Source organism: Streptomyces lanatus (genome assembly GCF_014655715.1).
In the GTDB taxonomy this organism is placed as follows: domain Bacteria; phylum Actinomycetota; class Actinomycetes; order Streptomycetales; family Streptomycetaceae; genus Streptomyces; species Streptomyces lanatus.
Genome location: NZ_BNBM01000005.1, coordinates 286,602 through 400,045, shown reverse-complemented (window position 1 = coordinate 400,045; position 113,444 = coordinate 286,602). Strand labels below are relative to the sequence as shown.

Annotated in this window: 106 protein-coding genes and 1 tRNA gene (2 of these 107 cut by a window edge); 38 read left to right on the top strand and 69 right to left on the bottom strand. The window is 69.9% G+C overall.

What is annotated here, in order from left to right; translation table 11 throughout:
- The 4 genes from IE325_RS16685 to IE325_RS16670 form a co-directional block, all read right to left on the bottom strand.
- Positions 1–83 carry the 5' portion of an MBL fold metallo-hydrolase gene (locus tag IE325_RS16685; RefSeq protein WP_373315176.1) on the bottom strand. It extends 694 nt beyond the left edge of the window, so the window shows 83 of its 777 coding nt (coding positions 1–83); it begins with the start codon at positions 81–83; the stop codon falls past the left edge of the window.
- A 44-nt stretch (positions 84–127) separates the two neighbouring features.
- Complete coding sequence (locus IE325_RS16680) at positions 128–718, bottom strand: TIGR03086 family metal-binding protein (protein WP_190070686.1); 591 nt, start codon at positions 716–718, stop codon at positions 128–130.
- A gap of 59 nt (positions 719–777) precedes the next feature.
- The gene (locus IE325_RS16675; protein ID WP_190070685.1) at positions 778–1,212 is read right to left on the bottom strand and encodes a DUF6010 family protein; all 435 of its coding nucleotides are present in this window, start codon (positions 1,210–1,212) and stop codon (positions 778–780) included.
- 120 nt (positions 1,213–1,332) lie between these two features.
- Positions 1,333–1,947 carry a TOPRIM nucleotidyl transferase/hydrolase domain-containing protein gene (locus tag IE325_RS16670; RefSeq protein ID WP_190070684.1) on the bottom strand — a complete coding sequence of 205 codons (615 nt, stop codon included), beginning with the start codon at positions 1,945–1,947 and terminating at the stop codon, positions 1,333–1,335.
- A gap of 246 nt (positions 1,948–2,193) precedes the next feature.
- On the opposite strand from IE325_RS16670, the gene IE325_RS16665 reads away from it, so the two are divergent.
- Positions 2,194–3,435, top strand: a complete 1,242-nt coding sequence (locus IE325_RS16665) for an MFS transporter (protein WP_190070683.1) — start codon at positions 2,194–2,196, stop codon at positions 3,433–3,435.
- On the opposite strand, the gene IE325_RS16660 is transcribed toward IE325_RS16665, so the two are convergent.
- Both IE325_RS16660 and IE325_RS16655 read right to left on the bottom strand, forming a co-directional pair.
- On the bottom strand, positions 3,372–4,535 hold the full coding sequence (locus IE325_RS16660) for a hypothetical protein (RefSeq protein WP_190070682.1): 1,164 nt from the start codon (positions 4,533–4,535) through the stop codon (positions 3,372–3,374). The two genes, IE325_RS16665 and IE325_RS16660, sit on opposite strands and share 64 nt — an antisense overlap.
- A complete protein-coding gene (locus tag IE325_RS16655) occupies positions 4,532–5,512 on the bottom strand; it encodes a 5-dehydro-4-deoxyglucarate dehydratase (protein WP_190070681.1) in 981 nt (326 codons plus the stop codon). Before IE325_RS16655 ends, IE325_RS16660 begins: the two co-directional genes overlap by 4 nt.
- 170 nt (positions 5,513–5,682) lie before the next feature.
- Here IE325_RS16655 and IE325_RS16650 point away from each other — a divergent pair, with 170 nt between their 5' ends.
- From IE325_RS16650 to IE325_RS16615, 8 genes are all read left to right on the top strand, one after another.
- Positions 5,683–6,492, top strand: a complete 810-nt coding sequence (locus IE325_RS16650; RefSeq protein ID WP_190070680.1) for an NAD-dependent epimerase/dehydratase family protein — start codon at positions 5,683–5,685, stop codon at positions 6,490–6,492.
- Positions 6,493–6,752: 260 nt separating this feature from the next.
- Entirely contained in the window at positions 6,753–7,523 is a 771-nt protein-coding gene (locus tag IE325_RS16645; RefSeq protein ID WP_190070679.1) for a DeoR/GlpR family DNA-binding transcription regulator, read from the top strand.
- A 127-nt stretch (positions 7,524–7,650) separates the two neighbouring features.
- Positions 7,651–9,021, top strand: a complete 1,371-nt coding sequence (locus IE325_RS16640) for an ABC transporter substrate-binding protein (protein WP_190070678.1) — start codon at positions 7,651–7,653, stop codon at positions 9,019–9,021.
- Complete coding sequence (locus IE325_RS16635; RefSeq protein ID WP_190070677.1) at positions 9,018–9,956, top strand: carbohydrate ABC transporter permease; 939 nt, start codon at positions 9,018–9,020, stop codon at positions 9,954–9,956. Before IE325_RS16640 ends, IE325_RS16635 begins: the two co-directional genes overlap by 4 nt.
- Positions 9,953–10,801, top strand: a complete 849-nt coding sequence (locus IE325_RS16630; RefSeq protein WP_190070676.1) for a carbohydrate ABC transporter permease — start codon at positions 9,953–9,955, stop codon at positions 10,799–10,801. The genes IE325_RS16635 and IE325_RS16630 overlap by 4 nt, the downstream gene beginning before the upstream one ends.
- Complete coding sequence (locus IE325_RS16625) at positions 10,798–11,787, top strand: zinc-dependent alcohol dehydrogenase family protein (RefSeq protein WP_190070675.1); 990 nt, start codon at positions 10,798–10,800, stop codon at positions 11,785–11,787. Before IE325_RS16630 ends, IE325_RS16625 begins: the two co-directional genes overlap by 4 nt.
- Positions 11,788–11,929: 142 nt before the next feature.
- The gene (locus IE325_RS16620; RefSeq protein ID WP_190070833.1) at positions 11,930–13,138 is read left to right on the top strand and encodes a TerD family protein; all 1,209 of its coding nucleotides are present in this window, start codon (positions 11,930–11,932) and stop codon (positions 13,136–13,138) included.
- A gap of 270 nt (positions 13,139–13,408) precedes the next feature.
- On the top strand, positions 13,409–13,936 hold the full coding sequence (locus tag IE325_RS16615) for a GNAT family N-acetyltransferase (protein ID WP_373315175.1): 528 nt from the start codon (positions 13,409–13,411) through the stop codon (positions 13,934–13,936).
- Between the two features lie 4 nt (positions 13,937–13,940).
- On the opposite strand, the gene IE325_RS16610 is transcribed toward IE325_RS16615, so the two are convergent.
- The 10 genes from IE325_RS16610 to IE325_RS16565 all read right to left on the bottom strand — a co-directional run bounded on the left by IE325_RS16610 (position 13,941) and on the right by IE325_RS16565 (position 25,485).
- Positions 13,941–14,828, bottom strand: a complete 888-nt coding sequence (locus IE325_RS16610) for a carbohydrate ABC transporter permease (protein ID WP_190070674.1) — start codon at positions 14,826–14,828, stop codon at positions 13,941–13,943.
- Positions 14,818–15,837, bottom strand: a complete 1,020-nt coding sequence (locus IE325_RS16605) for a carbohydrate ABC transporter permease (protein ID WP_190070673.1) — start codon at positions 15,835–15,837, stop codon at positions 14,818–14,820. Before IE325_RS16605 ends, IE325_RS16610 begins: the two co-directional genes overlap by 11 nt.
- A gap of 2 nt (positions 15,838–15,839) precedes the next feature.
- The gene (locus IE325_RS16600; protein WP_190070672.1) at positions 15,840–17,132 is read right to left on the bottom strand and encodes an ABC transporter substrate-binding protein; all 1,293 of its coding nucleotides are present in this window, start codon (positions 17,130–17,132) and stop codon (positions 15,840–15,842) included.
- Positions 17,133–17,397: 265 nt separating this feature from the next.
- Entirely contained in the window at positions 17,398–18,435 is a 1,038-nt protein-coding gene (locus IE325_RS16595) for a LacI family DNA-binding transcriptional regulator (RefSeq protein ID WP_190070671.1), read from the bottom strand.
- Between the two features lie 90 nt (positions 18,436–18,525).
- A complete protein-coding gene (locus tag IE325_RS16590; protein WP_190070670.1) occupies positions 18,526–19,542 on the bottom strand; it encodes a 1-aminocyclopropane-1-carboxylate deaminase in 1,017 nt (338 codons plus the stop codon).
- Positions 19,543–19,556: 14 nt separating this feature from the next.
- Positions 19,557–20,204, bottom strand: a complete 648-nt coding sequence (locus tag IE325_RS16585) for a GntR family transcriptional regulator (protein ID WP_190070669.1) — start codon at positions 20,202–20,204, stop codon at positions 19,557–19,559.
- Positions 20,205–20,337: 133 nt separating this feature from the next.
- Complete coding sequence (locus IE325_RS16580) at positions 20,338–21,921, bottom strand: TROVE domain-containing protein (RefSeq protein ID WP_190070668.1); 1,584 nt, start codon at positions 21,919–21,921, stop codon at positions 20,338–20,340.
- A 387-nt stretch (positions 21,922–22,308) separates the two neighbouring features.
- Positions 22,309–22,378 (bottom strand) — tRNA-Met (locus IE325_RS16575).
- Between the two features lie 45 nt (positions 22,379–22,423).
- Positions 22,424–23,872 (bottom strand): alkaline phosphatase PhoX, encoded by a 1,449-nt coding sequence (locus IE325_RS16570; protein WP_190070667.1) that lies wholly within the window; start codon positions 23,870–23,872, stop codon positions 22,424–22,426.
- A 179-nt stretch (positions 23,873–24,051) separates the two neighbouring features.
- Complete coding sequence (locus IE325_RS16565; RefSeq protein WP_190070666.1) at positions 24,052–25,485, bottom strand: hypothetical protein; 1,434 nt, start codon at positions 25,483–25,485, stop codon at positions 24,052–24,054.
- A gap of 300 nt (positions 25,486–25,785) precedes the next feature.
- Between IE325_RS16565 and IE325_RS16560 the strand changes: the two genes are divergently transcribed.
- The gene (locus IE325_RS16560) at positions 25,786–27,612 is read left to right on the top strand and encodes a DUF8508 domain-containing protein (protein ID WP_190070665.1); all 1,827 of its coding nucleotides are present in this window, start codon (positions 25,786–25,788) and stop codon (positions 27,610–27,612) included.
- 13 nt (positions 27,613–27,625) lie between these two features.
- Here the strand turns inward: IE325_RS16560 and IE325_RS16555 are convergent, their stop codons facing one another.
- The 6 genes from IE325_RS16555 to IE325_RS46650 all read right to left on the bottom strand — a co-directional run bounded on the left by IE325_RS16555 (position 27,626) and on the right by IE325_RS46650 (position 31,239).
- Positions 27,626–28,360: an SRPBCC family protein gene (locus IE325_RS16555; protein ID WP_190070664.1), complete on the bottom strand. Its 735-nt coding sequence runs from the start codon at positions 28,358–28,360 to the stop codon at positions 27,626–27,628.
- Between the two features lie 15 nt (positions 28,361–28,375).
- Positions 28,376–28,987, bottom strand: a complete 612-nt coding sequence (locus IE325_RS16550) for an ArsR/SmtB family transcription factor (RefSeq protein ID WP_190070663.1) — start codon at positions 28,985–28,987, stop codon at positions 28,376–28,378.
- Between the two features lie 62 nt (positions 28,988–29,049).
- Entirely contained in the window at positions 29,050–29,775 is a 726-nt protein-coding gene (locus tag IE325_RS16545; RefSeq protein WP_190070662.1) for an antibiotic biosynthesis monooxygenase, read from the bottom strand.
- A gap of 145 nt (positions 29,776–29,920) precedes the next feature.
- Positions 29,921–30,358, bottom strand: a complete 438-nt coding sequence (locus IE325_RS16540; protein WP_190070661.1) for a DUF3618 domain-containing protein — start codon at positions 30,356–30,358, stop codon at positions 29,921–29,923.
- 75 nt (positions 30,359–30,433) lie between these two features.
- Entirely contained in the window at positions 30,434–31,108 is a 675-nt protein-coding gene (locus IE325_RS16535; protein WP_190070660.1) for a hypothetical protein, read from the bottom strand.
- Positions 31,105–31,239 (bottom strand): hypothetical protein, encoded by a 135-nt coding sequence (locus IE325_RS46650; RefSeq protein WP_268256356.1) that lies wholly within the window; start codon positions 31,237–31,239, stop codon positions 31,105–31,107. Before IE325_RS46650 ends, IE325_RS16535 begins: the two co-directional genes overlap by 4 nt.
- A gap of 174 nt (positions 31,240–31,413) precedes the next feature.
- On the opposite strand from IE325_RS46650, the gene dapA reads away from it, so the two are divergent.
- Entirely contained in the window at positions 31,414–32,325 is a 912-nt protein-coding gene (gene dapA, locus IE325_RS16530) for a 4-hydroxy-tetrahydrodipicolinate synthase (protein ID WP_190070659.1), read from the top strand.
- Between the two features lie 20 nt (positions 32,326–32,345).
- On the opposite strand, the gene IE325_RS16525 is transcribed toward dapA, so the two are convergent.
- From IE325_RS16525 to IE325_RS16500, 6 genes are all read right to left on the bottom strand, one after another.
- The gene (locus IE325_RS16525; protein WP_190070658.1) at positions 32,346–33,566 is read right to left on the bottom strand and encodes a WD40 repeat domain-containing protein; all 1,221 of its coding nucleotides are present in this window, start codon (positions 33,564–33,566) and stop codon (positions 32,346–32,348) included.
- Positions 33,563–34,120 (bottom strand): SigE family RNA polymerase sigma factor, encoded by a 558-nt coding sequence (locus IE325_RS16520; RefSeq protein WP_190070657.1) that lies wholly within the window; start codon positions 34,118–34,120, stop codon positions 33,563–33,565. The genes IE325_RS16525 and IE325_RS16520 overlap by 4 nt, the downstream gene beginning before the upstream one ends.
- Positions 34,121–34,300: 180 nt before the next feature.
- Positions 34,301–34,522 carry a hypothetical protein gene (locus tag IE325_RS16515; RefSeq protein ID WP_229911850.1) on the bottom strand — a complete coding sequence of 74 codons (222 nt, stop codon included), beginning with the start codon at positions 34,520–34,522 and terminating at the stop codon, positions 34,301–34,303.
- A gap of 153 nt (positions 34,523–34,675) precedes the next feature.
- Entirely contained in the window at positions 34,676–35,665 is a 990-nt protein-coding gene (dapD, locus tag IE325_RS16510; RefSeq protein WP_190070655.1) for a 2,3,4,5-tetrahydropyridine-2,6-dicarboxylate N-succinyltransferase, read from the bottom strand.
- Between the two features lie 236 nt (positions 35,666–35,901).
- Positions 35,902–36,438, bottom strand: a complete 537-nt coding sequence (locus IE325_RS16505; protein ID WP_190070654.1) for a TetR/AcrR family transcriptional regulator — start codon at positions 36,436–36,438, stop codon at positions 35,902–35,904.
- The gene (locus tag IE325_RS16500) at positions 36,438–36,758 is read right to left on the bottom strand and encodes a DMT family transporter (protein ID WP_190070653.1); all 321 of its coding nucleotides are present in this window, start codon (positions 36,756–36,758) and stop codon (positions 36,438–36,440) included. Before IE325_RS16500 ends, IE325_RS16505 begins: the two co-directional genes overlap by 1 nt.
- 175 nt (positions 36,759–36,933) lie before the next feature.
- Here IE325_RS16500 and IE325_RS16495 point away from each other — a divergent pair, with 175 nt between their 5' ends.
- Positions 36,934–37,341, top strand: a complete 408-nt coding sequence (locus tag IE325_RS16495) for a RidA family protein (protein ID WP_190070652.1) — start codon at positions 36,934–36,936, stop codon at positions 37,339–37,341.
- Between the two features lie 25 nt (positions 37,342–37,366).
- Here the strand turns inward: IE325_RS16495 and IE325_RS16490 are convergent, their stop codons facing one another.
- The gene (locus IE325_RS16490) at positions 37,367–38,224 is read right to left on the bottom strand and encodes an endo alpha-1,4 polygalactosaminidase (RefSeq protein ID WP_190070651.1); all 858 of its coding nucleotides are present in this window, start codon (positions 38,222–38,224) and stop codon (positions 37,367–37,369) included.
- A 294-nt stretch (positions 38,225–38,518) separates the two neighbouring features.
- Between IE325_RS16490 and IE325_RS16485 the strand changes: the two genes are divergently transcribed.
- Complete coding sequence (locus IE325_RS16485; protein ID WP_190070650.1) at positions 38,519–39,340, top strand: AbfB domain-containing protein; 822 nt, start codon at positions 38,519–38,521, stop codon at positions 39,338–39,340.
- A gap of 69 nt (positions 39,341–39,409) precedes the next feature.
- Here IE325_RS16485 and IE325_RS16480 read toward each other — a convergent pair whose 3' ends face one another.
- From IE325_RS16480 to IE325_RS16445, 8 genes are all read right to left on the bottom strand, one after another.
- The gene (locus IE325_RS16480; protein ID WP_053670670.1) at positions 39,410–39,742 is read right to left on the bottom strand and encodes a metal-sulfur cluster assembly factor; all 333 of its coding nucleotides are present in this window, start codon (positions 39,740–39,742) and stop codon (positions 39,410–39,412) included.
- Positions 39,739–40,206 (bottom strand): Fe-S cluster assembly sulfur transfer protein SufU, encoded by a 468-nt coding sequence (gene sufU / locus IE325_RS16475; RefSeq protein WP_190070649.1) that lies wholly within the window; start codon positions 40,204–40,206, stop codon positions 39,739–39,741. Before sufU ends, IE325_RS16480 begins: the two co-directional genes overlap by 4 nt.
- 20 nt (positions 40,207–40,226) lie before the next feature.
- Positions 40,227–41,483, bottom strand: coding sequence for a cysteine desulfurase (locus tag IE325_RS16470; protein ID WP_190070648.1), 1,257 nt, complete (start codon positions 41,481–41,483; stop codon positions 40,227–40,229).
- Positions 41,480–42,244 (bottom strand): Fe-S cluster assembly ATPase SufC, encoded by a 765-nt coding sequence (sufC, locus tag IE325_RS16465; RefSeq protein ID WP_190070647.1) that lies wholly within the window; start codon positions 42,242–42,244, stop codon positions 41,480–41,482. The genes IE325_RS16470 and sufC overlap by 4 nt, the downstream gene beginning before the upstream one ends.
- Before the next feature lie 7 nt (positions 42,245–42,251).
- Positions 42,252–42,581, bottom strand: coding sequence for a non-heme iron oxygenase ferredoxin subunit (locus IE325_RS16460; RefSeq protein ID WP_190070646.1), 330 nt, complete (start codon positions 42,579–42,581; stop codon positions 42,252–42,254).
- Positions 42,578–43,762, bottom strand: coding sequence for a Fe-S cluster assembly protein SufD (sufD, locus tag IE325_RS16455; protein WP_190070645.1), 1,185 nt, complete (start codon positions 43,760–43,762; stop codon positions 42,578–42,580). Before sufD ends, IE325_RS16460 begins: the two co-directional genes overlap by 4 nt.
- 88 nt (positions 43,763–43,850) lie before the next feature.
- Entirely contained in the window at positions 43,851–45,275 is a 1,425-nt protein-coding gene (gene sufB / locus IE325_RS16450; protein WP_190070644.1) for a Fe-S cluster assembly protein SufB, read from the bottom strand.
- On the bottom strand, positions 45,272–46,024 hold the full coding sequence (locus tag IE325_RS16445) for a helix-turn-helix transcriptional regulator (RefSeq protein WP_190070643.1): 753 nt from the start codon (positions 46,022–46,024) through the stop codon (positions 45,272–45,274). The genes sufB and IE325_RS16445 overlap by 4 nt, the downstream gene beginning before the upstream one ends.
- A gap of 161 nt (positions 46,025–46,185) precedes the next feature.
- Between IE325_RS16445 and IE325_RS16440 the strand changes: the two genes are divergently transcribed.
- From IE325_RS16440 to IE325_RS16425, 4 genes are all read left to right on the top strand, one after another.
- On the top strand, positions 46,186–46,983 hold the full coding sequence (locus IE325_RS16440) for an AAC(3) family N-acetyltransferase (protein ID WP_190070642.1): 798 nt from the start codon (positions 46,186–46,188) through the stop codon (positions 46,981–46,983).
- 69 nt (positions 46,984–47,052) lie between these two features.
- A complete protein-coding gene (locus tag IE325_RS16435) occupies positions 47,053–47,976 on the top strand; it encodes an ABC transporter ATP-binding protein (protein ID WP_190070641.1) in 924 nt (307 codons plus the stop codon).
- Between the two features lie 50 nt (positions 47,977–48,026).
- Positions 48,027–48,743, top strand: coding sequence for an ABC transporter permease (locus tag IE325_RS16430; RefSeq protein ID WP_229911849.1), 717 nt, complete (start codon positions 48,027–48,029; stop codon positions 48,741–48,743).
- A 65-nt stretch (positions 48,744–48,808) separates the two neighbouring features.
- Positions 48,809–49,819 (top strand): COX15/CtaA family protein, encoded by a 1,011-nt coding sequence (locus IE325_RS16425; RefSeq protein ID WP_190070639.1) that lies wholly within the window; start codon positions 48,809–48,811, stop codon positions 49,817–49,819.
- On the opposite strand, the gene IE325_RS16420 is transcribed toward IE325_RS16425, so the two are convergent.
- The 4 genes from IE325_RS16420 to IE325_RS16405 all read right to left on the bottom strand — a co-directional run bounded on the left by IE325_RS16420 (position 49,774) and on the right by IE325_RS16405 (position 53,012).
- Positions 49,774–50,514, bottom strand: a complete 741-nt coding sequence (locus IE325_RS16420) for a nucleotidyltransferase domain-containing protein (RefSeq protein ID WP_190070638.1) — start codon at positions 50,512–50,514, stop codon at positions 49,774–49,776. The two genes, IE325_RS16425 and IE325_RS16420, sit on opposite strands and share 46 nt — an antisense overlap.
- Before the next feature lie 18 nt (positions 50,515–50,532).
- Positions 50,533–51,639, bottom strand: coding sequence for an amidohydrolase family protein (locus tag IE325_RS16415; protein WP_190070637.1), 1,107 nt, complete (start codon positions 51,637–51,639; stop codon positions 50,533–50,535).
- Between the two features lie 80 nt (positions 51,640–51,719).
- Positions 51,720–52,010, bottom strand: coding sequence for a hypothetical protein (locus IE325_RS16410; protein ID WP_190070636.1), 291 nt, complete (start codon positions 52,008–52,010; stop codon positions 51,720–51,722).
- Between the two features lie 48 nt (positions 52,011–52,058).
- Positions 52,059–53,012, bottom strand: coding sequence for a heme o synthase (locus tag IE325_RS16405; protein WP_190070831.1), 954 nt, complete (start codon positions 53,010–53,012; stop codon positions 52,059–52,061).
- A 391-nt stretch (positions 53,013–53,403) separates the two neighbouring features.
- Between IE325_RS16405 and tkt the strand changes: the two genes are divergently transcribed.
- The 5 genes from tkt to pgl are packed head-to-tail and all read left to right on the top strand — an operon-like array spanning position 53,404 to position 60,198.
- Entirely contained in the window at positions 53,404–55,491 is a 2,088-nt protein-coding gene (gene tkt, locus IE325_RS16400; protein ID WP_190070635.1) for a transketolase, read from the top strand.
- Between the two features lie 34 nt (positions 55,492–55,525).
- The gene (gene tal, locus IE325_RS16395) at positions 55,526–56,644 is read left to right on the top strand and encodes a transaldolase (RefSeq protein WP_190070634.1); all 1,119 of its coding nucleotides are present in this window, start codon (positions 55,526–55,528) and stop codon (positions 56,642–56,644) included.
- Positions 56,645–56,648: 4 nt separating this feature from the next.
- The gene (zwf, locus tag IE325_RS16390; protein ID WP_190070633.1) at positions 56,649–58,187 is read left to right on the top strand and encodes a glucose-6-phosphate dehydrogenase; all 1,539 of its coding nucleotides are present in this window, start codon (positions 56,649–56,651) and stop codon (positions 58,185–58,187) included.
- A complete protein-coding gene (opcA, locus tag IE325_RS16385; protein ID WP_190070632.1) occupies positions 58,184–59,419 on the top strand; it encodes a glucose-6-phosphate dehydrogenase assembly protein OpcA in 1,236 nt (411 codons plus the stop codon). The genes zwf and opcA overlap by 4 nt, the downstream gene beginning before the upstream one ends.
- Positions 59,416–60,198 (top strand): 6-phosphogluconolactonase, encoded by a 783-nt coding sequence (gene pgl / locus IE325_RS16380; protein WP_190070631.1) that lies wholly within the window; start codon positions 59,416–59,418, stop codon positions 60,196–60,198. The genes opcA and pgl overlap by 4 nt, the downstream gene beginning before the upstream one ends.
- Before the next feature lie 54 nt (positions 60,199–60,252).
- On the opposite strand, the gene IE325_RS16375 is transcribed toward pgl, so the two are convergent.
- The 6 genes from IE325_RS16375 to IE325_RS16350 form a co-directional block, all read right to left on the bottom strand.
- Positions 60,253–60,948: a DsbA family protein gene (locus IE325_RS16375; protein WP_373315182.1), complete on the bottom strand. Its 696-nt coding sequence runs from the start codon at positions 60,946–60,948 to the stop codon at positions 60,253–60,255.
- A 109-nt stretch (positions 60,949–61,057) separates the two neighbouring features.
- Positions 61,058–61,897 (bottom strand): carbohydrate ABC transporter permease, encoded by an 840-nt coding sequence (locus IE325_RS16370; RefSeq protein ID WP_190070629.1) that lies wholly within the window; start codon positions 61,895–61,897, stop codon positions 61,058–61,060.
- A complete protein-coding gene (locus IE325_RS16365) occupies positions 61,894–63,258 on the bottom strand; it encodes an ABC transporter permease (RefSeq protein ID WP_190070628.1) in 1,365 nt (454 codons plus the stop codon). The genes IE325_RS16370 and IE325_RS16365 overlap by 4 nt, the downstream gene beginning before the upstream one ends.
- Before the next feature lie 6 nt (positions 63,259–63,264).
- Positions 63,265–64,590, bottom strand: coding sequence for an ABC transporter substrate-binding protein (locus tag IE325_RS16360; protein ID WP_190070627.1), 1,326 nt, complete (start codon positions 64,588–64,590; stop codon positions 63,265–63,267).
- Positions 64,591–64,635: 45 nt separating this feature from the next.
- On the bottom strand, positions 64,636–66,261 hold the full coding sequence (locus IE325_RS16355; protein WP_190070626.1) for a glycoside hydrolase family 13 protein: 1,626 nt from the start codon (positions 66,259–66,261) through the stop codon (positions 64,636–64,638).
- Positions 66,262–66,417: 156 nt separating this feature from the next.
- Positions 66,418–67,686: an ABC transporter substrate-binding protein gene (locus IE325_RS16350; RefSeq protein WP_190070625.1), complete on the bottom strand. Its 1,269-nt coding sequence runs from the start codon at positions 67,684–67,686 to the stop codon at positions 66,418–66,420.
- Positions 67,687–67,812: 126 nt separating this feature from the next.
- Between IE325_RS16350 and IE325_RS16345 the strand changes: the two genes are divergently transcribed.
- The 3 genes from IE325_RS16345 to IE325_RS16335 are packed head-to-tail and all read left to right on the top strand — an operon-like array spanning position 67,813 to position 71,434.
- Complete coding sequence (locus IE325_RS16345) at positions 67,813–68,328, top strand: PadR family transcriptional regulator (protein WP_190070624.1); 516 nt, start codon at positions 67,813–67,815, stop codon at positions 68,326–68,328.
- A gap of 44 nt (positions 68,329–68,372) precedes the next feature.
- Positions 68,373–69,146, top strand: coding sequence for an ABC transporter ATP-binding protein (locus IE325_RS16340; protein WP_190070830.1), 774 nt, complete (start codon positions 68,373–68,375; stop codon positions 69,144–69,146).
- A 5-nt stretch (positions 69,147–69,151) separates the two neighbouring features.
- On the top strand, positions 69,152–71,434 hold the full coding sequence (locus tag IE325_RS16335; RefSeq protein ID WP_190070623.1) for an FtsX-like permease family protein: 2,283 nt from the start codon (positions 69,152–69,154) through the stop codon (positions 71,432–71,434).
- Positions 71,435–71,559: 125 nt separating this feature from the next.
- Here the strand turns inward: IE325_RS16335 and pgi are convergent, their stop codons facing one another.
- The 13 genes from pgi to IE325_RS46645 all read right to left on the bottom strand — a co-directional run bounded on the left by pgi (position 71,560) and on the right by IE325_RS46645 (position 87,405).
- Positions 71,560–73,215, bottom strand: a complete 1,656-nt coding sequence (gene pgi, locus IE325_RS16330; RefSeq protein WP_190070622.1) for a glucose-6-phosphate isomerase — start codon at positions 73,213–73,215, stop codon at positions 71,560–71,562.
- 52 nt (positions 73,216–73,267) lie between these two features.
- Entirely contained in the window at positions 73,268–74,536 is a 1,269-nt protein-coding gene (locus IE325_RS16325) for an MFS transporter (RefSeq protein ID WP_190070621.1), read from the bottom strand.
- Between the two features lie 160 nt (positions 74,537–74,696).
- Entirely contained in the window at positions 74,697–75,032 is a 336-nt protein-coding gene (locus IE325_RS16320) for an RNA polymerase-binding protein RbpA (protein WP_003957010.1), read from the bottom strand.
- Positions 75,033–75,232: 200 nt separating this feature from the next.
- Positions 75,233–75,463 (bottom strand): preprotein translocase subunit SecG, encoded by a 231-nt coding sequence (secG, locus tag IE325_RS16315; protein WP_190070829.1) that lies wholly within the window; start codon positions 75,461–75,463, stop codon positions 75,233–75,235.
- Between the two features lie 102 nt (positions 75,464–75,565).
- Positions 75,566–76,321: a triose-phosphate isomerase gene (gene tpiA / locus IE325_RS16310; protein WP_229911848.1), complete on the bottom strand. Its 756-nt coding sequence runs from the start codon at positions 76,319–76,321 to the stop codon at positions 75,566–75,568.
- 42 nt (positions 76,322–76,363) lie between these two features.
- On the bottom strand, positions 76,364–77,575 hold the full coding sequence (locus IE325_RS16305) for a phosphoglycerate kinase (protein ID WP_190070619.1): 1,212 nt from the start codon (positions 77,573–77,575) through the stop codon (positions 76,364–76,366).
- Positions 77,576–77,717: 142 nt separating this feature from the next.
- A complete protein-coding gene (gene gap / locus IE325_RS16300; RefSeq protein WP_190070618.1) occupies positions 77,718–78,725 on the bottom strand; it encodes a type I glyceraldehyde-3-phosphate dehydrogenase in 1,008 nt (335 codons plus the stop codon).
- A 229-nt stretch (positions 78,726–78,954) separates the two neighbouring features.
- Positions 78,955–81,909, bottom strand: coding sequence for a M14 family metallopeptidase (locus IE325_RS16295; protein WP_190070617.1), 2,955 nt, complete (start codon positions 81,907–81,909; stop codon positions 78,955–78,957).
- 151 nt (positions 81,910–82,060) lie between these two features.
- Positions 82,061–83,050: a DNA-binding protein WhiA gene (whiA, locus tag IE325_RS16290; protein ID WP_190070616.1), complete on the bottom strand. Its 990-nt coding sequence runs from the start codon at positions 83,048–83,050 to the stop codon at positions 82,061–82,063.
- Entirely contained in the window at positions 83,041–84,108 is a 1,068-nt protein-coding gene (locus IE325_RS16285; protein WP_190070615.1) for a gluconeogenesis factor YvcK family protein, read from the bottom strand. Before IE325_RS16285 ends, whiA begins: the two co-directional genes overlap by 10 nt.
- Positions 84,105–85,121, bottom strand: a complete 1,017-nt coding sequence (gene rapZ / locus IE325_RS16280) for an RNase adapter RapZ (RefSeq protein WP_190070614.1) — start codon at positions 85,119–85,121, stop codon at positions 84,105–84,107. The genes IE325_RS16285 and rapZ overlap by 4 nt, the downstream gene beginning before the upstream one ends.
- A complete protein-coding gene (gene uvrC / locus IE325_RS16275) occupies positions 85,118–87,214 on the bottom strand; it encodes an excinuclease ABC subunit UvrC (RefSeq protein ID WP_190070613.1) in 2,097 nt (698 codons plus the stop codon). Before uvrC ends, rapZ begins: the two co-directional genes overlap by 4 nt.
- Positions 87,215–87,276: 62 nt before the next feature.
- Positions 87,277–87,405 (bottom strand): hypothetical protein, encoded by a 129-nt coding sequence (locus tag IE325_RS46645; RefSeq protein ID WP_268256355.1) that lies wholly within the window; start codon positions 87,403–87,405, stop codon positions 87,277–87,279.
- Positions 87,406–87,871: 466 nt separating this feature from the next.
- Between IE325_RS46645 and IE325_RS16270 the strand changes: the two genes are divergently transcribed.
- The 3 genes from IE325_RS16270 (at position 87,872) to IE325_RS16260 (ending at position 91,087) form a co-directional block, all read left to right on the top strand.
- A complete protein-coding gene (locus tag IE325_RS16270; protein ID WP_190070612.1) occupies positions 87,872–88,828 on the top strand; it encodes a hypothetical protein in 957 nt (318 codons plus the stop codon).
- Positions 88,829–89,030: 202 nt separating this feature from the next.
- Entirely contained in the window at positions 89,031–90,179 is a 1,149-nt protein-coding gene (locus IE325_RS16265; RefSeq protein ID WP_190070611.1) for a LacI family DNA-binding transcriptional regulator, read from the top strand.
- Entirely contained in the window at positions 90,176–91,087 is a 912-nt protein-coding gene (locus IE325_RS16260; protein ID WP_190070610.1) for a carbohydrate kinase family protein, read from the top strand. The genes IE325_RS16265 and IE325_RS16260 overlap by 4 nt, the downstream gene beginning before the upstream one ends.
- Before the next feature lie 178 nt (positions 91,088–91,265).
- Here the strand turns inward: IE325_RS16260 and uvrA are convergent, their stop codons facing one another.
- On the bottom strand, positions 91,266–94,340 hold the full coding sequence (gene uvrA / locus IE325_RS16255) for an excinuclease ABC subunit UvrA (RefSeq protein WP_190070609.1): 3,075 nt from the start codon (positions 94,338–94,340) through the stop codon (positions 91,266–91,268).
- A gap of 250 nt (positions 94,341–94,590) precedes the next feature.
- Here uvrA and IE325_RS16250 point away from each other — a divergent pair, with 250 nt between their 5' ends.
- The 5 genes from IE325_RS16250 to IE325_RS16230 all read left to right on the top strand — a co-directional run bounded on the left by IE325_RS16250 (position 94,591) and on the right by IE325_RS16230 (position 98,840).
- Positions 94,591–95,277 carry a maleylpyruvate isomerase family mycothiol-dependent enzyme gene (locus tag IE325_RS16250; RefSeq protein ID WP_190070608.1) on the top strand — a complete coding sequence of 229 codons (687 nt, stop codon included), beginning with the start codon at positions 94,591–94,593 and terminating at the stop codon, positions 95,275–95,277.
- Positions 95,278–95,320: 43 nt separating this feature from the next.
- Positions 95,321–95,977 (top strand): MBL fold metallo-hydrolase, encoded by a 657-nt coding sequence (locus tag IE325_RS16245; RefSeq protein ID WP_190070607.1) that lies wholly within the window; start codon positions 95,321–95,323, stop codon positions 95,975–95,977.
- Positions 95,978–96,277: 300 nt separating this feature from the next.
- A complete protein-coding gene (locus tag IE325_RS16240; protein WP_190070606.1) occupies positions 96,278–97,162 on the top strand; it encodes an ABC transporter substrate-binding protein in 885 nt (294 codons plus the stop codon).
- Positions 97,159–98,076 carry an amino acid ABC transporter permease gene (locus IE325_RS16235; RefSeq protein WP_190070605.1) on the top strand — a complete coding sequence of 306 codons (918 nt, stop codon included), beginning with the start codon at positions 97,159–97,161 and terminating at the stop codon, positions 98,074–98,076. The genes IE325_RS16240 and IE325_RS16235 overlap by 4 nt, the downstream gene beginning before the upstream one ends.
- Before the next feature lie 35 nt (positions 98,077–98,111).
- Positions 98,112–98,840, top strand: a complete 729-nt coding sequence (locus IE325_RS16230) for an amino acid ABC transporter ATP-binding protein (RefSeq protein WP_308437662.1) — start codon at positions 98,112–98,114, stop codon at positions 98,838–98,840.
- Between the two features lie 49 nt (positions 98,841–98,889).
- On the opposite strand, the gene aroQ is transcribed toward IE325_RS16230, so the two are convergent.
- The gene (gene aroQ / locus IE325_RS16225; protein ID WP_190070604.1) at positions 98,890–99,363 is read right to left on the bottom strand and encodes a type II 3-dehydroquinate dehydratase; all 474 of its coding nucleotides are present in this window, start codon (positions 99,361–99,363) and stop codon (positions 98,890–98,892) included.
- A gap of 103 nt (positions 99,364–99,466) precedes the next feature.
- Between aroQ and IE325_RS16220 the strand changes: the two genes are divergently transcribed.
- Together IE325_RS16220 and IE325_RS16215 are read left to right on the top strand one after the other, a co-directional pair.
- Complete coding sequence (locus tag IE325_RS16220) at positions 99,467–100,513, top strand: S66 family peptidase (RefSeq protein WP_190070603.1); 1,047 nt, start codon at positions 99,467–99,469, stop codon at positions 100,511–100,513.
- A 98-nt stretch (positions 100,514–100,611) separates the two neighbouring features.
- Positions 100,612–101,883, top strand: a complete 1,272-nt coding sequence (locus IE325_RS16215; RefSeq protein WP_190070827.1) for an MFS transporter — start codon at positions 100,612–100,614, stop codon at positions 101,881–101,883.
- A 21-nt stretch (positions 101,884–101,904) separates the two neighbouring features.
- Here IE325_RS16215 and IE325_RS16210 read toward each other — a convergent pair whose 3' ends face one another.
- The 7 genes from IE325_RS16210 to IE325_RS16180 form a co-directional block, all read right to left on the bottom strand.
- Positions 101,905–103,005 (bottom strand): calcium:cation antiporter, encoded by a 1,101-nt coding sequence (locus tag IE325_RS16210; protein ID WP_190070602.1) that lies wholly within the window; start codon positions 103,003–103,005, stop codon positions 101,905–101,907.
- Between the two features lie 127 nt (positions 103,006–103,132).
- Positions 103,133–103,435 carry a hypothetical protein gene (locus tag IE325_RS16205; protein WP_190070601.1) on the bottom strand — a complete coding sequence of 101 codons (303 nt, stop codon included), beginning with the start codon at positions 103,433–103,435 and terminating at the stop codon, positions 103,133–103,135.
- Between the two features lie 141 nt (positions 103,436–103,576).
- Positions 103,577–104,578: a TerC/Alx family metal homeostasis membrane protein gene (locus tag IE325_RS16200; protein WP_190070600.1), complete on the bottom strand. Its 1,002-nt coding sequence runs from the start codon at positions 104,576–104,578 to the stop codon at positions 103,577–103,579.
- A gap of 223 nt (positions 104,579–104,801) precedes the next feature.
- Positions 104,802–106,862: a TerD family protein gene (locus tag IE325_RS16195; protein WP_190070599.1), complete on the bottom strand. Its 2,061-nt coding sequence runs from the start codon at positions 106,860–106,862 to the stop codon at positions 104,802–104,804.
- Positions 106,863–106,927: 65 nt separating this feature from the next.
- Entirely contained in the window at positions 106,928–107,506 is a 579-nt protein-coding gene (locus IE325_RS16190) for a TerD family protein (protein ID WP_190070598.1), read from the bottom strand.
- A gap of 134 nt (positions 107,507–107,640) precedes the next feature.
- Entirely contained in the window at positions 107,641–109,788 is a 2,148-nt protein-coding gene (gene uvrB, locus IE325_RS16185; RefSeq protein ID WP_190070597.1) for an excinuclease ABC subunit UvrB, read from the bottom strand.
- Between the two features lie 39 nt (positions 109,789–109,827).
- Positions 109,828–110,694: an MHYT domain-containing protein gene (locus IE325_RS16180; protein ID WP_190070596.1), complete on the bottom strand. Its 867-nt coding sequence runs from the start codon at positions 110,692–110,694 to the stop codon at positions 109,828–109,830.
- A gap of 278 nt (positions 110,695–110,972) precedes the next feature.
- Between IE325_RS16180 and IE325_RS16175 the strand changes: the two genes are divergently transcribed.
- The 3 genes from IE325_RS16175 to IE325_RS16165 form a co-directional block, all read left to right on the top strand.
- The gene (locus IE325_RS16175) at positions 110,973–111,842 is read left to right on the top strand and encodes a glycerophosphodiester phosphodiesterase (protein WP_190070595.1); all 870 of its coding nucleotides are present in this window, start codon (positions 110,973–110,975) and stop codon (positions 111,840–111,842) included.
- Between the two features lie 60 nt (positions 111,843–111,902).
- Positions 111,903–112,457 (top strand): methylated-DNA--[protein]-cysteine S-methyltransferase, encoded by a 555-nt coding sequence (locus tag IE325_RS16170; protein ID WP_190070594.1) that lies wholly within the window; start codon positions 111,903–111,905, stop codon positions 112,455–112,457.
- A 164-nt stretch (positions 112,458–112,621) separates the two neighbouring features.
- Positions 112,622–113,444: the 5' portion of an MFS transporter gene (locus IE325_RS16165; protein WP_190070593.1), read on the top strand. 464 nt of this gene lie beyond the right edge of the window; the window shows 823 of its 1,287 coding nt (coding positions 1–823); the start codon lies at positions 112,622–112,624; its stop codon lies beyond the right edge, outside the window.

Genomic DNA, 113,444 nt, shown 5'->3' with positions numbered 1-113,444 from the left:
GGGCGATCGGGCCGCGGGTGCGGGGAGGCGGTGCCGAGGACGGTGAGGGTGAGGGGCAGGGAGGGCATGGGTGTGGCGGGCATGGACGGCAGCGTATGCAGGCCGTGCGCCGGCTCGCACCCGCGTTCTACGGCTGCCGCCACCCCGGATCCCGGCCGCTCAGGCCCACCGCGCGGTCGAGCAGGGGTGCCTCGTCCGGTACCGGGACGACCGGGCCGAAGATGCCGCCGCCCCGGTCGCCGGCGTCGGCGGCGGCGCGCAGGAAGTCGTACGACGCCTGGAGGGCGGCCGGGTCCGGGCTGTACCGCTGTCCCGTGGCCACGGCCAGGTCCCAGGCGTGGATCACCAGCTCGTCCGCGGCCACGGCGGCCGCCACCGCACCGGGCAGGTCGACACCGCCCGCGCGGGTCATTCCGGTCCAGGCGTCCGGGGCACGCCAGGCCTCGGCCAGTTCGTCGAGCACCTTGGGCAGCTCCTCGCGCCAGCCGGGGGCGATGTCCGGTACGGCGGCCTCCGGGCTGGTGTCGGTCGTGGCACCCAGATCCTTGCGACCGGCGTCACGGAAGGCGACGGACAGGCCGAGCAGATGGCCCAGCAGATTGCGCACCGCCAGGTCGGGGCAGGGCGTCGGCGCCGAGAGCTGCTCGTCGGCGACGGCTGCGGCGAGGCGGGCGACGACCTGGGTCTGCGGCCCGAGGTCGAGGGTCGTGTCGGTCATGGGCGGGAGCCTCCTCAGGGATCTCTTCCTGGAGGGTGGACCGGGTGTGGGGGTGAAACTCATCGGTGGTGCGGGGCGGATCTCGGATGGATCTCGCTCTCCCTCGGTATTCCCCACTCCACCAGTTCCCTCGGCGTCTTCCCGCCCGCGAAGCACCACAGCGCGATCACCGGGTCGCAGATCGCGCAGCCCAGGGAGGACGTGTGGAGGAAGGGGATGATCGGGTTGCCCTTGATGTGGTGGACGATGTCCCACGCGGTGTGCAGTAGCCAGGCGATGCCGATGAAGGTCCATGACTCCAGGCCGCGGTAGGCGACATAGGTGGCCACCACGGTGAACGCGAACTCCCAGCCGCCCAGACCACCGCCGCTGAGATAGGCGGCACCCGCCCCGGCGACCATGATCGCGTTGAAGCGCCGCCGGTGCGGCTCTCGGATCAGGGACATCAGGAAGGCGTAGAGGAGACCGACGCCGATCGGCGCGACGTATTGCATGGGAAGTGCCTTTTCCGATGGGCTGCTTGGTCGGCTCACCACGCTATGGCCGGGCCCTCGCGCACCCCAGTGGCTGAATCGACAGCTTCCAACGGATTCCCGCCGAGCCTCACCGCCCCCTCAGAGGCAGGCGAACAGCTCGTCGAGCGGGGCGGGTACGCGGTCCGGGTCGAGGGCCTCGACGAGAATGCGGCCGTAGTGGATCTTGCGCCCTGCCCTTGTGCCGAGGAAGCGGCGCAATTGCTGTTGCGAAGTGCGGCCCTGTTGCGCGGGCTGGCGCTGAAAGGTCTGGAGGCCGCGCAGTTCGCCCTCGGCCCGGACCAGTTCCGCCACTCGTGTCACACCCAGCGCGCGGATCAGCTCGTCCTCCAGATCGGCCGCGCAGACGAAGAACTCCTGCTCCGCACCGGCCCGCTCCAGGCCACGGGCGTAAAAGGGACGCTCCCTCTCGTCGCACAGCCCCGTCAGCCGCAGGCCCAGGCCGGACGGCCCCAGCATGCCGGCGAACCGCCCGACGCTCATGGCGCCGCCCATCGGCAGCACACAGACCCCCTCGGCCGCGAGATTCCGGCCCCGGCGCGCGGCCAGCGCATCGACCGCCGCGACATCGCTCGGCCCTTCGAGCAGAACGACCGTCCGCACAGGCAGCCGCTCGGCCAACTCCCGTGCCAGGTCATCCGAGCCCCCGGCCGCCCACTCGACGACCGCTTCCCGAAACGCCCCCATGTCCGCCACAGATCGAGTCTCCGCCCGCTTCCGGCCACCACGCCAGGCAATTTCTTCCGGTGTCCGATGTCCGATGCAGGTGCAGCCCATATAGGTCCACGCCACATGGGTCTACGCCACATAGGTCCAGGCCACACGGGCGCAGCTCACACACCCGCACCCCACATAGCCGCACCCCACACAGGCCACCTTCTAAGGCATCTAAGGCACATACCCGATCCCCGACCCCCCTCCTTAGCCGCACAGTGACCAGGCATGACGACGACCACCACCACCTGGGCACTCCCCCGCGTCCTCCGCAATCGCAACGCCGGCCTCTACCTCGCCGGAGTCGTGGTCTCCGGCTTCGGTACCTCCGCGTTGTGGCTGGCCTCCGGCGTATGGGTGAAGGACCTCACCGGCTCCGACGGCCTGGCCGCGCTGTGCATGCTCGCCATGTGGGCGCCCACCCTGGCCGGCCCGCTCCTCGGCACGCTGGCCGACCGCGTCCGCCGCAAGCCCCTGCTGATCGGCATGAATCTGCTTCTGGCCGCGCTGCTGCCAACCCTGTTCGTCGTCGACTCCGCGGACCGGGTGTGGCTGCTGTTCGCGGTCCTGTTCGTGTACGGCGCCGCGGGGGTCGTGCATGACGCCGCCGAGTCGGCGCTCGTCGCGGGCGCCGTCCCCGCTTCCTTGCTCGGCGACTTCAACGGGCTGCGCATGACCGCCAACGAGGGCATGAAGCTCCTCGCCCCGCTGGCCGGCGCGGGCATCTACGCGGCGTACGGCGGCGGGCATGTCGCCCTGCTCGACGCCGTCACGTTCGTGCTGGCGACCGGCCTGTACGCGGCCCTGCGGGTGCGCGAGAGCCGGCCCGAGCCGCCGGCCGGCGGCTGGCGGGAGCAGACCGCCGAGGGCGCCCGCTATCTGTGGCGACACCCCCGGCTGCGACCGCTCGTCCTGGCCGGCGGCACCACCATGCTGTGCGCCGGGCTCAGCGGTGCGCTGAGCTACGCCGTCATCGACCGCCTCGGGCGCGCCCCGGCGTACGCCGGTGTGCTGTACGCCGTGCAGGGCGCCGGTTCGGTGGCGATCGGGCTGCTCTCCGGCCCGGCGCTGCGCCGCCTCGGTGAGCGCCGTTTCGCCGCGTACGGCATCGCCGTGACGGCCGTCGCCGCGGGGCTGCGCGCGATTCCGTCCGACCCGGTGGCCCTGGTGTGCAGCGCGGCGATCGGCGCGGGGCTGCCCTGCGTCCTGATCGCCGCGCTCACGGCCGTACAGCGTGAGACCCCGGACGCGCTGCTGGGCCGTACCGCCGCCACGGCCAACACGCTCGTGTTCACGCCCAACGTCGTCGGCCTCGCGGCGGGTGCGGCGCTGGTCGAACTGGTCGACGTACGGCTTCTGCTGGCCGTGCTGGGCCTGGTGTGGCTGCTGACCGCCGTACCGCTGCTTCAGAGCGCGGCGAGTCCCTCCCGTACCGCCACCAGGTCGCCGTCCGACGCCAACCCCGCGTGATAGAGCCGGATCTCGGTGGCGCCGAGCTCACGCGCGCGTGCCGCGTCCGACGCCAGGGTGCCGGGACTGCCGCCCATCCCGGAGACCGCGCCGAGGTTGGCGGCGATGACCGCCCCCGAACGCTCCTGTTCGGCGAAGGGTGTGAGCAGGCCGGGGCCGCCCGCGCAGGGCACGACCACGCCGTCCGCGACGGACAGGATGTGCGCGGGGTCGACTCCGGGGTTCGCGCCGACGTGGTGGGTCACCGGGTCGGCGTGCAGCAGGACCTGGAAGCCGTCGGGTGCGGCTGCCCGGACCGAGGTGATGGCCGCCTCCTGGAGGGTGCGGGCGGTTTCGTCGCGCCACGCGCGCGTGGCGGCCGCCGTCCGCTCACCGAGCAGCTTCTCGACCCCGGCCCAGCCCTCGTCGTCCTGCGTCTGCCGCCACAGCGGCTCCAGGGCGGCGCGTACGGCGGCGGCCAGTTCGTCGGGGTCCAGGCCCTGGGCGCCGTAGCCCTCCTTGCAGGTCGGGCAGAAGCAGAGCGCCATCAGGTAGTGCCCGGCGTCCCCGAGCGGCACCCCGGCGGTCTTGTCGTGGGCGTGCAGATGCTGGAGTCCGTACCAGCCGAGGGACTCCAGCTCGGTACCGTGCGCTCCGGGCCGTACGGCTGCCTCGGCGGCGAGTTCGACGAGGTACGCGCGCGTGGCGGGCTGGGCGATGCAGGGGGCCCAGGGGTAGCGGTCGCCGTAGGCGTTGACGACCGAGGTGTCGGGGTGCTCGGCGCCGAGGCGGGAGTTGTGCGCGAGGACCACCCAGGTGTGCACCTCCAGACCGGCGTCGGTCAGCGCGGCGGCGGCCTCGCCGTAGGCGTCGCCGGGTGCCCAGTCGCCGGCGGGGTAGGGGCGCAGCTCGCGGCCCTTCCAGCGGTCGTCCGGCGGGTACAGCACGGCCGCGTGCTCGGCGGTGACGATGCGGTGGCGCGGGTGGCGGGGGGTGAGGGCGCGGGTGGAGTGGTAGGCGGCGGCGAGCGTCACCTGTCGCACTCCGAGGGCGGCGATCCTGCCGGGTGCCTCCGGGTCCCCGTTGACGTCCCAGGGATAGACGAAAGTCGACGCCTTCACTTGGTGTCCTCCCGGCTCCCCTTGGCGGCCTCCGGCTCCGGCTCCTTCTCCAGCAGCTCATAGCCGCGTTCGATCACCTGCGCGAGCTGCTTGACATGATCCTCGCTCGGCTCGTGCAGCGGCGGCCGGACCTCCCCGACGTCCAGTCCGCGCAGCCGTACGCCCGCCTTGACGAGGGCCACGGCGTACCCGCGGCCCTGGGCGCGCAGTTCGACGAAGGGGCGGTAGAAGCCGTCCAGGAGGCGGCCCGCGGTCGTGTCGTCGCCGCTCTCCAGCGCCCGGTAGAAGGCGAGGGCGATGTCCGGGACGAAGCAGAACACGGCGGAGGAGTAGAGCGTGACGCCGATGGCGCGGTAGGCGAGCTGGGTCTGCTCGGCGGTGGGCAGGCCGTTGAAGTAGAGGAAGTCGCCCGGTACCTCGGTGCGTACGGCGCTGATGATCCGCTGCATCAGGTCCAGATCGCCGAGACCGTCCTTGAGGCCGATGATCCCGTCCGTGCGGGCCAGCTCGACGACGGTGTCCGGGGTGAAGACGGCGTTGTCGCGCTGGTAGACGATCACGGGCAGCCCGGTGGCGGCGGCGACCTCCCGGTAGTGCCGCAGCAGCCCCTCCTGGCCGGCGACGACGAGATACGGCGGCATGGCGAGCAGCCCGTCCGCGCCGGCGCCCTCGGCGAGCCTCGCGTACCGCACGGCGAGGGCGGTGCCGTATCCGGCGCCCGCGACGACCGGCACGCGCCCGTCGGTGGCCTCTACGGCGGCCCGTACGCACGCCTCGTACTCCTCGGGCGTGAGGGCGTGGAACTCGCCCGTGCCGCAGCACGCGAACACGGCCGCGGCCCCGGCCTCGACGCCGCGGCGCACATGGGTGCGGTAGGTGTCGAGGTCGACCGAGCCGTCGGGGCCGTAGGCGGTGACGGGGAAGAACAGCGGCCCGCCGGGGATGCTGAGGCGTGCGGCGAGAGGGGCTGGCGTCACGGGCTCTCCCTAGAACGAGGACGACCACATACAGGATCCTGATCAGAGTTTATATTTATGAACATGGGCTGCACCACCCTTGACGAGCAAGGTCGTTGATCCTTAGCTTGTCCATGAATGTGAATACCGTGCGTGCATGCATACGGTCCTGGACTCAAGGAGAACCGAGGATGCCAGCCCCCCGCACCGTTCTGCTCACCGGCGCCGCCGGCGGGCTCGGCACCCTGATGCGGGACCTGCTCCCGGCGTACGGCTATGAGCTGCGGCTGCTCGATCTGCGCCCGATCGAGGGCGAGCCGGACACGATCGTCGCCGACCTCGCCGACCGGGAGGCGCTGCGCGAGGCCGTGCGGGGTGTCTACGCGATCATCCACCTGGCGGGCATCTCCCTGGAAGCCCCCTTCGAGAAGATCCTCAAGGCCAACATCGAGGGCACCTACAACCTGTACGAGGCCGCCCGCGAGGAGGGCGTGGGGCGTGTCGTCTTCGCCTCCTCCAACCACGCGGTGGGCTTCACACCCCGGCCGCAGGGGGACGACCCGCTCATCCCCATCGACACACCGCGCCGCCCGGACACCTTCTACGGCCTGTCCAAGTCCTTCGGTGAGGACCTCGCGCAGTTCTACTGGGACAAGTACGGCCTGGAGACGGTGTCCGTGCGCATCGGCTCCTGCTTCCCCGAGCCGACGAGCGTGCGCATGCTCTCGGTGTGGATGAGCCCCGCCGACGGCGCCCGCCTCTTCCACGCGTGCCTGACCGCCGAGAACGTCGGGCACACGGTCGTCCACGGCTCCTCCGCGAACACCCGCCTGTGGTGGGACCTCGATTCCGCCCGCGCCCTCGGCTACGACCCGCGGGACGACTCCGAGCCGTACGCCGAGAAGCTGATCGCCGAGCAGGGAGAGCTCGATCCGGACAACATCGCGCACGCCTATCTGGGCGGCCACTTCGTGAGCGACCCACCGATCTGGCCGTACTGACCGAATCGAGCGGTCGCGAAAGGGCGGGCGGGCACCGAACGGGCCCGCCCGCCGCGTATTCGGGCACCGATCGCGCCCGATCTCACCTTCCCCGGCACAATCGCGCAGGTCCGAGACGGGCACGGTGCGTGGCGAACGGGCACAGGCGGGCAGCATCGAACCGGCAACAGAGCTGGTCACTGCCGGACCCCCGCTGTAGAACTTCCCCCAAGGGCTCCACCGGGCCCGAACGGGCAGTGAAGCGGAAGGGCGAGGTCGGTATGAGCACGAGGACGGCGGAGGAACGCCAACGCGAGATCGTGCTGGCCGCACGCCGTGACGGCTCCGTCGACGTCACCGCGCTCGCCACCGAGCTGGGCGTCGCCAAGGAGACCGTACGCCGGGATCTGCGGGTCCTGGAGGACCACGGGCTGCTCCGCCGTACCCACGGCGGCGCCTACCCCGTGGAGAGCGCCGGCTTCGAGACGACGCTCGCCTTCCGCGCCACCAGCCATGTCCCCGAGAAGCGCAGGATCGCGTCCGCCGCGGCGGAGCTCCTCGGCGACGCCGAGACGGTCTTCGTCGACGAGGGCTTCACCCCGCAGCTCATCGCCGAGGCCCTGCCCATGGACCGGCCGCTGACCGTGGTCACCGCGTCCCTGCCGGTCGCGGGCGCGCTCGCCGAGACGGAGCACATCTCCGTGCTGCTGCTCGGCGGCCGGGTACGGTCGGGCACGCTGGCCACCGTCGACCACTGGACGACGAAGATGCTGGCCGGCTTCGTCATCGACCTGGCGTTCATCGGCGCCAACGGCATCTCCCGCGAACACGGCCTGACCACCCCCGACCCCGCCGTCAGCGAGGTCAAGGCGCAGGCCATCCGGGCCGCGCGCCGCACGGTTTTCGCGGGCGTGCACACCAAGTTCGGGGCGGTCAGCTTCTGCCGGTTCGCCGACATCGGCGCACTGGAGACGATCGTCACGAGCACCCTGCTCCCGGCCGCCGAGGCACACCGGTACTCGCTGCTGGGCCCCCAAGTCATCCGCGTCTGAAAGTCCAAAGTCATCCGCGTCTGAAAGTCCAAAAATCAAATCCACTCCCCCGAGGGGCACACCCATACCCTCGCATACCCCTTATCTCCCCATACGTCTCATCTCCCCTCACGTCCAGGAGCGATCCATGCGAACCCAGAGCCGACGGCGGCCACCGCGAGCCACGCTCGCCATGGCCGCCGCAGGGACGCTGCTCGCCCCGCTGCTCTCCGGCTGCTGGGTCGGCGCCGGCGGGACCGGGTCGGGCGGCGACTCGGTCAACGTCCTCATGGTCAACAACCCCCAGATGACCGAGCTGCAGAAGCTCGCCCCCCGCTTCACCGAAGAGACCGGCATCAAGGTCAACTTCACCGTCCTGCCCGAGAACGACGTCCGCGACAAGATCAGCCAGGACTTCGCCAACCAGGCGGGCCAGTACGACGTGGCGACGCTCTCCAACTACGAGATCCCGATCTACGCCCGCAACGGCTGGCTGAAGGAGATGAACTCCTACGTCGCCAAGGACCCGTCCTACGACGAGCAGGACGTCCTCAAGCCGATGCGCCAGTCCCTGACCGGCGACGACGGCAAGCTCTACGGCCAGCCCTTCTACGGCGAGTCGTCCTTCCTGATGTACCGCAAGGACGTGTTCGCCGAGAAGGGCCTGACGATGCCCGCGCACCCCACCTGGCAGCAGGTGGCGGACCTCGCCGAGAAGGCGGACGGCGCCGAGCCGGGCATGAAGGGCATATGTCTGCGCGGTCTGCCCGGCTGGGGCGAGGTGATGGCCCCGCTCACCACCGTCGTCAACACCTTCGGCGGCACCTGGTTCGACAAGGACTGGACGGCCCGCCTGAACTCGCCCGAGTGGCAGCAGGCGACGAAGTTCTATGTCGACCTGGTGCGCGAGCACGGTGAGTCGGGAGCTGCCCAGTCCGGCTTCGCCGAGTGCCTGAACAACATGACCCAGGGCAAGGTCGCCATGTGGTACGACGCCACTTCCGCGGCCGGTTCCCTGGAGGCGGCGAACAGCCCGGTCAAGGGCAAGGTGGGCTACGCGCCCGCCCCCGTCGAGAAGACGGAGTCCTCGGGCTGGCTCTACACCTGGGCCTGGGGCATCCAGAACGCCTCCCGGAACCCGGACAACGCCTGGAAGTTCGTGTCCTGGGCGTCGAGCAAGCAGTACGAGCAGCTGGTCGGCGACGAGATCGGCTGGTCCAACGTCCCGGCGGGCAAGCGGGCCTCCACCTACGCCAACCCGGCGTACCGCCAGGAGGCCGCCGCCTTCCAGGAGATGACGAAGGAAGCCATCGAGGGCGCCCGCCCCGACGACCCCGGCGTACAGCCGCGCCCCGCGCCCGGCATCCAGTTCGTCGGCATCCCCGAGTTCACCGACCTCGGCACCAAGGTCTCCCAGGAGATCAGCGCGGCCATCGCCGGACGCCAGTCCGTCGAGTCGGCCCTGAAGAAGTCCCAGCAACTCGCCGACGAGATCTCCGAGGAGTACGAGGGGCGATGACAGCGACTACAACGGCCCCCGTGGCCGCTACTCCCGTGCGAACGACACGTCCGCCCTCCGCCCGGCTGCGCGCCTGGGCGACCCGGGCACCCCTGCTGCCCGCACTGATCTTCATGATCGTGGTGACCCAGCTGCCGTTCGTGGCCACGCTGGTGATCTCGTTCTTCGACTGGAACGCGCTCTACCCGGACGCCCGAAAGTTCGCCGGCCTGGGCAACTACCAGGAGGTCCTCACCGACGCCGATCTGCGCCACTCGGTGTGGACGACCGTGCTCCTGACGGTCGCGGTGGTGCTGGCCAGCCTGATCCTGGGCCTGGTGCTGGCGCTGCTCCTGGACCGTAAGTTCAAGGGCCGCGGAGTGGTCCGCACCTTGCTGATCGCCCCGTTCCTGGTCGTTCCCGTGGCGGCGGCCCTGCTCTGGAAGCATGTGCTCTACAACCCTGAATACGGCCTGTTCAATGGGTTGTTGCACTATGTGGGCGGCCCACAGCCCGACTGGATCTCCAACACCCCGCTCCTCGCGGTGGAGGCCTCCCTGGTCTGGCAATGGACGCCGTTCATGATGCTGATCCTGCTGGCAGGACTGCAGAGCCGTGACCACGAGCAGATCGAGGCGGCCCGCGTCGACGGCGCGAGCGACTGGCAGATCTTCCGCCACCTCACCCTCCCCCACCTGCGCCGCTACCTCGAACTCGGCGCCCTGCTCGGCTCGATCTACATCGTCCAGAACTTCGACGCGGTCTTCACGATCACGTCCGGGGGCCTCGGCACCGCCAACCTCCCCTACACCGTCTACCAGAGCTTCTACCAGGCCCATGAGAACGGCCTCGCCTCGGCCGCGGGCGTCCTGGTGGTCATCGGCTCGATCATCATCGCGACCTTCGCGCTGCGCGTGGTGTCGTCCCTGTTCCGCGAGGAGGTGTCGCGCGCATGAGCAGCATGGCCGTACGACTTCGCAGCCGCCGCAAGGGAGCGGGCCTGGGCCTGGTGGCCTGGCTGCTGGGAATCGCGTTCTTCCTCCCCATCGCCTGGATGGCGCTGACGTCCTTCCACTCCGAGGCGGACGCGGCGACCAACCCACCGTCCTTCGCCGCGTCGTTGACGCTGGACGGCTACCGCGAGTTCTTCGGCGCGGGCGGTGGCGCGAGCCCCTGGCCCGCGCTGATCAACTCGGCGGTGGCGTCGATAGCATCGACCCTGTTCGTCCTGGTCCTGGCCCTGCCGGCCGCCTACGCCCTGTCGATCCGCCCGGTGAAGAAGTGGACCGACGTCCTGTTCTTCTTCCTCTCCACGAAGATGCTGCCGGCCGTGGCGGGCCTGTTGCCGCTGTACCTGTTCGCGAAGAACACGGACATGCTCGACAACATCTGGCTGCTGGTCATCCTCTACACCTCCATGAACCTGCCGATCGCGGTGTGGATGATGCACTCCTTCCTCGCCGAGATCCCGGTGGCGATCATCGAGGCGGCGAGGGTGGACGGCGCGAAGCTGCCGACGATCCTGACCAGGGTCGTGGCCCCCATCGCCCTCCCCGGCATCGCCGCCACTTCCCTCATCTGCTTCATCTTCAGCTGGAACGAGCTGCTGTTCGCCCGTGTGCTGACCGGCGTGGTGGCGGAGACCGCGCCCGTCTTCCTGACCGGCTTCATCACCAGCCAGGGCCTGTTCCTGGCGAAGGTGTGCGCCGCGTCGCTCGTCATCTCCCTGCCGGTGCTCGCCGCGGGGTTCGCCGCCCAGGACAAGCTGGTCCAGGGCCTGTCGTTGGGAGCCGTGAAATGAAGGCCGCCGTCATCGAGTCCGTGGGCCGCGCCGTCGTCGCAGAGGTCCCGGACCCGACACCGGGACCGCGCGAGGTCGTCGTGGAAGTGGCGGCCTGCGGCCTCTGCGGCACCGATCTGCACATCCTCCAGGGCGAGTTCGCGCCGAAGCTGCCGATCGTGCCCGGGCACGAGTTCGCGGGCGAGGTGGTCGGGGTCGGCACCCAGGTCACGGAGGTCGCGGTCGGCGACCGAGTGGCGGTGGACCCGTCCCTGTACTGCTACGAGTGCCGTTACTGCCGTACCGGCCACAACAACCTCTGCGAACGCTGGGCGGCGATCGGTGTGACGACGGCGGGCGGAGCGGCGCAGTACGCCGTCGCCCCCGTGGCCAACTGCGTGAAGCTCCCCGAGCACGTCCGCACCCAGGACGCGGCCCTGGTGGAGCCCCTGTCCTGCGCGGTGCGCGGCTACGACGTCCTCCAGTCCCGGCTCGGCGCCCATGTCCTGATCTACGGCTCCGGCACGATGGGCCTGATGATGCTGGAGCTCGCCAAGCGGACGGGAGCGGCCAGCGTGGACATGGTGGACGTGAATCCGTCCCGTCTGGAGACCGCCCGGAGGCTCGGCGTCTCGGCCTCCGCCGCCAACCCCGACGAGCTGGACCGGCCTCAGGGCTGGGACCTCGTCGTCGACGCCACGGGCAACGCGGCGGCGATCCAGGACGGCCTGGACCGGGTGGCGAAGGCCGGCACGTTTCTGCAGTTCGGGGTGGCGGACTACGCGACCCGCGTGACGATCGACCCGTACCGCATCTACAACCAGGAGATCACCATCACGGGCTCGATGGCGGTGCTCCACAGCTTCGAGCGCGCGGCGGAACTGTTCGCGAACGGTGTCCTCGACCCCGAGATCTTCATCAGCGACCGCATCGCGCTGGAGCGGTATCCGGAGGCGCTGGAGCAGTTCGCGTCGGGGGTGGGGCGGAAGATCGTCGTGGTGCCGTAGGCACGCTCCCCGAAGGCCGGAGGGGCTGAGTTCATCAGCTCCTCCGGCGTTCGAGGACGCGAGAAAAAACCCGGCCCCCACCGATTGGCCCCGGGTAAGGGAACGGTAAAACGGCCTCGCTCGTTCACGGGGCATGACAGCTATGACCCCCGGCTCGAACATCCCTCTCTCCGCCGCGCGCGTGACGGTGGACGTCGCCGCCCCGGTGCGGCTCGACGTATCGGGCCTGCTGCTCACCGCCGACGGCAAGGTGCGCTCCGACGACGACTTCATCTTCTACAACCAGCCCAACGGCCCGGGCGTGACGTACCGCTCGGGCGGCGGCACCAGCCCCGACGCGATCATCGTCGACACCTCGGCCGTCCCCGCCGGCATCGAGAAGATCGTCGTCACCGCCAGCCCGGACGCCGCCGGCCAGACCTTCCAGGGCATCGAACCGACGGCCACCATCCGCGACGCCAACGACAACAGCGTCCTGGCCACCTTCACTCCCCCACAGCTCGGCACCGAGACCGCGCTGGTGATCGTGGAGGTCTATCTGCGCAACGGCGCCTGGAAGGCCCGAGCGGTGGGCCAGGGCTACGCCAACGGCCTGGCCGGCATCGCCACCGACTTCGGCGTCACGGTCGAGGAACCCGCCCCGGCCGCCACCCCCGTGGCCCCGCCGCAGCCCACCGCGGCGCCCCCGGTCACCCCGCAGGCCCCGCCCATGACCACCCCTGCCGCTCCCCCGGCACCTCCGGCGCCCCCCGCCCCGCCCGCGCCCGGCACCGGGAAGATCAACCTCGACAAGGGCCGCGTCAGCCTCCAGAAGAACCAGACCGTGTCCCTGATGAAGGGCGGCCAGCCCCTCCTCTCCCAGGTCAAGATGGGCCTCGGCTGGGAGCCGGCGTACCGCGGCAAGGACATCGACCTGGACGCCTCGGTCATCGCCTACGGCCCGCAGCGCAACCACATCGACAGCTGCTACTTCGGCAAGCTCCAGATCGTGCAGGGCGCCATCCGCCACTCCGGCGACAACCTCACCGGTGAGGGCGGCGGGGACGACGAGGTCATCACCGTGGACCTCGGGCGTCTGCCCCAGGACGTCACCGGCCTGGTCTTCACCGTCAACTCGTTCTCCGGCCAGAAGTTCACCGAGGTCGCCAAGGCCTACTGCCGGCTGATCGACGGCCTCACCGGCGAGGAACTCGTCCGCTTCGACCTCACCAGCGCCGAGCCCCAGACGGGCGTGCTGATGGCGAAGTTGATCAGGCAGTTCACCGGTGAGTGGGAGATGACGGCCATGGGCGACTTCGTGAAGTCGCGCACGGTGCGGGGGATGGTGAAGCCGGCGGCGCAGGCGCTCTAGGCGTACAGCCGGCCTGTGGCCGCGGAGCCGCTCCGTGACCACAGGCCGGCTGTTAGGATTTTCGGTGTTCGTGCCGATCCGCAACGAGGACTACGAAGAGGTGAGTCGATGACCGCGCTCAAGGCCACTGCCCCGCGCAGCGCCCGGATCATCCTCACGTCGCGGGCGACGGCCTGACCTCGTCCGGCCCCTCCTCGTCGAGAGCGTGAGCTCACGAGGCGACAGCGTCATCCACACGAACACCACCATGGAACGGACCTGAATCCCGCCATGACCACACCCATGTCCACGCCCAGCGGCTGGATCACCCGCCCCGAGACCGACGCCGACCGGTCCACTGTCCGCGAGATCGAACTGGCGGCCTTCGAGACCCCGCTGGAGGCCGATCTCGTCGACGCCCTGCGCACCGACGCCGCCTGGATCGACGGCCTGTCCATCGTCACCGCCGACCAGGACGGCCGGCTCGTCGGACACGCCCTGCTGACCCGCTGCCACATCGACGACACCCCGGCCCTGTGCCTGGGCCCCGTCGCCGTGCTTCCCGAGTACCAGCGGACCGGCGCCGGCTCCGCGGCGATCCGTGCCGCGCTGCGGGCGGCCAAGGTCCAGGGCGAACGCTTCGTCACCGTGCTCGGGCACCCCGCGTACTACCCACGGTTCGGCTTCGCTCGCGCCTCCACCTGGGGCATCGGCGTCACGCTCGACGTCCCGGACGAGGCCCTGATGGCCCTCACCCTCGACCCCGCCCACCGGCCGCCCGGCGGCACCATCCGCTACGCGGCCCCGTTCGGCGTCTGAACCGTCACATCTTCGTCGCCCCCGCCGCCAGGTCCCGCAGGAAGTGCCGCGCCCCGAGCAGGAACACGATGATCAGCGGTACGACGCTCATCAGGGCGCCGGCCATCACGAGCGCGTAGTCCGAGTTGTACAGGACGTTGAGGTTCGCGAGGGCGACCTGGAGGGTGACCTTGTCCGGGTTGATCATGACGACCAGGGGCCAGATGTAGTCGTTCCAGAGGCCGATGAAGGTGAAGATGCCGAGGAACGCGAGAGCGGGGCGGAACAGGGGCAGGGCGACCGTCCAGTACAGGCGGAAGAACCCGGCGCCGTCGATGCGGCCGGCGTCAAGGAGTTCGTCCGGGAGTGAGTTCTGGGCGTACTGACGCATCCAGAAGATGCCGAACGCGTTGGCGGCGCTGGGAATGATCAGCGCCTTCAGCGAACCGGCCCAGCCGAACTCGGCCATGGTGACGAACTGCGGCACCAGGGAGAGCTGCGCGGGGATCATGTAGGTGACCAGGAGCATGCCGAACAGGAACTTCTTGCCCGGGAACTCGTACTTGGCGAAGGCGAACGCGGCCAGCGAGTCGAAGAACAGCACCAGCACGGTCCCCGCCACGGCGACGACGATCGTGTTCCACAGCGAGCCGAAGAAGTCGACGGTGTCGAGCACCCGGCCCATGTTGTCCAGCAGATGCGGGCCCGGCACGAGCTTGGGCGGGTAGCTGTAGATGTCCTCGGTGGTGCCGGAGGCCATCACCACCAGCCAGTAGAAGGGGAACAAGGACACCAGCACGCCGAGCAGCAGCACCGCCCGGACACCGATCCGGGTGAGCCGGCTGCCGGAGCCGATGGCGAGCCCCGCGCTGCCGGTCGCCCTGCCGGTCGTCCTGTCGTGGTCAGCGGCCATTGCGGGCCCCCTTGCGCCGCAGCATCCCGGCGAGACCGGGCCGACCGTGACGGTCGTCGTCCCGATCGGATCCGGACACCAACCGCCAGTTGATGATCGTAAAGATGGCGATGATCGCGAACAGCAGCCAGCCCATCGCGGCCCCGTACCCGAACTGGTGCTCCTTGAAGGCCTTCTGCCACAGATAGAGCACGATGGTCATCCCCTCCTGACCGGGACCACCCGTGGTACCGACATCCGTCGACTGGAAGAGCACCTGCGACTCGGTGAAGATCTGCAGGCCGTTGATGGTGGAGGTGACGGCGGCGAAGAGGACGACCGGGCGCAACTGCGGGAGCACGACCCGGAAGAGGGTCTGCCAGCTGTTCGCGCCGTCGACGCGGGCGGCCTCGAAGTGCTCGGTGGGGATGGCCTGGAGGCCCGCGAGGAAGATCAGCGCGTTGTACCCGACCCACCGCCAGATGATCATCAGCGAGACGGACGACTTGATGCCCCACTCGGAGGAAAGCCAGCCGATCCCGTCCAGCCCGACCGCCCGCAGCACCGCGTTGGCGAGCCCCGCCTGGGCGAACACCGAGCCGAACACGACCGTCATGGCGACCATCGACGTGACATTGGGGATGAAGTACGCCACCCGCAACGCGCCGGTGAACCTGACCTGCGAGTGCAGCAGGAACGCGAGCACCAGCGCGAGGAACAGCATCGGCACCGTGGACAGGAACCAGATCTCGAACGTGTTGAGCACCGAGTGCCAGAACACCGGGTCCCGCAGCAGCCAGCCGTACTGCTGAAGGCCGACGAAACGCATCGAGCCGATGCCGTCCCAGTCCTGGAAGGACAGATAGAGGGAGTAGACCACCGGGAAGGTGCCGAAGACAGCGAACAGCACATAGAACGGGGAGATGGCGAGCAGGGGCGGGATGTGTCGTCTGCGTCCGCCGGGGGTGGTGGATCGCTTACGGCGGACAGGGATCCGTTCCTCCGTCGGCGGGTCCAGGACTGTCGCCATGGTCAGCTCACCCCCACCCGGGACAGCGTGGTCTCGGCGGTGTTCACCGCGTCCCGCCACGCCCTGTCGGGGTCCTTGCCGAGCATCTCCACGTTGGTCAGCTCCTGGAAGAACGGCGTGTTGGCGGTCTCCTCGTACGGGCTGAAGTAGTTGACCGGGGCCTTCTGGGCGGCCGGGCCGAAGACATCGATGGGCTGCTGACCGCCGAAGAAGGGGTCGGGCCGGTGCATCGCGGGATCGGCGTAGGCGGCCGGAGTGGTGGGGAACAGGGCCATCTCCTGGTAGCTCTCGAGCTGGTTCGCCGGGCTGAGCAGCCAGGTCAGGAAGGCGAACGCCGCCTCCGGGTCCCGGCAGTAACGCGTCAGGGTCACGTACGAGCCGCCGTAGTTGGCCGGGCCGTCCGGCATGGTGGTCAGCCGCCAGCGCCCCGAGGTCCTGGGCGCGGAGTCCTTCAGGCCGTTGATGGCCCACACCGCCGTGGTCATGGTGGCGACCCGGCCCCTGCTCATGGCCGCGTTGAAGTCCGGTGTCCCGTCCGTGATCCCGGCGCTGAGCCGCTGACGGAGCAGTTCCACGGAGAGGTCCCAGGCGCGCCGCACATGTCGCTGGTCGCCGATGAAGCGGTTGTCCTCGTCCACGAACTGCCTGGGGCTCTGCAGCAGGACCTGCTGGAAGACATTGCCGATGTTGCTGACCAGATACGGCTTCCCCGGCCCCTTCGCCCGCAGTGTCCTCCCCGCGGCGATGAACCTCTCCCAGCTCGGTATCTCCTCGGCGACGTCCCGCGGTTCGTGGGCGAGCCCGGCCTCCTGGAAGAGGTCCCTGCGGTAGTAGAGGGCGGTGGGTCCGGCGTCGAGCGGGAAGCCGATCATCCGGCCCGACGGGGTGAAGCAGCTCTTCCACTTCCAGTCCAGATAGCGCTCGCGGACCGACTCCGCGCCGAGCGACCGCAGGTCCAGGAACTCGTCCTCGTCCGGGAAGAACGTGGCGAGGTTGTCGGAGTTCGCGACCGTGATGTCCGGTACGTAGGCACGGGCGGCGAGGCTGGTGCGCACCTTCGAGTCGATGTCGCCGTCGGGGATCTGCGAGCCCCGCACCTTCAGCCCCGCCACCCCGGGGACGCCCCGCTCGGCGGTGGCGAGCAGCTTGTCGCTGAGCGCGCCCTTCCAGTACCAGAGACTGAGGTGATCGGAGCCCGCCGAGGCCGAACCACTCGGTGCACCACATCCCGCCAGACCCAGCAGGGTGACACCCGCGCCGCCCAGCGAGGCCCCCAGGAAACGTCTGCGGGACATCGTTCGGTGTTCCATGGGCGGCGCACTCGCTTTCCGGACGTGCGGATGACAACGATGTCGGCCAGCTCGTTCCTGATGGACTCGGCATCGTGACGTGGGGAGATCGGGGGTCCGTGAACGTTCACGTGAGCGTTTCCGTCGAGTATCGAGGCGGCCGAAAACCAGTGTCAAGGGACATGCACGGCCTATGTGTTGGCGGCCTATGTGTGGACGATCCATGTGCGGACGATCCATGTGCCGCCAGCACATGTGTCGGCGATCCACCTCAGGCGGACGACCGCACCACCAACTCGGGCACCACCCACGCATCGGCCCCGCTCATCGGCTCCTCCCCCGCCCGCAGCCGCGCCACCTGCTCCACGGCCAGCCGCCCCAGCTGCCGCTTGTCGATGTGCAGGGTGGTGAGGCCGGGCTCCACCAGCTCGCCCAGCGACAGCCCGTCGAAGCCCAGTACGGCCAGGTCACCCGGCACCGTCCGCCCCCGGCGCCGGGCCGCGCGCATCGCGCCGACCGCGATCAGGTCGTTGAAGCCGAACACCGCGGTGATCTCGGGCCGTGTGTCCAGCAGCCGCTCCATGCCCTCCTCGCCGCCCGCCACACTGTGCTCGGGGCACATGGCGATCCACCCCTCGTCCACGGGCAGCCCATGGCGCCGGACCTCCGCCAGGAAGGCTTGTCTCCTGGGGGCGGGGCCGTGCACACCGTCCAGCATGCCGATACGGCGGTGCCCCGCATGGACCAGATGGGCCAGGCCCGCCGCCAGACCGGCCGCGGCGTCGATGCCCACGGCCGCGAACCGGGTCTGCTGCGGGCCGCGTTCCAGCAGCACCAGCGGTACGCCACCGAGGTGCCGGGCCAGCACGTCGTCCGGGTTCTTGAAGTAGCCCACGACCGCGTCCGCCTGGTGCGACAGCACGTCGAGTGCCTCGCGCTCCCGCGCCTCGTCGGTGCGCGAGTCCCACACGACCACCTGCCAGCCGCGCCGCTCGGCGGCCTCCAGCACCCCGGCGGCGACCTCCGGGAAGAAGGGGTTCATCAGGTCCGGGATCACGAGTCCCGCCGTCACGGTCCCCTTGCGCACCAGGCCGCGGGCGAACCGGCTGGGCCGGTAGTCCAGCAGCCGCGCCGCCTCGAGGACGCGCTCCTTGGTCCCCGGGTCGATCTCGCCCTTGTCGTTCACCGCACGGGACACCGTCTGACGCGACACTCCGGCCAGTTTGGCGACGTCGTGGATCGTGGCCCGGCGCCGGGGGGCTCCGCCGGCCGGGTCGTTGCTCGGTTGCTGCTGATCGTCCGCCAACACGGGTGCACTGTATCCGGCGACTACGGAGTACCACACTGTGCGGTTTGTCGGCTGCGGCGCCCTGGTGGCGGCCCTACCGAACCGGCGCCCCTAGAAAAGCGCGCTGTACGCGTTCAGCGCCGGCTGCCCGCCCAGATGCGCGTACAGCACCGTCGAGTCGCCCCCGATCTCTCCCCGCCCGACGAGGTCGATCATCCCCGCCATCGACTTGCCCTCGTACACCGGGTCCGTGACCATCCCCTCCGTGCGTGCCGCGAGCCGCATCGCCTCCAGGGTCGTCTCGTCCGGGATGCCGTAGACGCCCGCGTGGTAACGCTCGTCGAGCTCAACGTCGGACTCGTTCAACTCGCGCTTGACCCCGATGAGTTGACCGGTGTTCTGGGCGATCCGGGCGATCTGCGCACGGGTGGTGGCGGGCTCGGCGGAGGCGTCGATACCGAGCACCCGGCGCGGACGTCCACCCGCCTCCTCCAGGGCGGCGAAGCCCGCGATCATGCCCGCCTGGGTGGAGCCGGTCACCGAGCAGACGACCACCGTGTCGAAGAAGACGCCCAGCTCCCGCTCCTGCTCGGCGACTTCGTACGCCCACCCGGCGAAGCCGAGTCCGCCCAGCGGATGGTCGGAGGCGCCGGCCGGGATGGCGTACGGCTTGCCGCCCGACTCCTCGACCTCCCGCAGGGCCTGCTCCCAGCTCTCCTTGAAGCCGATGCCGAATCCGGCCCGCACCAGGCGGACGTCGGCTCCGGCGAGGCGGCTGAGGAGGATGTTGCCGACCTTGTCGTAGACGGAGTCGGGCCAGTCGACCCAGCTCTCCTGGATCAGCACGCACTTGAGACCGGCGCGGGCGGCGACGGCCGCGACCTGGCGGGTGTGGTTGGACTGCACGCCGCCGATCGAGACGAGCGTGTCGCAGCCCTGCGCGAGCGCGTCGGCGACGAGGTACTCCAGCTTGCGGGCCTTGTTGCCGCCGTAGGCGACGCCGGAGTTGCAGTCCTCGCGCTTGGCCCAGAGGGAGGCGCCGCCGAGGTGGGCGGTGAGGCGCTCCAGCGGGTGGACCGGTGACGGGCCGAAGAGCAGGGGGTAACGGTCGTACGAGGAAAGGGACATGGGTCCTCCGGGGATCAGTCGTCGTCGGCCAGGTCGGCGAGGCTGTGCCAGATCTCCGCGGTGACACGGACCGCGGCCTCCGTGTTCCCGGACGCGCAGGCCTCGATGAGCCGCTCGTGCAGTCCGGCCGAACGGCAGTTGCCGCCCTCCCCGAAGCGGCGTCGCTCCAGGCGGCGGATGAGCGGGGTGTAGCGGGCGACGGTGGCGGCGGCGGCGCGGTTGCCGCTCACCCGGACCAGTACGTCGTGCAGCTCGTCGTCGGCCCGCAGCGCGAGGTCCACCTCGCCGGCCGCGACGGCGGTGGCGAAGCGCTCGTTGGCGGTGCGCATGATCTCCAGGTCGGCGGCCATGAGCCGGGGCACGGCGACGCGTGTGGCCAGCTCGTGCATGGCGCCGACCACGGCGGCCGCGTCCCGTACGTCGGCGGTCACGACCGGTGTGACGCGGGTGTAGCTCTGCGGCTTGCTCTCCAGGAGCCCCTCGTCCACGAGCCGTGAGAACGCCTCGCGCACCGGTGCCCGGGACAGCCCCAGCCGTTCGGCGAGGTCGGCGTCCCGCACCACCGCGCCGGGCTCGATCTCCCCGGCCACGATGGCGTCCCGGATCGCTTCGTACGCCCGGTCCCTGAGCAGGGTCCGGCCGACGGGTCGTATCGCCTCCATGAACTGAAATGTTAGATGTCAGTTCGCCGCAGAAACAAGAGTCGGACAAGAGCCACGTACAAGAGCCGCGTACGAACCAGGTCCGGACATGAGAGTGGCCCGCGCTCCCCACGTGGTGCGGGCCACTCCCGGCTCATGCGGTCCAGGGCCAGTCGGCGTCCCGGGCGGCCTCCAGCAGCGGCACCATCCGGAAGGCCGCGTCGGACAGGCCGCCGAAGGTGTGCCGGTTCCCCGTGCCCGACGGGCCGTGGCCCGCCCGGTACCCGGCGAGGTTCCAGGTGTAGACCGGCACGTTCGCCGGGACCTGCTCGGTCGGGTCGCCGTGGTGGCTGGGGGCGTACTGCTCGTCGGTGACGATCAGCACCCGGTCGTGCTTGCGGTAGTGCTTGCGCACGGCCTCGGTGGTGTTCGTGCCGCCGAGGTCGCCGAAGCGGTCCAGGACCTTCAGCACCGACTCGCCGCCGCGGAACCTCACCTCCGCGCTGGTGGAGCCGAACTGCACCAGGTCCGCCTTCTTCGCCCGCAGCGCGAGCGCCGTGCCGAAGATCGCCGCCGCGTCGGCCCGGTTGAGCTCCGAGCGGTCGGACAGCCGGGACCAGAACATCGAGCCCGAGCGGTCGACGAGCACCAGCGTGCGGCCCGGCAGCCTCGGCACGTGGGCCAGCGAGTGGCCGAGCGCCTGCTCCAGCGGGTACGCCCAGCGCAGCGAGGGCGCGTGCTGGTACGCGGCGAGGTACCGGAAGGGGAACTGCCGCGAGCGCGCGACCTCCGCCGGGTCGCTGATCCGTGCCGCGACCTGGGCCGCGACCTCGTCGGAGACACCGGCCTCGTCGAAGTTCCGCAGGTTCCGTACGAGCGCCATGGCACCCATCGACGGAATCACGGCCTCCCAGGCGTCCTTGTCCATCGGCCCCTGGAGCCAGCCCGCCAGCGCCTCCCACGTCATACCGGCCGCCGCCAGCCGCTCGGCACCACCCTCCGACGTGACGACGGCTCGCCGCTGCTCGACGGGCAGCGCCATCAGCTCGCGGTGGGCGACGAGGACGCGGCTCGACTCGGGCGGGACCGCGGTGTCCGGGTTGTGCCGGCGGTCGAGGGCGTACCGGAACAGCTCGCCCTGCCACGGCTTGTCCGGGTCCGGGCTCGCGTGCACCAGGTTGAGGATGTCGCCGAAGCGGTAGCCCTTGGACGCGGTGTCGTACTTCAGCAGGGACTTGCCGTGGTACAGCCGCCGTACGGCGTCGGCGATACCGCGCTTGACGGGCTTGGGGACGTTACGGCCGTACAGCGCCGTCCAGTACGCGAGCAGCTCGCCGGGCTCGTCCGGGCGCTGCAGCACGGAGGCGATGACCTGCCGGTTCGACGGGCCGTCGGTGGCGCCGGCGTCCAGGCGTGCCTTGACGTACTCGGCGGCGCCCACGATCGAGGCCGTACGGAGGTTGCCCTCGCCGCGCAGCCAGCCGAGCAGGCCGGCCGTCCACTCGGCGTCGGTGACGGCGAGCTCGCGCACGAGCCGCGCGAAACGGTCGTCGCGGTCGGCGCCGGTCTCGTAGAAGGTCTGCTGGGAGACGAAGTTGGAGATGGCCAGCAGGAAGAGCTCGGAGCGCGCGTCACGCTCACGGCCGCGGCCGCCCTCGTAGGTGCGCAGTACGCGTCCCGTCGATGTCACCCGCGAAGTGGGCTGCGGCTTGGCGGCCCGGGTGTTGAATCGTGCCATGGTGAATTCCCCCCGAATTCATTCGTGTTTCGGAGGGAGGCGCAGCAAAAGGAGGGTGCCCGAGGTCGAAGTCGGTTGCGGTGCTTATAAACTGGCGCGTCTGCCGTTCCGCCACATCGACCCTGAGTCGATGACGGGATTTGAACCCGCACGAGGGTAGTCCCCCACCAGTTCCCGAAGTATCCGCCGCCTGCGCACCGGGCACCCACCATGAGCTGCTGCCTCCCGAGATCAAGTGGGCCGCGGCGGGGATTCTTTGGAAGAGAAGTAGCCGCTGCCCTCGCACCGGAAGGTGCAGGAAGTTCATGAAGTTATGGTGTCCAGAGATCGAAGTCGGCGGAACCGACGTAGGTGCTCTAACCCCTGAGCTACACCGGCGCGTTGTACCGATGGCGGGACTCGAACCCGCGGCCGCCCCATTATGAGTGGAAGTAGGTCCTGCCTTCGCACCTGGACGTTCATTACTTTAGGAGCGTGCCGCGGGGACGGTCGAACGAATTAATCAGCGGCGCTGGCGCTTCCACGGTCCGGTGATCGCCAGCATGATGCCGGGCGTCTGGATGTTGGCGTAGAGGGTGCGCCCGTCGCAGGAGAAGGTCACGCCGGCGAATTCGCTGTACTCCGGCTCCTCCGGGGTGCCGATGTTCAGTTCGTTGCGGGCGATGGGGTAGGTGCGGCCGCTGTCGGTGGCGCCGAACAGGTGCTGGATGCCCTCGCCGTCCTCGGCGATGACGAGGCCGCCGTAGGGCGAGACGGTGATGTTGTCGGGGCCGTCGAAGGCGCCGTCCTTGGACGGGTCGGGGTTGACGCCGATCAGGACCTTCAGGGTGAGGGTGCGGCGCTTGGGGTCGTAGAACCAGACCGACCCGTCGTGCGGCTGGCCGGGGCTCTCCGCGCGGGCGTAGGAGGAGACGATGTACACGCCGCCGTCGCCCCACCACATGCCTTCGAGCTTGCGGGCGCGGGTGACCTGCCCTGCGGTGAACTGCTTGCGCACGGACGTGGTCCTGGCGTCACGGTCGGGCACGTCGATCCAGTCGACGCCGTACACCGTGCCGATCTTCGTGGCGCGGGAGAGGTCGTCGACGAACTTGCCGCCGGAGTCGAAGCACTTGAACGCCTGGAGCGTGCCCGCGTCGTCGGCGAGCGTGCGCAGCTTGCCGCGGCCGTGGTGGAAGTGCTCGGGCGGGGTCCAGCGGAAGAGCAGGCCGTTGGGGTTGGAGGCGTCCTCGGTGAGGAAGGCGTGGCCGCGCTTGGGGTCGATGACGACGGCCTCATGGGCGTAGCGGCCGAACGCCTTGATGGGCTTGGGGTTCTTGTTGGCGCGGTGGTCGGCGGGGTCGACCTCGAAGACGTAGCCGTGGTCCTTGGTCATGCCGTTGGCGCCGGCCTTGTCCTCGGTCTCCTCGCAGGTGAGCCAGGTGTCCCAGGGGGTGCTGCCGCCCGCGCAGTTGGTGGCGGTGCCGGCGATGCCGACCCACTCGGCGACGCGGCCGTCGGGGCGCACCTCGACGACGGTGCAGCCGCCGGACGCGGCCGGGTCGTAGACGAGGCCCTCGGTCAGCGGAACCGGGTACGGCCACCGGGCGCGGGGGCCGCCGAGCTCATGGTTGTTGACCAGGAGGGTGGTGCCGCGCGGCCCGTCGAAGGCGGCCGTGCCATCGTGGTTGGAGGGGGTGAACTCGCCCGACTCCAGCTTGGTCCGGCCGCTGTAGGTGATGACGCGGTACTTGAACCCGGCGGGCAGCGCGAGCAGTCCCTCGGGGTCCGCGATGAGCGGCCCGTACCCGACACCGCCGCCATGGCGGGCGTCCGCGGACTCCTCGCTCGCGATCTCGGACTCGGTGGAGGCGAGCGCGTTGGGCGCGGTGGCGAGCACGCCGGCGCTACCGGCCAGCGCGACCCCGGTCACGGCGCTGGTTCTGGCGAAGTCCCTGCGGGTGAGCGACATGGTGTCTCCTGTCACAGAGGATTGCCGTGGAGGGTGGCGGGCTGCGAGACGGCGCCACAATTCCGCTCACGCCTTAACGCCGGTTGAACAACGCCCAAAGGGGCGCGGGACTGTGTCCATATGCGGCTCCGCCGCGTGGGCGCGACCAGCCGAACTCACCCGGCACCCGCGCGACCGGCTCAACCCCCCTGTTGCGACCGCGCCTTGAACGCAGCCTTACGCGCCTCCTTCGCCACCTTCTTGTCCGGATGCAACCGCCCCATCGCCTCCAGCACATCCGCCGTGGCCGGATGATCCACCCGCCAGGCCGCCGCGAAGAACCCGCTGTGCTGAGCGGCAAGCCCCTGCACCAGCGCCCTCAGCTCGTCGGAGTTCCCTTCGGCAGCCAGCTGCGCGGCAACGGTGTCGACGGTCAGCCAGAACACCAGGTCCTGGGACGGCGCGGGCACGTCCGGGAACCCGGCCTCGCTCAGCCACACCCGAGCCAGACCACCCAGTTCCGGATCATCGAGAACCTCCCGAAGCGCCGGTTCCGCCTCGGCGCCCACCAGCGACAGCGCCTGCTGACAGCGCAGCCGCCGAAGGGGCGCCCCCGCGTCCGCGCCCCGCGCCGCCGCGAGCAACTCCCGTGCCGCGGCGAGGGGTTCCCGCCGGGTCAGCCACTGCTCGGTCTCGGTCTGCGCCGCGGCCTGCGGAAACGTGGCCGTGCCGGCGAGCAGCGCGTCGGCGCCCTTGTCGGCGAGCTCCCCGACCGCGGGTGCCTCGAACCCGGCCTCCAGCAGCCGCGCCCGCATCCCGTACAGCCCGAGCGGGGTCAGCCGCACCATGCCGTAGCGCGAGACGTCGGTGTCGTCGATGACGGCCGCCGGGTCCTCGGCGCTCTCGGCGTCCGCCATCAGCGCCTCGTCGACCGGCTGGTACTCCACCAGGCCGACCGGGTCAAGGAGCCGGAACTGGTCGTCCAGGCGCATCATCGCGTCGGAGACCTGTTCCAGTACGTCATTCGTGGGCTCGCCCATGTCGCTGGGCACGATCATCGACGCCGCGAGGGCCGGCAGCGGTACGGGCCCGTCGCCTGGTCCGTCGTCGCTGACCGTCAGCAGATAGAGGTTGCCGAGGACGCCGTCGAGGAACTCCGCCTCGGCCTCCGGGTTCCAGTCCAGCTGGGAGAAGTCGACCTCGCCGCCCTCGTCCATGGCGTCGACCAGGTCCTCCAGGTCGGGCACGCTGGCGTCCGCGAGCACCGTCTCCAGGGCGCCCAGCCACACCGCGAGCACGTCGTGCGGTGAGCCCTCGGTCAGCAGCGGCAGGTCCTCGCCCGGCGCGACGGTGCCCGCCTCCTCGTCGACGATCTCGACCAGTCCGGTGTCGACGGCCACCCGCCAGGCCTCACCGGCGTGGGCGGCGGCGTCGTCCCCGGTCAGCGCGAGGACCTCGGCGGCGGCTGGAAGCTGCTCGTCGACGAGTTCGCCTCCGGCGTCGACCCGGGTGTCGGGTCCGGCCCAGCGGGCCAGCCGCGCGGCACGGGAGAGCAACGGCGTGGACAGCGCGTCCCGCGCCAGCTCCGCTTCGGGGTGCAGCCGTACCGGTGGCAGGGAGGAGCTGTCTGACATCGGATGGTTCTCCTAGGGCGCTTCGCACGGCCGTATGCATCCGTATGCAGCACGGCTCAGCCGCTCAGCCTAGACGGATTTCCACCCATGCCGCCCGGTTCATCTCCCCGACAGGGGGTGTACATGGCTGGAACCTTGACAACTGGCGTGATCAGGCACGAGATTACGCGCGTAGAAAGTTGGCGGACATCTGTTCACTGTATTTTCTACGCGCGTTGCCGCCGCCCCACCGGTCGCGACTGACCCGTTCCACGCTCCACCCTCGTCCCGGCACCCACGCATGTCCCCGGAGGGATCCCGTTGCCGAGCAAGAAGTCCGCGCGTCTCGCCGCGCTCACCGTCGCCGCGGTCTGTTCCGCGGCGTCCACCGTCGTCCTGACCGCGCCGGCGCACGCCGACTCCATGCGCATCCATGACGTCCAGGGCAGTACCCGAATATCCCCGTACGCCGGCAAGCAGGTCACGGACGTGGCCGGAATCGTCACCGGCGTACGCGGCTACGGGTCCTCCAGAGGCTTCTGGATCCAGGATCCGACGCCGGACGACAATCCGGCCACCAGCGAGGGCGTCTTCGTCTTCACCAGCTCCAACCCGAAGGTCGCCGTCGGCGACTCGGTCCTGGTCTCGGGCACGGTCTCCGAGTACGTTCCTGGCGGCGCCTCCTCCGGCAACCAGTCGCTGACCGAGATCACCAAGCCGGTGATCACCGTCGTCTCCAGCGGCAACGCCGTCCCGGCCGCCAAGGTGATCGACGCGAAGTCGGTGCCTGCCACCTACAGCCCCGAGGGCGACACCGCCGCGGGCGGCTCCGTCAACGGCCTGGCGCTCCAGCCGAAGAAGTACGCCCTGGACTACTACGAGTCCCTGGAGGGCGAGAACGTCCAGGTCGCCGACACTCGCGTGGTCGGCGCCACCGACCCGTACACCGAGCTGTGGGTCACGGTGAAGCCCTGGGAGAACCGCAACCGCCGCGGCGGCACGGTCTATGGCACCTACGACTCCCAGAACACCGGCCGGCTCCAGATCCAGTCCCTGGGCAAGCCCGCCGACTTCCCGGTGGCGAACGTCGGTGACGTGCTCCAGGGCGCCACGGCCGGCCCTCTCGACTACAACCAGTTCGGCGGCTACACCCTGGTCGCGGGTCAGCTCGGCACGCTGAAGAGCGCCGGTCTGCAGAAGGAGGCCACGCGGAAGCAGTCGCGCGGCGAGCTGGCGGTCGCCACGTACAACGTGGAGAACCTGGACCCGTCCGACGGCACGTTCGCCGAGCACGCGTCCGCGATCGTGAACCACCTCCAGTCGCCCGACATCGTGTCCCTGGAGGAGATCCAGGACAACAACGGCGCGACGAACGACGGCACGGTCGCCGCCGACCAGACGATGCAGAAGCTGATCGACGCGATCGTCACCGCGGGTGGCCCGAAGTACGACTGGCGCTCGATCGACCCGGTGAACAACGCCGACGGCGGTGAGCCGGGAGGCAACATCCGTCAGGTGTTCCTGTTCAACCCGGAGCGGGTGTCCTTCACCGACCGTGCGGGCGGCGACGCCACGACCGCCGCCGGTGTGACGAAGGTGCGCGGCAAGGCCGCCCTCACGGTCTCCCCCGGCCGGATCGACCCGGCGAACGCGGCCTTCGGCAACAGCCGCAAGCCGCTGGTCGGCGAGTTCGTCTTCCGCGGCAAGACCGTGTTCGTGATCGCCAACCACCTCAACTCCAAGGGTGGCGACCAGGGTCTGACCGCGCAGTACCAGCCGCCGAGCCGCAGCTCCGAGGTCCAGCGCCACGCGCAGGCCACGGCGATCCACGGCTTCGTCAAGGACGTCCTCGACACCCAGAAGAACGCGGACGTCATCGCCCTCGGCGACATCAACGACTTCGAGTTCTCCGACACCGTGAAGATCCTCGAAGGTGACGGCGCGCTGTGGTCGGCGATCAAGTCGCTGCCCAAGAGCGAGCGTTACTCCTACGTCTACCAGGGCAACGCCCAGACGCTGGACCAGATCCTGATCAGCCCGTCGATCCGGCGCGGCTGCGACTTCGAGTACGACAGCGTGCACATCAACTCGGAGTTCAACGACCAGATCAGCGACCACGACCCGCAGGTGCTGCGGTTCCGCCCGTAGTTCCCGGCGGACCTCAGGGCTGGCTGAACACCCCGTTCAGCCAGCCCTGCCATGCCGTCTCGCACTCCTTGATGTCGGCACCGGGCGTGAAGTCGTGCAGGGAGATGCCGACCGGGTGGCCCCAGTGGTTGCGCCCGAAGATCCGGGTGAGGCCCCGGTCCGTGCGCAGGCCGATGAAGTACGGGTTGCGGAAGTCCACCACGGCGTCGAACTCGTCGGGCCCGTGGACCGTCACCCGCGTCCCCTCGGCCACGTCCTCCCCGACGCCGAGGGCCCGCCCCACGACGGCGAGGGCGTCGGCCGCCTTCGAGGCGTCGGGTCCGTCGAACGTGGCGAAGGCCGCCGGCCGGGGCGCGAAGTGGACCAGGTACTCGCGCAGGGTGTGCAGATAGAAGTCGGTGTGCTTGGCGGCGCCGTCGTACTGGTTGTCCCAGTCGTCGACGAAGATTCCGCTGTGCACGTACCGCACCCAGGCGCGCCGGCCCTCGTCGCGCGGCTCGATGGTGTAGTCGAGCTGGTTCATCGTCTGCTCGGCGATGCCGTCGACGTCCTCGACGCGGTTGGTGTAGCGGTGCGGCGGGTCCCAGGCGGTGACCGTCGACCCGAAGGGCCCCCGGCCGCCGGTCCGGGGCTCCGGCGGTTCCATCGGCCAGAGATAGCCTCCGGTCCCGGTGGTGATCGCCTCCCAGACCTCCTGAGGCGTGGCGTCGACCTCGAACTCGCGGGCGATCTCGAATTCCTTGGACATGGTGGGCTCCTGGTACTACTGGTTCAGTTCGGGTGTGGGCTGCTGGTCCTTGACCGTGGGATGTACGGCGACGACGATCCGGTGATCTCGGCCGCCCTCGGCGCCGGGCGCGTCGTACTTGCGGATCAGCGCGCTCACTCCGGCCGTCAACTCCTCGATGAACGCCGCCCGTTCGGCGGCCGAGGCGAAGCGGACCTCGCCGTCCAGCGCATAGGTCGCCAGTCGCTTGCGGGCCTTGGTCGCGCCGGTGATCAGCGAGCCGACGTCCCGCACGAGGCGGGCGCCGAGGGCGAGCAGCCAGCGGGCCGAGAGCTGGTCGCGGAAGCGGTCCGGGTCCGGCTGCACCGAGGCGAGCGCGAGCGGTGAGATCACGTACGACGCGGCGGTCGCCCGCATCAGCCGCTCGGTGACGTTGCCCTTGCGGCGCTCACCGGCCAGCTCGACCAGGCCGTGCCGCTCCAGGGCCTTGAGGTGGTAGTTCACCTTCTGCCTGGGCAGTCCGACCTTGCCGGCCAGCATGGCGGCCGACGCGGGTCCGGCCGCCAGCTCGGCGAGCAGCCGGGCCCTTATGGGGTCCAGGGAGACGGCTGCGGCCTCGGGGTCCTCGATCACGGTGACGTCCAGCATGCGTCCACCGTCTCACCGAAAACTTTTTTTGTCCAGGAGGTTCGAGTTTTCGGTGAGTGGGTTCAGCCGGGAACCAGCCCCAGGGCGTACGCGTACCGGCTCACCGTGCTGCTCTTCAGCCCCGGCCAGGTCTGCACCCGCTCCCACAGCTCGGTCGCCGAGCCGATTCCGTCGCCCGGCGCGGCCAGCGCGTCGATATGCGCCTGGGCGCTCTCCCACTCGGCGTAGTTGAGGACCCTCGTCCCGTCGGTGCTCAGATGGAAGTGGGCGGAGATACCGCCGGGATGGGGCGTGAAGTCGGCCCCCAGCGCCTCGACCACGGCGTCCACCCAGGCGCGCTGACGGTCCGAGTCGGGGCCCTCGAACTCGATGTCGACGATCACGACGCAGCCCGCGACCCGGCTGTCGTCCGGCCTGCGCACACTGCGGTAGTGGCGGTAGCGGCCGAGTCCGAGCCGCTCGATGCCCGGCACCGCGGCGTCGATCTCGTCGACGCGCTCCTGCCGGTGCCCCTGCGGCGAAGCCGCTGTCGGAGGCGACGCGAAGGCCTCGTAGGCCTGCTCGCTGCGCCACTGCGAGTAGTGCAGGAGGGTGGAGGCGTCGTGGCCGGTGTAGACGTGGTAGCCGAGCAGGTCGTCGGAGGGCCAGGGGCGGCGTTCCCAGGCGGCGCCGATCGCCTCGACGGTCCGCTGCTGCCGTAAGGGGGTGCCCACGCGCCAGACGCTGAAGAAGGGGGCGCCGATCTCGGGGCGGGCGGGGTCGGGGTGGGTCTGGACGCGGGCGGGCATGGGGGCCTCCGGGGGTCGGTGCTGACCGGGGTCGGTGATGACCCGTGCATCTACCACCTTTTGACCTCAAGCGGACTTGAGGTCAAGTGGGCCGTCGAGGAGGGCTGCCGCACACCGGCCCGCGATCTCCGTGCCGCCCGGCGTCTCAGCTGTGCCGTTCGCCCCGCCGCCGCAGCATCCCGGCCGCGATCAGCGCGCCCAGCGCCGCGCCGACCACCAGTACCGGCCTCGGGTGCCGCAGCCCGGCCTGGACGACGGTGCGGACGGGGCGCGGCATGCGGTGCTCCACCGCGTGGCCCGTGTACGTCGCCTTGTCGTGGACGGTGTGCCCCGCATGGGTGGCCCGGTCCTGTACGGCATGCCCGGCCTGGGCGGCGCTGCTGCGCAGCTGTACGGTCATCGCGCCGGCCTTGTCCCGGAGGTCGGCGGCGCGGGTCATGGCCCGGCCCTTCATATCGGCCCTGCCCATCAACTCGGCCATGGTGCCCATGAGTTGGCTGCGCGTCCGGTCGATCTGGTCACGCAGCTCCGTCGGCCCCTTGGCGGCAGTGCCGCGCACATCTCCGGCTGTCCTGTCCGTCATCGACGCACCTTCCCTTGATCTGCTCGATGTCCGTCCTGGAACACCCGGGTACCCGGACCGGCCCCCGCTATCCCCCTATCCCGTCCCGCCGCCGTCCGGCCCCCGCTCCCCCAGCCGGGCCAACTGGGCCTGGAACCAGTCGAGGCGGGCCTGCAACAGCGCCGCCTCGGCCGTGAGTTCGGGCACGCCCAGCCCCTCGGCCGGTCCGAGGCCGCCCTTCCCGGCCACCACCCTCAGCCCCTCCCCCGCGAGCCGGGCGAACCCGGCGAGCGAGACGGACGTACGGCCGCGCAGGCAGCCCGCGCAGGAAGAGGCGAGCGCCCGCCAGCCCGGGCGGCCCCAGCCGGCGTCGGCCAGGGCGGCGGCGACCGTGCCGCAGGAGCACGGGCCGACCGTGGCGGTGCGCACGCGCTGACGGGCGTACCGGAAGCCGCGCTCGAAGCGGATGTAGCGGCCGAGCACGGTGACTTCGAGCAGTACGGCCGCCCGGTGCTCGGCCGTGCACAGCAGTGCCTCGGCCGTGGTGCGGTCGTGCACACAGTGGAAGCCGCAGTCGCAGCGGCGGCTCGGTGCCCGGTGCCGCAGACCGTAGACGCAGGACGCGTCGGCCAGGACCCCGTACGGCAGCGCGCCGCCCAGCGACACACCGGTGAAGCCGGCCCCGGTGCCGTCGTGGGACAGCATCGGGTGGGCGATCTTGTATCCGGTCGGCGGCTCCGTCGGAGGTTCCTCCGGAAGCCGCAGCCTCATCGTGCGGCCGGAACCTCTTCGGGCGCGGGCACCTCGATGTCCTTCAGTTCCTGGGTGAGTTCGCGTTCCTCGTCGTGGTCCTGCGGCCGCTCTTCCGCGACTCCGGTGGCGAGTGCCTTGCCGAGCTTCATGACGCCTCCCATGACCAGGGGTCGTTGACCGTCCCGGCCATGGTGACCCATGATGCCCGGCTTTGGACATAGGGCCTGGTGAGGGCCGAGGCCCTCAACCCCACAGCAAGTCTTAGCAATACCTCGTAGAAGAATTAAGTGGAGCTACGCGATGCCCCTGCCGACACTGATTCCATGACGACTGCCGCCCCCGCCTCCCCCGCCGCCCCGCCCTTCGGTCGCGCCCTGTGCGCCATGATCACGCCCTTCACCGGATCGGGGGCGCTCGATCTCGACGGCGCGCAGCGGCTCGCCGACCGGCTGGTGGGCGAGGGCTGTGACGGTCTGGTCCTCTCCGGCACGACGGGCGAGTCGCCGACCACGTCGGACGCCGAGAAGTCGGAGCTGATCAGGGCCGTGCGGGAGGCGGTGGGCGAGCGGGCGTCGATCGTCGCGGGCGTGGGCACCTTCGACACCCGGCACACCGTGGAGCTGGCCCTGGCGGCCGAGAAGGCGGGCGCCGACGCTCTGCTGGTGGTCGCCCCGTACTACAGCAAGCCCCCTCAGGACGCCGTCGAGGCGCACTTCCGCGAGGTCGCCGACGCGGCAGGACTGCCCCTCGCGCTGTACGACATCCCGGGCCGCACCGGCACCCGCATCGAGCCCGAGACAGTGATCCGGCTCGCCGAGCACCCCCGGATCGTGGCGGTGAAGGACTGTTCCTACGACTTCCTCGGCGCCCAGAAGGTCCTCTCCCGCACGGAGTTGGCGTACTACGCGGGCTGCGACGAGCACAATCTGGCGCTGTACGCGGTGGGAGGCACCGGCTACATCAGTACGGTCGCCAATGTGGTCCCCTCCCAACTCCGGGCGGTACTGGACGCGTTCGAGGCGGGCGACACCCCCGTGTCCGCCCGCCTCCAACAACGTGCCACGCCGCTCATCGAGTTGATGATGGCGGCGGGGCTGCCCGGCGCGGTCACCGCCAAGGCCGTGCTCAATGAACTCGGCCTGCCCGCGGGTCCCGTCCGTACGCCGCTGCGGCCCGCCGGCCGCGAGGCGGTCGCCGGGCTGCTGGCGGCGTACGAGGAGCTCGTCACAGGCTGACCCGGCACCGGCTGTGCCGGTCAGCGCTCGGCGAAGACGGGCTCCCAGCGGCCCGCGGCCCCGTCGTTCCCCTTCAGGAAGCCGCTGAGAGGGACGATCTTGTCGCTGCCGATGGTGACCTTCACCAGCCGCTGACGGAACTCGTCCTTGCTGTCCGCCGCGATGTCCCAGGCGATCAGCGACTGGTCGCCGACCCAGGCGAGCAGTTGCTGCCCGTGCACCTCGGTCTTCTCGCCTGTGCGGGCGTCGAGGACCCAGGAGGACGTCTTCCACTTCTCGCCCGCGAACTGCCCGGCGACGAGCCTTCCGCTGGGCGACTGCCACGCGTCGACGTACCACTCCAGGTACTTCTGGTTCGCCGGTATGGCGACCTCGGCGCCCGTGAGGTCGTAGAACTGCTTGCCGACGTCGCCCATGGGGTTCCCGGCCCAGACATGTCTGCCGTCGGGGCTCATGGAGAAGTCCTGCCGGGCGTTGAGGAAGCCGCCGCCCATGGGGTCGTCCGTGTCGCTGTCGACCTTCACCTCGCTCCAGGAGCCCTTCCCGGACACGGCGTCCAGGACGTAGAAGCCGGTTCGGCTCGACGGCTGCTTCTGGTCCCAGCTCTCCGACCCCTGCATCTTGACCAGCTGGTCGGGGTTCTCGTCGTAGGTCGTCGCGACCAGTTTCAGTCCGTCACGCGAGAACGCGAGCCCGGCGACCTCGTGGTCGACCTGGATCCACGTCCGGATCTTGCCGGTGTCCAGGTCGAGCAGGCCGATCCGGGAGACGGGCAGGTCCCGCTCCAGTACGGCGGCGGTCTTCAGGCCGGGCGCGATGGCGACGTAGGACCACTTGGTGGCCTTCTCGTATGTCTCGGTCTTCGGGTCGAGCAGCCAGTAGTCGCGGACGCGTTCGGCCCGTTGCGCGGAGTGCTCGACGGTCCTGGGGATGTAGTACGCGGCCAGCACCGTGTCTCCGACCGACACGAGTTCACGCGGCGGCGACTGGTCCGTGTGCGCGTTGATCTCGTCGCGCTGTACGACGTCCGCGGGGCGTACATCGTCCTTCCCGAAGTCCAGCAGTGGTACCGCCACAGCGACGCCCACCACGGCGGCGGTGGCCGCGGCGGCGCAGGCGAGCCCTCGGACCCGTCGGCGCCGGCGGGCCGCCAGGACCCGGTCGGCGAACCCCGGCCCCGCCGACGCCTGTTCGGCGGCCTGCTCCCGCAGGGCGTCACGCACGATGTCCTCTACGTTCACGGTCGCACCTCCACGGGCGAGAAATCACGGGACGGCTGCGACTCGCCGGCCGCGGGGCCGAGGGCCCCCAGCTCGGGCGCGATCGCGCGCAGCCGGGCGAGCGAGCGGTGGGTGGTGGACCGTACGGTGCCGACGCTGCAGCCGAGGATCCGGGCCACGTCGGCCTCGGGCAGGTCCTCGAAGTAGCGCAGCACCAGGACGGTGCGCTGGCGCGCGGTCAGCCGGGTGAGCGCGCCGCGCGTCAGCAGCCGCAGGTCGGCGGCGGCCACACCGTCCGATCCGGCGGCGGCCTCGGGCAGCTCGGCGACGCTCAGCTCACGCCGTCGCCACTTCAGCCGCCAGCGGCTGATCTGCTGCCGGTACAGGATCTGCCGTACGTATGCCTCCGGCTCATCGATGCGTTGCCAGCGGTTCAGCGCCTTGACCAGAGCGTTCTGCAGCAGGTCCTCCGCGGCGTGCCGGTCGCCGCCGGTCAGCAGTACGGCGGTCTTCAGCAAGGATGACGACCGGTTCTCCACGAACTCCCGAAACCTGTCCTGCGCTTCGGCATCCATCGTCACCTTCTCTTCCCCCGGGCGGGCCCGGTTGCCCGCTTCTCTACTCCTTGTGACGCGTGCGAGGTGCCGTGGCTATGCCAGTCGAGGAAAGAAAAATCTTCGGCCCCCGCAGCCACCGGACATGCGAAGAGGCCGGGTCCGATACGGACCCGGCCCTCCACTTCCACCGCTACGCGCTCAGCCCCACTTGTACCCGTCGCCGAAGAGCAGGAAGTGCTCCAGCACATCCTCCATCGGATCGTCCACCTGCCCCACGTTGACGAGTCCGATCCGCGGACCGTTGTGCGAGGCGGTGTTGGTCTCGTCGGCCCAGGCGTTCCCGGCCGGCAACCAGCACACGGCACCCACGCCCAGCGCACCGACCACCAGGCGCAGTGCCACCCGGCCCCGCCCACTCATCTTCACTCGACCCGTCATCAGCTCTCGGCCCTCATCTCGTCGGTTCGGCGTGTGATCGGAAACTGCTTCCACCCGTTCATCTGCCTGGACCGCGCCGAGGTCACGGTGAGTAACCCGTAAGTGAGCGTGCCGCGTTGATCAGCGACAGCCGAATCAGTTGTGGCTGTGCAGGATCTCGTTCAGTCCGCCCCACACCGCGTTGTTCGGGCGGGCCTCGACCGTGCCGGTGACCGAGTTGCGGCGGAAGAGGATGTTGGAGGCGCCGGACAGCTCGCGGGCCTTGACGATCTGGCCGTCGGGCATCGTCACGCGGGTGCCCGCCGTGACGTACAGGCCCGCCTCGACCACGCACTCGTCGCCGAGCGCGATACCGACGCCCGCCTCGGCGCCGATCAGGCAGCGCTCGCCGACGGAGATGATCACATTGCCGCCGCCGGACAGGGTGCCCATCGTGGAGGCACCGCCACCGATGTCGGAGCCGTCGCCGATCACGACGCCCGCGGAGATACGGCCCTCGACCATGGAGGTGCCGAGCGTGCCGGCGTTGAAGTTGACGAAGCCCTCGTGCATGACGGTGGTGCCCTCGGCGAGGTGCGCGCCGAGCCGCACACGGTCGGCGTCGGCGATCCGGACGCCCTTCGGCGCCACGTAGTCCGTCATGCGCGGGAACTTGTCGACCGAGGTCACCTGGAGGTGCAGTCCCTCGGCGCGGGCGTTCAGCCGGACCTTCTCCACGTCGTCCACGGCGACCGGGCCGAGCGAGGTCCAGGCGACGTTGGCGAGGAAGCCGAACTGGCCCTCCAGGCTCAGGCCGTGCGGCTTGACCAGGCGGTGCGAGAGCAGGTGCAGACGCAGGTAGACGTCGTGCGCGTCGATCGGCTTCTCGTCGATCGAGGCGATGACCGTACGGACCGCGATGACCTCGACGCCGCGCCGGTCGTCCGGCCCGATCGCCTTGGCGGCACCTTCACCGAGCAGCTCGACGGCCCGCTCGGCCGACAGCCGCTCACTGCCGGAGGGGCCGGGCTCGGCGACGAGCTCGGGCGCGGGGAACCAGGTGTCGAGAACAGTGCCGTCAGCGGCGATGGTGGCGAGCCCGGCGGCCACGGCGCCGGTGGTGCGAGGAGCAGTCGTATCGGTCATAAGGGCAACCTAACGTGACGCCGCCCGCTCGGGCGAACCGGCGCCCGGCCGTCTCATGTGCCGGTCAGCGGCGGGGCGCCTTCTCTTGCTCACCCGTGCGAGGAGTGCTTCCAAGCGCCGGGATCTGCATCCCCCTCAGGGGCGCGGGGCTGTATCAATATGCGGCTCCGCCGCGCGGGCGCGACCAGCAGCCCCCACACGACCCGCACCCGACATCGGACCCGCCCCGCCCGCACTCAAGAAATCACCCGCCCCAAAACCTCCCGCGCATACCCCTCGTCATACGGCACCTCCGTCAGCAACACCTGCAGACAGATCCCGTCCAGCACCGCCACCAACGCCCGCGCCGTCACCGGATCCGTCCGGCCACTAAGACAGTCGGCCAGGTCGCTGGCCCACTCCGCGGCGACCGGACGCAGCGCCGGCCGACGCAGCGCCGCGAGGTAGAGCTCGTACTCCAGCTCGACCCCCGTGCGGTCGCCCGCGAGCCACTCGCCCATCCAGGCCGCGAGCTCGGTGGCCAGGTCGGTGTGCGGGTCCTCCAGGCCGCCGCGCGAGGCGATGACCTTGGCGAAACCCTCGTTGGCCTGGCGCAGCGCGGCGACCAGCAGGTCGTCGAGGGTCTTGAAGTGGTACGTCGTCGAGCCGAGCGGCACATCCGCCTCGGCGGCGACGGTGCGGTGGCTCAGCCCGGCGATGCCCTTCTCCCCGACGACCCGGATCGCGGCGTCGATGATCCGCTGGCGCCGCTCGGGGTCGTAGCGCCGGGCCATCAGTGCGCACCGCCCAGGTTCAGCACGACCACCCCGACGATGATCAGCGCGATACCGGCGGCCTTGGTGGCCGTCAGGCCCTCCCCCATGAACAGGATCCCGATGGTGGCGATGGCGGCGGTGCCCACGCCGGCCCAGATCGCGTAGGCCGTGCCCACGGACACCGTCTTCAGGGTCTGGGCGAGCAGCGCGAAGGAGATGAGGTAGCCGAGGGCGGTCAGCGTCGACGGCAGCGCCTTGCTGAAGCCGTCGCTGTACTTCATGGCCGTCGTGGCGGCGACCTCGGCCGCTATGGCTCCGGCGAGCAGCAGGTATCCCATATGTACAAGCGTACACAACGTTGCGTACACCCGTACACAAACACCTGAGCCACATGGTCACCAAAAGGTTCCCCAGTCACGGAAAAGTGCGTTCTTCCATGTCAGCGTTCACTCTCCTACGGTTTTCGAGTAACCACTGGAGAGCACGAGCAGCGCACGAGTGAGGACGGACGGCATGGCCATCACCCTGGTGAACCCGAGCGGACTGGCGAAGATCGACGCCTACCGGCAGGTGTCGATCGCGAGCGGATCGAAGCTGGTCTTCGTCGCCGGACAGGTCGCCTGGGACGCGGAGGGCGTCGACGTCGGGCCGGGCGACCTCGCCGCCCAGGTCGAGCAGTGCTACGTCAATGTCGCCACCGCCCTCGCCGCGGCCGGCGGCTCCTTCGACGACGTGGCGAAGCTGAACGTCCACGTCGTCGACTGGACCCCCGACAAGATGCCCCTGCTCATGGAGGGCATCACCCGCGCCGCCGCCAGGCTGGGGGTCACCCCGGTACCACCGGCCACACTGCTGGGTGTCGCCGCCCTGGACGTGCCCGAGCATCTGGTCGAGGTCGAGGCCACCGCGGTCCTGGACTGAGCGGGCCCTCTTCGGGCACGCCGGATCAGCAGGTACGGCGGAGGTATCCGGTCTCCCCCTCCGGTACGACGTCCAGGTCACGCAGCACCACCGACAGCCTGTCCCCCCACTCGGCGCAGGCCGCGGTGAGGCCGTCCGGGCGGTACTCGATGACGAGGACCCGGTCGTCGTAGGCGTCCGCGTAGGCGCCGCACTCGTCGTACTGTCCGCACTCCTCGGCGACCGCGAAGTCGAAGCCGAGGGCGTGCCCCTGCCGTGCCAGGCCGGCGGCGTTCTTCTGCCCTATCGCAAGCCCTGCGGCATGGGCGCGGGCGGCGAGGAGCTTGCCGAAGGCCACGTTGTCCGCCGCGGTCAGCTGCCCGTCGGACCGCTCGTTGGAATCGAGGTTGTCGGCCTCGACCGCCTGGAATCCGGACGCCGCGCAGCCGTCGATCCACTTCCCCACGATCCCGGCGAGCCGTTCACGCTTGGCGGCCGTCGAGATGTCCAGCAGGGCCTCGTCCCAGTCCTGGTCGACGACGAGTCCGCCGTCGTCGTCCTGGAGCAGCAGATCGGGGTGGTGGGCCCGCCACCAGCCCTCGGAGTCCGGCTGGGCCTGGAAGGCGTTGACGTAGCAGATGCTGTAGACGCCGGGCGCCGGTTTCGCGGTGCGGTCCCGGGAGACCACGCGCACGCCGGCCGGGGGCGGGTAGGCGCCGCCGATCTGGTAGTCGAAGGCGGCACCCGACTCGGGCGGCACGACCTTGCCCGAAGTCGGGGGCGTGGAGGGGCCGTTGGTGGGCCCGCCGCCGTCACCGTCCCCGCCGCCGGACGCCGTACAGCCGCCGACGGCCAGGACGAGCGCACCGCACAGTGCGACGGCGGAGGGGACGCGGTGGACCATGATCCGGAGGCTCCTGTCAGTGCGCGATCCAGGGTGCTGCCCGGCCATGATGCCCTGCTCAGCGCTCCCTGCTCGCTCGACTCCGGATCCACACCCGGAGCCGCTCCCGATCCACACTCGGAGCCGCTGCCGATCCCCCCTCGGTCCGCTCCCGGCCGCCCCGACATCGATGTGGATACGGCTCGTTCCAAACAGGTGCTCCAACACCACTGGGTCCACTAGTGTTTCACCGTTCACATACCGGTCCTTCGCAGCCGCGGCCGTCGTCTCATGACGCCGCTGGAGGAACACCGCATGCCTCTAAACAAGTCCCGGTCGCCTCGGGATCAACCCTGGGAGAACGGCTGGGCCCCGGACACCTCGCGGGCACCGGGGACACGCCGGCTGTGGCTGGCGGGCGGGATGGCGGTGGCGACGATCGTCGCCTGCGCCACGGCGATCGCCGTATCGGAAAGGCATTCTGACGACGCGTCAGCGACGGCCGCGCCGTCCGCCGAGGACACGTCGGTCCCGGGTCTGATCTCCTTCGCCACACCGTCGGCGACTCCCCGGAAGGACAAGAGCGGCCTGCCGACCGAGCGGCCGACGACCAAGGCGCCCGAGCGGCACGACTCCGCCTCGCCCAAGCCCTCGTCGAAGCCGCCTGCCCACGAGACCGGTTCACCGACGAAGGCACCCAAGCCCCCGGCCGCCACCACGACTTGGCGTTCCGTACGTGCGGTCAACTACCCCGACCGCTACTGGCATGTGAGCGACGGCCTCGTCGCACTCGACCCTGTCCGTGGCTCGGAATCCCGTGAGGACTCCACCTTCAAGCAGGTCAAGGGGCTCGCCAACAGCTCCTGTCTCTCCTTCGCCACGCACGACGGCAAGTATCTGCGCCACCGCAACTTCGTCCTGCGCGCCGAACGCAACGACGGCTCCGCCCTGTTCGCCCAGGACGCCACCTTCTGCGCCCGCGGCTCCGGCTACTCCGGCGGGACCATGCTGGAGTCGGTCAACTACCCGGGCTACTTCCTCCGGCACAAGAACTTCGTCGTCCGCCTCGAACGCTACGACCACAGCTCCCTGTACCGGGCGGACTCGTCGTTCCGGCTCGTATCCGGGCTGACCTGAGCCCGGCCCGGGTACCGGAAAGCGGCGGCACCCGGCAGGTGCCGCCGCTTCCGTGTGAAATGGGAAGTCTCAGACGTTGAACCCCAGCGCCCGAAGCTGCTCGCGGCCGTCGTCCGTGATCTTGTCCGGGCCCCACGGCGGCATCCAGACCCAGTTGATGCGCAGCTCGCTGACGAGGCCGTCCGTGGCGGACTTGGCCTGGTCCTCGATGACATCCGTCAGCGGACAGGCCGCCGAGGTCAGGGTCATGTCGAGGGTCGCGATGTTCGCCTCGTCGATGTGGATGCCGTAGATCAGTCCGAGGTTGACGACGTCGATGCCCAGTTCGGGGTCGACGACGTCGTACAGCGCCTCGCGGACCTCTTCCTCCGAGGCCGGCTTCATCTCAACGGTCTCGCTCATGCCGTCTTCCTTTCGGCGTCGGCTCCGCCCAGGGCCTGGGCCGTCGCGTCCTTCCACGCCATCCAGCTGAGGAGGGCGCACTTGACCCGGGCCGGGTACTTGGAGACGCCGGCGAACGCCACCGCGTCCTCCAGGACATCCTCCATCGCGTCGTCGGGCTCGATCCTCCCCTTGGACTGCATCAGCTCCAGGAAGGTCTCCTGGATCTTCTGCGCGTCGGAGAGGTCCTTGCCGACGAGGAGTTCGTTCAGTACGGACGCGCTCGCCTGGCTGATGGAACAGCCCTGGCCCTCGTACGAGACGTCCTCGATCTTCGTGCCGTCGTACTTCACACGCAGGGTGATCTCATCGCCGCACGTCGGGTTCACGTGGTGCACCTCGGCGTCGCCATCCCTCAGACCACGCCCGTGGGGGTTCTTGTAGTGGTCCAGGATGACTTCCTGGTACATCGAATCCAGCTTCATGCGTCGCTCGTCCCGTCCCGTCAGCCGAAGAAGTTCCGTACGTGCTCCAGGCCGTCCACCAGAGCGTCGATCTCGGCCGGCGTGGAGTACAGATAGAACGACGCTCGCGTGGTCGCAGGAATTCCATAGCGCAGGCAGACGGGGCGGGCGCAGTGGTGGCCGACCCGGACCGCGATGCCCTGCTCGTCGAGAACCTGCCCCACGTCGTGCGGGTGGATGTCGCCGAGGGTGAAGGAGATCGCGGCGCCGCGGTCCTCGGCCGTGGTCGGGCCGATAATCCGCAGGTCGGGGATCTCCGCCAGCCGCTTCACCGCGTACTCGGTGAGGGCGTGCTCATGGGCGAGGATCTTGTCCATGCCGATCGAGTTGAGATAGTCGATCGCCGCGCCGAGACCGATCGCCTGGGAGACCGGGGGGGTGCCCGCCTCGAACTTGTGCGGCGCCGGGGCGTAGGTGGACGAGTGCATCGACACCGTCTCGATCATCTCGCCGCCGCCGAGGAACGGGGGCAGGTCCTCAAGCAGCTCCTGGCGGCCCCAGAGCACACCGATGCCGGTCGGACCGCACATCTTGTGGCCGGTGAAGGCCACGAAGTCGGCCTGGAGGGACTGCACGTCCAGCGGCATGTGCGGCGCGGCCTGCGAGGCGTCGATGCAGACCAGCGCACCGACCTCCTGCGCACGGCGCACTATCGCCTCGACCGGGTTGAGCGTGCCCAGGATGTTCGACACCAGCACGAAGGAGACGATCTTCGTCTTCTCCGTGATGACCTCGTCGATGTTGGACAGGTCGAGACGGCCGTCGTCGGTGAGGCCGAACCACTTCAGCTTCGCGCCGGTGCGCTGCGCGAGCAGCTGCCAGGGCACGATGTTGGAGTGGTGCTCCATCTCCGTGATGACGATCTCGGTCTCATGGTCCACCCGGTAGGGCTCGTCGGCCCAGCCCAGCATGTTGGCCACGAGGTTCAGCGACTCGGAGGCGTTCTTGGTGAAGATCACCTCGTCGCGCGAGGGCGCGTTGATGAACTCCGCGACCTTGTCGCGTGCGCCCTCGTACAGCGCCGTGGCCTCCTCGGCGAGGACGTGCACGCCACGGTGGACGTTGGCGTTGTGCTGCTCGTAGTACTCGGAGAGCACGTCGAGGACCTGGCGCGGCGTCTGCGAGGTCGCCGCGTTGTCCAGGTACACGAGCTTCTTGCCGTCGTGGACGACGCGGTCCAGGATCGGGAAGTCCTTGCGGAGCGCCTCGGTGTCGAGGAGGCCCGGCAGCTGTGTCACGCGGATGCGCCACCCTTCGTGTATGCCTCGTAGCCCTCGGCCTCCAGCTTGTCGGCGAGCTCGGGGCCGCCGGACTCGGCGATGCGGCCGGCCGCGAATACGTGGACGTGGTCGGGCTTGATGTAGCGCAGGATGCGCGTGTAGTGGGTGATCAGCAGGGTGCCGACCTCGCCGGTCTCACGGACCCGGTTCACGCCCTCGGAGACGACGCGCAGGGCGTCGACGTCCAGACCGGAGTCGGTCTCGTCGAGGATCGCGACCTTCGGCTTGAGCAGCTCCAGCTGAAGGATCTCGTGGCGCTTCTTCTCACCGCCGGAGAAGCCCTCGTTGACATTGCGCTCGGCGAAGGCGGGGTCCATGTTGAGGCGGGCCATCGCCTCCTTGACCTCCTTCACCCAGGTGCGCAGCTTGGGGGCCTCGCCGCGGATGGCGGTGGCGGAGGTGCGCAGGAAGTTGGAGACCGAGACGCCGGGGACCTCGACCGGGTACTGCATCGCGAGGAACAGGCCGGCGCGGGCGCGCTCGTCGACGGACATCTCCAGGACGTCCTCGCCGTCGAGGGTGACGGAGCCGGAGGTGATCGTGTACTTCGGGTGACCCGCGAGCGAGTAGGCGAGGGTCGACTTGCCGGAGCCGTTGGGGCCCATGATGGCGTGCGTCTCGCCCTGCTTCACGGTGAGGTCGACGCCCTTGAGGATCTCCTTCGTGGCGTTGTCGGCCTCGACGGTGACGTGCAGGTCGCGGATTTCAAGCGTTGCCATGGGTGCCTCAGGACTCCTGGTTGAGGGAGGCGCGGACGTCGACAAGGACGCTGCCCCCTTCGATCTTTACGGGGTATACGGGGACGGGGCGCGTCGCGGGAAGGCCGGACGGCTTACCGGTGCGCAGGTCGAAGCTGGAGCCGTGCAGCCAGCACTCGATCTGGCAGTCCTCCACCTCGCCCTCGGAGAGCGACACGTTCGCGTGGGAGCAGATGTCGTAGATCGCGAACACCTCGCCCTCGGTCTGCACGACCGAGACCGGCGTGCCGTCGAGTTCCACCCGCTTCGGGGTGTCCTCCTCCAGCTCGCTCAGCCCACAGGCGCGTACGTACGTCATGCGACGGACGCCTCCAGCTCCTCTTCGATCTTCGCGATGAGGCGCTCCTCGATGTCCGGGACACCGATCTGCTGGACCAGCTCGGCGAAGAAGCCACGGACGACGAGGCGGCGGGCCTCGTGCTCCGGGATGCCGCGGGCCATCAGGTAGAAGAGCTGCTCGTCGTCGAAGCGGCCGGTGGCGGAGGCGTGGCCGGCGCCGACGATCTCGCCGGTCTCGATCTCCAGGTTCGGCACGGAGTCGACACGGGCGCCGTCGGTCAGAACCAGGTTGCGGTTCATCTCGTAGGTGTCGGTGCCCTCGGCCTTGGCCTCGATCAGCACGTCACCGATCCACACCGCGTGCGCGTCTTCGCCCTGGAGCGCGCCCTTGTAGGCGACGTTCGACTTGCAGTGCGGGGTGTTGTGGTCGACCAGCAGGCGGTGCTCCTGGTGCTGGCCGGCGTCCGTGAAGTACAGGCCGTAAAGCTCGGCCTCGCCGCCGGTGCCGGCGTAGGAGACGCGCGGGTGCAGCCGTACGAGGTCGCCGCCGAAGGTGACGACGACGGACTTGAAGGAGGCGTCGCGGCCGACGAGGGCGTTGTGCTGGGCCACGTGCACGGCCTTGTCGTCCCAGTCCTGGACGGAGACGACGGTCAGCTTGGCTCCGTCACCGAGGATGTAGTCGACGTTGGCGGCGAGCACCGCGTCACCGGTGTGGTCGATGACGACGACGGCCTCAGCGAAGGCTCCGAGCTCGACGACCTGGTGGCCGTAGCGGACCCCGCCCTCGCCGTGCACGGCGATGCGGATCGGCTCGGTGAGGACCGTCTCCTTGGGGACGGTGACCACGCCGGCCTTCTCGAACGCGGAGTACGCCTGGGCGGCGATGCGGTCCACCGGGGTGCCCGCCCTGCCGAGCCGGGCGTCGTCACGGCCGACGGTCTCGACGGTGACGCCCTCGGGGGCCTGGACGTCGACCTTCACGCCGTCACCGGTCGCGGCGGCGGTGCCGTCGTGCAGCCCGCGCAGGCGCTCAAGCGGGGTGAACCGCCACTCCTCCTCGCGGCCGTGCGGTACCGGGAAGTCGGCCACGTCGAAGGACGGGGGCGCACTCATGCGCGTGGCGACGGTCGACTCGGCGGCCACCGCGATCGAGCCGGCGGTGGTGCTGCCCACCGGGATGTTCTGAGCCTCAGCCATGGCTGTCGGTCTGCTCTCTTTCCTGCGTTTGCGATCTTCGGCCCGCCCCGGGGAGGCGGGCCGCCTGCTGCTTCGGGTGGTGGCGGCCTTAGCCGACCGCGCCTTCCATCTGCAGCTCGATCAGCCGGTTGAGCTCGAGGGCGTACTCCATCGGCAGCTCCTTGGCGATCGGCTCGACGAAGCCGCGCACGATCATCGCCATCGCCTCGTCCTCGGAGAGACCGCGGCTCATCAGGTAGAAGAGCTGGTCCTCGGAGACCTTGGAGACGGTCGCCTCGTGGCCCATGGAGACGTCGTCCTCGCGGACGTCGACGTACGGGTAGGTGTCCGAGCGGGAGATGGTGTCGACGAGCAGAGCGTCACAGAGCACGTTGGACTTCGCACCCGGGGCGCCCTCGCCGATCTCGATCAGACCGCGGTAGGAGGTACGGCCACCGCCACGCGCCACGGACTTCGAGACGATGTTGGACGAGGTGTTCGGGGCCATGTGGACCATCTTGGCGCCGGCGTCCTGGTGCTGGCCCTCGCCCGCGAAGGCGATGGACAGGGTCTCGCCCTTGGCGTGCTCGCCCATCAGGTAAACGGCCGGGTACTTCATCGTCACCTTGGAGCCGATGTTGCCGTCGACCCACTCCATGGTGGCGCCCTCATAGGCGACGGCGCGCTTGGTGACCAGGTTGTAGACGTTGTTCGACCAGTTCTGGATGGTCGTGTAGCGGCAGCGGGCGCCCTTCTTCACGATGATCTCGACGACCGCGGAGTGCAGGGAGTCCGACTTGTAGATCGGGGCCGTGCAGCCCTCGACGTAGTGGACGTAAGCGTCCTCGTCGACGATGATCAGCGTCCGCTCGAACTGGCCCATGTTCTCGGTGTTGATCCGGAAGTAGGCCTGGAGCGGGATCTCCACGTGCACGCCCTTCGGCACGTAGATGAAGGAGCCGCCCGACCACACGGCGGTGTTCAGCGACGCGAACTTGTTGTCACCGACCGGGATGACGGTCCCGAAGTACTCCTTGAAGAGCTCCGGGTGCTCCTTCAGGGCGGTGTCGGTGTCCAGGAAGATGACGCCCTGCTCCTCCAGGTCCTCGCGGATCTGGTGGTAGACGACCTCGGACTCGTACTGGGCCGCGACACCGGCGACGAGGCGCTGCTTCTCCGCCTCGGGGATGCCGAGCTTGTCGTACGTGTTCTTGATGTCCTCGGGCAGGTCCTCCCAGGACTCCGCCTGCTTCTCCGTGGAGCGTACGAAGTACTTGATGTTGTCGAAGTCGATACCGGAAAGGTCCGAGCCCCAGTTCGGCATGGGCTTCTTGTCGAACAGGCGCAGGCCCTTGAGACGAAGCTTGGTCATCCACTCCGGCTCGGACTTCTTCGCGGAGATGTCCTTGACGACATCCTCGCTCAGACCGCGCTTCGCAGAGGCGCCGGCTTCGTCGGAGTCGGCCCAGCCGTATTCGTACTTACCCAGGCCCTCGAGCTCAGGGTGGGCAGTCTCCTCGATGGGGAGAGTCATGCGGGGTTCCTCCCGGCCGTGCTTGCGGATGCGTTATCGGTGTGGTGGGAAATCTTCGGGATGAACGTCGTGCAGACGCCGTCGCCGTGCGCGATCGTGGCCAGTCTCTGGACGTGCGTTCCGAGCAGCTCGGCGAAGATCTCCGTCTCCGCCTCGCACAGCTGGGGGAACTGCTCCGCGACATGGGCGACCGGGCAGTGGTGCTGGCAGAGCTGCTCGCCTTTTTGAGGGAGGGGTGCGCTGCGCGCCGTAGCAGCGTACCCGTCGACGCTCAAGGCCTTGGCCAGGGCTTCGGTCCGCTCATCGGGGCTGACGGACTCGATCGCCTTGCGGTAGGCGCTCGCCTGGGCGGCGATCCGGGCGCGGGCGAAGGCGGCGACCGCCTCGCTCCCGCCCTCGCGCTCGGCGATCCACTTGAGGGCGTCGGCGGCGAGCTTGTCGTACGACTGGTCGAAGGCGTCGCGGCCGCAGTCGGTGAGCGCGAAGACCTTGGCGGGACGGCCACGCGTGCGCGTGCCGTACACCCGCTGTTCCCGGGCCTCCACGACGTCGTCCGCGACCAGCGCGTCCAGATGCCTGCGTACGGCGGCCTGGGTGAGCCCCAGCCGGCCGGCCAGCTCGGCGACGGTCGACGGGCCGTGGTCCAGGATGGACCGCGCGACCCGGTTGCGCGTGGAACGCTCCCCGGTCGCGAGCTCCTCCTGAGGGGTCCCCGTGGGGGTCACCCGAGCCTCGCCGACGTTTTTCACAACGCCATTGTTGCGTAATTCCTCAGGACCGGGCAAGCCGCGCCCGCATCCCTCGACGGTGCCCTACGTCACTTAGGCATACCTAATCTGACCTGCGGAAACGATCATTGATCGATCAATTCGGTGGCGTCCCGGGATACCTTCCGGAACACTCCCGAACCATGCCCACACCCCCTCCGACCGGCCCTCTTGTCACTCGGGACACCCTCGCCGCAGAACTGCGCGAGCTCGGCGTCCAAACCGGTGAGACGCTCCTGGTGCACTCCTCGCTCAGCTCGCTCGGCTGGGTCTGTGGAGGTCCCGTCGCGGTGGTCCAGGGACTGCTCGACGTCCTCGGCCCCGAGGGCACGCTGGTGGTCCCCACCCAGACCGGCGACCTCTCGGATCCGGCGGTGTGGAGCAACCCACCCGTTCCCGAGGAGTGGTGGGGGACCGTTCGGGCGACCATGCCCGCGTACGACCCGGCCGTCACGCCCACGCGCGGGGTCGGCGTGATCCCGGAGACCGTACGGACCTGGCCGGGCGCCCTGCGCAGCGCGCACCCCCAGACGTCCTTCGCCGCCGTCGGCCCCCGCGCGGGCGAGATCGTCGCAGGCCACGCCCTCGACTGCCGGCTCGGCGAGCGCAGCCCGCTGGCCCGCCTGGAGGCACTCCACGCGCGCGTGCTGCTGCTCGGCGCCGGCTACGACGCCTGCACCGGCTTCCATCTGGCCGAGTACCGGATCCCGTCACCGCTGGTGAAAGTGGGGCGACCGGGGCCCGCGGGGTGGGAGGTGGTGACCGAGGTGTCGATCACCTCCGAGCGGTTCGACGAGCTCGGTCATGACTTCGAGCGGGACCGTCCCGTCGTACGGGGAAAGGTGGGCGCGGCCCGCGTGCGGCTGTTTCCGGTGGTGGACGCGGTGGCGTACGCGGTGCGATGGCTGGAGACGCACCGGCCCCGCGCGGAGGAGATATGAGGGCGGCCGTATGGGGAGATGTGAACCCGGCCGTATGGGGGACGGATCGCGTACCTAGACTCTGGAGCCATGCGAACTGAGCCCGTGCTCCAGGTCCAGGCCCTGGTGAAGCGGTACGGCGGCAAAACCGCGGTGGACGGCCTCGACCTGGTGGCCCGGGCCGGTGTCACCGCCGTACTCGGACCCAATGGCGCGGGCAAGACGACGACGGTCGAGACCTGCGAGGGATACCGGAAGCCGGACGCCGGCACGGTGCGTGTCCTGGGCCTCGACCCGATACGGCAGTCCGGCGCGCTGCGGCCCCGGATCGGCGTGATGCTCCAGTCCGGCGGCGTCTACTCGGGCGCGCGGGCGGACGAGATGCTGCGCCATGTCGCGAAGCTGCACGCGCATCCGCTGGACGTCGACGCCCTCATCGAGCGGCTCGGGCTCGGCGGCTGCGGCCGGACCAGTTACCGCCGCCTCTCCGGCGGCCAGCAGCAGCGGCTCGCGCTCGCCATGGCCGTGGTCGGGCGCCCGGAGCTGGTGTTCCTGGACGAGCCGACCGCGGGTCTTGACCCGCAGGCCCGCCGGGCCACCTGGGACCTGATCCGCGACCTGCGCGCCGACGGCGTCTCCGTGATCCTCACGACCCACTACATGGACGAGGCCGAGCAGCTCGCCGATGACGTCGCGATCATCGACGCCGGCCGTGTCATCGCCCAGGGCTCCCCCGAGGACCTGTGCCGCGGCGGCGCCGAGAACACCCTCCGCTTCACCGGCCGCCCCGGCCTCGACGTGGGGTCCCTGCTCAAGGCCCTGCCCGCCGACTGCTCGGCCGCGGAGCTGACGCCGGGCTCGTATCGCGTCGTCGGCAAGGTCGACCCACAGCTGCTCGCGACCGTGACGTCGTGGTGTGCGCAGCACGGGGTGATGCCGGACCGGATCTCGGTCGAGCGGCACACCCTCGAAGACGTCTTCCTGGAGCTGACCGGCAAGGAGCTGCGCTCGTGACCACCGCTGGGACCTACGCACCCGAGCCGGGCGCCGCCCCTCTCCCCCGCATGATCGGGGCACAGGCGGCCCTGGAGACGAAGATGCTGCTGCGCAACGGCGAGCAGCTGCTCCTGACCGTCGTGATCCCCACCCTGCTGCTGGTCCTCTTCAGCGCGGTGGACATCGTCGACACCGGCGCCGGCAAGGCCGTCGACTTCCTCGCCCCCGGCATCCTCGCGCTCGCCGTGATGTCGACGGCGTTCACGGGGCAGGCCATCGCCACGGGCTTCGAGCGCCGGTACGGCGTGCTGAAGCGGCTGGCCTCCTCGCCGCTGCCGCGCTGGGGCCTGATGACGGCGAAGACGGTGTCGGTGCTGGTCACCGAGGTGCTGCAGATCGTCCTGCTGACGGTGATCGCGTTCGCGCTGGGCTGGTCGCCGCACGGCAACCCGCTCGCCGTCCTGCTCCTGCTGATCCTCGGCACCGCCGCCTTCTCCGGGCTCGGCCTGCTGATGGCCGGCACGCTCAAGGCCGAGGCGACGCTGGCCGCCGCCAACCTGGTGTTCCTGCTGCTGCTCGTCGGCGGCGGGGTGATCGTCCCGCTGGACAAGTTCCCGGACGCCGCCCAGGACGTGCTCGGTCTGCTGCCCATCTCCGCGCTCTCCGACGGTCTGCGGGACGTCCTCCAGCACGGGGCCGGGATGCCGTGGGGCGACCTGGGGATCCTGGCCGTGTGGGCGGTCGTCGGGCTGGCGGCGGCCGGCAGGTTCTTCCGCTGGGAGTAGGGCTCCATGGGGCCAGTGCGGACCCTCGTGAAAGCGTGCACAAGCGGCCGCCTACGATAGTGCGCGTGCCAAACGTGACCCGCGCCGACGCCGTAGCGGCCGTGCGCAACCCGCTCGCCTTCATCGCCGCACGCTGGACCCCCACTCCGAGGACGGTCCGACGGGCGGCGCTCGCCGCGCTCGTGATGTCGGTGCTCATCGTGGTCACCGGCGGCGCGGTCCGCCTGACCGGGTCCGGGCTCGGCTGCCCGACCTGGCCCAAGTGCACCGACGACTCGCTCACCGCCACCAGCGAGATGGGCCTGCACGGCGCCATCGAGTTCGGCAACCGCATGCTGACGTACGTGCTGTGCGCCGCCGTCGGCTGGGCGATCATCGCCGCGCGGGCCACGAAGCCGTACCGGCGTGACGTCACCCGCCTGGGCTGGGCCCAGTTCTGGATCGTGATGAGCAACGCCGTGCTCGGCGGCATCGTCGTCCTGGTCGGCCTCAACCCGTACACGGTCGCGGCCCACTTCGTGGCGACGTCCGCGCTCATCGCCGTCGCCACGGTGATGTGGCAGCGCACCCGGGAGGGCGACGATGCGCCGCGGCCCCTGGTGGGCAAGGCGGTGCAGCAACTGGTGTGGGTCCTGGTCGCGGCCTCGGCGCTGCTGATCCTGGTCGGCACCGTGGTCACCGGCGCGGGCCCGCACGCGGGCGACTCCAGCGAGGTCGAGCGGATGCCGGTCGACTGGGAGAACGTCACCAAGCTGCACGCCGTGCTGGCGTGGATCGTGGTCACCCTGGCCTTCGCGCTCTGGTTCGTCCTCAAGGCGGTCGACGCCCCGAAGGGCCCCCTGAACCGCACCCGCGACCTCTTCCTGATCCTGCTCGGGCAGGGCGTCATCGGGTACGTCCAGTACTTCACGGACCTGCCGGAACTTCTCGTCGGCCTGCACATGTTCGGCTCGGCCCTGGTCTGGATCGCCACGCTCCGCGTACTGCTGGCGCTGCGGGAACGGCCGCATGTCGAGATCGAGGTGCCGGTTCAGTCGTACGACGCCACGAGCGCGTCGATCGCCGGCCCCAGGTAGTCCCGCGTCAGCCCGGCCCTGCGCGCCGTCCACTCCTTAGTGGGCGGCGCGGCCCCGTCGTAGCGGCGCCGGCGGATGTCCTCGACGACGTCCACGGGCGCCCCGAAACCGGGCAGCAGGTCCAGCGCCTCGCGTTTGGAAATCAGCCGTCCCTCGCGCACGGTGACGCTCGCCCGCGCGAAGGTGATCAGACCCAGGTCGACCCACACGTCCCGCGTCCACAGCGGGGCGTTGTCGACGGCCGACCGCCAGAAGTCCCGCTGGTCGCGCACGACGAAGTCGCCGAGTTCCCGGTCCGTCACCGGCGGCAGCAGCGCGTCGGGGGCGCTTCCATGCAGCACCCGCCCGAAGGCGTGCAGTTCGCTCCGGGTCACCGGGGTGACCGGCCGTTTGAACAGCTGCTCGTGCGCCCAGGTGAGGTGGCGCCGGGCGGGATCGTCCACGGCGTCCGGTGTCAGGTAGGTGCAGTGCAACAACCCGGCCAACGGTTCGGCCCGCAACCGGGCGTGCAGCGTGGCCAGCCGCCAGAGGGTGCGGGGCGTGAGCGGCCCTTGCAGTACGGCGATCAGGTCCAGGTCGCTGCGGCCCTCCTGGTAGTCGCCGCCGGCGAGCGAGCCGTGCGCCCAGACGGCCAGCGGCGCGATCGGTTCCAGCTCGGACAGGAAACGGTCGAGTAAGGCGTCGGTTCGGCTCATACGCCCAGTCTGTACAGCTCAGTCGAGCCCGTACACCCGCCGCGCGTTCCCCGCCGCCACCATCCCCGCCACCCGCTGCGCGTCCGCCAGCGACCACGCCCCCTCCGCGACCCAGCCGCCGAGCACCCTGGCGAGGGCCTCGCGGAAGAGGCGGGCGCCCACGACGTGCAGTTCGGGCAGACCGTGGGCGCCGCTGGAGAAGAGGATCTTGCCGAAGGGGGCGAGTTCCAGGATCTCGGCGAGGATCGTGGCCGCGCGGGCGCCGGTGCGGACGAGGGCGGCGCCGGAGTCGGCGTAGACGTGCGGGAAGACACCGGCCAGATGGGCGGCGTGCCGGTGGTACGGGTAGCCGTGCAGCAGGATCAGGTCGGTGCCCAGGCCTGCCGTGGCGCGGACGAAGTCCGTGAGCAGCACCGGATCGGTACGGTCGATGCGCAGACCCGGCGCCCCCAGTCCCGCGTGCAGTTGCAGCGGCAGCCCCGACGCCACCGCGATCCACAGCAGATGCCGTAGCAGCACGGGGTCGCTCAGCTCGCCGCCGACCCTGCGCGCCGCCAGCCAGCGCCCCGCCGCGCCCCGCACTTCACCCGGCCCCGGCGGCTCGGGCGCCAGTGCGAGACCGTGCCGTACGCCCGCGACCGAGGTGAAGGCCACCGCGTTCACGGCGGCGCCGTGCACCGACTCGGCGAGGTTGGCAAGGAAGGACTCGACGGTGCCCGAGGTGTCGGCGACCTGTTCGGCGAGAAGCTCCAGGCGCACGATCTCATGGGCCCGGGCGGAGGCGGTGGACGCCATCTCCGGGGGGCCGGTGAGGTCGCCGGGCAGGCCCGTGTCGATCAGATACGTAGTGATGCCGCTGCCCCGCAGCAGACGCCGGGCCGCCTCCAGTACGCCGAGTTCACGACGCCGGGCCAGATAGCGGGCGGGCGCGCAGTGCGGTTCCAGGCCCAGCAGAGGGGGGCACCAGCGACGTACGGCGAAACCCGTCTGGGTGTCGAAGAGGGTGGTGCCGGGCGCGGGCGGGCCCTCGGTTCGGGCCAGCTGGGCCTCGAAGGTGCCGAGGCCCAGCTCGGTGCGCAGTACGCCGTGGCAGTACTGGTCCACCAGGGACGGCGTGTCGATCATCCGGCTCTCCCCGTGAGTGGACGTGTCCTACACGTCCTAACGGGTGAACCGGGGACTTGGTGTTGCGAAAAGGGGACCGATCAGCCGCCGATTTGGATGCCGGCCATGCGCTTCCATTCGTAGGGCCCGGTCTCCACCTTCGCGGCGAACTCGCCGTCGAAGGATTCGTGGCGGGTGATCCCGGCCTTCTCCACCGCCTGCTCGGCGAGCTCGTACGACGGTGCGACCAGGTCGCCCCAGCCGCCGTCCTCGCCCACGAGCACGATGCGGGCGCCGCGCTGTCCGATGTACGCGACCTGGGCCTCGGCGCCGCCGTGGGACTTCGCGAAGGAGTTGATCTGCTTGGCCAGCTTGGCCACCTTGTCTGCCATAGCCAGGATGCTACCGACGAGTAGCCAAAACGGCCAGCACAGGAACGACTAGCGCAGGAAGGGGTCCACCGCGACGGCGACGAACAGCAGCGACACGTAAGTGATCGACCAGTGGAACAGGCGCATCTCCTTGAGCTTGCCGCCCGTCGCCTCCGCCTTCGCGCGGTTCTGCAGCGCGTGCGCCTCCCACAGCCACCAGCCGCCCGCGCCCAGCGCGACCGCGGTGTAGAACCAGCCCGTGTAGCCGAGCGGCGTCAACAGCAGCGACACCGCGACCATCACCCAGCTGTAGATGACGATCTGCTTGGCGACGACCTTGTTCGAGGCGATGACCGGGAGCATGGGCACGCCCACGCGCGCGTAGTCGTCCTTCACCTTCATGGACAGCGGCCAGTAGTGCGGCGGCGTCCAGAAGAAGATGACCAGGAAGAGGATGAGCGGGGCCCAGGAGAGGGAGTTCGTGACCGCGGACCAGCCGATCAGCACCGGCATACAGCCCGCGATGCCGCCCCACACGATGTTCTGCGAGGTACGGCGCTTGAGGATCATCGTGTAGACGACGACATAGAAGAGGAGCGCGCCGAGGGAGAGCCAGGCCGACAGCCAGTTGACCGTGAGGCCGAACAGCAGGGTGGAGACGACCGCCAGGGTGATGCCGAAGGCGAGGCACTCGCGGGGGCTGACCATCCCGGTGACCAGCGGGCGCTGCGAGGTGCGGTCCATGAGCGCGTCGATGTCACGGTCGATGTACATGTTCAGCGCGTTGGCGCCACCGGCGGAGAGGTAGCCGCCGACGCAGGTGAGGAGCACCAGACCGAGGTCGGGCACGCCCTGCTCGGCCAGGAACATCACCGGAACGGTGGTGATGAGCAGCAGCTCGATGATCCGCGGCTTGGTAAGCGCCACGAACCCCATGACCCGGGCCCTGATCGGCCGCCGGCTCGGGCTCTGGCTCGTCCCGATAATCCCCGCTGGACGGGATTCAACGGCCGTCACGCACACCCCTGACAGAGACATCCCAGCAAGCCTCCCCGTGTGAAGTCCCGGTAAAGGCTCGCGCGTACCACGCCACTGTAGACGTTGCCCAGACCCGGACATTCGCGGGGGTGGGGTCGTGTTGGAGGGGGTGGTCCGGGGGGTCGTCCGACGGGCGCGCGGAAGCTCGATTGAGCACCCGGATGAGCGGCTCCGTATTCACGTGTCGAATGTGGAACGACCCAGTCGGGAGGCACATCCCGGCGACTCCCGGCAGTCTGGGATGAGTCGAAAAAACGCACGTACTTCCGGGGGTAGGCTCGACAACGGCCGGCCGACGCCGAGTACGCCGGCAGCCGGTGGGCGTATGTGCCCGTGACACCGGCAACCGACATGTGGAGAGGAGCCCTGACCCAGGGTGAGCACCAAGCCGACCACCACAGACCTCGAGTGGACCGAGCTGGACCAGCGGGCCGTCGACACCGCCCGCGTCCTGGCCGCCGACGCCGTACAGAAGGTCGGAAACGGCCATCCGGGTACGGCGATGAGCCTGGCCCCCGCCGCCTACACCCTCTTCCAGAAGGTGATGCGGCACGACCCCGCCGACGCCGAGTGGGTCGGTCGCGACCGCTTCGTGCTGTCCGCGGGCCACTCGTCCCTGACCCTCTACACCCAGCTGTACCTGGCCGGCTTCGGTCTGGAGCTGGACGATCTGAAGGCCTTCAGGACGTGGGGTTCCAAGACCCCGGGCCACCCGGAGTACGGCCACACCACGGGCGTCGAGACGACGACCGGCCCGCTGGGCCAGGGTGTCGCCAACGCGGTCGGCATGGCGATGGCCGCCCGCTACGAGCGCGGGCTGTTCGACCCGGAGGCCGCCGAGGGCACCTCCCCCTTCGACCACTTCGTCTTCGCCATCGCCGGTGACGGCTGCCTCCAGGAGGGCATCTCCGCGGAGGCGTCCTCGCTGGCCGGCCACCAGCGGCTCGGCAACCTGGTCCTGCTGTGGGACGACAACCACATCTCGATCGAGGGCGACACCGAGACGGCCGTCTCCGAGGACGTCTGCAAGCGGTACGAGGCGTACGGCTGGCATGTGCAGCGGATCGCCCCGAAGCCGGACGGCGACCTCGACCCGCACGCCATCTACAACGCGATCGAGGCCGCGAAGCAGGTGACGGACAAGCCGTCCTTCATCGCGATGCGCTCGATCATCGCCTGGCCCGCCCCGAACGCGCAGAACACCGAGGCCGCCCACGGCTCGGCGCTCGGCGACGACGAGGTGGCGGCCACCAAGCGCGTCCTCGGCTTCGACCCGGAGCAGTCCTTCGAGGTGGCCGACGAGGTCATCGCCCACACCCGGGCGGCCCTTGAGCGGGGCGCCCAGGCGAAGGCCGAATGGGAGAAGTCCTTCCAGCTGTGGCGGGACAACAACCCCGAGCGCGCCGCCGAGTTCGACCGCATCAGCAAGGGCGAGCTGCCCACCGGCTGGGAGGAGAAGCTCCCGGTCTTCGAGCCCGGCAAGGGCGTCGCCACCCGCGCCGCGTCCGGCAAGGTGCTCCAGGCGCTCGGCGCGGTGATCCCGGAGCTGTGGGGCGGCTCGGCCGACCTGGCCGGCTCCAACAACACGACGATCGACAAGACGTCGTCGTTCCTGCCCGCGGACAACCCGCTGCCGGAGGCGGACCCGTACGGCCGCACGATCCACTTCGGTATCCGCGAGCACTCCATGGCCGCGGAGATGAACGGCATCACCCTGCACGGCAACACGCGTGTCTACGGCGGCACGTTCCTGGTGTTCTCCGACTACATGCGCAACGCCGTCCGCCTGTCGGCGCTGATGCACCTGCCGGTGACGTACGTCTGGACGCACGACTCCATCGGTCTGGGTGAGGACGGCCCCACCCACCAGCCGATCGAGCACCTGGCGTCGCTGCGCGCCATCCCCGGTCTCAACGTGGTCCGTCCGGCGGACGCCAACGAGACCGCGATCGCCTGGCGCGAGATCCTCAAGCGCTACACGAAGGAGTTCGGCAAGGGCGCCCCGCACGGGCTCGCGCTGACCCGTCAGGGCGTGCCGACGTACGAGGCCAACGAGGACACCGTCCGCGGTGGTTACGTGATGTTCGAGGCGGAGGGCGGCGAGCCGCAGGTCGTGCTCATCGCGACCGGCTCCGAGGTGCACATCGCCGTCGAGGCGCGCGAGCAGCTCCAGGCGTCCGGCGTGCCGACGCGGGTCGTGTCCATGCCCTCGGTGGAGTGGTTCGAGGAGCAGGACCAGGGGTACCGGGACAGCGTTCTGCCGCCGGCCGTCAAGGCGCGGGTGGCGGTCGAGGCCGGGATCGGTCTGACCTGGCACAAGTACGTCGGGGACGCGGGTCGCATCGTTTCCCTGGAGCACTTCGGTGCTTCGGCGGACGGCAAGGTCCTTTTCCGGGAGTACGGCTTCACTGCCGAGAACGTGGCGGCCGTCGCGCGGGAATCCCTCGCCGCGGCCCAGCGCTGACGCTCATATACGAGACGTAGGAGTTTGATTTTCCATGACAGACGCATTGAAGCGCCTCTCCGAGGAGGGCGTCGCGATCTGGCTGGACGACCTGTCGCGCCAGCGCATCACGTCCGGCAACCTCGCCGAGCTGATCGACCAGCAGCATGTCGTCGGTGTCACCACCAACCCGACGATCTTCCAGAAGGCGATCAGCGAGGGTCACGGTTACGACCAGCAGGTCGCCGACCTCGCCGCCCGCAAGGTGACGGTCGAAGAGGCGATCCGCATGATCACCACGGCGGACGTCCGTGACGCCGCCGACATCCTGCGCCCGGTCTTCGACGCCACCGGCGGTCAGGACGGCCGGGTCTCCATCGAGGTCGACCCGCGGCTCGCGCACGACACGCGTGCGACCGTCGCCGAGGCCAAGCAGTTGGCCTGGCTGGTCGACCGTCCGAACACCCTGATCAAGATCCCGGCCACGCGGGCCGGCCTCCCGGCGATCACCGAGGTCATCGGCCTCGGCATCAGCGTCAATGTCACGCTGATCTTCTCGCTGGAGCGCTACCGCGAGGTCATGGACGCCTACCTGGCCGGTCTGGAGAAGGCCAAGGAGCGCGGCCTGGACCTCTCCCTCATCCGCTCCGTCGCGTCCTTCTTCGTGTCCCGCGTGGACACCGAGATCGACAAGCGGCTCGACGCCCTCGGCACCGACGAGGCCAAGGCCGCCCGCGGCAAGGCCGCCGTCGCCAACGCGCGCCTCGCCTACGAGGCGTACGAGGAGGTCTTCTCCTCGGACCGCTGGAGCGCGCTGGAGAACGCGGGCGCCAACAAGCAGCGTCCGCTGTGGGCGTCGACCGGCGTGAAGGACCCGGCCTACAAGCCGACCCTCTACGTCGACGACCTGGTCGCCCCGAACACCGTCAACACCATGCCCGAGGCCACCCTCCACGCCACGGAGGAGAAGGGCGAGATCACCGGTAACTCCGTCGCCGGCACCTACGCGCAGGCCCGCGCCGACCTCGACGCGGTCGAGAAGCTCGGGATCTCCTACGACGACGTGGTGCAGCTGCTGGAGGACGAGGGCGTCGAGAAGTTCGAGGCGTCCTGGAACGACCTGCTCAAGTCGACCGAGGCGGAGCTGGAGCGCCTCGCCCCCTCGGAGGGCTGATCCCTTGCCACCCTTCAACGTCACTGAAGCGAACCCGCTTCGTGACGCCGCCGACCGACGGCTCCCGCGTATCGCGGGGCCGTCGGGCCTGGTGATCTTCGGCGTTACGGGCGATTTGTCACGTAAAAAGCTGATGCCCGCCGTGTACGACCTCGCCAACCGGGGTCTGCTGCCGCCGGGCTTCTCGCTGGTCGGGTTCGCCCGCCGCGAGTGGGCGAACGAGGACTTCGCACAGGAGGTCCACGACGCGGTCAAGGCACATGCCCGCACGCCCTTCCGCGAGGAGGTCTGGCAGCAGCTCATCCAGGGGATGCGCTTCGTGCAGGGCACCTTCGACGACGACGATGCCTTCGAGCGGCTGCGCTCGACCATCGAGGAGCTGGACAAGGCCCAGGGCACGGGCGGCAACTTCGCCTTCTACCTCTCGGTGCCCCCGCGCTCCTTCCCGGTGGTCATCCAGCAGCTGAAGAAGCACGGCCTCGCCGACCAGACGCCGAGTTCCTGGCGCCGCGCGGTCATCGAGAAGCCGTTCGGCCACGACCTGAAGTCGGCCGAGGAGCTCAACAAGGTCGTGCACGAGGTCTTCGCCCCGGACCAGGTCTTCCGTATCGACCACTACCTGGGCAAGGAGACCGTCCAGAACATTCTGGCGCTGCGCTTCGCCAACACGATGTTCGAGCCGATCTGGAACCGGTCCTTCGTGGACCATGTGCAGATCACCATGGCCGAGGACATCGGCATCGGCGGCCGGGCCGGCTACTACGACGGCATCGGCGCCGCCCGTGACGTCATCCAGAACCACCTCCTCCAGCTGATGGCCCTGACCGCCATGGAGGAGCCCGCCTCCTTCGACGCGGACGCGCTGGCGGCGGAGAAGACCAAGGTGCTCGGGGCGGTCAGGCTGCCCAAGGACCTGGGCCGCGACACGGTGTTCGGGCAGTACGCGGCCGGCTGGCAGGGCGGTGAGAAGGCGGTCGGCTACCTCCAGGAGGAGGGCATCGACCCCAAGTCGAAGACCGACACCTACGCCGCGGTCAAGCTGTCGGTCGACAACCGCCGCTGGGCGGGTGTCCCCTTCTATCTGCGCACCGGCAAGCGCCTCGGCCGCCGCGTGACGGAGATCGCGGTCGTGTTCCAGCGCGCTCCCCACTCCCCCTTCGACACCACGGCCACAGAGGAGCTGGGCCAGAACGCGATCGTGATCCGCGTCCAGCCCGACGAGGGCGTCACGGTCCGCTTCGGCTCCAAGGTGCCGGGCACCTCGATGGAGATCCGGGACGTGTCGATGGACTTCGCCTACGGCGAGTCCTTCACCGAGTCCAGCCCCGAGGCGTACGAGCGCCTGATCCTCGACGTCCTGCTCGGCGACTCCAACCTCTTCCCGCGCACCGAGGAGGTCGAGCTGTCCTGGAAGATCCTCGACCCGATCGAGGAGTACTGGGACACGCACGGCAAGCCCGCCCAGTACCCGTCCGGTACCTGGGGGCCCGTCGAGGCGGACGAAATGCTCGCACGAGAGGGACGGAGCTGGCGCCGGCCATGAAGATAGACCTCACGGACACCACGGCCAGCAAGATCAACAAGGCGCTGGTGCAGGGGCGACGGGCCATCGGCACACCGGCCGTCGGCATGGTGCTCACACTGGTCATCGTCACGGACGAGGAGAACGCGTACGACGCGCTCAAGGCCGCAGGCGACGCCTCGCGCGAGCACCCCTCGCGCACCCTGGTGGTCATCAAGCGGGTCTCGCGCTCGCCCCGCGACCGTACGACGTCCCGGCTGGACGCCGAGGTGCGGGTGGGCGCGGACGCGGGCACCGGCGAGACGGTGGTGCTACGGCTGTACGGCGAGGTGTCCGACCACGCGCAGTCGGTGGTGCTGCCGCTGCTGCTCCCGGACGCCCCGGTGGTGGTCTGGTGGCCGGTGAACGCGCCGCTCGACCCGGCGAACGATCCGCTGGGCGCGCTGGCCCAGCGCCGGGTGACCGACACCTATGCCTCGGAGCAGCCGGTGCGGGAGCTGTCGTCCCGCGCCGACGCCTACACCCCGGGCGACACCGACCTGTCCTGGACCCGGATCACACCGTGGCGCTCGATGCTCGCGGCGGCTCTGGACCAGGTGGTCTGCGAGGTGAAGGCCGTCGAGGTGGAGGGCGAGGAGTTCAACCCGAGCTGTGAGCTGCTGGCGATGTGGCTCGCGGACCGGCTGGACGTCCCCGTGAAGCGGTCGCTGTCGTCGGGCCCCGGTCTGACGGCGGTCCGTATGGACACCGACTCCGGCCCCATCACACTGGACCGCGCGGACGGCTCCCTGGCGACCCTCTCCATCCAGGGCCAGCCGGACCGCGCGGTCGCGCTGAAGCGGCGCGAGACGGCCGAGCTGATCGCGGAGGAACTGCGCCGGCTCGACCCGGACGACACCTACGCGTCGGCGCTGCGGTTCGGCGTGGAGCGGCTGAGCTCGGTGCCGGCCGCGGCGGTGCGGGGTGCGGGAGCGGCGCAGGCCGCGGAGGCCGCCGTGGCGAAGGCCGTACAGGCCGTGGCGCTGGCGGAGGCCGCGGTGGCGAAGGCCGAGGAGACGCCGGCATCGGAGGCCTCCCCGGAATCTTCGACACCCTCGGATTCTCCGGCCAAAGGAGAATCGGCCGGGGCTTCCGGACAGTCCGAGGCCTCCGGAAAGTCAGAGCCTGCCGGGAAATCCGAGGCTTCCGGCGAAGCCGATGAGAAAGAAGAAGCGGCGGCGCAGGAACCGTTGAAGAAGGCGGCGGCGAAGTGAGTACCCCGCAGCTCGTCGTGCACCACGACAAGGAGCTGATGGCACAGGCCGCGGCGGCCCGGCTGATCACGAAGATCGTGGACGCGCAGGCCTCCCGGGGCTCGGCGTCCGTGGTCCTCACCGGCGGGCGCAACGGCAACGGCCTGCTGGCCGCGCTGGCTGCCGCGCCCGCGCGGGACGCGATCGACTGGGGCCGTCTCGACCTGTGGTGGGGCGACGAGCGGTTCCTGCCCGAGGGCGATCCCGACCGCAATGTCACGCAGGCCCGCGAGGCCCTGCTGGACTCGGTGCCGCTGGATCCGAAGCGGGTGCATCCCATGCCCGCGTCGGACGGGCCGTACGGCACGGACGTGGAGGCGGCCGCCGCCGCGTACGCGGAGGAGCTGGCCCGGGCCGCCGGTCCGGAGAACCACGGCTCGGTCCCCACCTTCGACGTCCTGATGCTGGGCGTGGGTCCCGACACCCACGTCGCCTCCCTGTTCCCGGAACTGCCCGCGGTACGGGAGACCCAGCGCACGGTCGTCGGAGTGCACGGCGCCCCCAAGCCTCCGCCGACCCGGGTCACTCTCACGCTCCCCGCGATCCGGGCGGCGCGTGAGGTGTGGCTGCTGGCGGCGGGCGAGGACAAGGCCCAGGCCGCGGCGATCGCCCTGTCGGGCGCGGGCGAGATCCAGGCGCCGGCGGCGGGGGCCCGCGGTCGTTCCAGGACCCTGTGGCTCCTGGACTCGGCGGCGGCTTCGCAGTTGCCGCGGTCGTTGTATCCGCCCGCGTCCCCTTGACGCAACGGCATGAGAACGCCGGGCCCCCTCAACGGGGCCCGGCGTTCTCATGCTTCACGCTGTCTTGGGGAACTCGTACTCCTGCCAGTCATCGGGCTCTTCCTGAATCCGCTTCAGAAGGTCCGCGAAGACCTCGCCCTCGAAGAGCAGTCCGTTGTAGTCGACCGGGATACGCACGTCATTGATGACCGCGGTGGGCGTGCCCGGCCCCTCGGGCTCCTCCTTGCCTCCCGCGCGTTCGTAGGCCTTCTCGGAGGCCGTGACGAAGGCGCGGTACTTCATGGTCTTGACGGCGGAGTCGAACGCCGGACCGCGCAGCCCGTCGACCTGGCCGGCCAGTTCGAGCAGGTAGGCGTCGGTGAACCCGTCGACGGCCTCCTCGGGCTGGTTGTCGTACAGCACCCGGTGGTACTCCGCGAACTTGCCCTCTTCCAGCGCGGCCCGCAGGGCGTTGACCGCCTTCTTGGAGCCACTGCCGCCGACCCGGTCGTCGAGGAACGAGGCCAGCGTGTACTGGGCGTATACCTTCCGCCGCACCACCGCCTCCCGCAACTCCGGCGCGGCGCCGGTGGTCTCGAACTCCTCGCAGACGGGGCAGCGCGGATCCTCGTAGAGATGCACGGCGACGGCGGCCGACGGATCCCCCACCACGATGGTCGTACCGTCCGCCGCCAGCTTCTCCGACACCTCGTCCAGGCCCTCGTAGGGCACCCTGCGTTCACCGCAACCCGCGAGCGACATTCCCAACATGATCACCGTGGCCGCCACAGCGGTCGCCCGATGTCTCATCCCCACCCCTGACCTCCCCTTGAGTCAGCGAGAGGATAAGGCAGCCCGTGCGGAAATCGGACAGCAGGGCCTACTTCACCGAACCCGCCATCACCCCCTGCACAAAGTGCCGCTGGAACGCGAAGAACACCACGACCGGCACCACCAGCGACACGAACGCCCCCGGCGCCAGCACATCGATGTTGCTGCCGAACTGCCGTATCTGTGACTGGAGTTCAACGGTCAACGGCTGCGAAGCGCTGTCGGCGAACAGCAGTGCCACCAGCATGTCGTTCCACACCCACAGGAACTGGAAGATGGCGAGCGAGGCGATGGCCGGGCGCCCCACCGGAAGCACCAGCCGCGTGAAGATCCGCCACTCACTCCCCCCGTCCATCCGCGCCGCCTCCAGCATCTCCTTCGGCATCTCGGCGAAGTAGTTCCGCAGCAGGAACACCGCGAACGGCAGCCCGTACGCCACATGGAAGAGGACGACGCCGGGAATCGTGCCGAACAGCCCGAGCTGGCCGAAGAGTTTGGCGACCGGGAGCAGCCCGATCTGCACCGGCACCACGAGCAGCGCCACGACCAGCAGGAAGAGCGCCTCGCGGCCGGGGAAGTCCAGCCAGGCGAAGGCGTATCCGGCGAGCGCCGCGAGGACGACCACCAGCAGGGTCGTCGGCACCGAGATCAGCACGGTGTTCCAGAAGGCCTGGCTGATCCCGGCATTGACCAGCAGCGCCGAGTAGTTGTCGAAGGACAGCTGGCCGGGGCTGGTGAACACGGTCCACCAGCCGCCGCTCGCCGTCTCCTCGGCGGACCGCAGGGAGGAGAGGAACAACCCGGCCAGCGGGGTCAGCCACACCAGCCCGATCACCACGAGGAACGCCTGGACCAATCCATTGCCCAGGCCCCGCCTGACCGCGTTCATCGCTGACTCCTTCGGAAACGGCGGACGTTGAAGACCATCGCCGGAATGACCAGCAGCAGAAGCAGGACACCCAGCGCGCTGCCGAGCCCCTGGTTGTTGCCACCGCCGAACGACACCAGCCACATCTGCGTCGCGAGCACGGTCGCGTCCTCCTGCACGGGACCGGGCGCGATGATGTAGACGAGGTCGAAGACCTTCATGACGTTGATGACGAGGGTGACGAAGACGACCGTCAGCACCGGTGCCAGCAACGGCACCGTGATCTTCCGGAAGATCTGCCACTCGTTCGCCCCGTCCATCCGCGCCGCCTCCAGCGCGTCCCGGGGCAGGGCCGCGAGGCCCGCGCCGATCAGGACCATCGCGAAGCCGGTCCAGATCCACAGATACGCCCCGATGATCGCCGGCGTGACGAGCGTGGGCCCGAGCCAGGAGATGCCCTCGTAGGGGGCGGCGAAGTTGGAGGCCGGCAGCTTCACCGTGTACGAACCGTCGTCCAGCCCGTCGAAGCGGAAGGAGCCGTCGGACGCGGTGGTCGTCGAAGCGACCGTCTGCCCGGCGCGCGACGCCTCGACCGTCATCTCCGGCAGCCCGTTCTCGCGCTGGTCGACCTTGCCCTGCTCCCCTCCCCCGCCGGGCGTGAAGTCGAGGTACACGACACCGCGCAGCTCACCGGGGCCGGCCTTCTGCCCCGCCGCCTGGTACGCCGGTTCGGTGCCGTCGGGCAGGTCGTCGGGGAGGACACCGACCAGGCCGAGGGTGAGCGCGTCACCCGGGGACACGCTCGCGCTGGTGCGGTACGAGCCGTCCGGGTCCTTCGTCAGTCCCTGTCCGTCGCGTGCCCGGGCCGTCGGATAGGTCGACGTGCCCTGGAAGGCGTCGTGCACGGAGACGACGGCGGCGTTCAGCACGCCCTTGTCGGGGTCCTCGTCGTAGGCGAGGCGGAAGATGATGCCGGCAGCGAGGAAGGACACGGCCATCGGCATGAACAGCAGCAGTTTGAAGGCCGTCGCCCAGCGGACCTTCTCCACCAGCACGGCCAGGATCAGCCCGAGTCCGGTGAGCAGGGCGGGGGCCACGACGACCCAGATCGTGGTGTTGCGGATGGCCTTGAGGGTGGCGGGGTCGCGGAACATCTCCGCGTAGTTCTCCCCGCCCACGAACCGGCTGCCGGACGCGTCGAAGAAGCTGCGTCCGACCGAGAACAGCACCGGATACACGACCAGCGCGCCCAGCAGGAGCAGCGCGGGGAAGACGAAGAGGAGCGCGATGATCCGGGCGCGCCGCCGCGAGCGCCGGGCACGTTCCCTGCCCGGGCTCACGGCGGCCCCCCGGCTCGCCTCATTCACGAGAGTGGCGGTCATATCGAATCAGCCCTGGTACGCCTTGGCCGCCGCGGCCTCCAGCTTCGCCGCGGTCCCCTTCGGGTCGGACGGGTCGCGCAGGAAGTCCTGGAGGAGCTTCCACTCGCCCGCGCCCTTGGTGCCGCCGAACGCCGCCGGGGCCTGGTCGGACATGTCGAAGCGGACCGAGTCGCCCGCGGAGACGAGGGACTTGGCGGTCGCGCGGGTGACGTCGTCGCCGTAGGAGGCGAGGTCGACGTTCTTGTTCGGGGAGAGGAAGCCGCCGGCCTCCGCCCACACCGCCGCGGCCTCCGGCGTCGCCAGGTACTCCAGGAGCGCCATGCCGGCCTTCTGGTTCTTGCCGTCCTTCAGGACGACGGCCGCGTCACCGCCGCTGACCACGGGCGCCTTGCCGCCGCCGACCGCCGGGAAGGGGAAGAAGTTCGCGTCCTCGCCGATCTTCTTGCCGAACTGGTCCTTGGCGACGCCCGCGACGAAGTCGCCTTCGTAGACCATGCCGGCCTCGGGCTTCGGCCCGAACACCTTCTCCACCGAGCCCGGGAAGTCGGTGTTCAGGGCGCCCTTCTGGCCGCCCGCGATCAGCTGCTTGTCCTTGAACAGCTTGCCGAGGGTGGTGAGCGCCTCGACGACGGACGCGTCGGTCCACTTCAGCTGGTGCGCGGCGAGCGCGTCGTACTTCTCGGGTCCTGCCTGGGAGAGGTAGACGTTCTCGAACCAGTCGGTGAGGGTCCAGCCGTCCTGTCCGGCGACCGAGAACGCGGCGAGTCCGGAGTCGGAGACGGTGCCGCCGGCCTTCAGCATGTCGTCGTATGTCTTCGGCGCCTCGACGCCGGCCTGGGCGAGGGCGTCGGGGCTGTACCAGACGGTCGACTTGTGGGCGGCCTTGAAGTAGAGGCCGTAGAGGGTGTCGTCGACGCTGCCGTAGGTCTTCCACACGGGGGCGAAGTTGGCGTCCACGGACTTCTGGGCGGCACCGGACAGCGGCTTGAGCCAGCCGCTCTCCGCGAACTGCTTCAGCACGCCGACCTGCGGGACCATCACCACGTCGGGGGCGTTGCCGCCCTCGATCTTGCTGCCCACGACCGTGGAGACATTGTCGCCGGTGGAGGTGAACTGGGTCTTGGCGCCGGTCTTCTCGGTGAAGGCGTCCAGCACCTTCTGGAAGTTCTTCTGCTCACTGCCGGACCAGACACCGGCCACGTTGACCGTCTGGCCGCTGAGCGCCTTGTCGCCACCGCCGGCGGAGACGGGCCCGCCGCCGCAGGCGGTCGCGCCGAGTGCCAGGACGAGTCCGGTGCAGCCGGTGAGCAGGGTGGTACGTCGTCGCATCATCGTTGATGACCCTTCGGGATGGGGAACTTGCGGAGGTCGGGAAAGTCAGCGGTCGTTGATCCACCAGGCGGCGGTGGAGCCGGGCAGGACCCCGGCCGGGCAGGGACCGCTGGACAGCAGGGGGGTGCCGGAGACCGGCGCGGGCATGGGCGCCGTACCGAAGTTGACGGCGCAGACCACGCCGTCGCCGCGCTCGAAGGCCAGGACGCCGGGTGGACTGTCCAGCCAGCGCAGCGAGCCCTCGCCCAACTGCGGCAGTCCGGCGCGCAGTTGGAGGCCGTCGCGGTACAGGTGCCAGAAGGAGCGGGTGTCGGCGAGGGCGCGGTCGGTGGCGTACTCGGCGAAGTACTCGGGCTGCGGCAGCCACGGCTTGGCGCTCTCCGCGCCGGAGGTGAAGCCGAAGGGGGACGCCTGTCCCGACCAGGGCAGCGGCACCCGGCAGCCGTCGCGGATCCGGGCCCGGCTGCCGGTGCGGCGGAAGATCGGGTCGGTGAGCACGTCGTCGGGCAGGTCGACGACCTCGGGCAGACCCAGTTCCTCGCCCTGGTAGATGTACGCGCCTCCGGGCAGCGCCAGCATCAGCAGCGCGGCGGCGCGGGCGCGGGCGGCGCCGAGGCCGCTGCCCTCGGTGGCGGGCTCGCCGTAGCGGGTGACGGTGCGGACCTGGTCGTGGTTGTTGAGGACCCAGGTGACCGTGGAGCCGGTGCCGGCGATGTCCTGCATGGCCTCGGAGATGACCTTGCGGAAGGCGTCGGCCTCCCAGGGGGCGCTGAGCAGGTCGAAGAAGAACGCCTGGTGGAGTTCGTCGGAGCGGACGTACAGGGCGTGTTCGCGGGCGGTGGGGACGGAGACCTCGCCGACGAGGAGGCGCTCATGCCCGTCGCGGGCGGTGTACTCCTCGCATATGGAGCGCCACTTGCGCCACACCGCGTGCACCTCGGGCTGGTTCCAGGCGAGCGGATTGACCGAGTCGCGGGTGCGGGCGTCGGCCTCCGGGTCGTCGGAGTCGGGCAGTTCCGGGTGCTTGTAGAGGCCGGCGGCGACGTCGATGCGGAAGCCGTCGATGCCCCGGTCGAGCCAGAAGCGCAGGATCCGGTCGAACTCGGCGCCGATCTCCGGATTGCGCCAGTTCCAGTCGGGCTGCTCGGGCGCGAACATGTGCAGGTACCACTGGCCGGCCTGTCCGTCCGCCTCGGTCACCCGGCTCCAGGCGGGGCCGCCGAACATGGAGTGCCAGTTGTTGGGCGGTTCCTCGCCGGCGATCCCCCGGCCGTCGGCGAAGTGGAAGCGGGCGCGGGCCGCGCTGCCGGGCTCGGCGGACAGGGCCTCCTCGAACCACGGGTGCTCGCTGGAGCAGTGGTTGGGGACGATGTCGAGCAGCACCTTGATCCCGAGCCGCCGGGCGGCCGCGACGAGCAGATCGAACTCGGCGAGGTCGCCGAAGAGCGGGTCGACGTCGCAGTAGTCGGCCACGTCGTAGCCGTGGTCGTGCTGCGGGGAGGGATAGAAGGGGCTCAGCCAGATCCCGTCCACCCCGAGCTTCTTGAGATACGGCAGCCCGGCCCGGACCCCGGCGAGATCGCCGACACCGTCGCCGGTGCTGTCGAGGAAGCTGCGGACGTAGACCTGGTAGATCACCGCGTCACGCCACCAGTGGTACTTACTCAGCATGCATGCATGTTAAGTAGCGGTTTCAGGAGGGTGTCAATGAACTGGACGCAAGCTACTGCCGGGTTGACGCGTCAAAAACGGGCATAGTTAGACGAAATCCACGAAGATGAGACGTCGCCGTTACTTAACAAGTAACTAGTCAGCGTTCGAGCTGCTTCAGCGCGCGACGGCGTCCAGCTCCCGCGCCAGCCTCCGCACCGCCGCCTCGGGCGTCTCGTGCCCGGTCATCGCGTCACGCACGACCGCCTGCACCACCAGGCTGACCTGGTCGTAGCGCGGGCTCTTGGGGCGCGGCGCGGCCGTGCGCACGCTCTCGCGCAGGGTCGGCAGATACGGGAACTCCCGCACCAGCGCCGGATCCTCGTACAGGTCGGCCCGCACGGGCGGCAGGGCACCACGCGTGAGGACCTGCCGCTGGACCCGCTCACTGGTCAGATACGCCAGCAGCCGCGCGGCCGAGTCGGGGTGTCTGGCGTGGCTGCTGACGGCGAGATTGGAACCGCCCAGCACACTCGTCCCGGGCCCGTCAGGACCCGGCAGCGGTACGGCGCCGATCTTCCCGGCGACCGGCGTCCCCTTGGCCGACGCGCCGACATACGCGTAGGGCCAGTTGCGGAGGAACAGCAGGCCCCCGTCCTGGAAGGCCTGCTTGGACTCCTCCTCCTTGTAGGTGAGCGCCCGCTTCGGGATCCAGCCCTCGCGCACACCCCGGGCGAGGAAGTCGATGCCGTCGCGGGCCGCCATGGAGTTGACGGTGACCCGCTCGCCCTCGTCGCCGAGGATCGAGCCGCCCGCCGAGTAGACGGCCTCGGCGGCGTTGACGGTGAGGCCCTCGTACGGCAGGAACTGGCCCGCGTAGCCGTCGAGGCCGTACTTGGGCGCGACGGTCTTCGCCTGTTTCTCCAGCTCGGCCCAGGTGCGCGGCGGGTCGAGGCCCTCCTTGGCGAGGATGTCCTTGCGGTACAGGAGCAGGCCGGCGTTGGTGACGTACGGGACCGCGTACAGCTGTCCGTCATAGGTCGCCGTGTCCACGACCGGCGGCAGGAAGGTGTCCAGCGGGAAGCGGTCGCGCGCGAGCGGACGGATCCAGCCCTGCGCCGCGAACTCCGAGGTCCAGTTGACGTCGATGTTGAGGATGTCGAACCGGCTGCGGTCGCCGCCGCGCAGATCGGTCGTCATCTGCGCATGGGTCTCGTCGGCGGAGTCGGGCAGCTCGACGAGGCTGACCCGCTCGTCGGGGTGGGTACGGTTCCAGCCCTCCAGGACGGAGCTGAGATAACCGGTGAGATCCCCGGCGGTGGCGAGGGTCAAGGGCCCCCTGCCGCCCGCGGGACCCTCGTGGGCACGGGCCCCGGAGGCCGCGTAGCCGGTCAGGATCACGACGAGGACGAGAAGGCCCCTACCGGCGGCGTGGATCCACCGCATAGGTTCCTCCCTGTACAACTGGCACCTGGCATCTTTGCCGGGGGTCAGAGGCCATGTATACCTGTTAGGTATGCGGGATACTAGGCCCTGCGGCACATTAGCTCGGGATGTGGGAGGAGAGCACGAGTGCGGCTGTCTCTCCTGGCCCTGCTGGCGCGTGGCCCGGCCCACGGGTATGAGCTGAAGCAGGACCTTGAGCAGATGCTGGGCTCCGCGTACCCTCAGCCGAACGTCGGCCAGATCTATGTGACCCTCGGCCGCCTCGAGAAATCGGGGCTGATAGAGGGCGAGGACGTAGAGCAGTCGAGCCGGCCCAACAAGAAGGTCTACCACCTCACGGACGCCGGGCGTGAGGCGCTGCGCGTCTGGTTCGAGGAGACCGAGGACGAGCCGCGGGTGCGGGACGAGTTCTTCATGAAGCTGGCCGTCGCCTCGCAGACCGGTCTCGCCGACCAGATCACCCTGATCAACAAGCAGCGGCGTCAGTATCTGAACACCATGCGTCAACTGTCGAAGCTGGCCGCCGCCGAGGACCGGGACAACCGCATCGCCCATCTGCTGATCGAGGGCGCGATGCTGCACCTTCAGGCCGATCTCGACTGGCTGGAGCGGTGCCAGGAAGAGCTGGAGGAGCTGGAGTGAGCGACGATTCCGCTCCTGGGCCGGGCGCCGACGGGCGTCCTGCGGTGACCGCCGAGAGCCTTGCGCTGCGCGCCGAGGGCCTGGTCAAGACGCATTACGGCGAGGGCGCCCCGGCGCATGCCGTGCGGGGTGTGGACCTTTCCGTCCGGCGGGGCGAGTTCGTGGCCGTCACCGGTCCGTCCGGTGCCGGTAAGTCGACTCTGCTGCATCTGCTGGGCGGGTTGCAGCGCCCGGACAGCGGCGGCATCTGGCTGGACGGCGAGTGCGCCGACGCGTGGAGCGAGGCCCGCTGGGCTGTGGAGCGCAGGAAACGCATCGGGATCGTCTTCCAGTTCTTCAACCTGGTCTCCAACCTGTCCGTCGCCGACAATGTCGAGCTGCCCGCGCTGCTGGCCGGCGTCCCGCCGAAGCGGGCCCGAGTCGAGCGCACGGAGCTGCTCGCCGAGCTGGGGCTCAAGGGCAAGGAGCGCAGCATGCCGGGCGAGCTGTCCGGCGGTGAGCAGCAGCGGGTCGCGCTGGCCCGGGCCCTGGTGAACCGGCCTCCGCTGCTGCTGGCCGACGAACCCGCCGGCAGCCTGGACAGCAAGGGCACCCGCGAGGTGATGCGGCTGCTGTCCCGCTTCCATCAGCGCGGCCAGACGATCGTGCTGGTCACCCATGACGCCCGGCTCGCGAGCGCCGCGGACCGGGTGATCAGCTTCTTCGACGGCCGTATCGCCGACGACGCCGAACTCGACGGCGGCACGCCACCGCGCCGGGCCGGGACCTCGGGCGTGCTGGAGCTGAGGGACTCTCCGGTGTCCGGGCCGAGGGGCTGAGGTCCGTGCGAGCCACCTTGCGCTGGGCGCACTCCGATCTGCGCACGCACCGCGGCGAGGCGCTGTTCCTGGTGCTGGCCACGGCCGGGATCGTCGTCTCGCTGCTGCTGGCCACGGCCCTCTTCGGCTACGCCACCAACCCCTGGCAGCGCGTCTTCACCCAGGCGCGCGGCGCGCACGTATGGCTGCACACCGGCGCCTCGGCGGACACCGGGAAACTGGCCGGACTCGACGAGGTCGTCGAGTCCGTCTCGGGCCCCTACCCCACCGCGTCCACCACCCTCGCCGCCCGGGGCACCCGCGCCTCCGTCGAACTGCGCGGCACCTCCGAGCGCCCCGCCGTCGGCCGCCCGCTGGTGACCGCCGGCCACTGGCTCGACCCCGCCGACCCCGACGGCGTGGTCCTGGAGACCCGCCTGGCCCGGGCCCTGCTGGCCGCTCCCGGCGACACCGTCACCCTGCCCGGCACCACCCGGACCCTGACCGTCCTCGGCATCGCCGACAGCGCCGAGCCGCGCTACCGGGCGGGCGAGCAGGCGGGCCTCGTCTGGGCGCAGCCGTCCGCCGTACGCAACCCGGGCGGCCAGGTCATCGGGCTGCGCCTGACCGACCCCGACGACACGGACTACGCCGTCCAGCGCGCCGTCACCGTGCTGGGTGCCGGCGCGGTCACCGAGGTCTCCACCTGGAAGCAGGCCCGCGCCGAGGCGCAGGGCGACAACCGGCTGCTCGGGCAGGTCCTCGGGCTGTTCGGTCTTGGCGCGCTGGTCGCCGCCGGGCTCGCCGTGCACGGGGCGATCGGCACCCGGATCCGCGGTCATCTGCGGGACATCTCGGTGCTGAAGGCGATCGGCTTCACGCCGGGCCAGGTGGTCCGCGTCTTCCTGCTCCAGCATCTCGCGTACGCCCTGCTGGGCGCCGTGGCCGCCGCGGCCGTCATCCAGGGCCTGGGCAGCTGGATCCCTGGCCGGCTCGGGGATGCGGTCGGGGTGTGGCAGGGGCTGCCCGGGCACACCTTGGTGCTGTTCGTGGTGCCGGTCGGAGCGGTGCTGTTCATCGGCGCGACCACCGGGCTCGCGGCGTGGCGGGCGGGGCGGGTGCCCCCGGTGCCCGTGCCGCGGCGCGCGGCTCCGCTGGGCGGACGGCTCTCGGCCGCGGCCCGGCAGGCGCTCGGGCTACGGCTGCCGCCCGCGCTGGTCCTGGGCTGGCACCGGGCGTTCAACCGGCGGCCGCGGTCGCTGGCCACGGTCGCCCGGCTCGCGCTGCCGCTGCTGCTGATCGTGGTGGCGATGAGCGCCTGGACCACCATCGACCGCTTCGAGAACCGACCCGAACAGATCGGCCTCCCGACCACGCTCACGGCCCACGCTTCCGGCCTCGCCGACGACGACGCCCGCACCCTGCTGGAACGCGATCCGCAGGTCGCCGCCGCCTACCCGGGCGTCGAGGTGGCCGCCCTGGTCCCCGGCCAGACCGCCACGATCGCGCTGCGCGGCGTCGGCACCCACCAGGACCCCTACCCGTACGCCCTCGCCGAGGGCCGCGCCGCCCAGGGCCGCGACGAGGCGGTGGCTGGGCAGGGGCTGCTGGAACTGCTGGACGTGAAGGTCGGAGACTGGGTCCGGATGACCGTCGGCGACCAGCCGCAGATCCTGCACATCGTCGGCCGCAGCCTAGAACCGGAGAACGCCGGCCGGGTCATCTCCACCTCCCTGGACACCCTCCGCGAGAACGACCCCGGCCTCGGCCCCACCCTCTACGAACTCCGGCTGCCCCCCGGCGCCGACCCGGCCGACGTCGCCGACCGCCTCACCGACACCGGTCAGGGACGCCTCGACATCCACGCCGTACCGAACCCCGCCGACGGGCTCTCGCCCCTGCGCGGAGTCGTCGTCGGTCTGATCGCCGTGCTCGCCCTGATCGGGCTCATCGAACTGCTCACCGCGATCGGCGGCACGGTCCGCGAGGGCGAGCGCGACCTGCTGGCCCTCAAGGCCATCGGCCTCTCCCCACGCCAGATCACCGCGATCACCGTCGCCTCCACCGCCTGCACCGCCTTGGCCGCCGTCGTTCTCGGCACCGCCCTGGGCACCCCCCTCGCGCACTGGCTCATCGACACCCAGGGCAGTTCGAGCGGCATCGGCTCGGGCATCGCCCAGGGCCCGTCCGTCGCCCTTCTGCTGCTGTTCGGAGCGGCGGCGGTGCTGGGCGCGGCCACCCTCGCCGCGGTCCCGGCGTCACGCGCGGCACGCCGACGACTCGCGGACACCTTGAGCGCGGTGGCCTGAGCGAGGTCAGCCGTTGGTAGGGATTCCTGCGGGTCGTGTACAGGTTGCCCCGCGGCGGTACGAAGCCGTTCGGCGCGTTCGGCGATGACGGCGGGGCCGGCACCGGGCCGGGCAGACGGCCACGGTCACTGCCGTCCGCGCAGCTCCCGGTACTTGGCGACGAGCGCCCGCGTCGACGCGTCCAGCCCCGGCACCTCGGCCCCTTCGGTCAGCGCAGGCTCGACCCGCTTGGCGAGGACCTTGCCGAGCTCCACGCCCCACTGGTCGAAGGAGTCGATGTTCCACACCGCGCCCTGCACGAACACCTTGTGCTCGTACAGCGCGATCAACTGCCCCAGCACGGACGGCGTCAGCTCACGCGCGAGGATCGTGGTCGTCGGATGGTCGCCCTTGAACGTCTTGTGGGTCACCAGTTCCTCCGGCACCCCCTCGGCCCGCACCTCCTCCGGCGTCTTGCCGAACGCCAGCGCCTGTGTCTGGGCGAAGAAGTTCGCCATCAACAGGTCGTGCTGCGCCTTGAGTTCCTCGCTCATCTCGGCGACCGGCTCGGCGAAGCCGATGAAGTCCGCCGGGATCAGCTTGGTGCCCTGGTGGATCAACTGGTAGTACGCGTGCTGCCCGTTGGTGCCGGGCGTGCCCCACACCACCGGCCCGGTCTGCCAGTCGACCTCCCGCCCGTCCCGGCCGACGTACTTGCCGTTGGACTCCATGTCCAACTGCTGGAGATACGCGGTGAACTTCGACAGGTAGTGGCTGTACGGCAGCACCGCATGCGACTGGGCGTCATGGAAGTTGCCGTACCAGATGCCCAACAGGCCCAGTAGCAGCGGCACATTGGCCTCGGCGGGCGCGGTGCGGAAGTGCTGGTCGACGGTGTGGAAACCGTCGAGCATCTCCCGGAAGCGGTCCGGGCCGATGGCGATCATCAGCGACAGCCCGATCGCCGAGTCGAACGAGTAGCGCCCGCCGACCCAGTCCCAGAACTCGAACATGTTGACCGTGTCGATGCCGAAGTCGGCGACCTTCTCGGCGTTCGTCGACAAAGCGACGAAGTGCTTGGCGACGGCCTCCGGTCCGGCCTTCAGCTCGCCCAGCAGCCAGTTCCGCGCGGACGTGGCGTTGGTGATCGTCTCGATCGTGGTGAACGTCTTGGACGCGATGATGAACAGCGTCTCGGCCGCGTCCAGGTCGCGGGTGGCCTCGTGCAGGTCGGCGCCGTCGACGTTGGACACGAAGCGGACCGTGAGGTCGCGGTCGGTGAAGCCGCGCAGCACCTCGTAGGCCATCGCCGGGCCGAGGTCGGAGCCGCCGATGCCGACGTTGACGATGTTCTTGATCCGCTTGCCGGTGTGGCCGGTCCAGGCGCCGGAGCGGACCCGCTCGGCGAAGCCGGCCATCTTGTCGAGGACGGCGTGCACACCGGGGACGACGTTCTCCCCGTCGACCTCGACGACCGCCTCGCGCGGGGCGCGCAGCGCCGTGTGCAGCACCGCCCGGTCCTCGGTGGTGTTGATCTTCTCGCCGCGGAACATGGCGTCCCGCAGCCCGAACACGTCCGTCGCGGCGGCCAGCCCGCGCAGCAGCCGCAGCGTCTCGTCGGTGACCAGATGCTTGGAGTAGTCGATGTGCAGGTCACCGACCTGCAGCGTGTACCCGGCTCCGCGGCCCGGGTCGGCTGCGAACAGCTCCCGCAGCCGCACTTCGCCGAGCTCCTCGCGGTGCTTGGCCAGCGCGGTCCACTCGGGCGTCTGGTTGAGCCTGGTACGGCCGTCTGCGTTCATGTCCGACTTCAGCCTTCTTTCGTGCCTGTCCCAGCTGTTCCAACCTAATTGATCAGCGCGGGACGTGAGCTGTCCTGGCGTCGTCGCCCCGGTCAACAACAGGTACGTCCCGCTTGCCCGCGGGTATCAGCGCGGCGAGGGCCAGTACGAAGAAGGCCGCCGTGAGCAGGGGCGGGGTGTTCGGGCCCCAGGCGGTGGCGACGGCACCGCCCAGCAGGGCGCCGAGCGGTACCCCGGCGAACGCCAGCGTCCGGAAGGCCGAGGACACCCGGCCGAGCAGCTCGACGGGGCTGCGCTGCTGCATGAGTGTCGTCGTGTTGACGTTCCACACCATGCCCATGAACCCGAAGACGGTCAGCGCCGCCACCAGCACGGCCAGGCTGCGCACGGTGCCCATGACGATCAGGGCCCCGGTCTGCACGGCGCCCGCGATCAGCACGGCCCGCACCCCGCCCAGCCGCCTCACGATCCAGCCGTTCGCCACTCCCCCGGCCAGACCGCCGATGGTGAACGCCGCACCCGCCGCCGCGAAGCCCGCGGCACCGGCGTCCAGCCACCCGGTGACCAGGACGACCAGGGTGGCGATCTGGGCACCCATGCCGATGTTGCACAGGGCGGTGGCGGCGCACAGCCCTCTCAGCGCCCGGTCGCGCCACAGCGTGCGCAGCCCCTCCCCGATCTCCCGGCGCAGGGTGCTGCCCGCGGGGGCCGGCGTCCGCTCGGGCCCCCCGGTCCGCAGCGAGGCCACGAGCGCGGCCGCGATCAGGAAGGTGGCGGCGTCGGCGGCGAAGGGGACGGCGGCCCCCGCGACCAGCAACAACGGCACGGCCGGCCCGCCCACCAGTCCGCCCGCGATGCGCTGCCCGGTCATCAGCCGGGCGTTCGCGCTGCCGAGCGCGTCACGGTGCACCAGGGCGGGGAGCAGGGCCGTGGAGGCGTTGTCGAACAGGGTCTGGAGCGCCGTCAGGGTGAAGGCCAGCGCGAGGAGCAGGCCGATCGAGGCGTGCCCGAGGGCCACGAGCACGGCGAACGCGGCGACCAGCAGTCCCCGTAACGCGTCCACCGTCCACATCGCGCGTCGCTGGTCCACCCGGTCGGCGATGGCGCCGCCGAGCAGTCCGAAGACGATCCAGGGCAGATAGCCGCAGGCGGTGACCGCGGCGATCAGCAGCGGCCGGTCCGTCAGTGTGACGGCGAGGAGCGGCAGGGCGGCCGTACGCAGGGAGTCTCCGAAGCTGGAGAGTATGGCGGCGCTCCACAGCCGTCCGAATCCACCGCGCCACGCCGGAGCGCGCACACCCACCGTCTCAGCCGTCGCCACAGCTCCCCCTCACGGTCCGTCCGTCCATCGATCCGTTCGCGAATGATCGATACACAAACCGTAGAGGGCGCCACTGACAATCGGTCCCCGAGCGGGGTCCGGGCAGTGCGTCAGACAGGTCCGGCCAGGCACCCATGGGTACCTGGCCGGTCCTCAATTCCTAGATCTCGCCCCGCAGTTTGGCGAGCGCCTCGGCGAGGATCGCCTCGCCGTCCGCGTCGCTGCGTCGTTCCCGTACATACGCGAGGTGCGTCTTGTAGGGCTCGGTGCGCGGCGGGTCCGGCGGGTTGTCCCGGTCCTGCCCGGCGGGGAAGCCGCAGCGCGGGCAGTCCCAGGTGTCGGGAACCTGCGCGTCGCTGGCGAAGCTGGGCTGGGTCTCATGCCCGTTGGAGCACCAGAAGGAGATGCGCAGCCGGGGCGCGGACTCGCCCCGCTCGGCCTCGCCCATCGGCCCCGCCCCGACCCGGCTTCCTCGGATCGCGTTGCCACTTGCCACGGTCGTAACTCCCTGCGTGATGGTGCCGCAAAGCGAGTCGGCGTTTCGCTTCGCTGCGAGCGCCTCAGTCTACGTAAGGCCCAACGCGCGTCCAGTGATTGTGGTTACAGAGCCCCTACACCAAGACGCAAGCCCCATGATAGGCGGCGCTCAGCTGCGCGTACCGAACATGGGGCCTTACGTATGGATTGTGCGTGCGGTCAGTTGTTGACCTTCATCATGATGCCGAGTACGACAATGCACGCGAACCAGAGCAGACCGACCACCACGGTGATCCGGTCGAGGTTGCGCTCGGCGACCGAGGAGCCGCCGACGGACGACTGCATGCCGCCACCGAACATGTCGGAGAGGCCGCCGCCCTTGCCCTTGTGCATCAGCACCAGCAGCATCAGCAGCCCGCTGAAGACCATCAGGGCGATCGAGAACCCCATAACCACGGCTGGACCAACTTCCTCGGATCTGGATGGACGACAGGGGCACAGCCTCCAGGCTGTGCCCCCGCAAGGGTACGACGGATCGCCGCTACCGCATACTCACTGGTCGCGGAAGCGCACGATCTTGACGAACTCGTCGGCGTCCAGCGAGGCACCGCCCACCAAGGCACCGTCGATGTCGGCCTTCGCCATGATCTCGGCGACATTGCCCGACTTCACGGAGCCGCCGTACTGGATGCGGACCTGGTCGGCCAGCTCCTGCGTGTACAGCTCGGCGAGCTTGGCGCGGATGGCGGCGCAGACCTCCTGCGCGTCGTCGGCGCCGCAGACCTTGCCGGTGCCGATGGCCCACACGGGCTCGTAGGCGATCACGACGGACTCGGCCTGCTCGGCCGGGAGGTCCTTCAGACCGCCCTCGACCTGGGCGAGGGTGTGGGAGACGTGGTTGCCCGCCTCGCGGACCTCCAGCTCCTCGCCGACGCACAGGATCGGGGTCAGACCGTGCTTGTAGGCGGCCTTGACCTTGGCGTTGACGATCTCGTCGGTCTCCGCGTGGTACTGGCGGCGCTCGGAGTGGCCGATCGCCACGTACGTGCACTTCAGCTTGGCCAGCATCGGACCGGAGATCTCGCCGGTGTAGGCACCGGAGTCGTGCGCCGAGATGTCCTGGGCGCCGTACTTGATCTTCAGCTTGTCGCCGTCGACCAGGGTCTGCACGGAGCGCAGGTCGGTGAAGGGCGGCAGGACGGCGACCTCGACCGCGTCGTAGTCCTTGTCGGCCAGGGCGAAGGCGAGCTTCTGGACGTGCGCGATGGCCTCGAGGTGGTTGAGGTTCATCTTCCAGTTGCCCGCCATCAGCGGCATGCGCCCAGGGGAATTAGATGCAGCCATAAGGGGTCAGTCCTCCAGTGCGGCGAGGCCGGGGAGCGTCTTGCCCTCGAGGTATTCGAGGGAGGCGCCGCCACCGGTCGAGATGTGGCCGAATGCCGTCTCGTCGAAGCCCAGGGTGCGGACGGCCGCGGCGGAGTCGCCACCGCCGACCACGGTGAAGCCCGGGGAGTCGAGGAGGGCCTGGGCGACCGCCTTGGTGCCCTCGGCGTAGTCGGGGTGCTCGAAGACGCCCATGGGGCCGTTCCAGAAGACGGTGCCGGCGTCGGCGAGCTTCGAGGCGTACAGCTTGCGGGTCTCCGGACCGATGTCCAGGCCCTCCTGGTCGGCGGGGATGGCGTCCGCGGCGACGGTCGTGGGGTTGGCCGGGGCCTTGGTCTTCAGGTCCGGGAACTCGCCGGCGACCAGGACGTCAACCGGCAGGACGATCTCGACGCCGCTCTTCTCGGCGCGCTCCAGGTACTCGGTGACGGCCGGGATCTGGTCCTCCTGGAGGAGGGAGATGCCGACCTCGTGGCCCTTGGCCTTGAGGAAGGTGTACGCCATGCCGCCGCCGATGAGCAGCCGGTCCGCCTTGGCGAGCAGCTGGTCGATGACGGCGAGCTTGTCGGACACCTTGGCGCCGCCGAGCGCGACGACGTAGGGCCGCTTGACGTCCTCGGTGAGCTTCTTGAGGACGGCGACCTCGTTCGCGATGAGGTAGCCGGCGTAGTGCGGCAGGCGGGCCGGAAGGTCGTACACCGACGCGTGCTTACGGTGCACCGCGCCGAAGCCGTCACCGACGTAGACGTCGGCGAGGGCGGCGAGCTGCTCGGCGAAGGCGGCGCGCTCGGCGTCGTCCTTGCTGGTCTCGCCGGCGTTGAAGCGCAGGTTCTCGACGACGGCGACCTGGCCGTCGGCCAGCCCGGCGACGACCGCCTGGGCGGACTCGCCGACCGTGTCGGTCGCGAAGGCCACGTCGGCGCCGAGGAGTTCACCGAGGCGGGCGGCGGCGGGGGCGAGGGAGAACGCGGGGTCCGGGGCGCCCTTGGGGCGGCCCAGGTGCGAGGCGACGACCACGCGTGCGCCCGCCTCGGCCAGGGCCTTGACGGTGGGCAGCACGGCGCGGATGCGGCCGTCGTCGGTGATGGTGGTGCCGTCCAGCGGCACGTTCAGGTCGGCGCGGACGAAGACCCGCCGGCCCGCGACTGACTCGGCGAGGAGTTCGTCGATCGTCTTCATGGAAGGGGACTCCCGAGGAGGGTTCGTATGCTCGGATCGCCAGTGATCCTAAAAGGCCTGGTCTGCACGTGAGTCAGGGCCCGGGCGACGCGTCCCTGCGCCGCACGGGCCCTGCCCTCACATCAAGGTGCCGCTCTGCCGATCAGAGCTGGTTGCCGACGAAGACCGTCAGGTCGACGAGGCGGTTGGAGTAGCCCCACTCGTTGTCGTACCAGCCGAGGATCTTCACCGACGTGCCCTCCTGGACCATGGTCAGGGAGGAGTCGAAGGTGCAGGACGACGGGTCGCTGACGATGTCCGAGGAGACGATCTCGTCCTCGGTGTAGGTCAGGAAGCCCTGGAGCTCGCCCTCGGAGGCCTTCTTGAAGGCGGCGTTGACCTCGTCCTTGGTGACCTCGCGGGACAGCTCCACGACGAGGTCGGTGGCCGAGCCGGTCGGGACCGGGACGCGCATGGCGATGCCGTCCAGCTTGCCCTTGAGCTGCGGCAGGACCAGCGCGGTGGCCTTCGCGGCACCCGTGGTGGTCGGGATGATGTTCTCGGCGGCGGCACGGGCGCGGCGCAGGTCCTTGTGCGGGAAGTCCAGGATGCGCTGGTCGTTGGTGTACGCGTGCACCGTGGTCATCAGACCCTTGACGATGCCGAAGTTCTCGTCGAGGACCTTCGCCATCGGCGCCACACAGTTGGTGGTGCAGGAGGCGTTGGAGATGACGTGGTGGTTCGCCGGGTCGTACTTGTCCTGGTTGACGCCCATGACGATGGTGATGTCCTCGTCCTTGGCCGGAGCCGAGATGAGGACCTTCTTCGCGCCACCGGCGAGGTGCTTGGCGGCGTCTTCCTTCTTGGTGAAGATGCCGGTCGACTCGATGACGATGTCGACGCCCAGCTGACCCCACGGGATGTCGGCGGGGTTGCGCTCGGACAGAACCTTGATGGTCTTGCCGTCGACGGTGATCGTGTCGGCGGTGTGCGACACCTCGGCCTTGAGGCGGCCCAGGATGGTGTCGTACTTGAGCAAGTGGGCGGTGGTCGCGGTGTCACCCAGGTCGTTGACAGCCACGATCTCGATGTCTGCACCCTGCTCCAGCAGCGCGCGGAAGTAGTTGCGACCGATACGACCGAAGCCGTTGATGCCTACGCGGATCGTCACGAACCGATCTCCTCGTTGGTACGCCGGCCATGCGGTGCCGGCGAGCTCTGTTTGGGATGTCCCCGACCGCCTACGACCCTACCTCCCTGCGGCCTCGGTGGTGACATCCAGATACCTCATAGACGGCACGGCGGTCCGTACCCGCCAGTAGGGGTACGGACCGCCCCGCCGGGAAGCCCGGATCACTCGATTTGGTCACCGTGCGTGGTGCGCGGTTGACCTCGGCGTGTCAGTTCTCAAGTGATGCAAGGGCCTTTCCGATGAGCGCCGTACGGTCGGCCGCCGCGGTGACGTGTTCCAGGCCGAAGCCGAGGAGCACCGTGTCGTCCGTGGTGATCGCGCCGTACGTCTGGAACAGCGCTCCGGTGCGCGCCCAGTCCTTGAGCACGGCCGGGCTGCCCGCGGGCGGTCCGGTCACGCTCCAGGCGCCGAGCGACGTCTCGAAGCCCTCGGTCTCGGTGGCCGTGCCGCCGACGACGAGTGCGGCCTGGTCGGCGAGGACGCCGCGCCCGCCGAAGCCCGGGTCGGAGACATAGCTGATGGAGATCTCCACCGACTTGCCGGCGTACGCGCTCAGGTCGAACTCGACTTGCTTCCAGCCCGCGGAGGCACCGGTGAGAGCGTTCCACTGGCCGCTGGTGCCGGTAGCGGTGCAACCCGCGGTGGAGTGCGTCAGGTAGTGCTTGAGCCAGGGGTGCTCGGCCATGTAGAAGCCGGCCTCGCACTCCGCCGGGACGGCCGTGCCGGTGGCGCCGCTCTTCTCGGGGAGTGTCGTCCAGTCGTCGGCCCCGGTGGTGTGGGCCTCGATCAGGACGTTGTCGTAGCCGGGCTCGACGTCCCACTGCAACTGGGTGCGCAGGGTCGGCTGCTGTGCCGCCGTCACACCGCTGAGGTCGACGGTCCTGGTGAGCCGCTTGTAGGCGTCGTCGGTGTGCACGGCGGCCGCCATGTACGAACCGGCGTAGGGCCCGTACGGGTTGACGGTCCCGGCGAACTGGCCCGCGCCCGCGCTGGCGAACTGCGGGTACGTGTCGACGGCCAGCTCGTCCGAGGTGACGCTGTAGCTGCCGGCCTTGTCGAGCGGGTTGCCGGTGGCCTCGCCGAGCGCCCCGGTGAAGCCGCCGAGCCTGCCGGAACCGTTGAAGCCGGTGGCACCGGGGAGCGAGGTACGGGAGTAGGCGCCCAGGTAGTACTGGCTGAAGTCGTTCGACAGGGTGCCATCGCCCAGGTCGACGTTGCCGCCGGCCTGCTCGCCCGCCTCCATCAGCTTGCCGCCCTCGTTGAGGTAGGCGCGCAGCTGGAGTTGGGTGGCGTTGCCCGGGACGTTCGCGCCGGTGTAGTGGACGACGGTGTCGAAGTGGCCCAGCACGCCGAGTGCGTCGGGTGCGCCCTGCGCGGCGACGTCCCAGACGATCGCCCGGTGACCGTTGGCCTTGAGCGCGTCGACGTACTGCTGCGCGTGTGCGGCGCCGGCGCCCTCCTCGGCGACCACGAGGACGTCCGCGCGCGGCCGTTCGGCGACCGTGTACGTGAAGTGCTCGCTGGAGGTGGGCCTTCCGCTCCTGGTCTCGCCGGTGAACCACACCTCGACCTTGTCACCGGGGTCACCGTCGGCGACCTTGGCGCTGTACTGGTCGAAGTAGAGGTTGTCCTCCCCGCCGTAGGTCTCGCCGCCCTTCCATGGCCTGAGCGCCATGTCCTCGGTACGGCCGCCGTTGACGCGGTACTTGAGCTCCTTGTCGCGCACGGACTTGCGTACGACGACGGAGACCTCCTGGTCGGCGCCGCGGGAGTACGACGTGGTGAACGGCGCCGGGGTGAAGTCCGCGGCCTTCAGGCCGAGCGAGGAGACCGGCTGGTCGGGACGCGCGGCGCTCTCTGCGACGGACAGCGCGAACGGCACGTTCTTGGCGAACTCCTGCTGGATCAGCTTCTCGTCGTCCGGGAAGTTGAAGACCGACTGGCAGTCCCGCGCGTTCCACTGGTCGTTCGGGTCGATGTTCGACACGGTCTGGCAGGTCGACATCTCGGGTGTGTACATCGCCAGGCCGTTGACGTTCGACGCGTGGCCGTCCGCCTCGCCGTTGGTGGTGTACAGCTCCGAGGAGACCTGAGGACGGTAGCCGGGTATCGCGGAGTTGTCCGGGGTGCCGGCGAGCGCCTTGTAGAGGACGTCGTCCGGGGTATCGGTGGCCACCTGCCAGCCGACTCCGTAGAGGAGGAGTTCGGCGGCGGAGTGGTAGTTGATGCCGTAGGTGAAGCCGATGCGCTTCTGGAAGGCGTCGATCGCCTTGGTCTCGGGCTCGGAGGCCGGTGCCGTGCCACGGTAGGTCTCACTGGTGGGGTTGGGGGACGAACCCTCGTCGTCGTAGCCCCACTTGTAGGAGAAGTTGCGGTTGAGGTCGACGCCGTCGCCGGTGCTTATGACACCGTCGGCGTTGATGTCCCGCAGGTTCTTGCGCCACAGGCGGGTGGTGGAGTCCTGGAACGTGTAGTCGTAGCCGTCGGGATTGGCCGAGAGGACGAACCACAGCTCGGTCGAGTCGACGATCTTCTTGATGCGCTTGTCCGTCTTGTAGTTGTCCAGGTAGTGGTGCATCAGGCGCCGGGTCATCTCCGGCGTGATCCACTCGCGCGCGTGCTGGTTGGACATGTAGAGGACGGAGGGCTTGGCACCGTCCTTCGTCCTCTTCGCGTTCTTGGTGAGCTTGAGCGCGAGGATGTCCTGGCCCTTGACCGTCTTGCCGATGGAGACGACCTTGGTGAGGCCGGGGTTCTCCTGTCCGGCCCGGACGATCTCCTCCTTGAGCCCCCCGCTTCCGCTGTACGGGCGGAACACGCCCTCTGCGGCCTTCTCCGTGCGGGCCTCCGCCGTGGCGGACAGGTCGTGCTCGGCGAGCTCGACGCCCTGCTTCCGAAGCTTCTTGGCCTGGTCGTCGGTGAGATACACCTCGACGGTGGCCGTGCCCTTCTCGGGCGCCTGCTCACTGAGTTCGTGGCCGTCCTGACCGGCCGCCAGCAGCAGGGGTATCTGCTTCTTGGTGACCTCGGCCCGGAAGACCTTCACTTCACTCGGATCGGAATCCTGTGAACTGCCCGGTTGTGCCTGGGCTATGGGTGCGATACTCGCTCCACCTATGAGGAGAGCGCCGACAGCGAGGATCGATCTCGCTCTGGGTCTCATGTACCCCCCTAGCAGTGTTTCGCCACAGTGACGAATGACTGCCAGGCTCATGCCACTTCATGTTCCAGTCAAGAGCGCCGCAAAGACTGACAAATGCCGGTGCCGACGCCCCAAGTGGACGTCGGCAAGAAGGCGTTGACGATCTGTCACGTCACCCCGCGAGGTTGTCCGCCAGCTCCTCGGAGAGGTTGGCCTCGGTGCCCGGGATACCGAGGTCCTGGGCCCGCTTGTCGGCCATGGCCAGCAGTCGGCGGATACGGCCGGCCACGGCGTCCTTGGTCAGCGGCGGGTCGGCGAGCGCGCCCAACTCCTCCAGGGAGGCCTGCTTGTGCTCCATGCGCAGGCGTCCGGCGGCGGCGAGGTGCTCGGGGACCTCCTCGCCGAGGATCTCCAAGGCGCGCTGGACACGGGCACCGGCGGCGACTGCCGCGCGAGCGGAGCGGCGGAGGTTGGCGTCGTCGAAGTTGGCGAGCCGGTTCGCGGTGGCGCGGACCTCGCGGCGCATCCGGCGCTCCTCCCAGGCCAGCACGGACTCGTGCGCGCCGAGGCGGGTGAGCAGGGCGCCGATGGCGTCACCGTCACGGACGACCACGCGGTCAACGCCGCGCACCTCGCGGGCCTTCGCGGCGATCGACAGTCTGCGGGCGGCGCCGACCAGGGCGAGCGCGGCCTCGGGGCCCGGGCAGGTCACCTCCAGGGAGGAGGAGCGGCCGGGCTCGGTGAGCGAACCGTGCGCCAGGAACGCGCCACGCCAGGCGGCCTCGGCGTCACAAGTTGCCCCGGACACGACCTGCGGGGGCAGGCCTCGGATCGGGCGGCCCCGACCGTCTACCAGGCCGGTCTGCCGGGCCAGCTGGTCACCGCCCGCGACCACCCGTACGACGTAACGCGAGCCGCGGCGCAGCCCGCCCGGGGCCATCACGATCAGTTCGGAACTGTGGCCGAAGATCTCCAGGATGTCCCGCTTGAGGCGACGGGCCGCCATGGCGGTGTCCAGCTCCGCCTCGATCACGATGCGCCCGCTGACCAGGTGGAGGCCGCCGGCGAACCGCAGAATGGCGGAGACCTCCGCCTTCCTGCAGCAGGTCCGGGTGACGGGGAGCCGGGAGATCTCGTCCTTCACCGCTGCCGTCATCGCCATGGGCCGATCCTTCCATGCATCCGAAAAATACGGTCGTACGCGGCGGCGAGGAGCTCCGGGTCGTGCCGGGGCGTCCCGTCCGTCCGGGCCACCGGGGCCAGCTCGACCGCGGCGCCGAGCCGCTTGGCGGCCTCGGTCAGCACTTCGCGGTCGGGCACGGCGGCCTCGTCGGCCAGCACCACGTCCAGGGCGAGTTTAGGGGCGTGTCGTCCCAAAACCTCCAAATGACGCTGCGGGGAGAAGCCCTCGGTTTCTCCGGGCTGCGGGGCGAGGTTCAGGGAGAGTACCCGGCGCGCCTTCGTCTCGGTGAGCGCGTCGAGCAGTTCCGGCACGAGCAGGTGCGGGATGACCGAGGAGAACCAGGACCCGGGGCCGAGCACCACCCAGTCGGCGTCCCGGACGGCGGCGACGGCCTCCGGGACGGCCGGCGGGTCGTGCGGCACGACATGCACCGACTGCACCTCACCGGGGGTGAGGGCGACGGTGGCCTGCCCGCGGACGGTGTCGACGTCCTCGGGCCGGTCCGGGTCGTGGCCCTTGACCAGGGCCTGGAGCTCCAGCGGTACGGCGGACATGGGCAGCACGCGCCCGTGCGCGCCGAGCAGCTTGCCGACCAGGTCGAGGGCCTGGACGTGGTCGCCGAGCTGCTCCCACAGGGCGACGATCAGCAGATTGCCGACCGCGTGGTCGTGCAGGTCGCCCTGGGAGTGGAAGCGGTGCTGGATGACACGGGCCCAGGTCTGGCCCCAGTCGTCGTCGCCGCACAGCGCGGCCAGCGCCTTGCGCAGATCGCCGGGCGGCAGCACCCCCAGCTCGTCACGCAGGCGCCCGCTGGAGCCGCCGTCGTCGGCCACGGTGACGACGGCGGTGAGGTCGCCGGTGATCCGGCGCAGCGCGGCGAGCGAGGCGGACAGGCCCATGCCGCCGCCGAGGGCGACGACCTTGGGCTGGGTGCCCCGGCGGCGAGGCTTCGCGCCACGGGCCTCGGCGGGCCGGCCCGCGCGCGACTCGGGCACCGCGCGGCGCAGCCTGCTCAGCCGCGGAGTACGTCCCGTCATTCCCGTCCCATGTCCCGGTGTACGACCACCGTCTCCACGCCCTGGGAGGCCAGGCGCGCCGCGAGCTTCTCGGATGTGGCGACCGAGCGGTGCTTGCCGCCGGTGCAGCCGACCGCGATGGTCACATACCGCTTGCCCTCACGACGGTATCCGGCCGCGATCAGCTGGAGCAGCTCGGAGTAGCGGTCGATGAACTCCTTCGCGCCGGGCTGGTTGAAGACGTACGCCGACACCTCCTCGTTGAGTCCGGTGAAGGGGCGCAGCTCCGGGACCCAGTGCGGGTTGGGCAGGAAGCGCATGTCCACGACCAGGTCGGCGTCGACCGGGAGGCCGTACTTGAAACCGAAGGACATGACCGTGGCCCGCAGCTCGGGCTCCTCCTCGCCGGCGAACTGGGCGTCCATCTTGGCCCGCAGCTCGTGCACATTGAGGCTGGAGGTGTCGATCACCAGGTCGGCGTCACCGCGCAGCTCGCGCAGCAGCTCCCGCTCGGCGGCGATGCCGTCGACGATCCGGCCGTCGCCCTGGAGGGGGTGCGGGCGCCGCACCGACTCGAAGCGGCGCACCAGGGCGTCGTCGGACGACTCCAGGAAGACGATGCGGCGGGTCACTCCCCGGGTGTCGAGGTCGGAGAGGGACTCGCGGAGGTTGTCGAAGAAGCGCCGGCCTCGGACGTCGACGACCACCGCGATCCGCGCCACATTGCCCTGGGAGCGGGCACCGAGCTCCACCATGGTGGGGATCAGCGCGGGCGGAAGGTTGTCGACGACGAACCAGCCGAGGTCCTCCAGACACTTTGCCGCCGTGGAGCGGCCGGCTCCGGACATACCGGAGATGATCACCAGCTCGGGGATGGCCGTATCCGGCACCCCGGGCGTGTCGATACCCGTACTCACCTGTTCTCCGTCTTGTGGGAGTGCGTCCTGCTGGGTGAGATCGTCGCCGGTCTTCTTGTGAGTTTCCTGGGCCTGCTGATCTCGCTCGGCCTCTGGCCGTGTGTGGTGCTCGCTCATCTCTCCTGCCCCCGTCGTTCGTCCGGGGTGCCCGCGGACACGGGCTCCCCCGAGGTCTCCGCCGTCGTTTCGGATTCCTCGTCTTCCATGATCTCTCCAGTCGCCGTGTTGACGGCGGGTGCGGGCGGGGCCGCCTGGGCGAAGGCCGCGGCGATCGTCTCGGCCGTCTTGCGACCTATGCCGGGCACCTCGCAGATCTGGTCGATGGTCGCCGACCGCAGCTTCTTCACCGACCCGAAGTGCTTGATCAACGCCTGCTTGCGAGTCTCGCCCAGTCCGGGGACGTCGTCCAACGGGCTCGACCGGAAACGCTTGGCGCGCTTGGTGCGCTGGTAGGTGATCGCGAAGCGATGGGCCTCGTCACGGACGCGCTGGAGCAGATAGAGGCCCTCGCTGGTGCGGGGCAGCACCACCGGGTCGTCGTCGCCGGGCAGCCAGACCTCCTCCAGGCGCTTGGCGAGGCCGCACACGGCGATGTCGTCGATCCCGAGCTCGTCCAGGGCGCGCTGGGCGGCCGCCACCTGCGGCTGGCCACCGTCGACGACGACGAGCTGGGGCGGGTAGGCGAAGCGCTTGGGCCGGCCTTCGTCATCCTTGAGGCCGTTGGTGAGGGCGTCGGGGGACGTCGTCGTGAGCGGCTCGGCCGAGGTGTCGGCGAGCGCGGTGTCGCCGTCGGCCCACTCGCCCGTCCTCTCCTTCTCGGCGAGGTAGCGCTTGAAGCGGCGGGTGATCACCTCATGCATGGAGCGGACATCGTCCTGGCCCTCGAAGCCCTTGATCTGGAAGCGGCGGTACTCGCTCTTGCGGGCCAGGCCGTCCTCGAAGACGACCATGGAGGCCACCACGTCGTCGCCCTGGAGATGCGAGATGTCGTAGCACTCGATCCTGAGCGGGGCGCTGTCCAGGTCGAGGGCGTCGGCGATCTCCTCCAGCGCGCGCGAGCGGGTGGTCAGGTCGGAGGCGCGCTTGGTCTTGTGCAGGACGAGGGCCTGCTGGGCATTGCGCTCGACGGTCTCCATGAGGGCGCGCTTGTCGCCGCGCTGGGGGATGCGCAGCGAGACGTTGGAACCGCGCCGGCCCGTCAGCCACTCCTGCACGGGCTCCAGCGGGTCGGGCAGTGCCGGGACGAGTACCTCCTTGGGCACCGCGTCCCCGGTCTCCTCGCCGTAGAGCTGCTGCAGGGCGTGCTCGACGAGGGCGCCGGTGGTGATCTCCTCGACCTTGTCGGTGACCCAGCCGCGCTGGCCGCGCACGCGTCCGCCGCGGACGTGGAAGATCTGCACGGCCGCCTCCAGCTCGTCCTCGGCGACGGCGATGAGGTCGGCGTCGGTCGCGTCGGCGAGCACGACCGCGTTCTTCTCCATGGCCTTCTTCAGGGCCTCGATGTCGTCGCGCAGACGGGCGGCCCGCTCGTACTCCATCTCATCGGCCGCCTCCATCATCTGCTTCTCCAGGCGGCGCAGATAGGTGCCGGTGCGGCCGGTCATGAAGTCGCAGAACTCCTCCGCGAGTTCACGATGGTCCTGGGCGGAGACGCGGTCCACGCAGGGGGCGGAGCACTTGCCGATATAGCCGAGGAGGCAGGGGCGGCCGGTGCGGGAGGCGTTCTTGAACACGCCGGCCGAGCAGGTGCGGACCGGGAAGACCCGCAGCAGGAGGTCGACGGTGTCGCGGATCGCCCACGCGTGCGCGTACGGGCCGAAATACCTGACGCCCTTCTTCTTGTGACCGCGCATCACCTGCACACGCGGGAACTCCTCGTTCATCGTCACCGCGAGGTACGGGTAGCTCTTGTCGTCGCGGTACTTCACATTGAACCGGGGGTCGTACTCCTTGATCCAGGAGTACTCCAGCTGCAGGGCCTCGACCTCCGTGGACACCACCGTCCACTCCACGGACGCGGCCGTGGTGACCATGGTGCGGGTGCGGGGGTGCAGGCCCGCCAGGTCCTGGAAGTAGTTCGCCAGGCGCTGGCGCAGGCTCTTCGCCTTCCCGACGTAGATCACCCGGCGGTGCTCGTCACGGAACCTGTACACCCCGGGAGAGTCCGGAATCTGTCCCGGCTTGGGGCGGTAGCTGGAGGGATCGGCCATGTCTCACACCCTACTGGCGCCCGGTGACAGTCCGGCGAGGCTGTGGATAACCCCCGCCACGGTCAGCGGGACGCCGGGAAGGTGAGAACGGCGGGCCCGGGGCGGTGATCGTCGCTGTCCGGCGGAGGGCTGAGCTTGCCCGGAATGCCGTGGATGCCTTCCTCTGCGGTGCCCTCGGGCGCCGAGGTCATGGGCCGGCCCGGAATCATGCCCCCGTCACGGCCCGACGGGCGGCAGCCTCACCTTCAGCGTCGCGCCTTCTGGGCGGCGTGATCGGTCGGTCGGTGGCGGCGAGCACCGTCCTGTCCCTCCACTCACGCTCCCCAGGGCCTCCAGGAGCTGGTCGCCGCCGGCCCGGCCTGCGGCTTCCCGCGCGGGTCGACCCTGTCCACGCAAGCCATCACGGAGACGCCGGCCAACACCGGGGCGGACATGTCGGCTTGATGGGGACGCGTCGTGACTCGGCCGGGAGTGCGCGGCTGTTGGGCTTCAGGTGTTGTCGGGACTTGGTCAACACGCTTCAATGCGTGGGAACTCGGGGACCTGAACGGCGGCGTACGGATGTGAAGCTCCCATCCGCCGCACCGACGGGGCGTCCCCGATCACCTGCGCGACCGGTCTGACCAGCCGTTGTGAACACCACAGAAAGGCCCCTGCATGCCGCACGCCACACCGCACGCGGACATCGCCGCCGTCGCCTCCGCGGAACTGGACACTGCCCTGCTAGGCGGCCCCTTCCACGTCGCTCTGCGCGCCGCGATAGCCGCCCGGGGACTGCCGCTGCAGCGTGTGCAGCACCATCTGTCCCGTCGCGGTGTGAAGGTCGGCGTCACCAGCCTGAGCTACTGGCAGCAGGGGGCCCGGCGACCGCAGCGGCCCGAGTCGCTGCGTGCGGTGCGGGCACTGGAGGAGATCCTCCAGCTGCCGGAGGAGTCCCTGATCCGGCTCCTGTCCGAGGCCGACGACCACTCCGCGCTCCAGCAGCCCGCCTCCCGCTCCTACCGCTCCCTGGTCGAGGCCTCCGGCGTACTGGAGCGGCTGCTGACCGAACTGGGCTGTCCGGTCGACGGCGGCCTGCACACCCTCGCCCATCACGAGCAGGTGCGGATCGGGGCGCGCCGTGAGCTGGCGGGGCGCGAGTCGCACCACATAGTGCGCGCCCACAGGGACGGCGTGGACCGATTCGTGGCCGTCCACCACGGCGACCCGGGATGCATGCCGGAGCGGATGACGGTGCGGGCCCTGGAGAACTGCCGCACGGGACGGGTCCGTTGGCACCATGACACCGGCGTCCTCGTCGCCGAGCTGCTCTTCGGCACACGACTGCGGGCGGGCGACACCTACCTCTTCCGCTACGGCGTCGAGGACGGCACGGCCGACGTGTCCCGCGAGTACGCGCGTGGCTTCCCTCTCGCGGGCGGCCAGTACGCCCTCCAGGTCCGCTTCGCCGAGAACGCCCTCCCGGCCCGCTGCCACCGTTTCGCCCAGCACTCCGCCGCGGCGCCCCGCAGCGGCCGGCAAGGGCTGCTGCTCAGCGGGCCGCATCACTCCGTTCACCTCGTCGAGCCACGGGTACGGACGGGCATCGTCGGCATCGGCTGGGAGTGGGAGTGAGCCCCGAGCCGGCTGTCCTCGGCTCGCCGCGCTGACCGACGCCCTGGGCGCCCCTGTGGGCCCTGACTCTTCCCTCGGTGGGTTCCGCTCGGGACGTAAACGATTGCGCAAGCGTTTACGTCTGGCTTGGGAATGAGATACCTTCCCGGCCAGAGAAACCGCGACGGCCCACGAAGAGGCGCTGCGCAGGGAAGGGATCGAGATGGCAACCATGGCCGACGTCGCCCGGAGCGCCGGCGTGTCCGTGGCGACCGTCTCGCATGTGCTGAACGGGACCCGGCCCGTGCTGCCCCACACCCGTCAGGCGGTGCTGGACGCCATGGAGGAGCTCGGCTACACGCCCAACACCCTCGCCCGCTCCCTGGTGACCTCCCGCACGCGGTCCATCGGGCTCGCGGTGTCGGCGATCAGCAATCCGTACTTCACGGAGATCCTCCAGGGCGTCGAGGCCGCGGCTCTGGAACACGGCTACAGCCTGCTCATCGCCGACCCGCACGACGACCCGGAGCATGAGCGCAAGGTCGCCCAGCTGCTGCACGAGCGCCGCGTGGACGGCATGATCGTCGCGCCCTCCGCCGATCCGGGCGAACTCCTCTCCTACCTCGGGCGCCACAAGGTGCCGACCGTCCTCCTCGACCGTGTCGTCGACGCCCCTGCCGACGGCTCGACGCGGTTCGACCAGGTCTGCGCCGACAGTGCCGAGCCCATGGCCGAGCTGGTCACCCACCTCGCGGGCCTCGGGCACCGGCGGATCGGCCTGGTCGCCGGGCTGCCCGGACTCAGCACCACCGCCGAACGGCTTGCCGGATACCGGCACGGCCTGGCCGGGGCGGGGCTCGCCCACGACGAACGTCTCGTCGTGCACGGCGACTCGGAGTCGGCCGGAGCCGAGCAGGCCACCGCCGCCCTGCTGTCGCTGGCCTCGCCGCCCACGGCGCTGGTCACCGCCAACAATGCGATGACCATGGGCGCACTGCGCGCTCTGCGTGACCACGGCCTGTCCGTGCCCGACGACATCGCGCTGTGCTGCTTCGACGACTTCGCCTGGGCCGATCTGTTCTCCCCCAGGCTCACCGCGATCGCCCAGCCCAGCCGGGACATCGGCGCACAGGCCGTCCGGGTGCTCCTGGACCGCCTCGACTCGCCGGAGCGGCCGGCCCGGACCGTGCGTCTCCCCTGCGCCTTCGTGCATCGCACCTCGTGCGGCTGCCCGGAACAGCCGAACCGGCCGGGAAGATCCGCGAGGCGCACGGTGCCCGCACGGCCCGTGCGATCCGAGGGCGCCATCGAGTCACCGCCTGCCGACAGCCCCGAACAGCCCCTGCCGTCTGTGAAAGGAACCGTCTCGTGATCGTCGTCGCCGGTGAGGCTCTGATCGACCTGGTACCGCAGGGCACGGGCGCCCTCGCGAGTCTGACGCCGGCGCTCGGCGGCGGGCCCTACAACACCGCCGTGGCCCTCGGCCGCCTCGGCTCCCCCACCGCCTTCTGCTCCCGCACGTCCTCTGACGCGTTCGGCGAGGCCCTGCTCGACGGGCTGCGGGAGGCGGGGGTGGATGTGTCGGGCGTGCAGCGCGGTCTGGAGCCGACCACTCTCGCCGTCGCCACGATCGACGCGCACGGCTCGGCCGCCTACTCCTTCTATGTCGAGGGCACCGCCGACCGGCTCTTCGAGGCACCTGCGGAGCTGCCCGCGCGGGCGCGCGCGGTCTCGTTCGGCACTTGTTCGCTCGTCCTGGAGCCCGGGGCGAGCGCCTATGAGGAGCTGATGCGGAGCGCGGCCGGGCAAGGGGTGTTCACCGCGCTCGACCCGAACATCAGGGCAGGGCTGATCCCCGACCCGGACGGCTACCGGGCCCGGTTCAAGAGCTGGCTGCCCTCGGTGTCGCTCCTCAAGCTCTCCGAGGAGGACGCGCTGTGGCTGGGCGGCACGCCGCGTGAGTGGCTGGCCGCGGGACCTGCGGCCGTGGTGATCACTCAGGGCGGTGACGGGCTGACCGCCTTCACCCGGGGCGGTGCGGTGTACTCCGTAGCGGGTGAGGTGGTCGACGTCGTGGACACGATCGGTGCGGGCGACACCGTGAACGCGGCCCTGTTGCACGGGCTGGCCGCCCAGGACGCCCTGTCCGCCGAGGCGCTCGCGGGACTCGGCGCCGATGGCTGGACAAGGCTGTTGCGGTTCGCGGCGCGGGCTGCCGCGATCACCTGTTCCCGGGCGGGAGCCGAGCCACCGTACGCCTCCGAACTGGGGGACTTCTAGGAGGCGTTCTCTCTTCCATTCCACTGTTGAGGAGTCAAGGTCCGTCACGGCCGCCTGGATCGGGCCGCTGATGATCCAACGTGCGGCGCCCCGCGGGGAGTTCCCGCGGGGCGCCGCACGTCTCAGCATTTTCAGGATTTGTTCGGACTCGCTGCCCGTCGCTGATCGCTCGCCGTACTCAGGCCTTGCTGGCCCTCGTCGTCTTCTTCGCGGGCGTCGCCTTCTTCGTGGCGGCGGTCTTCTTCGCGGCGGCCGTCTTCTTCGTGGCCCCGGTCGCCTTGTCGGTGACCTTGTTGTTGACCGCCTTCGTGGTCTTGGCCGTCGCCGTCCTCTTCGCCGTCGATCCCGCCGCGACCGTCTTCCTGGCCGCCGTCTTGCGCGGGGCCTTCACCGAGGCCGCGTCGCTGATGCGGTCGGCGCCGAGGATCTCGCGCAGGAACTTGCCGGTGTGGCTGGCGGGTACCGCGGCGATCGCCTCGGGGGTGCCCTCGGCGAGGACGAGGCCACCGCCGGCGCCGCCCTCGGGGCCCATGTCCACGACCCAGTCGGCGGTCTTGATCACGTCGAGGTTGTGCTCGATGACGATGACCGTGTTGCCCTTGTCGACCAGACCGGAGAGGACCTTCAGCAGCTTGCTGATGTCCTCGAAGTGCAGACCGGTGGTCGGCTCGTCCAGGACGTAGACAGTGCGGCCGGTGGAGCGCTTCTGCAGCTCGCTGGCGAGCTTCACCCGCTGGGCCTCACCGCCGGACAGGGTGGTCGCGGACTGGCCGAGCCGGACGTAGCCGAGACCGACGTCGTTCAGCGTCCTGAGGTGGCGGTTGATCGCCGGGACGGCCTCGAAGAAGTCCATGGCTTCCTCGATCGGCATGTTCAGGACCTCGGAGATGGACTTGCCCTTGTAGTGGACCTCCAGGGTCTCCCGGTTGTACCGGGCGCCGTGGCAGACCTCGCACGGGACATAGACGTCCGGGAGGAAGTTCATCTCGATCTTGATGGTGCCGTCGCCCGCGCAGTTCTCGCAGCGGCCGCCCTTGACGTTGAAGGAGAAGCGACCCGGCATGTAGCCGCGGACCTTCGCCTCGGTGGTCTCGGCGAACAGCTTGCGGACGTGGTCGAAGACTCCGGTGTACGTCGCCGGGTTCGAGCGCGGGGTGCGGCCGATGGGCGACTGGTCGACATGTACGACCTTGTCGACGAGGTCGTCGCCGTCCACGCGCGTGTGCCGCCCGGGAACGCTGCGCGCGCCGTTGAGCTCACGCGCCAGGTGCGTGTACAGGATGTCGTTGACCAGCGTCGACTTGCCGGAGCCGGACACACCGGTGACCGCGGTGAACACGCCCAGCGGGAACGAGACGTCGATGTCCTGGAGGTTGTTCTCGCGGGCGCCGTGCACCGTGAGCAGCCGGGACGGGTCGTGCGGGCGCCGGATGTCGGGCAGCGGGATCGACTTCTTGCCGGCCAGGTACTGACCGGTCTGCGACTCGTCGTTGGCGAGCAGCTCCTTCAGGGAGCCGGTGTGCACCACCTTGCCGCCGTGCTCACCGGCGCCGGGGCCGATGTCGACGATCCAGTCGGCGGTCTTGATGGTGTCCTCGTCGTGCTCGACCACGATGAGTGTGTTGCCCATGTCGCGCAGTCGGACGAGGGTCTCGATCAGCCGGTGGTTGTCGCGCTGGTGCAGACCGATGGACGGCTCGTCGAGGACGTACAGCACGCCGACGAGTCCGGAGCCGATCTGGGTGGCCAGGCGGATGCGCTGAGCCTCGCCGCCGGAGAGTGTGCCGGCCGCGCGGTTGAGCGAGAGGTAGTCCAGGCCGACGTCGACCAGGAACCGCAGCCGCTCGTTGACCTCCTTCAGCACGCGCTCGGCGATCTTCTTGTCGCGGGCGTTGAGCTTCAGCTCGCCCAGGAACTCCGCGCAGTCGCTGATCGACATCGCGGAGACCTCGGCGATCGACTTCTCCATGATCGTGACCGCGAGGACGATCGGCTTCAGACGCGTGCCCTCACAGGTGGGGCAGGGCACCTCGCGCATATAGCCCTCGAAGCGCTCACGGCTGGCGTCGCTCTCGGCCTCGCTGTGCCGGCGCTTGACGAAGGGGACGGCTCCTTCGAAGGGCGTCGTGTAGACACGCTCGCGGCCGTATCTGTTGCGGTACCGGACCTCGATCTGCGTCTTGTGGCCGTGGAGCAGGGCCTTCTTGGCGCGCTGCGGCAGGCCCGCGAAGGGGATGTCGGTCCGGAAGCCCAGCGCGTCCGCGAGGGCGCCGATCAGGCGGCCGAAGTAGTCCTTGGTGTGGCCGTGCGACCAGGGGTGGATGGCGCCCTCGTCGAGGGACTTGTCCTCGTCCGGGACGATCAGCTCGGGGTCGACCTCCATGCGCGTGCCGATGCCGGTGCACTCGGGGCAGGCGCCGAACGGCGAGTTGAAGGAGAAGGAACGCGGCTCCAGCTCCTCGAAGGAGAGGTCGTCGTACGCGCAGTACAGGTGCTCCGAGTACATGCGCTCGCGCTCGGGGTCGTCCGCGGGGAGGTCGACGAAGTCGAGCACGACCATGCCGCCGGACAGCCCGAGGGCGGTCTCCACGGAGTCGGTGAGGCGGCGCTTGGCGGTGTCCTTCACCGTGAGGCGGTCGACGACCACCTCGATGGTGTGCTTCTCCTGCTTCTTCAGCGTGGGCGGGCTGGACAGCTGGATGGTCTCGCCGTCCACGCGCGCGCGGGAGTAGCCCTTGGTCTGAAGGTCGGCGAAGAGGTCGACGAACTCGCCCTTGCGCTCGCGCACCAGCGGCGACAGCACCTGGAAGCGGCTCCCCTCCGGCAGCTCCAGGACCTTGTCGACGATGGCCTGCGGTGACTGGCGGGTGATCGGGCGACCGCACTCGGGGCAGTGCGGCTTGCCGATGCGCGCGAAGAGCAGACGCAGATAGTCGTAGACCTCGGTGATGGTGCCGACCGTGGAGCGCGGGTTGCGCGAGGTCGACTTCTGGTCGATGGAGACGGCCGGGGACAGACCCTCGATGAAGTCGACGTCCGGCTTGTCCATCTGGCCGAGGAACTGCCGGGCGTACGACGACAGCGACTCCACGTAGCGCCGCTGCCCCTCGGCGAAGATGGTGTCGAAGGCCAGCGAGGACTTGCCCGACCCCGACAGGCCCGTGAAGACGATGAGCGAGTCGCGCGGCAGGTCGAGCGAGACATTCTTCAGATTGTGCTCGCGCGCGCCACGGACGATGAGACGGTCGGCCACGCCGGTCCGCACCTTTCTTGAGAGAAGTGACAGGGGGCGAGGCCCCCGTGTGTTCTCGGCTTCGAGGCCCCCGTGCTTCCTCAGAGTAGGGGGAGCCACTGACAACGCCGGTCGGATTCCCGGATGCGACAACAATCCCGGGGCTTCCAGCATGCCCGACGTCACGACCGACCTTATAGCACGCGCATTCGATTTACGGCACTCGTTCACCACCTTCACCCAAAGGTGTGGCGGGACTAGTGTCAGCACCATGATTGATCACGCTCGTGACCTGGTGTCTGTACGTGAAGCGACCGACCGGCTGCTCACCGCAGCGGCCAAGCTGGACAACGCGTCGGTGGCCGAGCCGTCACGGCTCCCCGGCTGGAGCCGCGGCCATGTTCTCGCACACATCGCGCGCAACGCGGACGCGCTCGTGAACGTCCTGGAAGGCCGTCCCATGTACGTGTCCGGCACCGCCCGGGACGCCGACATCGACCGGGACGCCCCGCGCCCCCTCGACATCCAGCTCACCGACGTGCGCGAGAGCGCCGTCCGCTTCCAGGAGGCCGGGGCCGTGCCCGCGGACTGGTCGCGCACCGTCGAGCTGCGCAACGGCGTCACCGATGCGGCGGCCCGGGTGCCGTTCCGACGGTGGGTCGAGGTGGAGCTGCACCATGTGGATCTCGGGATCGGGTACGAGCTGGAGGACCTGCCGGCCGAGTTCACCGAGCGGGAGATCGAGTTCCTCGCGGACCGGTTCGGCGGGCACGCCGATGTGCCGCCGACCCGCCTCACGGACGGCACGCGCGTGTGGAGCACCGGGCGGGACGCGGAGGCTCCCGACATCACCGTCCACGGTTCCGCCCCCGACCTGCTGGGCTGGCTCGCCGGGCGTCGCGACGGGGCAGGGCTGACCGTGGCGGGCGGCGCTCTGCCGTCGCTTCCTCCGCTGTAGCGCCGGGGGGCCGTCGAGCGTTCCCCCGCTATAGGCTGCCGCCATGACGTACAGCGGACAGGTGACGGTCGGTGGCCCCGCCGATGTGCACGAGCTCAAGGACCTGATGATCACCAAGATCGCGGTCGGCCCGATGAACAACAACGCCTATCTGCTGCGCTGCCGGGCCACGGACGAGCAACTCCTGATCGACGCCGCGAACGAAGCGGAATCCCTGCTCGGCATGATCGGTGACGACGGCATCGCGTCCGTCGTCACCACGCACCAGCACGGCGACCACTGGCAGGCACTCGCCGCGGTGGTCGAGGCCACTGGCGCGCGTACGTACGCCGGCCGGGACGACGCAGACGGCATCCCGGTGCCGACCGATGTCCTGGTCGACGACCGTGACACGATCCGGGTGGGGCGCGTGGAGCTCACCGCGCGCCATCTGGTCGGGCACACGCCGGGTTCGATCGCCCTCGTCTACGACGACCCGCACGGGCATCCCCATGTGTTCACCGGGGACTGCCTGTTCCCGGGCGGTGTGGGCAACACCCGTAAGGATCCGAAGGCGTTCGCGAGCCTGATCCATGACGTGGAGACGAAGATCTTCGACGTGCTGCCGGACGAGACATGGGTCTACCCGGGGCACGGCGACGACACGACGCTGGGCACCGAGCGGCCGCAGCTTCCGGAGTGGCGCGCTCGGGGCTGGTGAGCGCACGGAACCGGCGCTCACGCCCCGTGTGAACCGTTCACACGCGCTGGTGCCATGCGCGCGCTCCCGGCGCGCGTTGTTGCGCAGTCAACTGGAAGCAGCCCCGCACAGGATGACGGCTCCTGAGCGGAGGGGCCGCCGGTCTCTCAACCCCGCCCTCGACCGGCGGCCCCGGCGCGCTCACGTGGAGATGTCGAGTCGCGGGACATTGTTCACGGGAACGCAACACCCGTTCCCAATATGCGGACATTCACCGTCGTGACCTCGACAAAGACGACGATGTACTGTCAATCTCGCGCCATGCACCCTGCCCCCCGCGCCCTGCGCCGCGCTGTCGCCGTCGCAACGACCGCCCTGCTCGCCACCGCTCTCGGCTGCGCTCCGCAGCCGGAGGAGAAGGCCGCCGACGCGCCGTCGGGTTCGGCCGGGAACACCTGCGCCCAGGGCAAGTTGGCCACCGAGACGTCCGGCAAGCTGACCATCGCCACCGATGAGCCGGCCTACGAACCCTGGTTCAAGGACGACAAGCCCGCCAATGGTGAGGGCTTCGAATCGGCGGTCGCGTACGCCGTGGCGAAGCGGCTCGGCTACGACAAGGGCGCCGTCGTCTGGCAGAGCGTCCCGTTCAACAAGGCTTTCGCGCCCGGTGAGAAGACCTTCGACTTCGACATCAACCAGGTGTCGATCAAGGACGAACGCAAGAAGGCCGTGGACTTCTCCTCCGGCTACTACGACGTCCGCCAGGCCGTCATCGCTCTGAAGGACTCCAAGGCGGCCAAGGCGAAGAGCATCGCCGACCTGAAGGGCCTCAAGCTGGGCGCGCAGGTCGGCACCACCAGCCTCGACTACATCGACGACGTGGTGAAGCCGACCCAGGAGGCCGCCGCGTACGCCAAGAACGACCAGGCCAAGTCCGCGCTGAAGAACGGCCAGGTCGACGCCATCGTGGTCGATCTGCCGACCGCCTTCTACATCACCGCGGCCGAGGTGCAGAACGCGACGATCGTCGGCCAGTTCGAGAACCAGGGCGGCACGCCTGAGCAGTTCGGGCTCGTGCTCGACAAGGGCAGCGCGCTCACCCCGTGCGTGACGGAGGCCGTGGACGCCCTGCGCAAGGACGGCACCCTGGGCAAGCTGGAGCAGCAGTGGCTGTCCGACGCCGTCGACGCCCCGGTGCTCAAGTGACCGTCACGAAGGAGGAGTCCGGCCAGGAGGGCGCGGACGGCGACGGCGGCATGCCCGGCGAGGGCGACGGCTACGTGCCCTCGCAGCGGCGGCTCGACCGCGAGCGTTACAAGCGCGCCCGCGCCCGCCGCGCCACGGCCATCGGCGCCCTCTCCACCCTGGTCACGGGTGTCGTGCTCTACCTGGTCGTGGTCAACGCGCCGGGCTGGCCGCGCACCAAGGAGACGTTCTTCGACTGGGAGTACGCGCGCGAGGCGTTCCCCAAGGTCCTCGAAGGGCTGTGGCTCAACGTCCGGCTGCTGCTGATCTGCGGCGCCTGCGTACTCGTCCTCGGGATGCTCATCGCCGTCGCCCGCACGCTTCGCGGCCCGGTGTTCTTCCCGCTGCGCGTGCTGGCGGCCGCCTACACGGACTTCTTCCGGGGCCTTCCGCTCATCATTAACCTCATGATCGTCGTCCTCGGCGTCCCCGCGCTGCGGCTCCAGGGCGTGACCGTCGATCCGGTGCTGCTGGGCGGTACGGCGCTGACATTGACGTATTCGGCGTACGTGGCCGAGGTGTTCCGCGCGGGCATCGAGTCGGTGCACCCCTCGCAGCGCGCCGCGGCACGCTCGCTCGGTCTCACCAACCGGCAGGCACTGCGGCATGTCGTCCTGCCGCAGGCGGTACGCCGTCAGGTGCCGCCGCTGCTGAACGACCTGGTGTCGCTGCAGAAGGACACCGGGCTGGTGTCGATCGGCGGCGCCGTGGACGCCGTGCGGGCCGCGGACATCATCGTGGGCCGCAGTCTCAACTACACGCCGTACATCGTCGCGGGCCTGATCTTCGTGGCACTGACCATCCCGATGACCCGCTTCACGGACTGGGTGACGGCACGGATGGACCGCCGGCGCGCCCAAGGAGGAGCCCTGTGAGCGCCACACCGGCGAGCGACGCACCCGTGCTGCGCATGGAGTCCGTGCGCAAGACCTTCGGCGGCTCGGTCGTGCTGCGTGACGTCGGCCTGGAGGTCGCCCCGCACACGGTGACCGCGCTGATCGGGGCCTCCGGCTCCGGCAAGTCCACGCTGCTGCGGTGCGCGAACCTGCTGGAGGAGATCGATGACGGCGCGATCTGGCTGGACGGAGAGGAGATCACCGATCCGCGCGTCGACCAGGACGCCGTACGCCGCCGTATCGGCGTGGTGTTCCAGGCGTACAACCTCTTCCCGCACATGACGGTCCTGGAGAACATCACGCTCGCCCCGCGCCGGGTGCACGGGCAGTCCCGTGCCGAGGCCGAGGCACACGCGCGTGAGCTGCTGGAGCGGCTCGGGCTGGCCGGCAAGGCGGGCGAGTACCCGGACCGGCTCAGCGGCGGCCAGCAGCAGCGCGTCGCGATCGTCCGCGCCCTGGCCGTACGTCCCCGGCTGCTGCTGCTCGACGAGATCACCGCCGCCCTCGACCCCGAGCTGGTGGGCGAAGTCCTCGCCGTCGTCCGTGACTTGAAAGCGGACGGAATGACGATGGTGCTGGCCACCCACGAGATGGGGTTCGCCCGCGAGGTCGCCGACCAGGTTTGTTTTCTGGACGGAGGCGTGGTGCTGGAGCGCGGCCCGGCCGAACAGATCTTCGGCGACCCGCAGGAGGAACGTACGCGGCGCTTCCTGCGGCGGATCGTGGAGGCGGGGCGGTTGTAAGGACCGCTCGCTATGGACGGCGGTCCTTACAACCGCCCGCCTGCCGAGGTCACGTGTCCGCCTGGCCCGCCCCCACGAGTGCCGCGACCCGCTCCACGCCGAACACATACCCCTGCACACCGCACCCCGCGATGACCCCGTCGGCACGCAGCGAGACGTAGGAGTGGTGCCGGAAGGACTCGCGCTTGTGGATGTTGGAGATGTGGACCTCCAACACGGGAAGGCCGTCACAGGTGTTGAGCGCATCCAGGATCGCCACAGAGGTGTGCGAGTAGGCACCGGGGTTGATCACGATCCCGCAGTGATTGAGCCGTGCCTCGTGGATCCAGTCGACCAGCTCGCCCTCATGGTTGGACTGCCGGAAGTCGATGGTGCCGCCGTGTGCGGCCACCGCCTTGGCGCACAGGGCCCTGACATCGTCGAGAGTCTCGGAGCCGTAGATCTCGGGCTGGCGCTGGCCGAGCAGATTCAGATTGGGGCCGTTGAGGATCATGATCGGGGCGTTGGCCAGGGTGCGGGGCACGGTTCCTCCGGTCCGTCGGGGTGCGGCGGTGCGTCGATGACCGCTGCTCAGACCCCGGTTTATCACGGTGCATGGACCACGCGGTTCCCCATAGCCTCCGGGTATGACCACTGCTTCGTACCCTCCCAAGCCCTCCCCCGGCGACCGCGTCGCCGTCATCTCGCCCGGCGCGGGCCTGCCCGGTATCCTGCCGCGCCCCTTTGAACTGGGCCTGGAGCGGCTGCGTAAGGAGTACGGGCTCGAACCGGTCGAGTATCCGGCGACCCGCAAGATGGGCTCGACGCCGCAGGAGCGGGCCGACGACATCCACGCCGCCTTCGCCGACCCGGACATCAAGGCGGTCATCGCGTCCATCGGCGGCGACGACCAGATCACGGTGCTGCCGCTGCTGGACCGGGAGTTGATCCGGGCGAACCCGAAGCCGTTCTTCGGGATGAGCGACAACACGAACCTGTTGATGTTCCTGCGCAACACCGGAATCGTCGGCTTCCACGGCGCGACCGTGATGTGCGAGCTGGGCCGTCCCGGCGCCATGAACCCGCAGACCGCCAACTCACTGCGGGCCGCGCTGTTCACGTCCGGCGAGTACGAACTCGGGCCCGCCGAGCGTTGGAACGACATCAACCGTGACTGGGCCGACCCCGCGACATTCGACGCGGAGCCCGAGACGAGGCCCGGCGACGGATGGACCTGGGTGAACGCCGACCGCGTGGTGGAGGGCCGCACCTGGGGCGGCTGTCTGGAGATCGTCGGCTGGCTGCTGATGGCCGACCGGGAGATCGCGCCTGACCTCTCCGAGTACGACGGCGGAGTGCTGTTGCTGGAGACGTCGGAGGAGATGCCGAGCGCGAGCGAGGTCTTCTGGACGCTTCGCAACATGGGCGAACGTGGGCTGCTCCAGCGCTTCTCCGCGCTCCTGATGGGCCGGGCGAAGACCTGGTCCTTCCAGCGCCCCAACGGCCCCGAGGAGGCCGCTCGTTATGCCGCCGAGCAGCGCGAAGCCGTGCTGCGGGCCATGCGTGTATATGCCCCCAACACTCCGATCGTCTTCGACGTGGACTTCGGCCACACCGATCCGCAACTCGTGATCCCCTACGGCGGTATCGTCCGCGTCGACGGCCCGGCCCGGCGCATCACCGTCACGTACTGACGGGGGCCGAGCGCGCCCGCACGCCCCCGTAACCCGCGATCACTGTGGGTAGTTGACGCAGCATGCACGATGTACGCACCGTAAAGGGCTCCCCGTCCATGCTGCGGCTCGCGGCCGCCTCACTCGCCGGGACGGCCATCGAGTTCTACGACTTCTTCGTCTACGGGACCGCGGCGGCGCTGGTCCTGGGGCCGCTGTTCTTCCCGACCTTCTCCCCGGTGGCGGGGACGCTGGCCGCCTTCGCCACGTTCGGGGTGGGGTTCGTGGCGCGCCCCTTGGGGTCGGTGCTGTTCGGGCACATCGGGGATCGGCACGGACGGCGCCCGGTCCTCGTCGGCTCACTGCTGCTGACCGGCGCCTCCACGGTCGCGGTCGGCTGTGTACCGACGTACGGGACGATCGGTGTGACCGCTCCCCTGCTGCTGCTCGTGCTGCGCTTCCTTCAAGGGCTCGGGCTCGGCGGCGAGTGGGGCGGAGCCGTGCTGCTGACCGTGGAGCACGCGCCCGCCGGGCGGCGCGGTCTGTGGTCGAGCTTTCCGCAGGTCGGGCCCGCGCTGGGGTTTCTGCTCGCCAATGGTGTGGTGCTGGCGCTGTCGGCGACGCTGACCGACGCGCAGTTCGCCGCGTGGGGCTGGCGGGTGCCGTTCTGGGCGGCGGGCGTGCTGGCGATGGTGGGGCTGTGGCTGCGGTCGTCGCTCACCGAGAGCCCCCGGTTCCTGGAACTCGACGACCACGCGCGCGTGCCGCTCGCCGAGGTCGTCCGTGAACACTGGCGGCTCGTGCTGCTGACGGCGGGGGCGCTGTCGATCGGGTACGCGATCTTCTACACCGTGACGACCTGGTCCCTGGCCTACGCCACGGAACGGCTCGGGGTGAACCGCGGCGTCATGCTGACCTGCATCATGGGCGCGGTGGTCGTGAAGGGTTCGCTCACCCCGCTGGTGGCGATGCTCGGCGACCGGTACGGGCGGCGTCCGCTGTGCCTGCTCGGGTGCACCGCCTGCGCCCTGTGGATGTTCCCGATGATCGCGCTCCTCGCCACGGCGCAGCCGCTGCTGATGTTCCTGGGCTTCCTCGGGGCGATGATCGCGTTCATCACGATGTTCGCGGTGATCGCCGCGTATCTGCCGGAGTTGTACGAACCCCGGGTGCGCTGCACGGGCGCCGCGGTGGGCTACAACCTCGGCGGAGTCCTCGGGGGCGCGCTCACGCCGATCGTGGCGACGGCGCTCGTCGAGCAGGGTGGTCGGGTGCCCTGGGGGGTGGCGGCGTATCTGACGGGGGTCGCGCTGCTCAGTCTGGGGTGCTTCGCGCTGCTGCCCGAGACGCGTCCGGTGCCGGTGACGGCGGTGGAGCCCGCCACCGGGTGACGGGCTACGGAACAGCCTTGGCTACGGGTTGATGGCGAGCTCCAGATACGCCGCGAACAGCACCAGGTGAACGCCGCCCTGGAGCGGCGTCGCCCGCCCCGGTACGACCGTCAGCGAGCTCACCACCACCGTCAGGGCGAGCAGCACCATGTGCGTGGGGCCGAGGCCGAGGACGAGTGGGCCGGAGAGCCAGATGGAGGCCAGGGCGACCGCGGGGATGGTCAGGCCGATGCTGGCCATCGCCGAGCCGAGCGCGAGATTCAGGCTGGTCTGTACGCGGTCCCGGCGGGCGGCGCGCAGGGCGGCGATCGTCTCCGGGAGCAGCACCAGCAGGGCGATGACCACACCGACGACGGCATGGTGGAGGCCGGCTGCCTCCACTCCGTTCTCGATGGTGGGTGACACGCCCTTGGCCAGGCCGACCACGCCGATCAGGGCGAGGCCCAGCAGGCCGAGGCTGATCAGCGCGGAGCGCTTGGAGGGCGCGTCGGCGTGGTCGTCCGAGGTGATCACCTCGCCGAGCCGGGTGATGGGGAGGAAGTAGTCGCGGTGCCGTACGGTCTGGGTCGTCACGAACAGGCCGTACAGGATCAGCGAGGACAGTGCGGCGAACGTCAGCTGGACACTGGAGAACTCCGGGCCGGGCTTGCTGGTGGTGAACGTCGGCAGCACCAGACTGAGCGTGGCGAGGGTGGCCACCGTGGCGAGGGCGGCGCCGGTGCCTTCGGGGTTGAAGACCGCCGTACGGTGACGCAGCGAGGCGACCAGCAGACACAGGCCGACGATGCCGTTGCAGGTGATCATCACGGCCGCGAAGACGGTGTCCCGGGCGAGGGTGGAGCTCTTGTCACCGCCGTCGGCCATCAGGGTCACGATCAGGGCGACCTCGATGATCGTGACGGCCACGGCGAGGACGAGGGAGCCGAAGGGTTCGCCGACCCGGTGCGCGACCACTTCGGCGTGGTGCACGGCGGCCAGGACGGCACCGGCCAGGATCAGCGTCACCAGCGCGACGACCGCGCCGGGCAGATCCCGTCCCCAGGTGAAGATCAGCAGGACGAACGCGAGCACCGGCACGTAGGACGTCCACCGTGTCGCGAACGGCCGGAGCCGAGCGATCATGGAGCGATCGTCGCAGAGGCCCTGAGGGTTCGCATTCCGGTCGGTGTGAGGGGCGGAAGGGCGGTCGGAGTGGTTGCCAGGCGGCCCCGCGCCCTCCGGATGCGGGGCCCCTGTGTCGCGTATGTCGCTATGCGAAATCGGTCGTCTCCTGTACGTCGCAGTCCGTGAAGGACGGCGGCCGGGTGCACAGCGCGGCCATCTGCTCCGCGAACTTGGTGGTCTCGGGGTCGTCACTGTTGCGCATGGCGTCCTCGTGGGAGTCGAACTCGATCACTACGAGGTAGCGGCCCGCCTGCCCCCTGTCCTTGAGGACGAGCCGGCGTGTGGGGCCGCCGCTGCGGCCCGCCAGGCGCTGTTCGGTCTCTTGGGCCAGCTCCCGCATCTCTTCGATGCGGTCCGTCTCGAAGTCGATGATCTGTACGAACTTCATGGGTGCGTCCACAGGTGCCTCCACCCCCGGCCGTGGTGTCCCCGGCCGGGGACACCCGGCACCCAACGAAGCACCGGGAGCGGTGCTCGGCAATTCGCTGGGCACCACCCCCGGTGTTGGTTCTTGCTACGTCCGACGTGGTCAGACGTCGATGCTGTCCTTCGGAGCGCCTTCGCTCCCTTCCTGCGCCGCCTCGGCCGCCGCCTGCTTCTTGGAGGCCCGCAGGCTGGTGATCGTGGTGATGATCAGGACCGCGCAGATCACGCCGAGAGAGACCGGGATGCTGATCTCGGGGACATGGACCCCGGACTCGTGCAGCGCGTGCAGCACCAGCTTCACGCCGATGAAGCCGAGGATGATCGACAGGCCGTAGCTGAGGTGGACCAGCTTCTTCAGCAGACCGCCGATGAGGAAGTACAGCTGCCTCAGGCCCATCAGCGCGAACGCGTTGGCCGTGAACACGATGTACGGGTCCTGGGTCAGGCCGAAGATGGCGGGGATGGAGTCCAGGGCGAACAGGACGTCCGTGGTGCCGATCGCGAGCATCACGACCAGCATCGGGGTCATGACCCGCTTGCCGTTCTCCTGGATCCACAGCTTGGTGCCGTGGTAGCGGTCGGCCACGCCGAATCGCTTCTCGGCCGCCTTGAGCAGCTTGTTCTCCTCGAACTCCTCCTCCTCGTCGCCGGCCCGGGCCTCCTGGATGAGCTTCCAGGCGGTCCAGATCAGGAAGGCGCCGAAGAGGTAGAACACCCACGCGAAGCTGGCGAGGATCGCGGCGCCGGCGGCGATGAAGATGGCCCGCAGCACAAGAGCGATGAGAACACCGACCAGCAGTACTCGCTGCTGGTACTGGGACGGCACGGCGAACTTCGCCATGATCAGGACGAAGACGAAGAGATTGTCGACGCTCAGCGACTTCTCGGTGATGAAGCCGGCGAAGAACTCGCCGCCGGCCTGTCCGCTGCCGAAGATCAGCAGGCCGAGCCCGAACAGGCCGGCCAGGGCGATCCAGACGACCGTCCAGATTCCGGCTTCCTTGATCGATACGTCGTGCGGCTTACGGCCGATGAAGAAATCGACCGCGATGAGAGCGGCAAGGCCCACGATGGTCAGGACCCATAGGGTCGTCGAGACTTCCACTGCGCCTCCGGCAGTCGTAACGGCAAATGTCAGCGTCGTCGCGCGCCGGAGGTCTCTTCCACCCAGGATGGGCCGACGCCCCGGGATCTGGCCTGATCCGTATTGACGGGTACGCCGCAGCAGACAGGGAGTACTCCCCTCCGTGCAAAGAAGAGTACCCAATCACCAAGGAAAGGTAAAGCGATTGGCAAAAGGAGTGCCAAATGCGCAGGTCAGAGGCTGTTTACCGGTAATGGGTGCGGGCCGCCGCGACCTGTGACAGGACCTGCTGGAGGACCTGGCTGCCGGGCGGGACGAGCGAGGGCTCATAGGTCCAGGCATGCCCCACCCAGGGGTCGGCGAGGTGATCGTCCGGCACCGGCGTCAGACGCATCAACGCACGCCACAGCGGGTCGAGCAGCGGGCCGTAGCCGGCCGCCTCCTCGCGGTCCGCGACCATCATCAGATGGACGCCGACCGCCGGGCCCTCGTCCGCCAGATAGCGCAGCTGGTTCACGGCACGGTCGTCGAAGCCGTGCGGGAAGTCGTTGACGATCAGCAGCTGCTGGGAGGTGTCGAAGCCCGGTGGCAGGGAGTCCGGCGCACCGCCGCGCAGAGCCATCTGCACCAGGTCGACGCGCTGAGTGAGCCGCCCGAGGACATCCGCGACTCCAGCCGCGCCCACGGCGGGCGGGGCCGCGAGCACACCGGTCTGCACCAGCGGTGCGAGCGCCTGAGCGCCCGAACCCGCCGGGTCGATGACGTGCACGGTGAACTCACCGGCCGGATAGACCGCGAGCAGCCGGGCCGCGTTCGCCACGGCCGTCTCCATCGCGAGGCGCCGCAGATCGTGGGAGTCGGTGAACGAGCCGTCGAGTGAACTGCCGCGCCCGCTGTCGATCCACAGGCCCCGCTCCAACGGCAGCCGGACCAGCATCGGGATGCGCAACCGGTCGCTCTCGGGGAGATGGAGGTCGCCCAGGCGCAGTGCCATGGGAATCTCCATCGGTACGCGATAGCCGTGCCACACGGGGTTGTCCCAGCGCGCGTACGCGGGCGGCAGTGCGGGCTCGACGACCTCGGCCTCCGCCGTGAGCTGGGCGAGGTCCCGGTCGAGGGCCTCCCTGGCCTGGTTGACCAGCTCCGTGTGCTTGGCCTGGGCGGCCTCGCGTGCGGCGTCGCCCTGTCCACCGATCCGGCTGCGCGGGTCCGACAGGACCTGGTCGAGCTCCTTGTCCATGCGCGACTCGGCGAAGTCGACCGCGCTGCGGTATGCGGCGGTAGTGCGGGCCAGGTCCTCGAACATGCCCCAGACCTGGTTGTAGAGCCGCTCGTCCATGGACCAGCCGGTGGCGTCGCCCGCGACGGGCTGCGCGGGCTGTCCCGGCTGGGCCGGGGGCGCGGTCGGCGGGGGCGGTGGCGGAGCCGCGTTCTGCCGGCGCGGATGGCTGTAGTTGATGGGACCGCCGGACGTGCCCGTCTGGCCGGGGTCGGTGGCGCCGGCTCCGCCCTGGTACGGCGGCTGCGACGCGGGCTGCCCCTGCGCCGGCGTGCCGTACGGGGAGTTCGGCTGCGGTGTCGGCTGGCCGGGCCCGTCGGGTGTCTGTGCGCCGTACGGCGATGTCTGTGGTGGTACGGGACCGGTGGCGCCCTGCGATGCCTGGCCGCCCTGGTCCGGGCCGAGTGCCGGTGCGGCGGTCTGCCGGGAACGGTCGCCGTCCGTGCGCGGCGGGGGCGCCGGGATCGAGCGGGCCATGCCCTGCGCCACCGCTTCGTTGATGCTTCCGGCCAGTTGCTGCGCCTGGGGCAGGCCCTGGTCGGTGAAGAGCCCGGCGAGACCGTCGGCGTAGCCCTGGCCGATGGCGCGCACCTTCCAGGCGCCCTGGCGGCGGTAGAGCTCCAGGGCGACCACGGCCGACTCGGCCTCCAGGCCGGTGACGGTGTAGCTGGCGACCTCGGCGCCGTCGAGGCCGGTGACCGCGACGAACGGGGTGGGGACGGCGCCGAAGCGGGTCGGGCCGCCGACCCCCATCGGCAGGGCGAGCAGCACACTGACACGGTGGACGGCCTCCGGCATGGCGTCCAGATCCACCGCGAGGCGATGGTCGGCGGCCGCCTGCTTGGAGACCTCCAGGCCGGGCAGGGTGGGGGCGCCGGGGTGTGCCACCCATTCGACGCCGTGGATCTTCCCCTGCTCGTCGCCGAGCGTGGCGGCGGCCACCATCGGCGTGCCGGCCGAGACCCGGATCTCCAGACGGGCCTGGGAGAGCGGGTGGTTCTGCCCCCGCACCAGCTCGGCCGTCATGCCTTCGTCCCCCTGTGTCGCTGTGTCTTGTGTCGTGTGCCGCCCGCCGGGCCGCCTCGGGTGTCCTACAGGTGCGGCAGGATCGACGGCATCAGGTCCTGGAACGTGCGGCCGTTGGCCGGCGTGCCGAGGGCCGTCATCGACCAGCCCGGGCCCGAGCGGTGCACCTTCGCCATGATCTGAGCGGTGTAGGCGCCACCACCGGCGAGCGTGTACCGGGCGAGTTCCTGGCCGTTGGTCTCGTCGACCAGACGGCAGAAGGCGTTCTGCACCTCCTGGAAGGTCTGGCCCGTGAAGGAGTTCACGGTGAAGACGATCTGGTCGATGTGGACCGGGATGCGCGCGAGGTCGACGAGGATGGCCTCGTCGTCGCCGCCCTGGCCGACACCGCCGACGAGGTTGTCACCGGTGTGACGGACCGAGCCGTCGTCGCTCACCAGGTGACGGAAGAAGACGACGTCGACCGGCTGCTTGTCCGCGAACAGGACGGCCGAGGCGTCGAGGTCGACCTCCCGCGTGCGCGAGCCGAACAGGCCGCGCCGGGGAGCCGCCTGCCAGCCGAGACCCATGCGCACCGCGGTCAGGCTGCCGCCGTCGTTCTTCTGCAGACTGATGGCCTGACCCTTGGTCATGTTGACGGTCACGTGCTGAATCCCCTCTCGAGCTGTCCCCTGTTGGCCGCGGAGTCCGCGGATGACCAGAACCCTACGCAGGGGCACTGACAGTGACGTACCCCGGTCCCCACTTTGTGTCGGTCTTGCAACACAGCGCGTGCGTGTCAGGCCAGGCCTGCCTCTTTCATCTGTCGCAGTTCCTTCTTCATCTCGGACACCTCGTCACGCAACCGGGCCGCGATCTCGAACTGCAGATCGGCCGCGGCGGCGCGCATACGCTCCGTCAGCTCCTCGATCTGCTCGGCGAGATCGGCCGCCGGACGGTCCGTCGGCACCGTCTCCTTCGCTTTGCCCCTGGCGGACTTGGCGGCCTTCGCCCCCTTGGCCGCCTTGTCGCCGAGGGAGGGCACGGGGGCCTTGGTGCCCCGGCCGTCCTTCTTCGCGCGGTAGCCGGTGCCGAGCAACTGCTCGGTGTCGACGTCCTCGCGGGCGATCTGCGCGACGATGTCGTTGATCTTCTTGCGCAGCGGCTGGGGGTCGATGCCGTTCGCCTTGTTGTACGCGACCTGCTTCTCCCGGCGGCGGTTGGTCTCGTCGATGGCCTTCTCCATCGCCGGGGTGATCTTGTCGGCGTACATGTGGACCTGGCCGGAGACGTTACGCGCGGCGCGGCCGATGGTCTGGATGAGGGACGTACCGGAGCGCAGGAAGCCCTCCTTGTCGGCGTCGAGGATCGCCACCAGGGACACCTCGGGCAGGTCGAGGCCCTCGCGCAGCAGGTTGATGCCGACGAGGACGTCGAACTCGCCCGCGCGCAGCTCTCTCAGCAGCTCGACACGGCGCAGGGTGTCGACATCGCTGTGCAGATAGCGGACCTGGATGCCGAGCTCCAGGAAGTAGGCCGTGAGGTCCTCGGCCATCTTCTTGGTGAGGGTGGTGACCAGGACCCGCTCGTCCTTCTCGACGCGCTCCCGGATCTCGTGGACCAGGTCGTCGATCTGGCCCTCGGTGGGCTTGACGACGACCTCCGGGTCGACGAGGCCGGTGGGGCGGATGATCTGCTCGACCTGGCCGTCGCCGCGGGAGAGCTCGTAATTGCCCGGGGTCGCCGACAGATAGACGGTCTGCCCGATGCGCCCCTGGAACTCCTCCCACTTGAGGGGACGGTTGTCGAGGGCGGAGGGCAGGCGGAAGCCGTGGTCGACCAGGGTGCGCTTGCGGGAGGCGTCGCCCTCGTACATGGCGCCGATCTGCGGCACCGTCACATGCGACTCGTCGATGACGAGGAGGAAGTCCTCCGGGAAGTAGTCCAGCAGGGTGTTCGGCGCGGAGCCCGGCTCGCGGCCGTCGAAGTGCATCGAGTAGTTCTCGACACCGGAGCAGCTGCCGATCTGACGGAGCATCTCCAGGTCGTAAGTCGTCCGCATCCGCAGCCGCTGGGCCTCCAGGAGCTTGCCCTGCTTCTCCAGCTCGGCGAGGCGCTCGCCCAGCTCCTTCTCGATGTCGTTGACGGCCCGCTCCATGCGCTCGGGGCCCGCGACGTAGTGGGAGGCCGGGAAGACGTACAGCTGCTCGTCGTCGCTGATGATCTCGCCGGTCAGCGGGTGCAGCGTGGACAGGGCCTCGATCTCGTCGCCGAACATCTCGATGCGGACGGCGAGCTCCTCGTAGACCGGGAAGATCTCGATGGTGTCGCCGCGGACGCGGAAGGTGCCGCGGGTGAAGGCCAGGTCGTTGCGTGTGTACTGGATGTCCACGAAACGGCGCAGCAGCTGGTCCCGGTCGATCTCCTCGCCGACCTTGAGGGGGACCATGCGGTCCACGTACTCCTGGGGTGTACCGAGGCCGTAGATGCAGGAGACCGAGGCGACCACGATGACGTCGCGGCGGGTGAGCAGCGAGTTGGTCGCGGAGTGGCGCAGTCGCTCGACCTCCTCGTTGATCGAGGAGTCCTTCTCGATGTAGGTGTCCGACTGCGGGACGTACGCCTCGGGCTGGTAGTAGTCGTAGTACGAGACGAAGTATTCGACGGCGTTGTTCGGCAGGAGTTCGCGGAATTCGTTCGCCAGCTGGGCGGCCAGCGTCTTGTTCGGTGCCATCACCAAGGTGGGACGCTGGAGCTTCTCGATCATCCACGCGGTGGTCGCGGACTTGCCGGTGCCGGTCGCGCCGAGCAGGACGACGTCCTTCTCACCGGCTTCGATGCGCCGGGCGAGCTCGGCGATGGCCTGCGGCTGGTCACCGCTGGGCTGGTAGGGGCTGACGACCTCGAAGGGCGCCACCGTGCGTTCGATACTGGAAACGGGCCGCATGGATCCACCGTACGACCCCCCACTGACAACGCGGTCCGGTCAGTGGTTCTGCGGGGTCCTGGAGCTCCGGGTTCCGGCGGTGCGGCGGGGCCGCAGCGGCGCGCGGCGGGCCGGGTGCGGGACGGTGGGGTGGGCGGGGACGCCCGGTTTGTGCTCGACGGGGGCCTCGGTGGGCCGCCCCATGACCATCTTCGGGTCGAACAGGACGACGGCGCCGGCGAGGAGCAGGAAGGCGAGTGGGCCGACGAGCATCGGCGCCAGAAGGCTGGCCGGCGAGTCGCCGGTGGCGGGGGCTTCGGTGCCGTGGAGGTGGACGCTGAGGGCGGCCATGCCGGTGTAGTGCATGCCGCTGACGGCGAGGCCCATGACCAGGCTCGCGCCCACGCTCCACAGGAGCCCTCTGACCTGTCCGGCGGCCCACAGGGCGGCGGTGGCGGCGGCCATGGCTATGGCGACGGAGGCCGCCACGGTCAGCGTGTTGTACTCCAGCTTGCCGTTGACCTGCATTCCGGCCATGCCCAGGTAGTGCATCGACGCTATACCCAGGCCGGTGATGGTGCCTCCGGTGAACAGGGCCGCGCCGCTGGCGCCTTTGTAGCCGACTATGAAGATCCCGACGCCCACCATGACTATGGCGACCGCCAGGCTCGCGAATGTCATCGCCTTGTCGTAGTGGACCGGCGTCTCCTTGACGGTGAACCCCATCATCGCGACGAAGTGCATCGTCCATATGCCGGATCCGATGGCCGCCGAGCCCAGCGCGAGCCAGCCCGGGCGCCAGGACTGCGAGACGAGCATCGATCTGGTGGTGCAGCGCAGGCCGAGCGCACCGCCGAGGCAGGCCGTGAGATAGGCCACCAGCGGTGTGACGAGTCCGTAGCTGAATCCGTCGATCGTGCCCTGCATACGCAGCTGCCCTTCCCGCCCTTTTACGTCCCGGAACCCCGTGAAATGCGCCCCTTCCCAGTACCGCCCGAGCGGTCAGGGTTGAGGCTGAGGGTAACCCCCACCGGAATGGTCGAACGATTTTCCGGCAAAGAAACACGGCCTTGCCCCAGTTGTGCCGCACGGGTGAGCGGGCACAGGCAACTCCATTCAATCTGTGGCCATTCTGTACTCCCCCGCCGTTGACCCTCTGCTGTCACAGTTGAGCTGTTCGTGATCGTCCGACGCGAGGAGTACGCATGCACGCGCGCGCTGTGGCCGCCACGACGACCGCACTGCTGGGAGCCTCCGCTCTGCTCATTCCCGCACCCGATGCCCTGGCCGGCTCCGGGCGGCCCACGGTGATCGCCCATCGGGGGGCCTCGGCCCATGCCCCCGAGAACACGCTGGACGCCGTCGACAAGGCCGCCGAGCTGGGCATCGACTGGGTCGAGAACGACGTCCAGCGCACCAAGGACGGCGAACTGGTCGTCCTGCACGACGACAACCTCAAGCGCACGACGGACGCCGAGGAGGTCTTCCCCGACCGCTCGCCCTGGAAGGTGAAGGACTTCACCGCCGCCGAGATCGCCCGCCTGGACGCGGGCAGCTGGTTCGGCCCCGCGTACGCGGGCGCGCGCGTGCCGACGCTCGACCAGTACATGGACCGTGTGGAGCTGCACCACCAGAAGCTGCTTCTGGAGATCAAGAACCCCGAGCTGTACCCGGGCATCGAGCAGGAGACCCTGAAGCTCCTGGACAATGAGGGGTGGCTCGACCGGCCCCATCTGGAGAGCCGGCTGATCGTGCAGAGTTTCAGTGCCGACAGTGTGCGGACCGTCCATGAGCTGAAGCCCGCTGTGAAGACCGGGTTCCTCGGGACGCCGCCGGTGGCCGACCTGGCCCGCTACGCGACGTTCGTCGACCAGATCAACCCGTCGTACAGCTCAGCGTCGACGGGCTACGTCGCCTCCGTGCACGCGGTCGAGGGACCGCACGGCAGGCCGCTCGAGGTGTTCGTCTGGACCGTGGACGACGCGAACACGGCTCGGCTGGTCGCGGGGTACGGCGTCGACGGCATCATCTCGAACGCCCCCGACGTGGTCCGGGACGCCCTGCCCGCGCAGTGAGGTCCCGGCTGCCGCGCCCGCTGCGGAGGTGTTGTCAGTGGCCGGTCGTACGGTGGGCGCATGGACAGCCATGGGCAGTACGAACAGCAGGTCGTGTGGACCGTCGTGGGCAGCGACATCGGCCCGCTGATGCTGGCCGCGACCCGCGACGGCCTGGTCAGTGTCGTATTCCACGCCACTGACCAGGTGCGCGAGAAGGCGCTGGAGCGCCTTGCGTCCCGGCTGGGTACCGAGCCGGTCGAGGCGCCCGACTCGCCGCTGCTGGCCGAGGCGATACGTCAGGTGCGGGAGTACTTCGCGGGCACGCGGCACGACTTCGAGCTGCCGCTGGACTGGTCGCTGATCTCCGGCTTCAACCGGCAGGTGCTGCGCGAGCTGTCGTCCGGCGTCCCGTACGGCACGGTCGTCGGGTACGGCGATCTGGCGGGACGGGTCGGGCAGCCGGGTGCGGCCCAGGCAGTGGGCATGGCGATGGGGGCCAATCCGCTGCCGGTCGTCGTGCCCTGTCATCGGGTCGTGGAGAGCGACGGCGGCATCGGCGGGTTCGGGGGCGGCCTGGAGACCAAGCGGAAGCTGCTCGCGCTGGAAGGCGTACTGCCGGAGCCGCTGTTCTGACGGCTTCCCGGCCATCTTCCCGGTCATCGCCGGGATGGGCAGGCGGGGCAAGAGGGGGAGACTGCGCCTGTGACGACACCTTTCACCCATGTGTACGCGGCAGCCGGTCCTGTGCGCTGTCCCCGGTCGGCCGACCGGAGGCGCTGTTCCACCGGGTGCGCGTCGTGACGGCCGTCGAGCGGCAGCCCGTCGTGTCCGTCCCGCCCGAGCGGCTGCCCGCCCTGCGGCGGCGTATCACGGCCGTGCTGGTCACCACGCAGATCCTGGGCGGGCTGGGTGTCGCCACCGGCATCGCGCTCGCGGCGGTGCTGGCCAAGGAGGTCAGCGGCACCGAGTCGCTGTCCGGGCTCGCGCCCACCGCCACCGTCGCCGGTACGGCGGTGCTGTCGATGCCGCTGGCCGCGTTGATGACCGCGCGGGGGCGTCGTCCCGGGCTCGTCCTGGCGTATCTCATCGGTGCCGTGGGCGCCGGTGTCACGGTGATCGCGGCCCGCGTCGGGAGCTTTCCGCTGCTGCTGTGCGGGATGGCGGCGTTCGGGGCGGCCTCGTCGGCGAATCTCCAGGCGCGGTTCGCGGCGGCGGACCTGGCCGAGCCGGAGCGGCGGGCCCGGGCCATCTCGCTCGTCGTGTGGGCGACCACCATCGGCGCGGTCATCGGCCCGAACATAGCCGCGCCCGCCGGCCGCAGCGTCACGGGCCTCGGGATACCGGCGACGGCGGGTCCGTTCCTGTGGGCGGCCGGGATCTTCCTGATATCCGCGGTCGTGGTGGCCGTGCTGCTGCGGCCGGACCCGCTGCTGACGGCGCGTGCGCTGGCGCCGGCCGAGGAGCAGTCCCCCGCGGCGCGGTCGCTGCGCGCCGGGATGGCCGCCGTGGCCGCCTCGCCGCGGGCCAGGCTCGCGGTGGTGACGGTCGCCGTGGCGCACACCGCGATGGTCTCGGTGATGTCGATGACCCCGGTCGACCTCGCGCACCACGGCGCGGGCA

Excerpts from the sequence above, each read along its gene's own strand:
- IE325_RS16680 (WP_190070686.1), bottom strand. The coding sequence starts at position 718 with ATGACCGACACGACCCTCGACCTCGGGCCGCAGACCCAGGTCGTCGCC.
- IE325_RS16675 (WP_190070685.1), bottom strand. The coding sequence starts at position 1,212 with ATGCAATACGTCGCGCCGATCGGCGTCGGTCTCCTCTACGCCTTCCTG.
- IE325_RS16665 (WP_190070683.1), top strand. The coding sequence starts at position 2,194 with ATGACGACGACCACCACCACCTGGGCACTCCCCCGCGTCCTCCGCAAT.
- IE325_RS16650 (WP_190070680.1), top strand. The coding sequence starts at position 5,683 with ATGCCAGCCCCCCGCACCGTTCTGCTCACCGGCGCCGCCGGCGGGCTC.
- IE325_RS16645 (WP_190070679.1), top strand. The coding sequence starts at position 6,753 with ATGAGCACGAGGACGGCGGAGGAACGCCAACGCGAGATCGTGCTGGCC.
- IE325_RS16640 (WP_190070678.1), top strand. The coding sequence starts at position 7,651 with ATGCGAACCCAGAGCCGACGGCGGCCACCGCGAGCCACGCTCGCCATG.
- IE325_RS16635 (WP_190070677.1), top strand. The coding sequence starts at position 9,018 with ATGACAGCGACTACAACGGCCCCCGTGGCCGCTACTCCCGTGCGAACG.
- IE325_RS16630 (WP_190070676.1), top strand. The coding sequence starts at position 9,953 with ATGAGCAGCATGGCCGTACGACTTCGCAGCCGCCGCAAGGGAGCGGGC.
- IE325_RS16625 (WP_190070675.1), top strand. The coding sequence starts at position 10,798 with ATGAAGGCCGCCGTCATCGAGTCCGTGGGCCGCGCCGTCGTCGCAGAG.
- IE325_RS16620 (WP_190070833.1), top strand. The coding sequence starts at position 11,930 with ATGACCCCCGGCTCGAACATCCCTCTCTCCGCCGCGCGCGTGACGGTG.
- IE325_RS16615 (WP_373315175.1), top strand. The coding sequence starts at position 13,409 with ATGACCACACCCATGTCCACGCCCAGCGGCTGGATCACCCGCCCCGAG.
- IE325_RS16610 (WP_190070674.1), bottom strand. The coding sequence starts at position 14,828 with ATGGCCGCTGACCACGACAGGACGACCGGCAGGGCGACCGGCAGCGCG.
- IE325_RS16605 (WP_190070673.1), bottom strand. The coding sequence starts at position 15,837 with ATGGCGACAGTCCTGGACCCGCCGACGGAGGAACGGATCCCTGTCCGC.
- IE325_RS16600 (WP_190070672.1), bottom strand. The coding sequence starts at position 17,132 with ATGTCCCGCAGACGTTTCCTGGGGGCCTCGCTGGGCGGCGCGGGTGTC.
- IE325_RS16590 (WP_190070670.1), bottom strand. The coding sequence starts at position 19,542 with ATGTCCCTTTCCTCGTACGACCGTTACCCCCTGCTCTTCGGCCCGTCA.
- IE325_RS16585 (WP_190070669.1), bottom strand. The coding sequence starts at position 20,204 with ATGGAGGCGATACGACCCGTCGGCCGGACCCTGCTCAGGGACCGGGCG.
- IE325_RS16580 (WP_190070668.1), bottom strand. The coding sequence starts at position 21,921 with ATGGCACGATTCAACACCCGGGCCGCCAAGCCGCAGCCCACTTCGCGG.
- IE325_RS16570 (WP_190070667.1), bottom strand. The coding sequence starts at position 23,872 with ATGTCGCTCACCCGCAGGGACTTCGCCAGAACCAGCGCCGTGACCGGG.
- IE325_RS16565 (WP_190070666.1), bottom strand. The coding sequence starts at position 25,485 with ATGTCAGACAGCTCCTCCCTGCCACCGGTACGGCTGCACCCCGAAGCG.
- IE325_RS16555 (WP_190070664.1), bottom strand. The coding sequence starts at position 28,360 with ATGTCCAAGGAATTCGAGATCGCCCGCGAGTTCGAGGTCGACGCCACG.
- IE325_RS16550 (WP_190070663.1), bottom strand. The coding sequence starts at position 28,987 with ATGCTGGACGTCACCGTGATCGAGGACCCCGAGGCCGCAGCCGTCTCC.
- IE325_RS16545 (WP_190070662.1), bottom strand. The coding sequence starts at position 29,775 with ATGCCCGCCCGCGTCCAGACCCACCCCGACCCCGCCCGCCCCGAGATC.
- IE325_RS16540 (WP_190070661.1), bottom strand. The coding sequence starts at position 30,358 with ATGACGGACAGGACAGCCGGAGATGTGCGCGGCACTGCCGCCAAGGGG.
- IE325_RS16535 (WP_190070660.1), bottom strand. The coding sequence starts at position 31,108 with ATGAGGCTGCGGCTTCCGGAGGAACCTCCGACGGAGCCGCCGACCGGA.
- IE325_RS46650 (WP_268256356.1), bottom strand. The coding sequence starts at position 31,239 with ATGAAGCTCGGCAAGGCACTCGCCACCGGAGTCGCGGAAGAGCGGCCG.
- dapA (WP_190070659.1), top strand. The coding sequence starts at position 31,414 with ATGACGACTGCCGCCCCCGCCTCCCCCGCCGCCCCGCCCTTCGGTCGC.
- IE325_RS16520 (WP_190070657.1), bottom strand. The coding sequence starts at position 34,120 with ATGGATGCCGAAGCGCAGGACAGGTTTCGGGAGTTCGTGGAGAACCGG.
- IE325_RS16515 (WP_229911850.1), bottom strand. The coding sequence starts at position 34,522 with ATGAGTGGGCGGGGCCGGGTGGCACTGCGCCTGGTGGTCGGTGCGCTG.
- dapD (WP_190070655.1), bottom strand. The coding sequence starts at position 35,665 with ATGACCGATACGACTGCTCCTCGCACCACCGGCGCCGTGGCCGCCGGG.
- IE325_RS16505 (WP_190070654.1), bottom strand. The coding sequence starts at position 36,438 with ATGGCCCGGCGCTACGACCCCGAGCGGCGCCAGCGGATCATCGACGCC.
- IE325_RS16500 (WP_190070653.1), bottom strand. The coding sequence starts at position 36,758 with ATGGGATACCTGCTGCTCGCCGGAGCCATAGCGGCCGAGGTCGCCGCC.
- IE325_RS16495 (WP_190070652.1), top strand. The coding sequence starts at position 36,934 with ATGGCCATCACCCTGGTGAACCCGAGCGGACTGGCGAAGATCGACGCC.
- IE325_RS16490 (WP_190070651.1), bottom strand. The coding sequence starts at position 38,224 with ATGGTCCACCGCGTCCCCTCCGCCGTCGCACTGTGCGGTGCGCTCGTC.
- IE325_RS16485 (WP_190070650.1), top strand. The coding sequence starts at position 38,519 with ATGCCTCTAAACAAGTCCCGGTCGCCTCGGGATCAACCCTGGGAGAAC.
- IE325_RS16480 (WP_053670670.1), bottom strand. The coding sequence starts at position 39,742 with ATGAGCGAGACCGTTGAGATGAAGCCGGCCTCGGAGGAAGAGGTCCGC.
- sufU (WP_190070649.1), bottom strand. The coding sequence starts at position 40,206 with ATGAAGCTGGATTCGATGTACCAGGAAGTCATCCTGGACCACTACAAG.
- sufC (WP_190070647.1), bottom strand. The coding sequence starts at position 42,244 with ATGGCAACGCTTGAAATCCGCGACCTGCACGTCACCGTCGAGGCCGAC.
- IE325_RS16460 (WP_190070646.1), bottom strand. The coding sequence starts at position 42,581 with ATGACGTACGTACGCGCCTGTGGGCTGAGCGAGCTGGAGGAGGACACC.
- sufD (WP_190070645.1), bottom strand. The coding sequence starts at position 43,762 with ATGGCTGAGGCTCAGAACATCCCGGTGGGCAGCACCACCGCCGGCTCG.
- sufB (WP_190070644.1), bottom strand. The coding sequence starts at position 45,275 with ATGACTCTCCCCATCGAGGAGACTGCCCACCCTGAGCTCGAGGGCCTG.
- IE325_RS16440 (WP_190070642.1), top strand. The coding sequence starts at position 46,186 with ATGCCCACACCCCCTCCGACCGGCCCTCTTGTCACTCGGGACACCCTC.
- IE325_RS16435 (WP_190070641.1), top strand. The coding sequence starts at position 47,053 with ATGCGAACTGAGCCCGTGCTCCAGGTCCAGGCCCTGGTGAAGCGGTAC.
- IE325_RS16430 (WP_229911849.1), top strand. The coding sequence starts at position 48,027 with ATGATCGGGGCACAGGCGGCCCTGGAGACGAAGATGCTGCTGCGCAAC.
- IE325_RS16420 (WP_190070638.1), bottom strand. The coding sequence starts at position 50,514 with ATGAGCCGAACCGACGCCTTACTCGACCGTTTCCTGTCCGAGCTGGAA.
- IE325_RS16415 (WP_190070637.1), bottom strand. The coding sequence starts at position 51,639 with ATGATCGACACGCCGTCCCTGGTGGACCAGTACTGCCACGGCGTACTG.
- IE325_RS16410 (WP_190070636.1), bottom strand. The coding sequence starts at position 52,010 with ATGGCAGACAAGGTGGCCAAGCTGGCCAAGCAGATCAACTCCTTCGCG.
- tal (WP_190070634.1), top strand. The coding sequence starts at position 55,526 with ATGACAGACGCATTGAAGCGCCTCTCCGAGGAGGGCGTCGCGATCTGG.
- opcA (WP_190070632.1), top strand. The coding sequence starts at position 58,184 with ATGAAGATAGACCTCACGGACACCACGGCCAGCAAGATCAACAAGGCG.
- IE325_RS16375 (WP_373315182.1), bottom strand. The coding sequence starts at position 60,948 with ATGTTGGGAATGTCGCTCGCGGGTTGCGGTGAACGCAGGGTGCCCTAC.
- IE325_RS16370 (WP_190070629.1), bottom strand. The coding sequence starts at position 61,897 with ATGAACGCGGTCAGGCGGGGCCTGGGCAATGGATTGGTCCAGGCGTTC.
- IE325_RS16365 (WP_190070628.1), bottom strand. The coding sequence starts at position 63,258 with ATGACCGCCACTCTCGTGAATGAGGCGAGCCGGGGGGCCGCCGTGAGC.
- IE325_RS16360 (WP_190070627.1), bottom strand. The coding sequence starts at position 64,590 with ATGATGCGACGACGTACCACCCTGCTCACCGGCTGCACCGGACTCGTC.
- IE325_RS16355 (WP_190070626.1), bottom strand. The coding sequence starts at position 66,261 with ATGCTGAGTAAGTACCACTGGTGGCGTGACGCGGTGATCTACCAGGTC.
- IE325_RS16350 (WP_190070625.1), bottom strand. The coding sequence starts at position 67,686 with ATGCGGTGGATCCACGCCGCCGGTAGGGGCCTTCTCGTCCTCGTCGTG.
- pgi (WP_190070622.1), bottom strand. The coding sequence starts at position 73,215 with ATGAACGCAGACGGCCGTACCAGGCTCAACCAGACGCCCGAGTGGACC.
- secG (WP_190070829.1), bottom strand. The coding sequence starts at position 75,463 with ATGGGGTTCTCGATCGCCCTGATGGTCTTCAGCGGGCTGCTGATGCTG.
- tpiA (WP_229911848.1), bottom strand. The coding sequence starts at position 76,321 with ATGGCGGGCAACTGGAAGATGAACCTCAACCACCTCGAGGCCATCGCG.
- IE325_RS16305 (WP_190070619.1), bottom strand. The coding sequence starts at position 77,575 with ATGAAGACGATCGACGAACTCCTCGCCGAGTCAGTCGCGGGCCGGCGG.
- IE325_RS16295 (WP_190070617.1), bottom strand. The coding sequence starts at position 81,909 with ATGAGACCCAGAGCGAGATCGATCCTCGCTGTCGGCGCTCTCCTCATA.
- whiA (WP_190070616.1), bottom strand. The coding sequence starts at position 83,050 with ATGGCGATGACGGCAGCGGTGAAGGACGAGATCTCCCGGCTCCCCGTC.
- IE325_RS16285 (WP_190070615.1), bottom strand. The coding sequence starts at position 84,108 with ATGACGGGACGTACTCCGCGGCTGAGCAGGCTGCGCCGCGCGGTGCCC.
- rapZ (WP_190070614.1), bottom strand. The coding sequence starts at position 85,121 with ATGAGCGAGCACCACACACGGCCAGAGGCCGAGCGAGATCAGCAGGCC.
- uvrC (WP_190070613.1), bottom strand. The coding sequence starts at position 87,214 with ATGGCCGATCCCTCCAGCTACCGCCCCAAGCCGGGACAGATTCCGGAC.
- IE325_RS46645 (WP_268256355.1), bottom strand. The coding sequence starts at position 87,405 with ATGACCTCGGCGCCCGAGGGCACCGCAGAGGAAGGCATCCACGGCATT.
- IE325_RS16270 (WP_190070612.1), top strand. The coding sequence starts at position 87,872 with ATGCCGCACGCCACACCGCACGCGGACATCGCCGCCGTCGCCTCCGCG.
- IE325_RS16265 (WP_190070611.1), top strand. The coding sequence starts at position 89,031 with ATGGCAACCATGGCCGACGTCGCCCGGAGCGCCGGCGTGTCCGTGGCG.
- IE325_RS16250 (WP_190070608.1), top strand. The coding sequence starts at position 94,591 with ATGATTGATCACGCTCGTGACCTGGTGTCTGTACGTGAAGCGACCGAC.
- IE325_RS16245 (WP_190070607.1), top strand. The coding sequence starts at position 95,321 with ATGACGTACAGCGGACAGGTGACGGTCGGTGGCCCCGCCGATGTGCAC.
- IE325_RS16240 (WP_190070606.1), top strand. The coding sequence starts at position 96,278 with ATGCACCCTGCCCCCCGCGCCCTGCGCCGCGCTGTCGCCGTCGCAACG.
- IE325_RS16230 (WP_308437662.1), top strand. The coding sequence starts at position 98,112 with ATGGAGTCCGTGCGCAAGACCTTCGGCGGCTCGGTCGTGCTGCGTGAC.
- IE325_RS16220 (WP_190070603.1), top strand. The coding sequence starts at position 99,467 with ATGACCACTGCTTCGTACCCTCCCAAGCCCTCCCCCGGCGACCGCGTC.
- IE325_RS16215 (WP_190070827.1), top strand. The coding sequence starts at position 100,612 with ATGCTGCGGCTCGCGGCCGCCTCACTCGCCGGGACGGCCATCGAGTTC.
- IE325_RS16210 (WP_190070602.1), bottom strand. The coding sequence starts at position 103,005 with ATGATCGCTCGGCTCCGGCCGTTCGCGACACGGTGGACGTCCTACGTG.
- IE325_RS16205 (WP_190070601.1), bottom strand. The coding sequence starts at position 103,435 with ATGAAGTTCGTACAGATCATCGACTTCGAGACGGACCGCATCGAAGAG.
- IE325_RS16195 (WP_190070599.1), bottom strand. The coding sequence starts at position 106,862 with ATGACGGCCGAGCTGGTGCGGGGGCAGAACCACCCGCTCTCCCAGGCC.
- uvrB (WP_190070597.1), bottom strand. The coding sequence starts at position 109,788 with ATGCGGCCCGTTTCCAGTATCGAACGCACGGTGGCGCCCTTCGAGGTC.
- IE325_RS16180 (WP_190070596.1), bottom strand. The coding sequence starts at position 110,694 with ATGCAGGGCACGATCGACGGATTCAGCTACGGACTCGTCACACCGCTG.
- IE325_RS16175 (WP_190070595.1), top strand. The coding sequence starts at position 110,973 with ATGCACGCGCGCGCTGTGGCCGCCACGACGACCGCACTGCTGGGAGCC.
- IE325_RS16170 (WP_190070594.1), top strand. The coding sequence starts at position 111,903 with ATGGACAGCCATGGGCAGTACGAACAGCAGGTCGTGTGGACCGTCGTG.